Raw genomic sequence first — 115,343 nt, forward strand, 5'->3', positions numbered from 1 at the left:
CATCCGACAACACAATCTCGACAGCAGAAGGCCCACGATGCGACACGGAAACAGACTACGTACTTACTGGCCTAATTTCAGGCGCGACACACTAGAGATCGCGCTGAGCGCGGGAACAGATCCGGCGTCAATCTCTCTCAGCGGCTCGGTCAAGGGATCCGCATTGCTACAGCGTGCGGTGCGCTCCGGTGTCAAGATCACCGCGGATAGCGCCGCCGAACTCCGTGACATCGCCACGATCGCCGAAGAGCTGGGCCGCGTTACGGACGTCCGCCTCCGTGTACGGCCACGACTCACGACGGCGCTCAGCTCCGATATCTCCCATTTTCCGATCACCGCAACGCTGGACGTGTACAAACCCGGAATTCCCTGGGAAGACACCGTTTCAGCAGGTAGCTTCGCGATAGAACACCCCCATCTGCGTCTTACCGGTATGGCCGCTCACATCGGACGGCAGAGCGCAGAGTTGTCGGTTTGGAGCGACTACGCTGCGCAGTTCGCGGAAATGGTGGTCGCATTGCGGGATGCTTGGGACGGATGGCTTCCGGAGTCGCTCGACATCGGCGGCGGTCTGCCGATCAGTCCGGATCCGTTCGGCCAGATGATGACAAGCTCGGCCGACGACCCGCTGCCGGATCGTCCGCCGGTCGAGGACTATGCCCAAGTCATCTGCGGTTCATTGCGGAGGGTGCTATCCGCACGGGGTATCGAAACCGAGCCGATCAAGCTCGAGGTGGAGCCCGGCCGAAGTCTTTACGCAGACTGTGGCGCACACATCACCCGTGTGCTCAACATCAAACGTCGCACCGAAACACCGGACCGAACCTGGGTGGAGGTGGACACCAGTGTCTTCTTCCTTCCCGACACGGAGCTGGAGAACAATCGCTGGCCGATACATGTGGCCGACTCCGAGTCCGGCGAAAAGGAAGTGGTGGATGTCGTAGGTCGATCCTGCACCGGCGACCTGCTTGCCTTCCAGGCCACATTGCCCGTCGTGAAACCTGGCGAACTGATCGTCTTCGGCCTTACCGGCGCCTATCAGGACGCCGGCGCTTCGAACTTCAACGCGTTACCGCGGCCGGCCACCGTTCTCGTGAACGGATCCGAAGCAGAAGTGATTAAGCGTGCTGAGACCCTAGATGACTTGCTCGGACGCGATCGCCTTCCCGAGCGCTTCAAGCCGACAGTCGAAAACGGAGTGAACCAATGATCAAGCCGCTGGGAATGGACCACGCATCAGTGACCGTCGAGGACATCGACCGCTCCCTCAGCTTCTATCGCGACCTCCTTGGAATGAGCGTGCTCGGCCGCGGCGAGCTGGATGGAGACACCTCCACCACAGATGGGATCCGGATCGCATGGGCGGATCTGGATCCGGGTGACGGCGGTGTTCTCGAGGTCGTTCAGTACCTGATGCCGTTGGGGAAACCTCTGCAACAGTCGGTATGCGATCCGGGGAGCGGACACATAGCGGTCCGGGTAACCGATGCATATGCTGCGCACGACGAACTCGTGCACGCGGGTGTTCGTGTACTGACCTCGCCGAGCACGCTCGCTGACCCGGATCGCTGGGCGGGCGTTACCTTCTTCTACGCGCTCGATCCGGATGGCCAAACCGTGGAGATCATCCAGCGTCCGCAGCGGGCCGGCTGATCACACGGTGGGGCCCGGCTGCGCCGGTTCAGAGAAGGGAACCGCCTGTGCATGAACAGCATACGCAGGGCGAGAACGATGGCCGCCTGTCCTTGACCCCACGTCGCGGCACCGCCATCTTCGGCCTCTTGGTGATCGGAGACTTATCCGCGAATCTGGCACCACTCATGATCCTGGCCATGGACACCGATCTCGGTTTGCGAGAAAGCTCGGCGGGGACCGTGTTGGCTGGTCATCTCGTAGCGAATGCGGTGGCCTGTCTAATCGCAGCCCGCTGGGCCGCGCAGGGGGGCCGACGGCGTCTCGCGCTTGCCGGACTCGTCACCATGGCGGTGGGATGCGCTCTTGCCGCGGCAATACCATCGCGCGCGGTCGCGGCTGTGGGGATCGTCGTGAGCGGGTTCGGCGGCGGAGGCGTAGCCGCAGCCGGTGGAGCAGCGCTGGCGGCGCTGCGAGGCTCCAACCGCGCTGTGGCGCTGAGCGGATTGATCAACCGCATTCTCGCGGCCGCCGTGCTGGCGTTGGTCCCAGCACTTGGAATCCGAATGTCAACGACGTTCGGGGTCGTCGCTGCGCTGGCTCTCCTGGGAACATGTGTCACGTCCTGGCTACCCACCCCGACGGCACAGTCACGTGCAGTGGATCTCCGCAAAGCGTCCGCGGAGCCCACTGGTCGGATCGTTGTCGCAGGCAGGGTGCTGCTGGCCTGTTTCGCGGTGTGGGCTGTCGGTGAGGATTCCCTGTGGGCGGTGACCGGGACCATGGGCGCGGCCAATGCCGCCCTGACGCAGCATCAAATCGGGCTAGCGTTGAGTGCATCCACTGCCGGTGGCATCCTGGCTGCACTTGTACTCGCCGTCGTAGGCTCTCGGTTCGGCCGCACGGTGCCGGTGGTTGCTGGGCTTCTGGCGGGTGGTGCATTGAAACTGACGGCGTGCATCGTCACCGAACCCAGCGCCTACCTTGCCGTAATCATTGCATGGAACACGATCTACGCTGCAGTATTCATGTACGTCATCGCAATTGCCGCGGCCCTGGACCCTTCCGGACGGTGGTCGGCCTCCGCTATCGGCGCGTACATCCTGGGCTCCTCTGTCGCTCCGCTATTCGGCACCGTTGTGTCGGAATCTCTTGGGTATCGAGCTTTCGGCTACTGCTTGGCGGTGATAAGTCTTACAGTTACCATCCCTCTCGCAGCGATAGCGCGTTCATCTGACCGCATCGAAAATAGTTGTCTCGCAACGGCCCCCGCGCGGGCGGACAAAGTCTTATTCCAATAGTGGTCAGCCGATTCGCCTCTGGGTGTCGACGCATTCGACACCGATGCCCATGAATCGAAGGCTGATCATCGATGTAAGCACGGCGACAATGTGGAACCGTAGGCATCAGACGAGCCGACGGTCTGCCGGGTTCTGCTTGTCTACATCGATGGAGTTGCCGCACCACGCGACTCCCTAGATGCGGTAGCGCGGATGGGTGCCGGCACAGATTTGATGCGGATGCTGCAGACGCTGGCGACCGCCGTGCGGCTGGCCGCCGCCGCGAAGATGTTCCTCGATCCGGTTCGTGGCGCGGAAACCTTCGCGCCTCCAATGCGTCCGTGGTGGACAGGCTGGTGGCTGACTTCGGCCCGCAGGGCAACAGTCACGTTGTTGGCCGGTCGCCGAGCCGGGCCGGTGTCTCACCCCGACCAGGAGGCCAAGCCGAGCATGCCGACGTCGACCCGACCACGGTCGCGCGCTCGGTTGTCGTATCGGAGGGCGGCCGGGTTGTTGGAGATACGCACCAAGCAGATGACGCGGGGGGTCGTTCACGCTGCACCGTTGCGCACTCCCGGCCGACGACCGCGGCGGAGAAGCGCGCGTCCGCGCCGATGCTGATGGCGCTGTTCGGGCACACGTCGGTGCGGTCGTTGGGCAAATATCCGCAGGCGCTGGCGCGCTGGGAGGACGAGACCAGCACCGCCGCAGCAACCGCTGGCCAACGTCGTAGGCCGCCTCGTTTGCCAGGGACAGACCGCCGACCGATTCCGGAAGGCGAGGACGTAGGTTATCGCGGTTTGGTGTCTTTGTGGCGCGCTGGGCTGCGGCGAGGTTTGGGAAGTTCGGCGGTGAGGCGGCCGGCGGCCTTGACTGTGGCCAGCACAGGCGTGACCTCCAATGCCCGAATGGCATCGACGTCGCCGAGGCGGCGAGTCAGATACCGGTGCAAGTCGCCCGGGTCCGAGCACATCGCCTGCGCCACAAGATTTGTCGGGCCGGTGGTGGCCAGCACGAAGGCCAATTCGCGGTGTCGCGCCAATTCGGAGCCGACCTGGTCGAGCCGAGCCGGTGGGACCGACATCCACAGCAGCGCCTGCGTGGTGATGCCGAAGAGCGCGTCGTCGACCTGGACGTCGAAGAATATCTCCTCGCGTGCCCGCAGTTCGGTCAGTCGGCGTGAGACCGTGGCTTGCGACCAACCGGCCGCCGCGGCAAGGTCGGACAGCCCCGCTCGTCCATCAGCCTGCAGTGCCGCCAGCAGGCCCTCGTCAGCGCCCGATATTGCGCGGACGGGCACGGGTCCTCCGCGGCGAGGCGCGAGCTGTCGTTGCTGATGCTCGGTCAGCGCCGCGACCTGGCCATGCCACGGAGTCGGACCACCCAGGTAGGTGTGCAACACGTAGTGGGCCGACACGTTCGTGACCCCCGCAGTGCGTGGGATCTCCTGCAGCAGTAGTGAGTGCGCTGCGTCCACCTGGCGTGGGAGGCGCACGATGAGCAAGATCTCCGTGCCGCCGGACAGCAATTTGATCCACGAGGTGTCCGACCGGCGTGCCAGCGACTGCGCCAGCGTGCGGGCCGCCGCCGGGGTGGCGCCCAGGCGCACCAGCCAGCGCGTGTGGTCGTCGCGATCGAAGTGGCTCGACCCCACCACCCGCAGACCGGCCTGCATGCGCAACCGCCGGTAGCGACGGGCAACCGTCTGCGTGGACACGCCGAGCACCTCGCCGATCCGACTGAACGGAGCCCGGCCGTCGACGTGCAGGGCATGCACGATCGCCTGGTCCAGGTCGTCGATGACGGTCATTCCTCTCAGTATTACGGGTCCAATGGAAAATATCGATCAATCATGCCCGGCATTGTGGAGCTTGCGACGAGCGGACCCGAAGCTGTACAAGCCCTAACGCCACAATCTTCCCCAAGAAGGAACCGTCATGATTCTCGTTACCGGCGCCACTGGCACCGTCGGCCGCGCCCTCGTCGATCGGCTCGTTGCCGCGAAAACCCCCGTGCGCGCGTTGACGCGGCGGCCTGCGGCCGCCAAACTCCCGGAGGCAGTCGATGTGGTCGCCGGCGACCTGGGCGATCCCACAAGCATCGCGGCGGCCCTACGTGGCGTGGACCGTGTCTTCCTGCTGACCACCGGTCCCGAGATCCCCGTGCACGACGCCAACCTGCTGCACGAGGCCGCGCGCGCCGGAGTCACGCACGTGGTCAAACTGTCCTCCGGACGAACCGGCGACGACACCGCCACCGACCCGATCCCCAGCTGGCACCGCCTCGGCGAACAGGCGCTGCGCGACAGCGGGCTTGCGTGGACCATTCTCGGCCCGCTCGGGTTCATGGCCAACGCCCTGCACTGGGCCGACTCGATTCGTCACCAGGACAGCGTGTTCGCCGCCTACGGCCACGGCCGCATCGCGGTGACCGACGAACACGACATCGCGGCGGTCGCGGCCACCGTACTCACCAGCGACGGCCACGACGGACGGACCTACCGGCTGAGCGGACCGGAAGCATTGTCCCCCGGCGAGATGACCGCCGTCCTCGCCGACGTGCTGGGCAGGCCGCTTCGATTCATCGAAGTCGAACCGGCGCGCGCCCGTCAGGCGATCGTCGACCACGGAGTATCCGAACTCATGGCCGACGCCATCATGGCGCTGCGCGCCACCGCACTCGAGTCGTTCACCTCCACGGTGCATCCGACAGTCGCGGAGATCACCGGTATCCGCCCGAACTCGTTCAAAGAGTGGGCCGCTCGACACATCGCCGATTTCGCCTGAAACGGGCCCCGACCACCAGCGGTCCAGCGACGCGCCATGCCGTACAGCGCTTCGTTGTCCTGGGCGTCCGACCAGGCACCCACTCCGGCAGGAAGACGACCTCGCCGGACCGGCCGCGTCGAATGCAGCCGCTCTGAACGCTATTCGTCGTCCGCGCCCGAGCCGCGCAGCGGCCGGGCGCGCGTCGGCGAGGTCGGGCAGGTGGAGCTGTAGCGCCTGTCGCCGCCGATGTGGGCACGGATGAACACCGACAACGTGACCACGTCGGCGTCCAAGACCTGTAAGCCGTCTTCGCGCAGCGCGTGTAGACAAGGCCTCGCCACGAGCCGGTGATCAGTGCATGGTCGGTCTGGACGGGATCGAGCCACTTCGCCGACGACTGTCCCGCTTCGCGGCCAGAAGCTCGCCGAGCTTGCGGATCGCAGCGAAGCACCGGCGCGCCGGTGCCCGCCCAGGTGTCAGCTCCGCCACCTAGTTCTACGGCCGCTGTTAGGCGGCCTCACACCCAGCGGCGACCAGCTTCTCCAACGGCGTGATTCCCACCAGTGGCGCCTAGACGCGAATTGCCAGCTAGACGCGGCGATCGATCCGTCCCCTCATCGTCGGATTTCTCCGAGGGTGTTCGTCAACCCCGACCGTATCAGGAGCTGGAACCCGATCTCTTGACTGGCGTTCGAGAGGTGCTAGGGTCTCTTTATTGACATTCAACAGAGTTGTTGGTTCTCGGGAGGCTCGGCATGGCATCACCTGCCAAACTCGCTCACATCGTGCTGCGTACCGGTCGGCTGTTGGAAATGCTCGACTGGTACGTCGAGGTCCTCGACGGACGGGTGGCTTTCGTAAACAACCAGCTGGCCTTTATGACCTATGACGAGGAGCATCATCGGGTCGCGTTCGTGGGCACCGGCGCTTCGGAACGGCCGGAGGACAAGCACACCGGGATGCACCACGCGGCGTTCACCTACGCTGACCTGGGCGATCTACTCGATACGTATCAGCGGCTGAAAGCGGAGGGAATCCGACCGTTCTGGACGATCAACCATGGCCCGACGACGTCTCTGTACTACGCCGATCCTGACGGCAACAACATAGAATTGCAGATCGACAACTTCGACACCGCCGAAGAGCTGCAGACCTTCTTCGAGTCCGGCGCCTTCGACGCGAATCCAATCGGTGTCGAGTTCGATCCCGATGAGCTGACGGCGCGTTTCCAGGCGGGCGAACCGGTGTCGAAGTTGGTGAAGCGCGCGTGAATAGTTCTGCCGAAGTACCGGTTGTCGTTGTGGGGGCTGGTCCGGTCGGGTTGGCGACGGCTCTCGTGCTGGCGCAGCATGGTGTCGAGAGCGTGGTGTGCGAGCAGCACGGCGGGATCAACCCGCATCCACGGGCGCATGTGGTGAACACACGGTCGATGGAGTTGCTTCGGCGCTGGGGCGTAGCCGACGCGGTCACAGCGGACGCGGTTCATCCGGAGCGGATGCGGAATATTTCCTGGCGTAGCGCAATCGCCGGTGAAGAGTTCGGCCGGATAGATCTGTTCGCGGGCTCTCCGCGACAGCTCCAGTTCCGCATCGATTCGTCTCCGCAGATGATCGTTTCGTGCGCGCAAGACCGTGTGCAGAAGCATCTGCTTGAAGCCGGGCAAGCATTGAGGCTGGCCAGCTTCCGATACGACACTCGCGTCACCGGATTCGCCGACCGCGGTACACACCTTGATGTCGAATTGGCCACCTCCGATGGGCCGGAAACGATCACGACTCGATTCCTGGTCCTCGCCGATGGTGCCTCGGGCCGTCTCAGCAGCGGCCTCGGTATCGGGATGGAAGGCCTCCCGCCGTTTGGGCACCAGGTCAACGTCTACTTCCATGCCGATCTGTCGCCGTGGATGGATAGTGCCCCAGCGCTGCTGGTGTGGGTTCTGAACAGCCAGGCACCCGGGGTGTTCATCGGTATGGATGAAGCCCGGAGATGGACGTTCAACTGCGCTTTCGACCCTGCGGTGGAGTCCGTTGGTGATTACACCGTCGACCGCTGTGTCGGGCTGATCCGCAAAGCGGCCGGTATCCCCGACCTGGACGTGGATGTGCAATCGGTGGGCACATGGATGTTCGCCGCCCGCACTGCCGAACGCTATCGCAGCGGCCGTGTTTTCCTGGCCGGTGACGCAGCCCACCAATTCCCACCTACCGGTGGCCTGGGTATGAATACCGGGCTCGCCGATGCGGACAATTTGGGATGGAAGCTGGCCGCCGTGGTGAACGGATGGGCAGACGACGAACTTCTCGACACCTATGAGTGGGAGCGGCGCGGTGTCGCTGTCGCCAACGCCGAGCACAGTGTCGCGAACGCGCTGAAGATGGCGGAGGCGGGAATCGGGCCCACCACCATCGAGGTGGCTGCGCGGCTGGAAAGTTCCGAGCCCTCCGTACGGGTCGCTGAACGCGCCCGCTTGGCCGCGGCGATACCGCTGCAGCGACCTCACTTCGACTCCCTCGCCCACGAGATCGGATTCAGCTATGGGCTCACAGATTCCACGTGCGGGCCGAAAGTCGTCACCACGGCTACTGTCGGTGCGCGCCTACCCCATGCGTGGCTGTATCGGCGCGGAGTTCGCGTATCCTCTCTCGATCTCGTCGGCCCGGACTTCACACTTTTCACCGGTCCGGCTGGCGCGCAATGGCTGGCGGTGTTCGCCAGTTCCTCCGTCGGTGCTCGAGTGCCCTGGCAGGGGCTGGTGATCGGTCGTGACATCCGGCTGAACGAGAACGATCCGTTCGGTATCTCTGCAACCGGGGCGGTGCTGGTGCGCCCCGACGGACACGTTGCCTGGCGATCGGATTCGGCACCCGAGTCCGCTGAGCCGGACTTGGTCTTTTGTGATGTGATCGCTCACGGTAACCCGTGTACATCCGGGCCGGTGGAAGGATCAACCCGGTGACAGCCGTACGTGTCCACAGGAGCCTCGACGACCGATACAGCGCTCAGCACGGCGCCGTTTATCTGACCGGAATCCAAGCGCTCGCACGACTACCGCTGGAGATTCGGCGTGCGGATCAGCGAGCGGGGAAAGCGACCGCGGCGTTCATTTCCGGGTACGAAGGCTCTCCGTTGGCCGGATACGATACCGAACTCGCCCGCCACCCTGAGTTGCTGACCGAGCACGACATCGTTTTCCAGCCTGCCGTCAACGAAGAACTCGCCGCAACCTCTGTCGCGGGCACCCAGCTCGCGTCTTCACAGCCCGACAAGCGGGTCGACGGTGTCATCGGGCTCTGGTACGGCAAGTCGCCTGGCCTGGACCGCGCATCTGACGCGATCCGTCATGCCAACCTGATGGGCACACACCCCGACGGCGGCGTGGTAGCTCTGGTGGGTGACGATCCCGCCGCCAAATCCTCGACAGTTCCGGGCGCCTCGGAACTGTTGCTGGCGGACCTCGGGTTGCCGACGCTCTACCCAGCCGATCCGCAGGAAGTGATCGACTTCGGATTGCACGCGGCGGCCATATCGCGGGTGAGTGGACTGTGGGTGGCGATGAAGATCGTCACCAATGTCGCCGACGGCTCGGGCACGGTCGACGTCTCCGCTCAGCGATTTTCCCCCGTGCGACCCGATCTAGCGATCAACGGTGTAGCCCACCGCCATGAGGTAAGCGCAAGCATGCTGCAGCCGACGCTCGGAGCCTTGGAACGCAGCCGTGACGGTGCCCGGTTGGAGATCGCTCGGCGGTACGCCGTTGTCAACGGCCTCAATCGAGTCTTGCACCGCCACACAGGTGACCGCCTCGGCTTGGTGGCCGCTGGCAAGAATTTTCTCGACCTACGGCATGCGTTGCAGATGATGGGATTAGACGAGCGTGAATTGGACACGCAAGGAATCCGGCTGCTGCGACTGGGCATGATCCATCCCCTCGACCCAGAAACGATCAATGCATTCGCAGACGGGCTCTCTGAGATCATCGTGGTCGAGGAGAAACGCCCCTTCCTCGAGAGCGCGATCAAAAACGTCCTCTACGGAAGGCCGGGCGCACCCCAGGTTATCGGCAAGCAGCGGCCGGACGGTACACCGCTTTTTCCCTTCGACGGTGAACTCGATCCGGACCTCATCGCAACCACGCTTACTCGACGCATGACCGAGCTTGGTGGATTCCCGGCCGTCGAGGAATGCCAGTCGACGACACGGTCTCCGCAGAAACCGGTGATGCTGCCGCTGACGACTCGCACGCCATACTTCTGCTCGGGCTGCCCGCACAATGTGTCGACCCAGGTCCCGGAAGGTTCTCTTGTCGGTGCGGGTATCGGATGCCACGGCATGGTCACTGTGATGGACGAAAGGCAGGTCGGGCAGGTCACAGGGCTAACACAGATGGGGGGCGAAGGCGCACAATGGATCGGGATGGCGCCGTTTCTGCGACGCACCCACCTGTTCCAAAATCTCGGTGACGGCACGTTCCACCATTCCGGCAGCCTCGCTATCCGGGCCGCCATAGCGGCCGGAGTCGATGTCACCTACAAGCTGCTGTATAACTCAGCCGTCGCAATGACCGGAGGCCAGCAGGCGGTCGGCGTCATGTCGGTCGAGCAGATTTGCCGGGCGATGGCTGCCGAGGGGGTCGCCCGCATCATCGTCACTACCGAAGACACTTCCCCGTTGCACCGCACCAAATTGCCGGCGATTGCCACCGTTTGGCCCCGCGACCGACTGATCGAGGCCCAGCAGACACTTGCCACGACGCGAGGTGTAACGCTACTGATCCATGATCAGGAATGCGCTACCGAGCTGCGCCGCAAACGCAAACGTGGCATTGTGGCCGACCCGGTCGAGCGGGCTTTCATCAACGAACGGGTCTGCGAGGGTTGCGGTGACTGCGGGCGCAAATCGAACTGCCTGTCGGTGCAGCCGATCAGTACGGAGTTCGGTCGCAAGACACGCATCGACCAATCCTCCTGCAACAGGGATCTGTCCTGCTTGGCAGGGGATTGCCCCTCCTTTCTGACCGTCACACCGGCTCGCCGCAAACAGAGCCCGCATCCGTCGGCAGTGGACGTATCAATGCTTCCGGACCCACCGGCGACCGACCTTCACAGCCACACCACGCGAATCACGGGCATTGGCGGCTCTGGCGTTGTGACCCTGGCCCAGGTGCTCGCGACGGCCGCTTCATTGTCAGGCTTGCATGTGCGCGCGCTGGATCAGACCGGCCTGGCGCAGAAGGGTGGCGCAGTCGTCTCCGACATCAAGATCACCAAGGCGGCCACTGAGCGTGCGCACAAGGCCGCCGCCGGGGAATGCGACCTATACCTGGGCTGCGATCTACTCGTGGCCGCCGACGCACGCTACCTTGTGGCGTGCGATCCTCAACGGACCGTCGCGGTGGTATCGACCAGTAAAGTGCCCACTGGCCGGATGGTCGTCGATCCCACGATCACCTACCCGGCTGTCGAGCCCATCGAACGGGCTCTGCGTTCCGACACAAAGAAGGCCGTGTTCCTCGATGCCCGTCGCGCCGCCATTGCGCTGCTGGGAGAAGATCAGTTCGCGAACCTGATTCTCGCGGGCGCGGCGTTGCAGTCGGGGGCATTACCGATTCCGGCGGCTGCGATCGAGCAGGCCATCGAACTCAACGCTGTCAAAGTGGATGCCAATATCGCCGCCTTTCGCTACGGCCGTCTGGCCGTTGCGGACCCGCGTGCCTTCGCTGCTGCGGCATATCGTCAGCAGCCCGGTGGTGCACCGAATCAACTGTCGGCCACCGCTGGACGGCTCGTCGGCGCCGTCGGCGCCGAAGCAGGCACCGAACTCCATCGCCTGTTGATGATCCGCGTCCCCGACCTGATCGCCTACCAGAACGCGGCCTACGCCAAGCGATACAGCCGCTACATCGCACAGCTCTATCAGCACGAGTTGCGCTGCGTACCGGGATCCACGGCGGTGACCGAGGCCGTCGCACGCGGCCTCTATAAACTCATGGCCTATAAGGACGAGTACGAGGTCGCGCGCTTGTCGCTCGAACCTGCGTTGCGTGCTGCCGTGCACGCCGAGTTCGGGCCTGGCGCCCGCATCGCCTACCGGCTGCACCCGCCGCTGCTGCGTGCGCTGGGGATGCGTGGAAAAATCGAACTCGGGCCATGGTTCCATCCGGTATTCCGGCTACTGGCGGCGATGCGTCGGGTGCGCGGCACCCGGCTGGATCCATTCGGCTATGCCCGCGTTCGTCGAATGGAGCGGGCTCTCATCGAGGACTACTGCGCGACAATGTCTGCGGTGATGGCGAATCTGCACCCCGATAGCCTGGAGACGGCCGTCGAAATCGCCGAGTTACCGGATCTGATACGCGGGTACGAAATGGTCAAGCTGGCCGCCGTCGACTCCTACCGGGCTCGTCAGAAAGAACTCGTCGGTCGACTGGGCACTGCGGAGACCGACCCTATGAGTGGCAGGGCGTCGACCGGCGATAAAGATGGAGTGAGTTGACGACTGGTGTCACCTACACCCCAGACTTCAGCCGGACTCGAGAGGGTTAGAGGCAACCAGCCGCGTTCCGGGAACCGCCGCTACGAGCGCGCCGATCAGCAGATCGAGCAGTTCGCTGATCGGGCGATCGTGCCGGCGCACGCTGACCAGCAGGCCCTCGAACAGCACATGGGCGATGTCTGCAATCAGCGTGGCATCGGACCCCGCAGGGAGTTCTTGCGAGACAGCCTCCATCAATTGGCTTTCCAGCCACTGGAGCATGTTCGAGTACAGTGTGCGAAGCGCCTCGGATTCCTCCATGCGCTCGTACGCTTCGCGGTGAAGCACCCGGTACTGGTTCGTCCTGGTCAGAAACGATGTCAACGTCTCACGCGGACCGCTGTCGAGGGCCTCGACCTCGGATCGCACGTCGGTGAAGATCTGCTCCAAGACCGCCGCGAACAAGTCGTCCTTGCTCGGAAAGTACCAGTGCACCGCGGCGGCGGCGATACCGGAGGCGCGACCCACTTGAGCGACGCTGGTGCCGCGGTACCCGTTGGCGACGAACAATCCTCGCGCACAGGCGAGCAGTGCTGCTTCGCGGTCCGCCTTCGGCATCTGCTGTCGATTCCTGGCCACTCGGCCAACTCTACGTCCCCCGCACACAGCTGTTGACTGTGGATCAACACATCCTCTTTACTGTTAATAAAGAGATAAGGCTTCTCGATAGGAGCAATCCATTGCGTCTGTACAACACCGATCAGGGGCCCGCTCGTGAAGACCGGCCCGGCGTCCTGACCATCCTCGACTTGCCCGACCTCGGCGATCTGATCCGAACCGGCCGCCTCGATGACATCGATGCCGCACCGGTGCGCGCTCACGTGCCCCTCGAGGCCGCGGTGGTGTGCGCGCCGGTACCTCGTCCGGGCAAAATTCTCATCGTCGGACTGAACTACGCCAGCCACGCCCAAGAGGCGCGGGAGATGCTTGCCGCTCTGGGCAAAGGTTCTATGGAGCTGCCGAGCGAACCGAACTTCCAAGTAATCGCAGCTTCGGCAGTCACCGGCCCCGGTACGTCGATTCAACTCCCGAGAGTGGCTCCGGACCAGGTCGACTACGAAGGCGAAGTTGCGGTCGTCATCGGCCGCACCTGTACTGACCTCGGTGCGGAGAATGCCTGGGCTCATGTAGCGGGCCTGACGATCGCCAACGATGTGTCCGCCCGCGACATCCAGCTACGGGCCATGACGGGCGACCCTGTCGCCTCCATCGGCCTCTCCAAGAGCTTCGATACCTTCAAGCCGCTAGGCCCGTGCCTGGTCACCGCGGATGAGTTCGAGGATCCGTTCGATCTGCGCATTCGCACAATGGTCAACGGGGAGGTCCGCCAGGACGACCGCACCAGCAGCTTCCTGCACTCGATCCCCGAACTGATCTCCCACTTGTCGCGGTACCAGAGTCTGCATGCCGGTGACGTGATCTGTACCGGCACCCCGCGCGGCGCGGGCGTCTTCTCGAATCGTTATCTGCGCGACGGCGATATCGTCGAAATCGAGGTCGAAGGCATCGGTACTCTCATCAATCAAGTGGCGGCGCCGTGAGCGCTTCCGCCATCGATCCGGTGGCGCGATTGGCGCATATCGAATCCCGCCCACTGACCGATTATGCGCTGGCGGTCAGCACCTACGGTCTGCTCGCTGCAGCTGCACACAGTCACGCAGACCGGCCCGCCATTCATCACTTGCCAGGCGGGAACGCCTGGCGCCGGCCGATCACATGGACGTACCGTGCACTGCTCGCGCACATCCACCAGGCCGCGAATCTCTTTGCCGATCTCGGCGTCTCGCCCGGCGAGGTCGTAGCGATCATGCTCCCGAACACGCCCACCGCCTACCAGGCTCTACTGGGAGCGCAGGCCCTCGGCATCGCCAACCCGGTCAATCCGGCCCTGGCATCCGAACACATCGTCGACATTCTGCGCCTAACGGGTGCCCAGCTGCTCCTCGCACCCGCACCGGCCGTCGACTCGGGGCTGTGGGAGAAGGCGCGCGAGATAGCCGAAGGGGTGCCGGGGCTGCGTCTGCTGGCTGTCGGCGGGGAACCCGAGGACATCACGGACACCGTCTTGGGCTCGTTCGACAAGCTCGCCGCGACCCGCCCAAAGAATGCGCTGACGTTCGGCCGCCGCCCCGCCGCCCGAGACATCGCCGCATATTTTCACACCGGCGGAACCACCGGCACCCCGAAGGTCGCCGTGCACACCCACGCCAACGAGGTGTACACCGCCTGGGCGATTGCGCATGCCGTGGCGCTCACCAGCGAAGATGTCGTGATGGCGGGTTTGCCGCTGTTTCACGTCAACGCCTTGCATGTCACGACGCTCGCTCCGATGTCGGTCGGCGGGCTCGTCCTCAGTCTGGGACCGCTTGGCTATCGCGACCGGGAAGCCCTTGCGGACTTCTGGCGCATCATCGCCCACTACCGCGTCACCACATTCTCCGCGGTACCCACCGTCTATTCGGCCCTGCCGACGATCCCTGCCGGCACCGACGTGTCATGCCTGCGCACGGCCATCGTAGGCGCAGCACCGCTGCCGCCGCACATCCGAAACTTGTTCGAAACCACCACAGGCGTGCCGATGCTCGAAGGCTACGGGCTCACCGAAGGCACCTGCGCCAGTGTCGTGGCGCCCAGCTGTGGCAATCGACCGGGGGCGCTGGGGCTGCGCCTGCCGTTTCAGCAGATCAAGACTGTGGCCGTGGACGTCGACGGTACACCGGGCGCCGATCTCGCCCCCGGCGAGACAGGAGTGCTGGCTATAAAGGGCCCCAATGTCTTTCCTGGCTATCTGCGCCAAGGCCCCACCGGGCCCGTGCCCGATCCCACCGGAATCGTGGTCGATGGCTGGCTGATCACCGGCGACATCGGTCGAGTCGACCGGCATGGATTCGTCTCCCTGGTCGGCAGAGCAAAAGACCTCATCATCCGTGGCGGCCACAACATCGACCCCCGCCCCGTCGAAGAATCTTTGCTGGCCCACCCCGACGTCACCGCGGCGGCTGTCATCGGTCGCCCCGATCCCCACTCCGGGGAGGTCCCCGTCGCCTACGTCACCGTGAACTCCGGCGCGCCGGTCACCGAAACGCAACTGCAGCAATGGGCGCAAGACCACGCCCCTGAGCCGGCGGCAGCGCCGAAGCATGTTCACATCATCGACCGCATCCCGACAACTGATGTCGGCAAGGTCCACAAGGCCATCCTGCTACGCGACGCCGTAAGCCGGATCGTGGAACACGAAACCGGGCAAATGAATCTGACCGCCACCGTCACGGTCGACACCGCCAACGGCCAGCCGACCGTGCACATCCAGTGCCACGGCCTGCCGAGCGGCAACAACATCGAGAAGCTCCGGCAGCGACTGTCCCAATACACCTTCTCCACCGCTATCGCCGCCGATTAGACCCCCTCACTGGCGCGGTCGCAACCGCCGAGCTTGAACCGTGGAAGGACACCGATGGAAATTGTCGTCCTGCTGGGCCGCATCCTGTTCTGTGCAATCTTTCTCGCCGCCGGAATCGGCCAACTCGCCGCACCTGAAAACGGCGCACAACAAGCCCGTGCGAGGCGGATTCGCTTCTCGACCCCGGCCATGGTCCGGGTCGCGGGCGCAGTTCAGATACTCGGGGGGACGTCGGTTCTCCTCGGGATCTGGGGAGATATCGGTTCGCTTCTCCTGCTGCTATTTCTGATCCCGGCGACTGTCATTTACCACGCGTTCTGGGACCAGCCCCATCCCATGGACCGGGCCGCCGAGCAGGCCCACTTCATGAAGAACCTCTCGTTGTGTGGTGCGGCGATCGTCATGTTCGGTCTGTTCGCCGGCCTTGGACAAGACCTCGGTATGACCCTCAGTCAACCACTGATTCGGCTATGAATCGCATAACCGACACGTGCTATCCGGCAGGACGCGGACATGATGCGCCTGTACAGGGTCGCGACTTCGGGGTTTTGCTAAACGGATGCGACTGTGTACCGTTCAGTAGGCCTCCCGATGACTGGCGGTCTGCAGTCCTGCGGATGCCAGCAGCACCGCAGCAGCAGCACGTGCGTGACGGGCTACGGTCGGATCTTGACGCACCAATGTCGCGGCGATTGCCCCGTCGAGCAGGATCAGCAGCTGAAACGACAGCGAATCCGCGTCCGCCACACCAGCGGTGTCCAGCAGTCGCCTGAACCAGTCTCGTCGCTGCTCCTTGAAGGCCACCGCCAGTTTCCGCACCTCTTGGTCTGGATCGCCGAGTTCGGTCACCGCATTGACAAACGGGCATCCGCGGTAGCCGGTTTGGGCGAAGACATACTCCATCGCGTCGAACAAGCCCAGGATCTGATCCTCTGGTGGCGTGTCGATGGGCTGGCTCTCTGCTGGAAGGCGCCGCCGGAGATACTCCGTGACCAGTTCCTCTTTCGAGGAAAAGTGGTTGTACAAGGTCCGCTTGCTGATGCCGGCCTCCGCGGCGACGGTATCGACGCCGATCGCGCGAATGCCCTGACTGTAGAACAGCCGGTCAGCCGTCGACAGGATCCGCTCGCGCATCTTGCTCGTATCACGCGTTTTCCTCACAAGTACACCGATCTGTGCATTTTCATCTTGCTTCTTCCTCGCAGTCGTGGCCTACTTGATTACACAGGTCTGTGTAATCAAAGCACAGGCCCAAACGAAAGGACATCAATGACCAACACAGTGCACCTCGAACGGCACGGCACCACAGCGGTGATCACAGTTGATCGCCCCGAACGCCGCAACGCGATCGATCTACCCACCGCTGAGGCACTCCTTGCTGCGTTCGAGGCGTTCGATGCCGACGACACCAGCCACGTGGCGGTTCTCACCGGGGCCGGTGGTGCGTTCTGCGCAGGGGCGGACCTCGTGGCCATCGCGGAAGGTGAACGTAAACCCCTACTACCCGACGGAAAATTCGCTCCCATCGGGCCCACCCGGCTCGATCTCTCCAAGCCCGTGATAGCGGCCATCGAGGGGCCCGCGATCGCCGGTGGCACCGAACTGGCGGCGTGGTGTGACCTTCGTGTGGCCGGAAGGTCCTCCTTCCTGGGAATGTACAACCGGCGTTTCGGCGTGCCCACCGTCGACCTCGGCGTAATTCGATTCCCCAGACTGATCGGCTATGGACGCGCGATGGACCTAATTCTCACCGGGCGTCGCGTCGACGCCGAAGAGGCACTGGCGATCGGGTTGATCAACCGCATCGTCGAAGATGGCACCGCGCTGCGAGCGGCTCTCGAACTGGCCGACCAGATCGGTCGCTTCCCACAGACCGCCATGCGCAACGACCGCCGTGCGCTGATCGATGCCTACGATCTGACCCGGGAACAGGCCATCGCAAACGAGATCGAACTTGCACTGTCGACAGTCACCTCAGGCGAACTGCTCGATGGTGCAACCGACTTCTCGGCAGGCGCCGGACGACACGGCGATGCACGATGACGCCAGTCGATTCCACAGAACGAAGCAGCGATTCCACCACCGATCACATCGTTCGCGCGCTCGAGAATGCTTGCCTCATCGTCGACCACATTGAGGAATCGCGACTAGGCATACCATCCGTGTGTGCAGGCTGGGATGTGCGCGCCGAACTGAGTCACCTTCTGGGAGGAATCGAGACGACCGTGCGGATACTCAATGGCGGCGGTGTCGGTCATGAGCCCGTGTCCGATTGGCTGGGTAATGACCATCGCGCAGTCTTCCGATTCGCTGCTGGTCGAGACTGTGCAGCATGGACGAGGCCGGGTGTGCTCGAGGCCGCGGTGGGGTTGCCGTTCGGCGCGGTCAGTGGACGCTTCGCCGCTCTGTTCCATCTGACCGAAATTGTCGTCCACAGCTGCGATCTTGCGGTCGCGACTGGCCAAGAGCAGTACGTCGATCAGCAGGGAGCGACGAGGCTGCTGAAAATTCTTCAGGCAACCGACCTGGACGGATTCCGAAGGCCGGGAGGTTTCGGTGCCGAGTTGGCTGCCCCGGCAGGCGCGAAACCGCATTCGCAACTACTGGCGTTTCTTGGCCGAGAAATCGTTTCCGCACAGGAGTGAACATGATCGGGCCTGGCAACGGCGCAGGTACGGCCTACCGTCAGCCATCGCTCTACTGGGCGATGGTGATGGCAGAGGGGCGAATCGCGGACCTGGACAATTTGCATCGTTGTAGACCCGCGGGGCGGCGCGGGTGCCAGAGCGACGGGGGTGGGGGCTCCGGCTGTCTCTGTTGGCGATGAAGGTGGGACGCTGCACGACAACTTGCCTACCCGCGTCAAGTGCCACCAACGAAGACCTGGCAGCACTTGCTCGATGAGTCAAGTCCGGCAGCCGAGCGGGCTATCGCTCGGCTGCCACTGCGGAAGAGTCAATTGCCGAATCGTTCACCCTACTGGCCTAATCCTCAGGACGTGCGAGTTGGCCGCGGTGCCTATGGTTGTGAGCGTTCTTTCAGTGTGACGAATGATACATCTCTGTGGTGCACTGCGGCTATCGGTTTGGCGTCGTCGACGCGGCGGCCACGTCGAGCTGGACGATCGTAGCCATGCGGTCGAGTCGGGGCTGGGTGCCACAGCGCCAAGCTTCTGCCACAGATTGCTTGAACTGATCGAATAGGCCTCATCCGATCGCCGCGACTGCTGGCGCGTGGTTCGACGCACGCAGACAACCGATCGGTTCGCCGGCATTATGTTGCTGATGAGTCGACGGTGGGGAGCATTGTGCAGGGTGGAAAAAACCGCTGCACCGTGCGGCGAGGCTGACGGAGCCAGCGCTCCCACAGTTCGCAGTAACTCTGACGGAAGGATTTTGGGACGCGATGAGTGGTCTACTCGAAGAATGGTGAGAGAGGAGACCGCACCAACCGGTTCGTGGCGGAACGGCTCGCCGTCATGTTGAAGTGTTCGACTTGCCGGTTGGGGGACAGTGGTGTGCTTGGCTGCCCGAAGTCGACCACTCGCCGAACGGCACGAACGAGACCAGGTGGTACACCTATGGCGGTAGGAGCTGAAACTTCTGGCGTCGAGGAAAAGCTTCCTCCGGCCCTCGCCAACCACGGGACGAAGGCCGGAGGTCGTTTCAAGACTTTGTGAACGATGACCCTGCGAGGCGAATAGCCGCATCGTAGCGGGCGAATATGGGCATCGATCGCTGGAAGCGCAAGGGTATGCGATTGTCGAGCTGACTACCTGGTCGTCGCTCAGTAGCATGCACGCTTGTGGGTGTCAGAGCTGTGGGCATACGCGGTTGGCTGCGGCGACCACATGCTCGCGGAGGGCATGTACCTGTTCCTCTTCGGCCAGGCTGATTTGGAGATCTTCCGCTCCCGCTGGGAGGATGAACCAATCTTTCGAGCGGATCGCCAACTCCCTTCCGAGAGTGATCATCTCCGTGATTCGCTTCTGGTATCGGGCGAACGCTAGCCCGACGTCGGCTGGCTCCGAGATGATTTCGTCAGCGAGCACCGCCGCGCCTACGATGGCCAATGTTGCCCCAACCCCCGACAACAGTGACGGGGCGTAGGCGGCATCGCCGACCAAAGCGACTCTGCCACAGTGCAGCTCCTCCATCACAACCTGATCGATCGGGTCGAAATAGAAATCGTTGGACCGGTACATCGCGTCGACGAGGTCGGGGACTCTCCAGCCGGCATCGGCGAATGCATCGGCCACCAGTTTCTGCTGCACGGTGATGTCGCGCCGGTCATAGGTCAGGGGCTCGGAGTCGAAGAACCATCCGATGACGAGTTCATGGTTGTTGTGGATCGTGTAGCAGCCCAGTGTCCGACCCGGAAGATTGAGCAGCAGACCAGTGCGATCAAGATCGAGGTCGTTCGGCATCGTGAAATGACCCTGGTAGCACCCGAGATGTCGGACGAAACTGGTTTCCGGTCCAAATGTCAGTGACCGGATCCGAGAGTGCAGGCCGTCGGCGCCGACCACGAAGTCGAAGGTGCGACGGCCACCGCTGTCGAAGGTGACATGGATGCCGTCGCGGGTCTCGTCGAGAGCCTCGACCGAGTCGCCGAACAAGTAATCGACTCCGGCCTGGGTGGTGCCGAGCAGGATGGTGTTGAGATCGCCGCGCGGCAGTTCGACATCGCCAGCGATGGCGTCGGCGGGCAGCGTTGCAATCGGATTTCCTTCGTGATCAATGCGATGCAGCGCCCCATTACCCGTTTGTTGACCGCAAATGGCATCCAGGGCACCCATCGCCGCGACGACATCCACCGCAGCGCCGCGAAGGTCGACCGCATTGCCGCCGGTCCGTACCGCGGATGCGCGCTCGACCACGGTCACGCGTAGTCCGGCGCGTGCCAGCAAGTGGGCCAGCACGATGCCCGCGATACCAGCGCCGCAGATCAGTACCTCTCGGCTATCCGGTTGCCGTGTGAGTCCGTGCGTCATTGTTGGGTCCTTTCTGTGTGGCCGGGCGGCCAGCGTCCGCAGACGACGCTAGCCAACACTTGACCAATGGTCAAGAATGGGTTTGATACGGTCCTGTCGTGGAACGGGAGGTGAGATGGCGCGGCTTGACCGAGCGGCGGTGATCGCCGGGGCGTGGGACTTCGTCGAGGCAAGTGGCCTCGACGCCTTGACGATGCGCAAACTCGCATCTTCACTGGGGGTTCACCATGGCACCCTGTACTGGCACGTAGAGAACAAAAGAGCACTTATCGACGCGCTCGCCGAAGATCTACTTGCGGGCGTCGCCGACATCGGCCCAAAGGAACAAGGCGCCGATCGCCTGATCTCTCTGGCCGGCCGGCTGCGTTCGGCGTTGCTGTCGCGGCGCGACGGAGCGCGTATCGTGGCGGGGACCTTCGTCCGCCAACCGAATACGCTGGCATTCGGCGAAGCGGCAATAGACGCCGCACGGGATGCCGGAGTTCCTGCCGAGGACGCCGCACTGGCCGCCTTCACGGTGCAGTACTTTGTTCTCGGCTTCACGATCGAGGAACAATCCCAGCATCAACTTCTGGATTCCGGCGACTGGCCCACTGATACCAACGCCGTCGATGCCGGACGGTTTCCGTTGATCTCCGCTGCGCTGGACACGCTGCGCCGAGTCCCCCGCGAGGCGCAGTTCGACTATGGAGTGCGTAGAATCGTCCGTTCCCTTACTTTCACGGAGTGACCCGCCTCATTGCGCTCTGCCGGTACCGCAGCTCGATCTGCCGTGGAAGAAGGCAAAAGCCTGGCGGTGACGTCGATAGTGTGTCAGGAACTGTCTCACCCAGTAGGGGATTGAGCGCTGCCTTGGTTGCCCACCAGGCGACTTGGCGCGGCAGAAGCGAAGATCGCAGCGGTCGTTCCCGTGGGGATTACCGGCCGGTTATCCGATCCTCAAGCCACTGGCCGAGCAGATTTCTTACTGCCACGGCTGATTCGACCTGTGGATTATGCCCGGCTCCGTCGAGAACGGTGGCCGACATTCGAGGATAGTGGTCCAACAGTTCAAGCTGATCACGCCAGCCGACGAGCGCGTCCTGTCGGGTTGTCACCAGCAGGTGTGGTCCGCGATGCGTGGGTGCGTTGATCTCCGGCCACTCCGGAAGGAGGAAAGCATTTTCCAGTTCAGCCGCGGCAGGCCTGTCATGCACTCGCCAGCCGGGCAGAATGTGACGCTGGAACAGCTCCCAGTTCCGCGATGACAACCGGGCTGTAACCGCCCGAAACAGCTCGCCATCCTCTGTTGGAAGCGCAGCCATAAGCGCTTGATCTTCCGCGATGGTGGTCTCTTCGGGTAGGGCGCGATCGTCGTTCCAGCGCACGACAGGGACAAGTAGTGCCGATCCGAGGACTTGAGAGCCGAAATGTGCTGTGACCGCGCGGGCTATCTGTCCGCCGAAGGATTGACCCAGCACCACGAACGGCTGCTCGCCGATGACGTTTTGTATCCAGTCGATCACTGTATCGGTCAACACGGTCGCGGTGTGCGGCACGGGCAGCCGATTGCTGTTGCCATGTCCGGGCAGATCAAGGTAGAGACGCCGCCAACCCGGTCGATGCGTGAATGCGGGTTCCAGTGGCAACAATAGTCGATGGTCCATCGTGTAACCGTGAATCAGAACAAGGGGCATACCCTGCCCGTATTCAATGTGCCAGATGCGGGAATCAGTCATACCGACAGCCTGAAACCTTCACATTGATGTCAAGGTCAAGCTGTGGTTGCTGTGACCGCGGCCACGATCCATCCCGGCCCGCCCGTCGCCGTTAGGCGAGTGAACGAACAGTGGCGAGATACTCGTCGATGGCATCGCGGTTGCGGGTGAGGCACTGGATGCGGCGGGTCATTTGCTCACGCTCGCGCTCAAGGGTCGCCAGCATCTCCGGTGTGGCGTCGGCGAAGTGAATAGTACGCGGGCTGTCGAGACAGGGCAGGATCTGTTTGATGATCCGGGTGGGCAATCCAGCGTCCAGCAACCCGCGGATCTGAAGGACCCGGTCGATGAGGTAGTCGTCGTAGTCGCGATAGCCGTTGGCCAGTCGCTGTGGAGCGATAAGGCCTTGATCCTCGTAATACCGCAACGATCTGGTGGGAGTCTCGGTCAGTCGAGCGAGTTCACCGATACGCATGTGACCGCTTTCATGTTCGGCCAGGTCTGTTCGCCCTGGACATTGACATAAATGTCAACCTTCCATGATACGGGCCATGACCGATTCCCATCCGCTCGACCGGCCGCTCGAGGTGCCGGGACGCTTTCCTCTCTCCGGCCTGCTAGCACTAGGCACAGCGGGGTTCATAACCATCATGACCGAAGCGCTCCCAGCTGGGGTCCTCCCGGCCATGGGCGCCGATCTCGCTGTCAGCGAGGCCAGCGCCGGACAGGCTGTGACGCTGTATGCGCTCGGTTCGATCGCCTCGGCGATTCCCTTGACGGCTGCCACCATCGGGTGGCCCCGAAAATATGTCCTGCTGATCGCGATTTCAGGTTTCGCCATTGCCAATACGGTCACCGCGGTTTCGACGAGCTACCCGCTCACCCTGGCTGCGCGATTGATTGGAGGTGTAGTGGCCGGACTGCTATGGGCGTTGTTGGCCGGATACGCCCGCCGCATGACCGCTCCGGCGCACCGCGGAAAGGCGCTCGCCATCGCCATGGCGGGAACGCCGATCGCGCTTTCGGTCGGTGTCCCTGCAGGCACCGCTTTGGCCGAGGCAATCGGCTGGCGTGCCATGTTCGCGCTCATCAGCGTCCTAACCGCTGGCCTGATCGGCTGGGTAGTCGCCGCAGTGCCGGCCCTGCCTGGCCAGGCCGAGCCCACGCGTCCACCGATCCGTCGGGTTGCGCGGATTGCCGGCGTGGCACCCGTACTGACGGTGACTGCGATGCTGGTACTCGCCCACAACGTCCTGTACACCTACATCGCCGCCCTCCTGGGATCGGCCGGGCTCGCAGACCGGGTCGGTGAGGCACTGTTGGTGTTCGGGGTGTCTTCCCTGGCGAGTATCTCGATCACTGGTGCGCTGATCGACCGGTACCTTCGACCGTTGATGGTCGGCAGCTGCGCCGTATTCGCCGTCGCGGCACTGGTCTTGGCCATCTGTGCCGCCGTGCCGTGGCTGGCCTTCCTTAGCGCGGCGGGCTGGGGACTGGCCTTCGGGGGAACCGCGACGCTGTTGCAGACGGCCGTAGCAGAGGCTGCTGGCCCTGCGGCGGAGATCGCGCAATCGCTTCTGGTGACCTGCTGGAATTCCGGTATAGCTGGTGGGGGAGTGGTCGGCGGATTGCTGCTGGCCGGTCTCGGCCCCACTGCCTTGGCGTGGTCTGCGCTCGCACTCGCGTCAGCGAGCTTGGTGACGACCGTCGCCGCACGCGAACACGGATTTCCGGACCGGACCCGCCGGGCACCTACGGCATCCGCCCACGCGTGATCAGAAAGTGGGGTCGATGCCCGGAGGGGCATCGACGCCAACGGCCAGGTAGCGCGCTGCGTGGTGGCAGCAGCACATCGCAGAGCTGCGCCGTGCGCGATGCGGGGTGTGCTGAAAGGTGTGCGCTCTCATGCCCGCCGCATTCTCGCGGCAGTGATCACCTGATGCTGCTGGGTGGTATGGAACGAATCGGATCCTCGCGGACCCACTGGGTGGCCTGAGTTACCGAAGCTCGGATCGAAGTCTAACGCGAGGCGGAAACTCTGGCTGCGTCGGCTGAAGACTGATTGGCGTTCACGCAGAGGTGCTTTTGGTGCGCTGCTGCATCGCCGCCAATCTAACCGAGGCCGCGAGCCGCACTTGCTGCACCATGTGGGTTTCCGCGCCTTCGGCGTCCCCGGCTTCGAGCAGCGTGAGCAGCGTGGCGTGTGATTCGACGGCCTCAGCGGCAACCTTTGGGTTCGACCATACCGACTGCTCGAGGGGAATCGGGTGGCTCTCCCAAATCCATTGCAAATGGCGGGCGATGATGGAGCGACCACCGACTCGGGCGATCCGGGCGTGGAACTCCCGGCTGGCAGCGGCCATTCGAGCCGCATCTCCTCGATCGAGTGCAGACCGCAGTTCATGATGGATGTCGCGGAGTCGTGCGAGGTCGTCAGGGCAGGCGGAGGTGGCGGCAAGACGGGCGGCCAGCCCTTCGATGGTGGCGCGGAGCAGGTAGAGCTCCTCCATCTCTCCCCCTGCGGCAAGATCGGCGACCTTGGCCCCGAAGTTCGGCTCGTAGACGACCAGACCTACCGATTCGAGGTTGCGTAATGCCTCGCGGACCGGGGTGATGGAGACGCCGAGGCGCTCGGCAACCGCGTCCTGCAAGATCGGAGTACCGGACGGCATCGCTCCACTGAGAATTTCAGCTCGCAACACATCTTGCACATATGTCGCTCGGCTTCCCGGAGGCTTGACACTGGCGTAGGTCACGTCCGATCCAGTAGATCCCGAGCGGGTCGGTACCGTCGCCTGCGCTGTCTTCGTACTCCGCCGTGCCATCTGGTCGAGCCTCCTGTTCTCCTTCACCGCCTGTGCCGATCGTAGCGCCCAGGAGAGAACTGCTTGACGCGCTAACTTATAACTTATAAGTTAGCGCCATGATGTGCACTGAGTCACTAAAGGTGGTGGATGCGGCCACGCTGTTCGCCGGTCCGCTGGCAGCGACAATGCTGGCGGACTATGGCGCCGACGTGATCAAGGTCGAACACCCCCGCCACGGCGATCCGAGCCGAGGGCATGGTCCGAGCAAAGGCGGCGTCGGCCTGGTCTGGAAACAGCTGGGCCGCAACAAGCGTCCAATCGGTGTCGACTTGTCGACCGCGGAAGGGCAGTCCATCGCCCTGGCACTGCTGGCCGAGGCCGATGTGCTGATCGAGAATTTCCGCCCCGGCACCCTGGAGCGTTGGAATCTCGGTCCAGACGTGCTGCAGGAACTCAACCCGCGGCTGGTGATTGCTCGGGTCACGGCCTTCGGACAATCGGGGCCGCGCGCCCACGAGCCCGGCTTCGGCACATTGGCCGAGGCGATGAGCGGATTCGCCGCCATGACCGGCGAGCCGGACGGACCTCCGACGCTCCCGCCGCTCGCATTGGCTGACGGCATCGCCGCGCTCGCGACAGCTTTCGCGGTCATGGTGGCGCTGCGTCAGCGTGACCACACCGGTCGAGGACAGGTGATCGATCTGGCGATCATCGAACCGATCCTCATGGTGCTGGGCACACATATCACCGTTCACGACGCCCTCGGGGTGGTACCACGCCGGACCGGAAACAGGTCTGACAACAACGCGCCACGCAATATCTATCGCAGCCGCGACGGCCGTTGGCTGGCCGTGTCGACCAGTGCCCAGACCATCGCGGAGCGCGTGATGACCCTCGTCGGCCGTCCGGATCTGGCGGAGCAGCCATGGTTCAGGACCGGCTTTGGCCGCGTTCAGCATGTCGAGGAGGTAGACGGGGCGGTGGCGGCATGGATCGCTGAGCGTGACGCTGCCGAGGTTCTCGAGGCGTTCAGCGAGGCACAAGCGGCAATTTCGCCGGTCTATGACATCGCGGACATCTTCGCCGATCCGCAGTACAAGGCGCTGGAGACGATAGTGCGTCTGCCGGATCCCGATCTCGGTCAGGTGGCCATGCAGAACGTGCTGTTCCGGCTGTCGCAGACCCCTGGTGCGATCCGTTGGCCGGGGCGCGCACCGGGCGCCGATACCGACGAAGTGCTGTCCGAACTCGGGTTCTCCGACAAACAGATCCGGGCCTGGCGAGACAGCGGAGTCATCGCATGATATACCCTGGCACCTGGCTCTACGTCCCAGGTGATCGACCCGACCGCATGGCCAAGGCGATGTCCTCCGGCGCTGACGTGGTAGTGCTCGATCTTCAGGATTCGGTCGCCGAGCCACGAAAGGCGCTCGCCCGCGCGGCCGTGACCGAATTCCTCGGCGCTTTGGACACAAAGGCACCGTCGGCACGGATCCAGGTACGCATCAACAACATTCACACCGACGCCGGGCGCCGTGACATCGATGCCATTGCGGGAATGCCGGCTCTATCGGGCATCCGTCTCCCACGGGTGGAGTCTGTGCAAGACATCGAAACAGTCGTCCGCGCTGGCGCCTCAAATATCATGTTCCACTGCCTCATCGAGACCGCACTTGGCGTCGAGAATGCTTTCAGCATCGCTGGCGCCCCAGGGGTCGCTGCGATCTCGCTAGGCGAGGGAGACTTGCGAGCCCAATTGCGAGCCCTCGACGAACAGGCGCTGGACTGGGGCCGCGGCCGCATCGTGGTGGCGGCGGCCGCTGCGCAATTGCCACCGCCCTCGATGGCAGTCTTCGGCAATATCAAAGACCCAGCAGGGCTGCGAGAGTCTTGCGATCGGGGACGACGGCTAGGCATGCGGGGCCGGTCCGCCATCCATCCGGCCCAACTGCCCATCATCGCCGAAACGTTCCAGCCCACGGCCGCCGAAGTCGAACAAGCTCGGCGCATCCTCGCCGAAGCGCATAACCATTCCGGGGGCTTCGCCCTGGAAAACGGCACATTCGTCGATCAGCCGGTCATCGCGGCGGCTCAACTGACCCTCGAATGGTCCGAACTCTATCAACAATCCAGCGCACAAGGTCGTGAGCATGCATGAGGCCACGCCGGATTCGACTCCGGCACTGATAGAATTTACCGACATCGCGATGACATTTCGCGACACCAAACGTTCGTTCCGTGCCATCGACAAACTATCGCTGGCGATTCCCCGCGGGCAGTTCTGCTGCGTCGTCGGCCCGAGCGGTTGCGGCAAATCCACACTCCTGAATCTGGCCGCCGGGCTGCTGCAGCCTACCCGTGGGCGGGTCTGCTACGACGGCAAGCCTGTGGTGGGCGTCAACACCCGCGTCGGCTACGTTACGCAAAAGGACAATCTGCTGCCCTGGCGCACGGTGCGCGCCAACGTGAACCTCGCACTCGAGCTGCGCGCCCTCGGCAAAGCCGAAATATCCCGCCGCACCGACGAGGTGTTGGAGCTGGTCGGCTTGACTGGATTCGGTGACGTGTATCCAAGCCAACTATCCGGCGGTATGCGCAAACGCGTCACGCTCGCCCGCACCCTCGTCTATGAGCCGGAGGTCATCCTGGCCGACGAACCCTTCGGTGCACTCGACAGCCAATTACGCACGGTCCTGCAGGGTGAATTGCTCGATATCCGCGCCCGCACCAACGCCACAGTGCTGTTCATTACCCATGATCTGGGTGAGGCTATCGCGCTGGGCGACCGAGTTCTGGTCATGAGCGCGCGTCCCAGCCGCGTCCTGCTCGACGAACCGGTCAATCTTCCCACGCCACGTGACGTCTTCTCAGCGCGATTCGATCCCGAATACGCCCGATTGCACGAAACCCTCTGGGCAGCACTCAGCCCGGAGGTCGAATCAGGAGTTCCGACGTGAGCGCCATCGCAGCTGCCCGCACCACCGCACCGACCCTGCCGACTCTCCCCGTCGACGAGGACTTCGATGGGGCCTACCGCCGGAAGCAGCGCATCTACCGAATCGCGGTGCTCACCGTCCGCCTCGCGATCGTCGCCGTGCTGCTGGGCGGCTGGCAGGGACTGTCGGGTCCAGTGATCGATCCCTTCTGGGTTTCTTCGCCGGAGGCGATCGGCGACCGGTTGATCGAATGGACCCGGGACGGGACCCTGGCTGCCAATGCCCAAGCCACGCTGCTGGCGATGGCCATCGGACTGGTGCTTGGCTCAGCCGCAGGCATTGTGGCCGGATTCTTGTTGGGTCGCGTCCGACTTCTCGGCGACGTCTTCAACCCATTTATCATCGCCATGAACAGCCTGCCCAAGCTGGCATTGGCACCGTTGTTCATACTCTGGTTCGGCATCGGTCTGCAAGCCAAAGTCGTGATGACCGCGCTGGTGTGCTTCTTCCTAGTTTTCTACAACACTTTCGCGGGTGCCCGGGACACGGATTCAGAACTGCTAGGCGTAGTTGCCGTACTCGGCGCCAACAGCCGCCAGCGGCTGACAAAGGTAATTTTGCCGTACACCCTGGCATGGATTCTCACGGGCCTCCGGCTCGCCGTTCCCTACTCATTACTGGGTGTCGTCGTCTCGGAAATCACTGCATCGAACGAGGGGCTGGGCCACCTGCTCAAGACCTCCGCAAACACCTTCGACACTGCCGGCACATTTGCCGCCATCGCCGTCCTCGTCGTGGTCGCGCTGGTACTCAACATCGTGGTCACCCGAGCCGAGAGCCTGAGCTCCCGGTGGAAGTGAGAGGTATCGCCATGCCCACCAGAACACGAATCGCTGCCATACTGGCAGCTCTGATCCTCACTGGGACGTTTGTCGTCGGCTGCGCCGGGGGAGGGCCGACCGTCACCAACTGCTCCGGCCAGACGGTGAAGATCGGCCAATCCACCGCCAGCAATCTCCAGTATGCGGCGCACTACATCGCCACGGACAAAGGCTATTTCGACGAGCAGGGCCTAACGATCGAAACCCTCGAACTGGGTGGCGGTTCGGAGGCCATCCAGGCACTGGCGGGTGGCAGCGTAGATGCCGTATCGACCACCTTCGCGGCGATCCTCACTGCAGCCGAACGCGGCGCGCCGCTGGTAGCCTTCGCCGCCACTGCCAACCGCAACACCGCAGACATCGGCATCAGGAACCGGTACGCGCCTCCGGCAGGAGTTGATCTGGACACCGCAGTGCGTGCGCTGCGCGGGCTGAAAGTTGCTGTTACCTCACCCGGTTCAGGGACTGACCAGACCCTCCACTACCTACTGCGCCACGCTGGCATGAATCCAGACACCGACGTGCGCATCGTCTCAGCAGGCGGCGCGGCAGAAACCGTGGCCGCGTTCGCCAACGGTTCGGTCGACGCCTACATCATCGGTCCTCCGTCATCACTGGTTGCTGCCGAACGGGGCGACGGACGAATCATGCTGCGCCTGGCCTCCGGCATCGCGCCCGACCTCGACAACCTGCTCTACGGCGTCGCCGTGACCAGTACCAACACAATGAACCACAAGGAAGCGGTGATCCGTTGTTTGGCCCTCGCCATGAACAAAGCCGTCGCGTTCATCCACAACCAGCCTGACCAAGCCGCGGCATTGCTCCGGCCCCGTTTCCGGGAAATGACCGACGCACAATTCGCCCAGTCCTGGGAGCCCATCATGAAGGCCACCCCACCCACCGCGGCCATCAATCCCTCCGAGGCCGCCAAGGCCGCAGAGTTTGTCAGCACGGTGCTGAACAAATCCAGCGTCGATGCGACCAAAGCATACGACAACCGCTTCTCCGAGGATTTGAAGTGAACACCAAAATCACGGATCCGACCGAGTGGATACACACCGTAACGAAAGTGCTCGTCGCCACACGGATCATCGAACTCGGACAGCCGCTGGAAAACGGCATGCCGTGCTCTCCCAGTCACCCCGGCTTCCGCATGGCACTTCTGCGCCGCCACGGCGACCGGACGAACGCTATGGGCGGATCCGGCGCAAACGAACTCATCGTCACGGGCGGACATGTAGGCACCCACCTGGACGCTCTCTGCCACGCGGCCATAGGCGGACGCATGCACGGCGGCGTCGATGCACACGCTGCCAGCGTCGGCGGTGTCTTCACCGAGCTCGGCGTGGATACCGTGACACCGTTCCTGTGCCGCGGCGTGCTCGCCGATCTTCCCAAGCTGCTTGGTGTGCAGCGGCTCGAGCCTGGATTCGGAATCAGCGCAGTGCATCTGCGCGCAGCCTTCGCAGACGCGTCCCCCGGTCCCGGCGAGGTTGCACTCATCCGCACCGGGTGGCCTCAGCTCTATCACGATCCGGCAGCCTATGTCGGCCACGACTCCGGTGTCCCGGGCATCACCGCGGAAGCAGCAATATATCTGGCCGACATGGGAGTCCGGGCGGTATGCAGCGACACCATCGCCACCGATCAGATCCTGCCCGGCGCCGGCCACTCTGCGCTGCCAGCCCACGGAGTGCTGCTCGTCGAGCGCGGCGTACACATCATGGAGGTGCTGACGTTCGAAGACCTCGCCGCAACCGGTGCCCGTGAGGTGCTGTATTTAGCTGTGCCGCTGCGTATCACCGGAGCCACCGGATCCCCGATACGACCGCTCGCCCTACTCCCGGATCACTTTGGCCATTGAGTGACTGAGCACCCACTCGGAATCCCAAAATCCTGCATGCCTTAGGTCCACGGTGAACATAGTGTCGAAACAGCCGATCAGGCATTGCGGCAAATCGATCAAAGTGTCTGTTGTGCCCATCTCGCGAGGTACCGGGGCGCGAGGGCTGCATCGCCGAAGCTCGACACAGGACTCGGTATCGATTCGATGATCGTGCCACTCGTCAACAGGGCGTAGATCACCGCGCCCGTGCTGTATACCCAAGTCGCTATCGGGCGGCGGCAACAAAGCCTGCGCTGTATCAAACTCTATATCTCCAGCAATTCAGCAGACTTCGGCAAGGCGATACTATCGCGCTGCTCGCGAATTCGGGCGACCGTGATCGGACGATTTGAACCCGAACCGTGTCCAATTATTTCCAAGAAGAGAAGAAAGGGAGAACGATGAGGAAAATAACCGCGACATCAGCGCTACTCATCGCAGCAGTGGCCATGAGCGGGACGCATGCTAGCGCCGACCCGCCGACTGAGCCCAACATCATCGCCTACACCGCGTCCACGTCAGAACGCTCCACGATCATCAACGCCGACACGGGAAGAATGGTCGTGGAGGGCAACATCTTCAAAATCGAAGCAGATGACGGATCCGTTCTAGCTGGAACCGAATTGTCGTTCAGAGTCGACGATTTCGTATTTCCGATTGCTGCGCAAATCTCGGGCCGGACCGCTACGCTGACACCGCTGTTCGATCTGGAACACGCCGCCTACAAGCCTGTCGCCCTCCCGTTCGAGGACCAGGCGCCCTGGAAGAATTCCTACGAACGGGAACAAGCCGCCTGGAGCCGGATGACCAGCACTATCTCCGCTGGCGCAACCATCGGTACCCTCATAGGTGGGCTCGGCGGCGCGGCGGTCGGATGCCTCCTCGGCGGGATAGCAGGAGCGACGATTGCCTCGGCCGCGATTGTAGGCCTGTTCGGCGCCTTCCTGCCCGCCGCTGCTATCGGATGCATCGGCGGCGTCCTAGCCCTTGGAGCGCTCGGCACGGTCGCCGGCCAGCTGCTCATCACTGCTCCGATGGCGATCATGGCAGCAGCCCAGTACTTCACCACCATCAACCAGCCACCACCCACGCCGGCCAGATAGGGCCTGGTTACTATCAAGGATTCCGTACCCCGGTCACGGTGATTGCCACCACCGCATCGTACACTGAAATTTACTATATAAGGACGGCCCGCCATTGGTCGTCCTTATATAGGCGTCGTCGCGACCAATGCCTTGATTGCAGCCACCGGGCAATGGATGCCCAGGTGTCAAACGTTGAATTATTGAGCTCGGAACCAGTGGGGCTGGCGTGGGTGGCAACTCAGAAGCCATATTTCCGCCAATACCGGCGAATATGTCAGTAAAACAGAATCCAGTAGAAAACTTGGGGAACTATTCGGCGAGAGGATATCTCGCTACGGTGATAAGCATCGACTACTTCGGGTGTGCGCCGACTGGTGTCGAGTCCGTCAGCGCGGTGCGGCAGCAGCCCCACAGTTTCGGTCGGCGATCACGTCTACATTGCAAGGTCCTCGGAGCCTGGCCGCGCAATCGGAACTGCGCATTTTGGGGGAGTAGTGGGATTGTCAACACCCGATGATTCGGGCAATGATCTCAGGTCATCCGTACTGGATTGGTTGCTGAGACTGTCACTGGCACCCATCGAAGTAGTACCGGTAACGACCTTGGCGCGGGGGTTGTCGCCCCGCACCGATCACAGTCGCAGTGAAGAGCACATCAAGATGTTGGCAGAATGTGACGACGCGCTCCCACCGATTATCGCGCACCGCCCTACGATGCGTGTCATCGACGGCGAGCACCGTCTCCTTGCCGCTATCGCGCGCGGGCACAGCACTATCGCCGTTCGATTCTTCGACGGCAGCGCTGCGGACGCCTTCGCCCTCGCCGTGCACGCGAATGTGGTGCACGGCCTGGCCCTGCTGACCGAGGAGCGCAAAGCCGCCGCACTACGGCTGTTGGATTCGCATCCCCACTATTCGGATCGAATGATCGCCCGTATCTCGGGACTGTCCCACAAGACAGTCGGCGCCCTGCGTCGCCGTGCAACTGGAGATCGTCCCCATCTGCACGGCAGACGGGTCGGCATCGATGGCAGGGTTCGGCGCCCAGGGATTGCCGAAGGCAGGCGCATCGCACGACAGTTGGTGGAGCAGAACCCAAAGATGTCACTACGGCAACTCGCCGCAGCTGCCGACATATCCACCGGGACCGCCCGTGACGTCCGCGACCGATATCTGGCTGAGCAGGACTGCGATTCCCGATCGGACGCCGACGACGCCGGCGGCGGGACATCGTGCATACCTGCGGATCCGCCGGATCGCTCGACCCGGACGAAGGAGAAGAGGCCCCATGCCGTGGCAGCTTCCAGCTCGGACTCGGCTTACGGTGTACTTCTCTCCAAGCTGCGCAACGACCCGGCATTGCGATTCAGCGAGAAGGGCCGCGAGTTCCTGCGCCGGCTTTCCGACTCGGTCCGCGAAGTCGAACTGATCGAACATCTCCTGGCCGAGACGCCCCAGCGCTGGCACTCGACGATTGCCGAGCTGGCTCGGGTGAACGCAATGAAATGGGGCCAGCTCGCTGCACGCCTAGAAACTCGGCATTGACGTCGGAGCGCAGAGCAACGGCTGCAGTATCTCACGTCGGCGGGCCGATGCCTGGACGGCGAATTAATCGCTGCCGCGATGGGCACCACCGCATGATAACCGGCTCCTCGATCAAGGAATAGTCATGAGGAAGAATGGCTGTGCAATCGAGCTATTACCTTGACGCACCGTGACCGCCCACGTAGCGTTCCGATGGTCGGCGCAGATGGTGCCGACACCGGGGGCAAATCGATTCCAATAGATTCACCCTGCCGATTTGGCTGAATCGATCCTGCATCCCGGCTATAGATTAGGAGGAGAAGAAATGAATGACCGGCTGACCTACGAAAAGAAGCCTGCATTCTTCCGGGTGGCTGCGGCCGTGGCCTTTTTCGAGGCCGAAGCCGCTGACAATGCGGCCATTCTCGGCAACCTGAACGCACAGACCGAGATCGACGCCGAACTCGACGCCCTTCTAGGCGCGTAGGAAAAAGATGTGGCGGGGAGGTATGTCCGCCCCGCCACATCCGCATTCTTGAAAGGGTGATCCCATTGTCTCGCATGGAGACGCCAGTGCCGTTCTGCGGCATCCCTACATGCACGATAGACGCCGTACCCTGCGACGCCGCCGCGGTCGTCCTCGGCGTCGGCACGTCATTGGGAAGCGCACTGCCGGGCACGGAAAATGGGCCCTATTTCCTACGTCGCATGACCAGGGCTCACACATGGTCTGCCACACGTCCGCAAATCTTCGAACTGAACCAGCGGACGGTCCTCGACCAAGTGGTCGACCTCGGTGACCTCGATACCGGAGAAGCGTCGCTGGATGCGGTCCTCGCCGCTGTTGAGTTGATTGTCTCCCGGCTGCCCGGCCATGTTGTCCCGTTCGTCATCGGCGGTGACCATTCGATCACGCTGCCGATTGTCCGAGCGCTGGCGGGCAAGCGGGAGCATCCCTTCCTTGTCGTTCAATTCGACCACCACCTCGACCTCCAGATTTGGGGTGAGGACTTCGCCGATACACAAACCCCAAGAGAGCCGATCTTCAACACCAATGTCATGTCGCATGTGTCGGATGTCGTCGGCCCGGGCGGAGTGATCCAGGTGGGTGTCGGACCGCTGGCAACCTTCGAGTCGTCCGGCGCGGACAGGATCGACTCTTATCTGCATAGAGTCGGGCATCAGATCAGCATCACCGCTGCGGCCTGTCACGATCCGCGTGCACTTCAAGCGATCGTGGGCGAATCGCGGGATATATACATCACTGTCGATGTCGATGTCCTCGCCTCGTCCGAAATGTCGTCCACGAACTATCCGGCAGAGATCGGCTTGAGCGCGTCTGTGCTAATCGAAATGATCAATTCAATTCTGGAAAAAAATACGTTGATTGGATTCGACATGGTCGAATTTGCTGCACCGCGGGATGCTCGCGACCCAAAAACTTTGAATGACGCTGCGAGGGCAGCTCTAATTTTCCTCGAGGCTTTGGTGAGGTTTCGATGAATTATGGAAAGAAGAGGTTGACACGGATCGATTCCGCCTTTTCGCAGACGATGTTGGGTCTCGCCTATTCAGCTGATATCACTGCGGATCTGTTCTCCCAAGCTTGCGTCGAGCAATTCAACAACTTCGATGACAGCCGATATGGCTATGTCTTTGCGCAGGTCTTCGAGCCCAATGTGCTGCGCGAGGTGTCGGTGTTGGCGCAGACAGAATATTCCGATGCAGCGGGGCTCCGCTGCCGGCCGAGCACGGCGATGGAGCAGCTCGCCGATAAAGTCGAACGCCGGTCTTCGCTGGGAATCACCGAGCTGGTCAACCTGTCCGCCGCCTTGATCAGCGTGTCGCGGTTCGAGGTCGCGCAGGTCGTGCTGGAGACAGCCAAGAGCCGCGACTTCGGCTCTCGTGAAGCATTCGAGATTGCCATGCTGGAGTTCGTCATACGCAATCGCGTAGCCGACGGAGAGGGGGCCGCGGATACCTTTCATCGAATGCGAGCCGCAATCAGAGCGGGCGGAGTTCCGGACGACCGCGTACTCGATGCCTGTGCGCAGGCCGTCGTATGGTACCTGAAACGCCGGGAAGTACCTGAAGAATGCTTCACCTGGTACCTGTCGGTGGGAAGATCCCTGGAAGGCAATCGCAATCTGGATTCGGCTTCAATGTCGTCATGGTATCGCGCAGTTGCGATGTGGCCTGCCGCTTCAGGTGACAAAGAGGCGACCAGGGCATACATGACACGTGCCAGGGAATCGGCGGAGGCAACATTTTCGGAGCGTCCTCGGGCTTACGAGAAGCATCTGATCAAGACGTACCACGAGTCCTCGGTCAAGGAACACATGTACGTCAGGCGCAGTTGCAACGATGCGAAAGCGTCGGCCGAGGCGCTCATCGAGCTCGATCCGCTGTGGTCACCGAGCTACGGGGAGCAGGGCGAGATGTATGCGGCGTTCGGCGAGTTCGAGCTGGCTGCCGCGTCCTTCGACCGAGCCGTGGAGCTCGGGCCACCATACGTCGGGTACCACCTCATCCAATCCGCAAAGGCGCATGAGCGGTGCGAGAACGCAGATCGTGCTGTGCAACGCTATCGCGAGCTAACTCGCCTCATAGGCGATGACGAAGTGGTATTGCGAACGGGTCTTGCGCTCGCGCGGTCGTCTTCGCACGAAGCGCAGGAGTACTTCGAGCGCCGGCTCAGAAATTTGCCGACCGTCGGCGGGCTCTCAGCAGGAGACCACCACGAATGAACCACACAGTATCTACGCCACGCAACTTCGTAGGTATGTCGACGACCATCTTTCTTATCAGCATGGTGACAGTCGGATTCGGCGCCGTCGATATGTTGATGATTGCGCCCAAAGGCGTCGAGCACATCGCCGCGGTGAGCCAGGGCGACCTGATATACGCGATGTTGAGCGCGTTTTTCCTGGGGGCCGTCGATGTCTTCGGAAGCCGGTTCGCGATGGCGGAGAGTAACGGCGAACGCATACAGCGGCTACCCGCACTTGCGGCGGCATTCGCGGCGATTGTGGTGGTGTACCAGCTTGCTTCAATGATCGTGGCTGCCATCATACCGTCGCTGCTGCGGATGGCTCACCAGCCCAGCCATATTGTCGCGTTGGTATCGGACTATCTGTGGCTCAGGTGCGCCGGGATGGCAGTCGTTATTGTCTATGCTTGTGTCGCAGAGGCACTGAAAGTCAGCGGGCGGAAGAATCATTCGTTGGTGTTTCTGATCATCGGATTTTCGATCAATGTGCTCCTGGACTGGGCCTTTCTCTACACTCGGGTGCGGGCGATTTTCTCCTCACCTGAGCAGGCGGTGGCCGTAGCCACGGTTCTCGCCCAGATCATCATGACAGTTCTGGCTCTCGGAGCATTCATATGGGTTGTCCGTTCCGAGATGCTTTCCGCTAAGGTGCCGGTTCGAGAAGCAGTCCGTCGTGAATTCCCCGGCGCCATCAGCGCGGCAACGGGTATCGGTGTCCGCCACCTCAATGACTATGTCGGTTCTGTCCTCCCCGTCATGTTCATCGGCACACTGGGCGCGGCCGAACTCGCGGCTGCCGGCATCGCCGCCAAGATCTACACCCTCTTCTGCCGCGTCCCGCAAGCGTGCGTGTCGGCCGCGTTCGTGTTCTACTGCTACGCGCTGGGACGCCGCGAAGCTGACCTCGCCGGTACACGTCGGCGGCTGCTGGCGTACTCAGCCGTGCCCACAGCGGTATTCGCTGTAGCGACCCTGCTGCTTTCAGGGCCGCTCGTATCCGTCTTCAGCGGCGCCGGAACGGATCGGCATCTGGCCGAGTCCGTACTGTGGGCCTTTCTGATCCCATTGCCGGCATATTTGATTCAAGCGTTCTACGGTGACATGCTCGCCGCGCACCAGAGCGGCGTGGCACTGTCGCTCACCTCAACGGTAACAACCTATGTGCTGACTATTCCGCTGGCGGCATACAGCGTATTTGTACTCCATTCGCCCTTCCTCGCGATTCTTGCGTGCGGCGTAGAAATGGTGGTCCTTGCGACTCTGTTCGCAAGACTGGTACTCAGACATGACGATATCCTCAAGGAGGTGAACCATGCGCAGTCTGCCGGTTTTTCGTCACCATCCGGACAAGTCATACCTCGATCTGGGCCCCGTCGGCTCCTTTAGGTGGAACATCGAACCGGTAGTATGCGGCATCCGGAAAATGGAGTACTTCAACCAGAAGATGCAGCGCACCTTAGAAGTACCGGTGAGCGCCACTCCTGCCGTAATCGGTACGATCGGCACGGTCGTTGCCAGTGACGATGGATATGTGCGTTTCTACAGCGCCGACCTCGCGAAAGTATATTGGGAGCGTCGTCTGAACAGCGGGGTATACGCGTCACTCGTTGTCGATCCGGCTCGTGAATGGATTATCGTGGCGGCCACCAGTGGAATGATCCTGGCACTCGATCTGCGCGGCACGGTGCAGTGGATTGCGGAAACCGGCATACCGATTTACGCGACACCGATTCTGTTGCCAGACAGTGACATGTTGGTGATCGCCGGTTTCCGGTCGCACTGCCTTGGGCTGGACGTGGGCACCGGCAGCACAGTTTTCGATCGCGCTCTGCCTGCTCCCTGGCATGAGACCCACCGCAGCACTGCTGCGTATCGTGATCCCTACGCCAGCCCTGTCGCGATGACCAACGATTCGGTTGTCGTCTGCTGTGCCGAACACGTACTCGCATTCACCGCCGACGGTTCGGAGTTGTGGCGCCGCGAGCTCGAACACGCCGTCAAGGCCTCGCCGGTAATGGTCGAGACCACGGGCGAAATGGTGGTATGCACGGTGGATGGCGGCTGTCATTTCATCAGCACGACCGGGGAGTTGACAGGCACCTGGCCGATGAACGCCAAGGTTGTCGCCAGTCCCGCGCTGTCCGGCGATATCATAGCCGTCGGCTCACAGTCCGACGTCGTCGTGGGACTTAATATTCATTCGCGTGAACCCCAGTGGACCTCGATGGTGGGCGGCCCGCGGTCCTATACATCGATGACAGTGCTGCCCTCGGGCGACTTTCTGTGTACTAACGGACGCGGTAACGTGCTCTGTCTCGGTCGCGACCACGGGCAATTCGTCTGGGAGACGAGTCAGGTACTCGGCCTGCCCGAGCACGAGCCCGATATGGACATCACGCCTATCGCGGGTCCGGATGGAAATCTCTACTGCGCGTCCTATTCCGGATATGTGTACAGATTCCTTTTCCGGACGAGAAATGAAGGAGAAGAGTAGTGTCGATCCACGAGCTGGATATCGAAGGACGACCCGCTGTCGCCGATATAGAAGAGTCGCTGAATCGCATGATGGGGCGACTGAGATCGATCTTGGCGGCTCCGGTTCTCACCGAGCGCGGAATGGTCGAGATGATGTCCATTTACAATAACGTCGCATACGTATTTCTCTATCTCGACGCCGTCGACGACAACGCGACGGCGAACCGATTACGACCGCTGCGCGGGCAGTTCTACGACGACGAGGCACTCAACAGAGCGATCCTGGCGAAACTGTGTGTGCTGCGTTGCGCTGACCCTGAAGCCGAGGCGTCCCGATCGGACTACATCCAAAAACTCGAAGAATCAGGGCGTGGCGGCGCCGACCATGCACACGACATCGAAGGGCACCTGGACCGAGCGAAAGCGATCCTCGACCGCCGCGATGGAGAACGCCGAGCGTTGATCTCAAGGCTCGGAGTCGGGAATTTCACCGGACGCGCCGAATCCGCATTCTACCAACTGTCGAGTCTGACTGAGAAGGCAGAACGGCGCCGCAAATTGGCATTGGTATGGGGAACCTGCACCAGTCGGCATAGCGTCGAGCTCGCCGATATCGTCGACGAGATGGTCACCGTCCGACGTCGGCGCTGCGCCGAAGCGGGTTTCGACTCGGTGCTGCAGCAGACCATGTCGCGTTGCCGGGTCTCCAAGGTTCAGGTAAGTCACTTTCTCGACGAATTTCTCGGTACGGCATTGCAGCGCTTCGAAGCATTGGTCGATGAGATAGAATCTTCAGTCGGTACTGATTCGCAGCCACTCGACCATTTCGGTTATCTGCTCAAGAGCGGAATCCGGTCAATACCTCCGCTCTACAGCCTCGACAAGTGCATGAGTTACATCTTCCGAGTAGCCGAGAGTGTGTTCGGAATCACCCTGCGCTGGACTGAAGGAACCAGTGACGAAATAATGGTCGCCCACGTGAGCCAAGAGGGCCGGAAAGTCGGCTCCATCAAATTCGATTTGTGGGACCTCGACAGGAAATCTTTCGCTGCGAATCACACCCGTGGAATCCGCAATCGCACCAATTGGGGTGGTATCGAGCAGCGGCCGGTAGCCTACGTGTCGTGCCGGTTCCGTCGGGGTGCCGACGGTATAGGGCGCATCACCTTTCAGAATGTCCACAGCATCTTTCATGAATTCGGTCATGCGGTGAACCATTTGCTGGTGCGGAAGCGTATCTCGTATTTCTCAGGTCTGGAGTATCTTCCGCCGGAGCGCCTGGAGCTCTTGAGTATGTTCTTCGAAAAATGGGTGTTTCACGCCGATTTTGCCGACTACGCCGGAGATCATTCGGACGGTAGCGGCTTGGCGATGTGCCGTGACATAGCCAAGCTCGAGTACCGCCGCACTTATGCCGAGCGGGCTGTGACAGCGATGTTGGACTTTCGGGTGCACGGGTCGAATGAAGGCAGTTTGAAGAGCCACTACGATGCCATCGACAGCCAGTACGGCATAGCACGACATGTGCGATTCGACGATATCGTCGAATATTTCACCTGGCCCATGTATGTGTCCAATCCCGGCGCCAATTTCACTTATCTCTGGGGGGCGGCACGTAGCCTCGAGATGTTTCGCCCGTTCCAGGACTCCACCTTGGATCAGATCGCGGCTTCCGGCCCTCACTCCGAGGCGTTCGCGTCGTGCTTCGACTTCGGAATGACGTCCGAAATACCCGCCGTAGATCACGTCTTCGTATTCTATGACTCGGCAACTCTCGAAGGGCTCGCGACATGACTCTGAATGCCTACGTTACCGCAGTTCTGGGTCCCCGTGATCCGGTACTCGACGGCGTGCTGCGACGATCTTTGATCGAGCAAAACATGCCGACGATAATGATCGACGATTCATCGGGACGGGTACTTGAGATGTTGATCAGAGTGATTAGGCCCCGCCGTGTCCTTGAGATAGGCACCCTGTTCGGATATTCGACGATATATTTGGCACGAGGATTACCGGATGGTGCGAAGGTGACTACAGTGGACTTGAATTCGGAGGTGGTGGCGTTGGCTCGGCGAAATTTCGCTGCAGCCGGAGTCGACGATCGTATCGAGTCTGTGGTCGGTGATGCCGCCGAGTACATGGCCGAAATCGAAGACGACAGCATTGATGTGATTTTCATAGACGGCGAGAAGAAGTCCTATCCGACATATCTTGAGCATGCATTTCGAATTGTGCGGCCCGGAGGTCTGCTGATCGCCGATGATGCCTATGCCGCCGGTGATTACAGGAGTGAGAGCGATGGAGATGACGATGCGCAGCAGCGTTCGGGCATCCACGCCTACAATGCGGCAGTTGGACGCAGTCCGTGTCTGTACTCGGCGCTCTTGGGCACGACCAACGGCATGATGGTCAGCGTCAAACAGTTGATCCCACGGTGACGGGCCGGGCGCTGATAACTGGCGCGAGCAGCGGACTGGGCCTGTATATGGCCAATCGCCTCACCGACCTCGGTTGGGATGTGACAGGATTTGGGCGACGGCCACAGAACGCCATCGAAGGTGACGTGCGGTTCCGCTATTTCAGCGCTGACCTGGCCCGACTCGACTGTGTGGCCAATGTTGCGGGCCGGGTAGCCGGGCCACTGGATCTGATAGTGCATTGCGCTGTCTGCTACCCCCATCACGGCGCTGATATTACGGACTCCGAAGCTGTTTTCCGAGTGAACGCTTTGAACCCGGAAAAGTTGCTTCGTCAACTGGTGTACGACCAGCCTGTCGACCGGTTTCTCTCCGTCGTGGTCGTGAATTCGGAATCAATGTTTCACGCTGATGCGCAGTCCAGCGTTTATGCGGCGAGTAAGGCCGCACTGCGTGTACTGACTGCAGGATTGTCCGAGTCGTGCCGCAACGCAAACGCCAGTATCGCAACCATACTGTTGGGCCCGTTGGCGCATCCGAATAAGATTACCGATCTCGCTTCGATGGCTGATAAGCTTGGAGTCACCATAGAACAGATTACGCGGTTGTTCCTTCGGAAATCGAATCGCGACCTTGTCATTGATGCACTCATCGAATTCGAGCCCTGCGTGGACAGCCTTCTTTACATTTTGAGACTGGGTCGGATCGCGAATGGCATGATGTGCAGGCTCGATGGCGGGTCCGCTGGTTCGTTGATCTGATTACGGGAAATAGAAAACGTCTCGATAGCCTTCGGTGATCGGGTTCGGGATGCGTGGCGTAGCGGGTCCCCAGTTCGAGTCCGCCGACCGGGGGCGCTGGTGTGCTCGCCGTGCCCGCAATGTAGACGTCGCCGTGAATTTGTAGTAGCTTGCCGGTTCATAAGAGCGGGCGGTTGCCCCACGTTGTTTCGAACACGATCGCGAACCATCGGGAACCGACGTTTCAGGACACCGAGAGCCCGTGTACTTCGCGGCCCATCAGGAAGGTGCGGATGGGATCGAAGGTGTTGACGAGTCGGGCAACTTGGCGTGGCGCGAGCGCGTCTCCCACGACCGCGCGGCGGACGAGGTCATCGATGCTGCGCAAGGTGCTCGATCGTCTGGTCGTTGGTGGGTGTGGGTAGAATCTGGGCGTCGGCGTGGCGCAGCTGATCGATCTTGCGGGTGGCGATCTCCGTCTCGGCCTCCGCGATACCAGCGAGGGCACCGGCACAGCCGCTGATTCGGGAGGCCACTTCCACACTGCGAATCATGTTGCTGACGCGTGCAGACTCCTGCTACTGGCGTTCGATGTACTCCTTCCTTATTTCGTCTTGGGCGGCGAGGTGAGGGCGATCAGGAAGTCGCCCGGCCTTGGAACCGGAGGGCACGCAGCAGTTCGATGGCTTCGACGGGTTCTTTATCCTTGGGGTTGAACAGCGACTGGGCATCACGGTGCAGTTGTCGCGATTCGTGGGTGTTTCGCGTGAACAGCCTAAGCAGCTCCACGCGGGCCAAGTCCAGGCTGCACCCGTTCGCTCGGCCCGTACTCCGGGCTCGGCGGAGGGTTTCGTGATGTTACATGTCCACCGCGACATAGAAATTCAGCGAGTCCAGCGCCACCGCTGATCGACGAGCTCAACGACCTCGTCGCCCCCAACGTGATCATCGCGCGAGTCCGGCCCGGCCCCTCAGTCATCCCACGCGGCGGGAGAGCGGCGGTATCGCAAGGACGTGGCACGCCTTGGTTCACTCGAAAGGGGTGAATCGGTCGCTTTCGGATGTTCCTACAGTCGACTGTGTGGCTCTGGGTTGCTCGGCCAGAGGCCGCATCACTGGACCGAGGCTCCGCTGCATCTGCGGCGGAGTCGATCTGCGTGGCGCTATCGCTCATCTCATGGCACATCCGGCCAAGGAGGGTTCGACTATGACGACGTATGCACCGGTCACCATTCAGCAGGCACAGTTCCCGATCGTGGAATCGTTCACCCAGCAGACCGTGACCAACCCGCACTGGCAACTGCTGGGCAGCGCGCGGCTGCACGACGGCAGCCTGGAGCTGACGCCCAACGCCAATTCCCAGGCCGGGACGGCGTTCCTCGATCAGCCGTTCTCGTCCACGCTCGGCGTCACCATCGACTTCGACTACTCGTGCGAGGGAGGGGCCACGCTGGGCGACGGCTTCAGCGTCTATGTGATCGACGGTGCGCACACCACCCAGCCCGGCGGTATCGGCGCCGCGCTCGGCTACTCGATGACGAAAACAGGGTCGGGGCAGATCGTCGCGCCGGGGGTCACTGCCGGGTTCGTCGGCGTCGGCTTCGACAACTATGGCAACTTCGCCACACCCTTGGCCGGTACCGGAGGCGGCGCGCAACGGCCCAACACCGTCGGGGTACGTGGAGCGGGCAGTCTGCGGGAGGGATTCGGCTGGCTCACCGGCGTTACGGTGCCGGGTGGATTCCGCGCGGATTGGGAGCGCGGCGCGCACATCCAGGTCTCCATCATCGGCGGTCGGCTGACCGTTCGGCACGCCGACAAGACCAACCCGAACGGCACCCTGCTGATCGACAATTTCGATCTCGGCGGCGCGAGCGGTCAGCCCCGCGTGCCCGAGACCTTCAAGTTGGGCTTCGCGGCCGGAACCGGCGCCGCGACCGCCTCTCACCGCATCAGGAACCTGAAGGTGACACTGCCCGCGGAAATGCCTCTGGAGATCAGCGGCCCGCAGACGGCACAGTCGGGACATCGGATCACCTACACCATCGGCGTGCAGAACCTCGGCCCCAACGACGCCCCCGACGCCGTGTTGGACGGCACTGTTCCGACCGAGCTGACCGACCTGGAACTGACCTGCCAGGCCGAGAACGGGGCCGTCTGCGGCACCGGTTCGGTTCGCGACGGCTTGCACCTGCCGATCGACCTGCCCAAGGGCGGTAAGGCGGTCATCCAACTGACCGGCACGATCGACCCGCAGTTCGAGGGCCGCCTCACCTGCACCAGCCTCATCACCTCGCCCTCACGCGCCAATACCGCCGAACGGCACTCCGGCTCGGTCACCACCGAGGTCGATCGGCCCCCCGTCACCGTCTCCCCCGTGATCGTCGGGCAGTGGCCCCAGACCTGGCCTGATGACGCGAAGGGATGGGTCATCAGCTACGACCTCACCCTGGCCGCCCATGAGCAGCGGGTGGTGTGGTGGGAGATCCGTTTCGACGTCCCGCCACGAACCCGCATCAATCCCCAGCAGAGTCAGTGGTACCGCGTGATCGAGGACGGCACAGACGGATCGGTCGTGATCACCACGCCGGATGACACCCACACCATCGAGCCCGGCACGCCCCTGACCGTGGCCGTGCAACTGCTCTACCCCTCCCAGCACGAGGCCGGCGACGGCATCCTGCGTAACCTCCACGCCACCGAGGTGACCCGCCCATAGCCCCTGCTACTGCGGTCGGTGTCGATCGCATCGGTATGTGGCCCTCAAGGACGGAAACTGCTCCAGACAATACCGAGCGTCCCGGCGCCGTCCCGCTTGCGCGAAGCCTCGATGCACGTAATTCGTGCCGGGAGTCTCATGCTCCTGGCACGAACCACGCGGTGGTGCGGGATCTTACCTATGAGCGATGAAACCGATGAGTCACCGGTCATGATCGTTCGTGGCCAGCTGCGCCCACCAGCCGCCTCGCCCCTGAAACGCGGGCCGCACGCCGGTGTCGGGCACTGCTGGGTGTGCTCCTACGAGCGCACCATCCGGGTCGCCGAGCACTCGGCGATCGACCGCCTCATCACGCGGGCAGTCGAGAGTGACCGCTCATGGACCGATATCGCGAGGGGTTGCGGTCAGTTTCCGTCGCCCTGCTGCACGTATTCCGGCGGGTCCGGCGCAGCGGGACAGGATCTCGAGCACTGCTGGGTGGGCGATTCTCGGGCCGAGGACGCGTTCGAGGGCCGGATCGATGCCCGTGAGCAGGCCGCGGATGCGCATGCTGGCGCGGGTTGCCTCGCCTGCGAGGTCGTCGTCGTAGCCGACCAGGACGCCCAGCTCGGTCAGTGCTTCGTCGCCGACGTCGACGCGGCGCAGTGTGTGCGGCATGGTGCGGGCGGCGTCGGCGATGATGAACGCGTCCCGGGCATCGGTCTTGGCGTGGCCTGGGTAGAGGTCGGCGATGCGGCGCATGGCCAGGCCAGGAAGGTAGGCCACGTCGTGTCCGCCGTCGCGGGCCACGGTGACCGGCAGAGCGCCGATCGTGTTCGGCTGGTCGACCACGATCAGGAGCGGTCCGTGTGCGGCGAGTTTGTCGAAGACGGCCCGCAGCTTGGATTCGTCATTGGGCAAGGCTTTGTCGAACAGGTGCTCACCGGCCGGGTCGAGCCCGACAGCGTGGTGTTCACCTTTGCCCACGTCGACGCCGCAGAACACGGCGTAGCCCGGCTGTCACGTCCTGGTTCCTTCGGTCAGCACGAGCAGTCACTGATCGGGCATCGGCGGCCGGCACCCCCGTTACGAAGAGACCCGAAATGCGGCCCTGTCCCTATCAGCGGTCCATCCGATGCAACCGGCACCCGGCGACACCACCCCCCGGATCACTCGAAAGATAGTAGGGGCAAGAAGTCATAGCGGGTCCGGCGACCGCGGCCGTGGATCGGACCCATGAGAAAGGTCGCGAAGGCAAGCCGGAACCGCTGTCGGGTGTGGCCTGACCGATCTCCTGCCCGCTCCGGCTGCGTGCGCCGCAGATCCGTACACCAAGGTCGTCAGATCAGCTCTTGCGGAAGTGTTAACGACGGGACGAGTGTTGCCAAGTCCAGTTCGATGTGTTTGCCGTGAACACGAACGAATTCCGCGAGGTGAAACCGGTTGCAGGTCCGAAGCGTTGATCGAACCGGGTCCTGGTGTGAGGAGACGATCGAGCAAGTGCCCACGCGATCGTCGACGTAGATCTCTGGAGGAACCGGACCGGCAGCGCACCGACGACGAAAAGCTGCGCATGCCGTCCGCTTTCATCGAGCGCCAAGTGAACCAGATCGGAGGCGATACCGCGTTCGCGCATGGCGTCGGCGCCCTTCCGCTGCGCGACTTCGAACTCGGCAATCCGACGATTCGTTTCCAGATCGAACGGCCGCGACCGATCATTTCCCGCTCCGAGAGAGGGCCGTTGAACGACAACCTCGCCTTCTTCCAAGATGGCGGGTAGCACGCGCGCGATGACGGCCGCGTGAATGACGTCGTTGAGGCGCCCGACATGTGCGCGCACAGCCAGTGCTGCGTCGAGAAGGTCGTCGCTGAATCCGTACTCGATCGTCACCGCACGACTCGATGCAGATCCCGCATGATGGAAGGCAGCCTCCGCGTCAGCGAGGTGCGCTGTCAGGTCGTGGTCGGCGAGAAACCGTGACAGCGTTCCGGACGACTCGGCCAATCCATTGCTGCCACTGGACCCGTCGGAGGACGCCGCTCGGACAGTTTCGGTCCGTGGCGGCGTGTAGACGCTGGTCGCAATGCGGCGAGGGCTCGATGCGAGGTGTACGACGAGCGCGGCAACCCGGTGATCTCTTGATACACCTGCTTGGGGCATAGCGTTTGTCGCCCACGACCACCCAATGCTCGCGGATCGGCTCAGGTTCGTCCTTGCCGACCATCTCGAACATCAAAGACCCGATTACATCATCCATGGCCCGAGAGGTTTCCCTACCACTGGCGGGCACAGCAACCCATCGCCATCGAATGCCATCACCTGACAGATGATCAGCGGCACTATCGATGTTCGCGAGAGAACCCGCGAAAAGCGGTATGTGCGGATGTTCACTCGGTCCGGCAGATGATCTTGAAGTCGCCAATCGGATCGGCATGACCGACCGGGCCGCAAGAACGAGCAGCCCTCGCGCCGGGCCGCGCGCGAATCTGCACCGCGTGCCACGCGCCACGACTCAACGTATGACCGCTCCGGACTTGACCTCGGCTCGTCGCAGGGGTCGCCTCGACCGCGGCCTTGCAATGCCGCGAACCAAATCCGTGGCTGAGCAGCTGCGTCGCCCAGTAATATCCGCAGCCTACTGACGGAAGGTCCAGGGTGAGTCTGGTGAAACGCAAAGGTGTTCCCGATGGCATCTAGTTTCGACCTCGCCGCTTTGGCCACTACGGCGCGGCGGAACGGATTTGCAGTCGCGACAGCTCGCCCATTCCAGATCGAACTCCTGCGTACACCGCCGAACTGGAGGAAAGTTCCGACACGCAAGGGCGATTCCGCAGTGTCAACACTGCGTCCGACTTCCGCCCAAGCCGCGAAGCCACGATCACTCAGCGCGACCACCGGTTTGGACGCTCAGCCGCTGCATACCGACGGTGCTCACCTCCGGGTGCCTCCCGACATCGTGCTTCTCTACGCAGAACAATCATCGACGACACCCACGATGCTCCTGCGTAATCCCCTGCAAGATTCCCCGAGACGCGACGGCACGGCTGGGGTGTTCCTGGTGAACGGCGGCGACGATCGGTTCCTCGCCACCGCATACGACTACGGGCACGGCCTCCGTTTCGACCCGGGCTGCATGACCCCTCAAGACCAGCGAGCACGCGAGATCACGCAGGTCATCGCCGCCGCCGAGGCGCGCGCCGAGGCGCACATCTGGTCCGAGCCGAACACCGTGCTGGTCATCGACAACACCAGAGTGCTCCATGGACGAGCAGCAGTGGCCACTGGCGATGAGGACCGTGCACTGATCCGGATCGCGTTCAACACCAAGGGAGCCTCGTGAGCGACACCTACAACGCTGAGGCGCTGTGGCTCAAAGCAAAACTTTTCCTCAACCATGCCATGGATGACGACGGAGTGCGGACCTTCGACGAGCAGGCCCTCTGGGCTGCGCTCGCGCTCGAACTGCTCGCGAAAGCAGCGCTGTCGCGGCACTCCGGTGCTCATCGCCGCACCCAACGAGGACGGCGGGAACCTGCTCGCCGCCGTCGGCCTCACCAAGGCCGACCGATTCGTGTCAGTACCGGCAAAGACCTTGATCTCACGATGCAGCAAGGCGTTCCCGCCATTCAGCGAACGGGAGTCGTCGTTGATTATCCAGGCGCGAAACGAGTACCTGCACGGAGGTGCCGCCGTGTACACGAAGCTGCCCGCCAGCGCCTGGTGGCCGAAGTACTGGTCACAGGTAGCGATCCTGGTCCTGGTCCAAGACCGCACCATCGAAGATCTGGTCGGCGCCGACCGCGTGGAGATCGTCGAGACATACCTTGCCACGAACAAGCAGAACATCGAGCACCGTGCACAGACCTTGATCGGACGCGCCCAGCAACGATATGCCCAAATACGTTCCGGCAACGTATCTGTGAAGGACGCAGCCGAGTGGGCCCGTTTTCCGGATCGCACCGCAGGGCTTGAGTATCGCGATGCCGCCGGATGCCCATCATGCGGTGAGGAAGGGACCGTCGAAGGTGACTACATCATCGAACGAGACCGGAACTACGAACGGATCTCCGAAGACGACTACGACGTCTGGGACAAACTCACCGTGAGCGCCGAGTACTTCAGCTGCCCATATTGCCAACTCGTACTCGACGGCGCCGAGCTCGTTGCCGCAGCCGGCCTCGAAGAGACCTTCTGCATAAAAGATGACGATCCCGACACTCACCTCGAACTGGAGTATGGCAACGACTGAGCCCAACAGCCTCCCCACCGCCAAGCCGACTGACACCAAGTCCTATTCATGGGCTGACGAACACTACCGGCCCAGCTCAGCTGGCTTAACAAGTGCGGCGGCGGCCTGCGCGGTGAGGTCACCGACCGGGCCGCGTCGCGGCGTGACGGTCGCGGTCACCGGCCGATGAGCGGGCGCCACAGGGTGCCATCACGATGCTGCACGCGGATCCCGGTGCCGGCCAGGTCGGACAGGGCGGCGCTTACCGGCTCGACGATCTCCTCGCCGGGTTCGTCGAGATCGTCGTGCGAGGTCAGGTCCTTCCACAGCGGCTGGCAGCTGGCACAGCGCGCGTGGGTAAGCCTTGGCGGGCGACTCACCGCAGGCCTTTTGTGGGATTCTGAGTTCGATCTTGTTGATACGCTCGGCCGCACTCAGCGTTCCGCCGCCGACTGCACGTGCTGGCTGGACAGGCAGTCCTGCAGTTGCACCGGCCGACGCATCGGCCGGACCCGCTGGATTCAGTGACATTTTCGTGCGGCTTGATCACTGACACTTTCGTGCCGCCTTGCAGCGGGGCAGTCGCCACACCGCTGCATACCGGCGTGCACAGCATAACCCCTGGTCGGCAAACCCGTGGAACGAAGTCGAACAGGACTGCAGGTCTGCGGTGGCGTGTTCGTGGCGGGGATTCGCCGGGCTGCAAATAACATGCTCGAATGCGCACCGCGCTCGGTAGAGATGTCGGCACCGACCTGCCAGCCACGGCGTGAACGCGAGCACCGCGCGGTCCAGGCGCCGACCGCGGCTCGCGGGTCACCGCCTGCGTGCGTTGCAGCCTCGCCGCAGGCGAACGTGGTCAGCGGTGAAGCGAGTTGTGATGTCCGCCGTGTTCTGGCAGGCGGTGATCGGGCTCGCCACCGCGGGCCGCGATCACGGCGGTGGTCATCTCATCGCGCACCCTGGCCGCGAGCAACGAGCAGTTCGAGGCGCAGCAGCAGCGGCGGCGGCGGCAGCAGCAGGCTAGCGAACGGTTCTCCCGAGCGATCGACCCAACTCAGCTCCGACAAACTGGAGAACCGCGTCGGCGCCATGTATTCAACTCGAACAACTCGGCCTTGATCCCTCAACGCATCAACCCACGGTGCTTGAGGTGATCACGGCCTACGTTCGCGTTCACGTACCGAACGGCGCGGGGGCGTGCTCCGTACGGCCGGTGGATCCGAGATCCGCGGTCGGTCCTCGCTTTCACAGCGATGAGCCGACTGCGATGCCTTCCAGCTTTCAGTGCGGGCAGTTTGGTGCCGAGAGACATCGACACCGCCGTCGCGGTGTTGAGCGGGCCACTGGCTGGGGACCTGGCTAGCAGGGTCGGAAAGCACCAGTTGTTGGACCTTTCTGGTATCTGCCTTACGTGGTTGTACCGTCCTGGGGGTGATCTCGCGGGCGTGTCGTTTCTCTTTGCCGACCTGACGGCGGCCATGTTCGCCGGAGTGGACCTGACCCATGCAGGGTTTGATACGGCGGACTTGACGGACGCTGTCTTCCTCAGCTCGAATCTCGACAGGGCGACCCTTAAATATGTGGACGCTGATCACGCCGATTTCTCGTATGCCCGCCTCACCGGCGCCGACCTGACCGGCGCAGACCTGACTCAGGCGAGGCTGACCGGCGCAGACCTTGCCAAGGCCAACTTGACCGGTGCAATCCTCACCGGCGCAGACTTGACCGGCGCCAACTTGGCCGACGTGATCTATGACGAGCCGACCATATGGCCGACGGGGGTTCGAACCGCCCCGGCGATAGTTGTCGAAACGCCCGCGCTGCGATTCGGTCCAGCGCGCCGCCACCGGCCGCAGGGCCAGCCGGCCCGCCGGGTCTGCACGTGCGTGGGACTTGAGAGACCCGGCGCTAAGCGAATTGACTGCAGTGGTGTGTTCGTTCCGATAGCGGGCGGGCAGCAGGACGCCTGCGGTTATCCCCGTCGGCTACGCGTGGTCAAGGCTCAGCGGCATCGCCTCCGACGCCACCACTCTGCTCGTGCACCCCGGGCGGCCGATACGGTGTCTTGATCACGAAGCGGTATGTCGGACTGCGTGCGGTATGACCGAGCCTGGATGATGTCGTAGTGACCGAAGTACTGATCGCCGATGATTCGCTACGCACCTTGTTCATCGAAATGCTTTGGAAAGACACAGTTCTCGCCAGCGGAACAGGGTTCTACTACGACTGCGGTGATCGCCACTTCCTGATCACGGCGTGGCACAACTTGTCCGGGCGACATTCCCAAACCGGCGAGTACCTCTGCAGCCATTCTGTCGAGCCCACAGTTGTTCGCGTGCACAACCGTCATCTCGATGAGACCCTAGTGCAGGTGCGTGACCTGCCGGTCGTCGACGACGAGGGACGGCCACTTTGGTTGGAGCATCCACGCTTGGGACTCGATGTTGCCGCTCTGCCCTATGACTTCGATGAGGTCGCCCTCTACACACCGTGGAAGATGGAAGATCCTGCCCTGTATCGGAACCGGTTGTGGGTAACGGAAGAGGTCGCCATCGTGGGCTATCCCTACGGTCTGAAAGGCGGCGCCGATCTACCGCTCTGGGTCCGGGGAACCATCGCTTCCGATCCACACATCCCCTACCGTGGCATGCCGCTGTTCCTGGTCGACAGTCGGACGCGGAAAGGGCAATCCGGCTCTCCAGTGCTGCTGTTCTACCGCCCTGGCACTCAAGTCCCCGAACACGCACCCGACGGGTGGGGCTATCGCTTTCACCGCACGCCGGTTTCGCGGCTGGTCGGGGTGTATTCGGGCCGAGTCAGCGGCGAGTCCGACCTCGGATATGTCTGGACCATCGAGGCTGTGAACGAGCTCTGCCGCGAGGGTGTGTGCGGAACATACGATCCGCCGTTGGCTTCAATGCTGAGCTGACCTCTCAGTCCAGATCTCAGTGATGGCGGTCGCGGCGGGTGGACAGTTCAGGTGTCGTCCTTGCTCAGCCAGTGGACGGGTGGCTCGACGCGGCGAGCAGCTACACCGATTCCCATGGAGTCGAGGGTGTCGCGCCAGTGCGCTCGCCAGGCGGCGCGAACCCCGTCGTCGGACAATTCGATGTCGACTTTCACCGTGCGTTTCTCATCCCTGAACGGCCAGGGGGAAGGGTCGCCGGTGGCCAGGCAGATGCGCGCCAAGATCGCACGGCGCACGATGTCTCGCAGGCGGTCGACGGCGTAGCCGATCCGGTCGAGGTCGTCGTCCTTTCCGGTCGAGGCCGGCACGGTGGAGATGGCGTTGAGCGTCCTGCGGAATTCCTTCATCGTCATTTCGCCGCCGTGCACGATGACCGAGCGCAGGTTGTAGAGCTGCTTGAGGTCTTCGAACAGCGTCTGCGCGAGATCGTCGTTGCTGGCGAGCAGGGCGGCGACCCGCGAGCACAGGCGCAGTGTCAGCCCTTCGCCTTCCTTGGCGCCGATCATCACCCCCTCCAGGGCGGTGGCGAGTTGGACTAGCTGCTCGGTGTAGCGCGCGGTGTGGTCGAGTTCGGTGAAGTTCCGCAACGCCTGGCGGAACGAGCTCCAGAATTCGTCGCCGCTGGTCTTATCGAAGGCGGAGTCGACCAGCCTGCTGAGTGCTTCCAGCATCGGCCCCTCCGTTCCTGTCAGTCGTGCGGTCCGGCGCACGGTGGAGACCTCGTCGTCGCGCATCAGGCGCTCGTTGAGCCGCGCGGGCCGGCCCGAGATCCTGCTGCTCGCTCCGCTCACCTGAAAAGCAGCTTGCGCATTCGCGCATGTCAGGAGAGCGACGGTGAGCTCGAAGCGGTCCAGGACCTTTCTCAGGCCGTAGTCGGGGTGGTAGTCCACCCCCGAGACCGTGGTCCGGGCGATCAGCAGCGAGTACGGCGGCCGGTAGGGCGGGCGCGGGCGGATCCGTTTCCATGCGTGCTCGGCATCCGGGATCTCACGCCTGATTCGGCGCACCAGCCCTGCCTCATCGTCGGTGAGGATGGTGATGCCGTTGATCTCGATCTCCGAGTCCGGTTCGGCGACGAGGTGAGAGATGTGACGGGCAACGACGAGGTCGTAGGGTTGGTCGTTGACGACTTCTCGAAGCCGCTCAACGGCAACGGCCACTTCGACCCCGCCGGGATCGTAATCTTCGGCCCTGGCGCAGCGTTCGACACAGTACTCGAGGAAACTGGACAACAGCAGCGAGACCGTGTACTCCCGCCCGGCATCGTCAGTGGCGGGAGGCAGCCCGGCAGGGGCGGCATCGATCACGGCCGCGACGAGTTCGGCGTAGGCAGGAAGCTTCTGGATCGCGGTCCAGTTGAAATCGACGTGAGCCTGTAGGTGCTGGTGGAAGTTCGATGTCGGGATGGCGTTCTCCGCCCGTAGTGCCGCGAACGCGGCCGCGACGAACTTCCGCGCGGTGGCTTCCAACTCGCTCAACAGACTCCTCGTCGGTGTCGTGGGCAGGTGACGCGCTGAACCTCGGCAAGCGAGGAGACATCCCCTATCACAGCAGTGTCGCGCCCCAGCGGCTGACTTGCAAAACCGCAGTTCGCCGAATCCGTGACTCGGATCAGAACACAGGCACCCTATGCATCAGGATCCGACGATCCGATGGACACGACGCGCTCGGACCCGCCACCGTCCCCAGCACTGTGGCCCCGTGCGCGGCGTTGTGGTCGACTCGGAATCCACATGACCTGCGAGGTGCCTACGGCGCACTGACATCGAAGTGGGAATCAACCAGTAGTCTGAGCTGCAACGAGAAGATGGGCGGGCAAGAGTCTCCCGCACAGTCCGCAGGAGCTCTCGTCCCCGCCATCGAGCAGAAAGCTCCGCAGTAGGGCCTGCTCGACTCTCCGGCTCGCCGCAACGGCGGCGTCGCTGGCTGCCGGGAGCAGTGTGGTGTTCGTAGTCTCGACGCTCTCTGGAACGAAGAGCCCGGCCTCGTCAACGGTATCTGGCGTGCTCGTCGGCGCCGCCGGGCTTCCGAAGAACTCCGCGCCCATATCGGATCCAAACCCAAGGTGCAGATCCTTGCGTCACCGCTGGTTCTGGGCATCGCCGACTCGTTCAATGGTCGCGACGCCGACCTGACGAGGAAAGCGGTCTACGAGGTGTTCGACATCAAGCGCTCCCGCCAGTACGTCGCTGGACCTTTCGGAGAGCGGTCCCGGTGAACGGATCCGATCTCACCAGCGAGGTGCGTGTCCGTGGGCGTCGGCACCTTCTCGGCGTTTGTGCTGCGCTGGTGAGGATGCATCTTGGCGAGAGCCGTATTGGCGTCGGCGAGACCTGCGTAACCATCACCGCGGCACGCAGACTCGCACATAGATCTGCGGTAGGCAGGGGTAGAGAGCGGGAGACTCCAACTATGCGACGAGTGGACGTGGACAACATGGTGGCGCTGAACGAGATCCAAGCCGCGCCCACCGGGGGAATCTTCGGTGACCAGGACTTGGCGGACCGGCGGCACGAGGCGGGCTGCCGGGAAGTCGCTCGCGTCGTCGACGGGGTGCGGCGGTGAGCACCCCACCCGATCTGGATAGCCTACTGGCGCAGTGGGTCCGCGACCGACGCGGACCTATGCTCGCGCATGTCGATGGGGCGCGGGCGGCGGTCGCGTCGGCAGCGAGACTGCCCGGCGCCCCGGGCGGGCCGGTCGCGGTCTGCACCGACCGGTGGCTGGACGCGCTACCGGCACATACGCCCGAGGCACCGGCCCCCTACGCGGTGTCGCGCGACGGCGACCGGCGTCTCGTGCACGTCACGGCCCTGACCGGCGAGTGGACCTATGTCGTCGACCCGGACCATGTCATCGATCCGGGATTCCTGCGGCAGGCAGACCTCTGCGGCTGGACGCTGCGGCGGCTGGACTGGGCCGTGCGAGGATGAGCGCGAGCAAGGCTGCGGTGGGGTGGGTAGAGCTGAATTCCTGTCAGCCGCTGTATCTGTCTGCGATCTACGACTTCGACCGGGCCGTTGAGACTGAGGTCGGCGCGCTCGGCTACGTTCTCGATGCAGCAATCCGACCATCCGTGACGCTTGTCAACCCGACCCGACCCGACCCGAGCCGAGCCGGGCCGGGCCGACGCGGCGAGCAGCGGGCATGGTGCGGGCGCGATAGCCGACGTGCCGCCGCGTCGACGCGGCGGCTGCACGTTTCGTTCCTGCACCGTAATCACTCTCTACTCTTCGGTTTAGATAGGGCTCAATTTTCTCCGATCACCCACTACAAACGCTATGATGCAACGCGTGTCCACGACGGTGAGTTCCGAAGGAGGGCGGCCGGAACTGTGGAAGCCACCTTTACGCCGGTGGGGCGCTCGTAGATGACGATCGAGTCTGCTTCGATCAGCCAGCGGCCACCGGCGATCGGTGCATCGGAGGACTCCACGTAGATCTCGACATCGGCGCGCGGGTGGGTGGCGTCGGACGTCGTTTGTGCGGCTTCGCCGACGGTCCCGGTCGACGATCGCGGGCCCTGTACGGACGGATCAGGCCATCGGCGGTGCTCGTGGTCGCCGGTCCTGCGCGCGGCGCGCACGCCGCGCGCGGATCTGCCCAGTGCGGTGAGCGCAACCGTGGCGGCATGGGGGTTGGTGCCACGGGGCGGGTCTTCGGCCCTGCGTGCGTTGCCCTTTCGGCGCGTCCTGGCCGCAGGGGCTGGGCAGGTGTTCTGGTGTTTTGCTGTATCGGCTCGGTGGGGTGCGATTGCTGCGCCGGTCGGCCGCGGCCGCTGGGGCGCAGAGCGGAGTCGACCGTGAGAACGGCTGGGTGCGGTGTGCTGGTTGAGCCATTGCTTCCAGGCGGCGCGGTCTTGGTGGTGGCGGGTGAGGTGTTCGATGCGCCGGTGGTGGAGGCCGTGGGCGTGCGCGACGTCGTCGAGGCTGGTCGTTCCAGGTTGCAGGCGCCCGTGGGTATGGGTGAGCAGTCCTGCGGTGGTGAGGGCGGCCAAGGCGTTGTATCCGGCGCTGGAGCTGATGCAGGTCGCGGCGAACACATCGGTTGGAATGGTGAGCCCATCGCGGGTGACGAGTTCATACAGTCCTCGGCAGTGCAGACCGAGGACCGACCATGCGGGATGGACGGGTTCCACCCTTGTGCGCCGGGTTTGGGCTTCTGCGGGGCGAATCGGGCGGACGCCGTGGTGTGGTGTGACCAAGGCGTAGCGGTCGGCGAGCAGTCCTTGGCCTGGGCGGATGCGGAAGATCGGTGCGCCGGGTAATTCGCGTAGTTCCCGTAGGACACCCCACACGGTGGATTCGGGCAGGTCGCCCGCGGCCAGGGACAGGGACCGGCCACCGAACTCCACGACGGGCACACCTCGCGCGAGCTGCCCTCCGACCGCGGAGGCCCACGCCAAAGCTTGCAATACCGCCAGCACGGTCCATCGCCGCGGGGACCGGGGCCACTGCGCGTGCACCCACGACGCCGCCGCCGCCAGCCACCGCTTCTGCAGGTGCGCCGCCAATCCCAGCCCAGGCCCCCCTGGTAGCCCCCCTGTGTCTTTTGTCTTGTGCGCCGCGGGCAGGAATTCGGGGACGGTCTGTTCGGCCCACCGGCAGGCGGAGATCCAGTCGCGGTACATCGCGGCCTGGGCGCCGCGGCCGTAGCGGCGGTAGGCGTCAGCGAACCCGCGCCAGCCACCCCCGGCAGCGGGTAGTTCCGCGCGCACGTCGAGGTAGGAGTAGCCGCGCACGACCGCGGCGGCGAGCACGGATTGGCGTGCCGCGGAGCGATCCAGCCGACCCGCGCGCGTCGTCCAGCGGCCATCAGTGGGCGCAGCGCCGTCGCGCGCGAAGGCCTCGACGGTGGCGGAAAGCGGGCTGCGGCGGCGGTATTTCGCGCGCAACCGCGCACGCTCGCCTTCACCCTCCCACAGCTGCATGTCGCGCGCGGTTCGGCCGTCTGCGCACAATGCGCGCGGTGTCGCGCACGCCGCGCGCGCGGTGTACGCGTCGTGCTCGGTTCCGGCCAGTAGGTGGTGCAGTCGGGCGACGAAGCCGGGCGCGGAGCGGATGGTAAGGGTTTCGGCGGCGTTGTCGAGGCTGCCGTCGAGGCGGCGGTATCCGCCTTGTTTGCAACGCGATCCGGGTGGAGTGATGCAGCCGGTGGCGGGGTTGAGCATCGGTGTGATGTCCAGGCTGGGCAGCCGCGCGGCCAGTGCGCGCACAAGGGATTCGGCTTGGGCGAGGTCGAGGGTGTCACCGAGGGGCAGCGGGATGAGGATGTGGCGGCCGCCGCTGGTGGAGTGGTCGGTGATCGCGCGACCGCCAGCTTCGCGAATCCATCCCAGGCAGCGCTCGACATCACGGTCGACCGCAGCGGTGCTGTCGCGGGTGCTGTCGAAATCCAACGCCAGCAGTCGGGTTCGGCCGTCGCGATAGATCGGCACCGCGGCGGGTTGGTCGGGCAGTTTCCGGGTCAGTGTTCGCGCACGATCGTTGTAGCCGTCCAGGCTCGGGTTCCACAGGCGCATCGAGCGGCGCGCAGCCAGTAATGGTGCGAGCCGAGCGAACGCTTCGTGCGCGGCAACGCCCTCATCGACAGCCGTCGGCGCGGAGGTGATTTCGTTTCTTCGGGGTAGCTGCGCGGGTGGCCGGTAGGGGATGGTCCCTGTGCCGTTGGCGGCGTTTGATGCCGCGACGGGGCGTGCGCTACCCTCGGAGGTGCCTTTCATGAGCAACCTTCGGGTTGTGGTTCAGAAGTGCCCTCAGTTGCAGCTGGGGGCCTTCGTCATATCTGGAGTTGTAGTGAGCTGAGGCTCACGAGCGCGCGGGGTGCGCGGCTTAGCGTGCGGCTAACCCGCGCACTCCGGTCGTCGTTTCAGGCGGAGGTGACCGCGGGCCCCACCCCCTGCCTGGATCCGATTCGGAAGCCCATCGACTCGGCGCGCCCCACGATGCGATCGACCGTCGAACGGGTCCACTTGACGCCCGTGACCTGACTCAGCTCGGTGGCGATCGCGTTGGCGTTCACCCCCCGCTCAGCAAGCCGCAGGAGCTCCTCGATCTCCGCTTCTGGCTTCTGAGTCAACCTGCCACGCACCAGCTCTTGGGCGATGCGACGGCATTGATCAGGCTCTGACACATCGATCAGCACCCGCTGCGGCATCTCCACCTGTTGCTGCGGCAGCGGCTGGTGTTGATGCGGCGGTTCGCCTGAACCTGCGGACGGTTCGGTGGTCGGCGCCACGAGGCCGGTCGCATGTGCAGGCGGTGCGGTGGTCTGTGCCATGACCGGGGCGGGGTGGTTGTCCACATGCAGCGGACGAATGGTCTGATCGGCGCCATGACCGCCGTCGACCGCACGATCTGTCGTGTCGGACGTATCGTCGGGGGTGCCGGTTGGGCTGACCATGTTGATGAGCCGTGCGTAGCGTGCAGCCAGCCAGGCGTGCAACCACATCAGGACAACCACCATCACTGGCGCGACCGCATACTCGGCGGCGCGGCCGAGGTCTCCTGCCGCGAGATGAGGCCCACTGTTGAGACCGACCGTTGCGGTCAACAGGCAGGCCTCGAACAGCAGGATCTTGCGGCGTTCGACCGTGACTCCCAGCCGCGCGGCGGTGGCTGCCTGTGCCATCACTTCCAGGATCGGCACCGAGATCATCGCCTCGATGCCGAACGACAGCAGCCACAACAGCCACCACGATGCGCCTATCAGTCCGCCCTCGGGCGCGAGGTTGCGTCCTACGTTCACCGCCGACCACACCAGACCGATCACGATGACCGCCCGCAGCCGCAACGACGACCAGGTCGCGCGACGGTGCAGCATGCCCTCCAACGCATCCGGGCTGGTGGCACGACGGCGCTCGGCTCGTGCACGCGCATGCCACCGCAGCTCCCGCTGCTCGCTGGCCCGGATCCGCTCCGTGGTGCGCCGCGAGCGATTCTTTGATGCGCGCTCTCGGCGAATCTCGCTCTGACGGTCGCGCCGGTGCCGCGCCCGAGTCCATCGATGCAGTCTTTGCTCGGCCGCCAGTTCACCTTCGTCGATCGCGTCGTACAGCGCCGGATCTTGCAGAGAAGGCAGACACGCCTTCGCCGCCGCGAGGCGGCGCGCAAGCTCATCCGGATCCAAAGCATCAGCGCGCCAGTCGCGCGGGCGCAGCAGCCATGAACCGCGCCGGCTCATCCACGTCGGCACGGCCGCTGATCTGAGAGTCGGATCCGTTCGATTCCCAATGAGATTCATCTCGGTAAGTCCTCCGTAGACGCGGGTAGGAGATTCGGGACCAGCGGGTGCGGCTCTCTGGTCAACATCGACAGGGCATAGGCCACCTCTTCGCGGGTCGCACGGGTGTAGATCGAGGTGGCACCATTGCTGTCGTTGTCGGCGTGTCCGGCATATGCCTTGGCGACAGCGTGTCCGAAATTGCGTTCAACCCATGTCAATGTCGTATGACGCAGCCAGTGACACGTGATTCCTTGCTGTTTGACCCATGGCAGCTGCTTCCCGATCCGTCGCCACATGATGTCGAACGTCATTGTGGTGATCGGATTACCGTTCTTGTAGCGGAACAGCCTTTCATCAGCTTCCAAGGGGATCGGCTTACCGTTATGTGCAGGCCGCTTCTTGTCACTTCGCAAATGGGCGCGGGACTCGTGATGGCTTACCAACGCCCGCATAAGAGTTGGTGACACAGGCTGCCAGCGCTGGGTGTTACCTTTCTCACGCAGCAGAACCAGGCACTGTTCAGAATCCAAATCTTGCCGCCGCAAGGCCAAGATGCCGCCCCGTCGACACGCGGTTTCTGTGCACATTCGTAAAATAAGTGTCGCAAGTTCAGGGTCTTTGCCGTTCGTTGCGACACGGTTGATTTCCGCAAGACGGTCAGTCGGAATCGCTCCACGACTCGACGAGCGCCTCTTGGGCTTGACCAATCTCGTTACAGGATTGTCTGTGGGGCGGATCAGGTTGTCATCGACCGCATGACGGTAAAGGCAGCGGAGGGCGCTTATCGTCATGTTCGCCAGGGCGTACCCACCGCGGTCTGTGCGACGGACATAACGCTGAGCCTGGAACCCCACGATGAGCTGTTTGAATTCGGTGATGGTCGGCTCATCGAGCCGGCGATCAGGCCACACCTCGACGAGCTTCTTCCAGTAGGTCATGTAGCAGACGCGCGTGCGGCCTGGTGGCATAGCCGAATAGACGACCGGTACGTACTCGGCAAAGGTCGGTATCGTGCGCGTCGACCGGGCAGCGATAAGGTCTTCGAGGCTTACACCCAGCCGCTCGAGGAGCAATTGGGCGGTCTGCACGTCGGTGCTCGGCGGTGAGTGCGTCATCGGTCGCCCCCCGAGGGAGGTGTTGGTCGCCGCTGCCGTGTGATCATCACATCGACAGCGTGAGAGCCGAAAAGAAGAAGGAACCCTTGAGCGGGGTCTGCCGCGAGGAGGATTCGCTCGGACGTCTGTATCCCAGACTTGCGTCGGAATCGCGCTGGCAGCCTGAGGTCACCAGCGGCAGTGATCCACAGTTCGGGACTCCCGAATCGACCGACGACAACGACGTTGTCCTCCAGCGTGTACCCCAGCTGCACGCCGGGACGCCAACCGAGAGCAGGAAGTAGTGCCTTCTCGATAACCCTGCCTTTCGCGTCTACCCGGCGAACACTGCAAAGCCACTGCGGCTCATGCCGAGACGGACGCCGATACAGCGTCGTCAGCGGCCGATCACTGCGAGGGCCGCTGAGTGCAGGGGCTGCGGCAAGAGGCCGACTTCCGCCAGGCAAGATCGGCGGCAAGAGGTGGCTCACTCCGACCACCCCCAACCAGTGGGCCGTGGTCTGAATGAGAACAGCCCTGGGTTCGGGATGTCAGATCTGTTGTAGAGCGCCTGCCAGGTTGCGAGTTCGCTACGGAAAGGTGTCCAAATCCAGCTTAGAACGTCATTCACCGACCCGGGTCAGTGTAGAACCAGCGAAATCGTTCCCCGGCGCAGCGGGCCGTCACGTGTCGCATCGACGACTCCGGGCGGCGATGCCGCGAAGCGGGCGGCCGAGGCAGTTCGGACTCGCCCTGCGCGGCGGCGGTTATTTCGGCGGGAACCGCAAAGCGCCGTCGAGCCGGATGACTTCGCCGTTGAGATAGTCGTTCTCGATGATGGCCGTCGCCAGCTTGGCGTACTCCTCCGAACGGCCCATACGCTTGGGGAACGGCACCTGCGGCCCCCAGTACGCCTCCAATTGGTCGGTGGCCTTGCCGTAGGCGGGCGTGTTCACGGTGCCAGGGGCGATGGTCACCACGCGGATGCCCACCGGCGAGAGGTCGCGAGCGGCCACCAGGGTCATCCCGACCACGCCGCCCTTGGCCGCGGCGTAGGGAAGCTGACCGACCTGCCCCTCGAACGCGGCGATCGAGGCGGTGTTCACGATGACGCCGCGCCCGCCCTCCTCCTGCGGGTCGTTCTTCGCGATCGCGGCCGCGGTGAGACGCAGCACGTTGAACACGGCGGTCAGATAGAACTCGATGGTGGTGCGGAAACCGTCGAGGGGCAGCGGCGCGCCGTCCTTGCCGATCAGGCGGCCGCCTTTCGCGGGACCGCCGTGGGTGTCCACCGAGATGCGCAGCGGCCCGAGCGATTGCGCCTCCGCGATGGCGGCGAGCACGGAGTCCTCGTCGGTGGCGTCGGTGTGCACGTAGCGGATTCCGAGCTCGTTCTCGAGCTGTTTGCCCTTGTCGTCGGCGACGTCGGCGACCACGACCTTCGCCCCCGCGGCGTGCAGGCGCCGCACGGTCGCCTCGCCCAGCCCTCCGGTCCCGCCGACGACGAGCGCGGAGCTTCCACTGATCTGCATGTCGTAATCCTATCTTGCAAGTCGTACTCTCGTATTGAGAAAATAATATTCTCATGACTGTCGGCACGAGCACCGAAGAGTCGCCGCGCCGCAATCGCGTCGCCCGGAATGGAGGCACCCAATGCCCGAAGCCGTCATCGTGTCCGCGCTGCGGACGCCCATCGGTACCGCACGGAAGGGAACGCTGCGCGACACCAACGCGTTCGATCTGGCTCACCACGTGGTCGGCGCGATCGCCGAGGGGCTCGACCCGGCCCGGATCGATGACGTCGTCCTGGGTGAGGGCCGTTACGGCGGCGGCGTGCTGGCCCGGCACGCGGCCGTGACCACGGGGCTGACCAGGGTTCCGGGCCTGGCCCAGAACCGGCATTGCGCGGCGGGAATGTCCGCGGTGCAGACCGCGGCGGCCGGGATTCGCTCCGGCATGGACGAGCTCGTGATCGCGGGCGGGGTGAATTCCGAGTCCACCGCTCCCAAAGCGCGGTTCAGGGTCGGCGCGGACGAGTGGATCGATCCGTGGGTATCGCCGAGTCACCCGGACCGCCCGGACGCCCCCGCGCTGGACATGTCCATCACCGTGGGCTGGAACGCGGCGGTGAAGGCGGGCATCTCCCGTGCCGAGATGGACGCCTGGGCCCTGCGCTCGCACCGCAACGCGATCGCCGCCATCGACGAGGGCCGGTTCAAAGAGGAGATCGTGCCCATCGAGACCCCGCACGGCCTGTTCGACACCGACGAGCATCCCCGGCGCGACACCAGCCCGGAGAAACTGGCCTCGCTCAAAGTGCTGCATCCGGAGATCGAGGGCTTCTCGATCACCGCGGGCAACGCGTCCGGCGCGAACGACGGCGCCGCCGCGCTGGGCATCGCCAGCGACCGGCTGGGCCTGCCCGCACTGGGCTACATCCGCGCCTGGTCGTCGGTGGGCGTCGATCCCGCCGATACCGGCCTCGCTCCGATCGAGGCGATCACCAAAGCGGTGTACCGGGCGGGGATCTCGCTGTCGGCGGTCGCGCTGATCGAGATCAACGAGGCCTTCGCCTCGGTCCCGATCGCGGCGATCCGCGCACTCGACCTGGATCCGGACAAGGTGAATGTCAGTGGGAGCGGCTGCTCGCTCGGGCACCCGGTGGCCGCGTCGGGAGCGCGCATGATCGTCACGCTGGTCCACGAATTGCGCCGTCGCGGGGGCGGTTTGGGCATCGCGGCGATGTGCGCGGGCGGTGGCATGGGCGCGGCCACGGTCATCGAGGTGCCCGCTCCGTGACCGCATCGCACAGCGGCGCGGCGGGATGGGCGTGAGCCTGGCATCGGCGACCGTCGCCGAGTTGCTTGCCCTGGCGCGCGCCGGGTCGGCGCGGGCGACGGGCCGGTTGCTGAGCCTGGTCGAAGGGGACCGCCGCGAGGAGGTGCAAGCCGCGCTTCAGCCGCGCGCGGTCCGGGTGATCGGCGTGACCGGCCCGCCAGGAGCGGGCAAGTCGACGACGATCGCCGCGCTGGCCGGCGTCTACCGCGCGCGGGGGCTGCGGGTCGCGGTCCTTGCGGTCGACCCGTCCTCGCCGTACAGCGGGGGAGCGCTGCTGGGGGACCGGATCCGCATGGCGCAGCACATCGACGACCCCGGTGTGGTGATCCGGTCGCTGGCCACGCGCGGACACCTGGGCGGGCTGGCCGCCGCGGTTCCGGCCGCCATCCGGCTGCTCGCCGCGCTGCGTTACGACGTCGTGCTGCTGGAGACGGTGGGGGTGGGGCAGTCGGAGATCGAGATCGCCGCGGTCGCGGATCCCACGCTGGTGATCCTGAATCCCGGTGCGGGCGACGCTGTCCAAGCCGCGAAGGCGGGCCTGCTGGAGGTGGCCGACCTGCTGGTGGTGAACAAGGCGGACCGCGAGGGCGCCGAACAGACCGTGCGTGATCTGCGGGCCGAATCCGACGTGCCGATCCTCACCTTGGTCGCCGCGCGCGGCGAGCGGGTCGCCGAATTGGCCGCGGCGATCGAGGCGCACCATCGCGCCGACAGCCCGGCGCGGCGCACGGCGCGGGCCCGCGCGCAGATCCTCTCACTGGCGCAGACGCGGTTGCGCGCACATGCCGAGCTGGACCGGCTGGCCGCCGCCGTCGCGGCGGGCGAATGCGACGCCTACCGTGCGGCCGAACTGTTGCTGCCCGCGCCGCGGTGACGCCGTCGTCAGGTCTGGGGGATGCGCACCATGGCTTCTTGGGCGTAGGAGGCCACCAGCGTGCCGTCTTCGGTGAGGATGTCGCCGCGGCCGTAGGCGCGAGCCTGCGCGAGCAGCGGGCTGTGCTGGCGCAGCAGCAGCCATTCGTCGGTGCGGAAAGGCCGATGGAACCAGAGGGTGTGCGAGGTGACGGCGGAGACGAACGCGGCGCCGTTGCCGCCCTGGGCGTATCCGTCCATCGGCAGCAGCGCGGTGCCGATGAGCGTGAGGTCGGTCGCGTAGGCGGTCAGCGCGTGCGCCAGCGCCGGATCGACTTGCGGGGTGCGCATCCAGAACTCGAATTCCGGTGGGGCGGCGCCGAGATCGTCGAGGTCCACGCTCGCGCGAGTCTCCCAGGGCAGCAGGTCCCACTCCACCTTGTGCTCGGCGGACAGCAGCTCCGGCGGCGCCGCGACGGACTGCCGGTGCGGGCCCTGTTCCTCCGCGTGCAGGGAGACCGAGGCGGTCGCCACGACGCCGGCGGACTGCTCGGCGACCAACGACAGCGTGGCGAAGGAGCGGCCCGCGTGGTGGCGGTGCACCCGGTAGCGGATCGGCTCGTCGGTGCGGCCCTCGCGCGCGAACACCGTGTGCAGAGACTTGATCGACTTGTCCGGGATGCCCGCGGTGGCCGCCCGGACGAACTGGCCGAGCAATTGGCCGCCGAACACCCGGCTGTAGGGCAACCGCAAATTGCGGCCCTCGAACACATCATCGCCGGAGGGTGTCGCGGACAAGTCGAGGCAGGAGACGAGATCACTCCACAGATCGGGCATGAGCCCGAGTGTAAGTCAAATTCTCCCTCAGGAGAATAGTGTTCTCAACCGCGAGCGAAACCGTGCGCGCAGAAGTTCCATACTTCGGACGCGGTGATCGGATGCTGCGTCTCGTCGTCGGAGGCTCCTGCGGACTGCGCGGTGAACATGACGGTCTGCATCACCATCGCCGCGGTCCGGCGGGAGTTGACCTCCGGTCGCAGCTGCCCGGCGTCCTTGGCCAGATCCATCAGTTCGGTGAACAGGGCCAGCATCGGCGCGTGCGCGACCTTCACGTGGTCGGGATGCGAAATCAGGAGCTGCGGCGCGAAATCGGTGAACAGCGGCCGCTGCGCGGAGGGGTCCGGCCTGCACAGCTCGAACAACAGCTCGACGGCCACCTGGAGCTTGTCCAGCGGGTCGGTCTGGCCGTCCGCGGCGGCGCGCAGCTGCTCGGAGGTGCGGCTCAGGGCATCCTCGAACAGCGCGAGCAGCAGCTCGTGTTTGCCGTCGAACTGCAGGTAGAAGCTGCGCAGCGATTGCCGGGAGCGGTCGACGACCTCCTGCACCGTGAAGTCCGTGCTGCCCTTCTCGGTGATGATCGCCTGGGCGGCGTCCAGGAACCGTTGCACGCGCTCCTCGGCGCGCAGCTTGGCGGTGCGGAGGGAGCGCTCGACGGCGCGCTGCTTCCAGGCCGGTTTCTCGCTCGGGCTGGTCACGGGCGCCTCGGTCCTCGGTCATATGAAGAGAACATGAATGCACTGTACCGGAGAACGGTGTGTCATCGGGTTCCTGGGTCACCGTGTCCGACCTCCTGGCGAGACTATCCTTTCCGGTATAGAGAATGCTATTCTCGCAGCCATTCAGGCATCGGCGCGGGAAGGAGGCAGGCCGTGATGATCGTCGGACGCCGCTCCGGCCGGCCCGGCCGCATTCCGGCGCGCCGTCGTGACCGGGCACGCGCCCGGCCTTCCCGGACTCGAGGAGCTCGTTTTGTACATTCGCTATGAGGTCGCCGACCGGATCGCCACCATCACCCTGGACCGGCCCGAGGCGGCCAACGCGCAGAACGGCGAACTGCTCGACCAGCTCGACGCCGCCTGGGTACGCGCCGCGGAGGACGACGACGTCGCGGTCATCGTGCTGCGCGGGGAGGGCAAGCACTTCTCGGCGGGCCACGATCTGAAGGACAAATCGTGGCCGGACCCGAGCAAGATCACCCTCGACCGCATCTACGGGCTGGAGTCGCGCCGCTACCTGGAGTACTCGCTGCGCTGGCGCAACGTTCCGAAACCGTCCATCGCGGCGGTGCAGGGCCGGTGCATCGCGGGTGGCCTGCTGCTGTGCTGGCCGTGCGATCTCATCGTGGCCGCCGACGACGCGCTGTTCTCCGACCCGGTGGTGCTCATGGGTATCGGCGGCGTCGAATACCACGGCCACACCTGGGAACTCGGCGCGCGTAAGGCGAAGGAGATCCTGTTCACCGGCCGACCCGTGACCGCCGAGGAGGCGCGGCAGGTCGGCATGGTGAACAAGGTGGTGCCGCGCGCCGAGCTCGACCAGCAGACCAGGGAACTGGCCGCCCAGATCGCGACGATGCCCCCGTTCGGGCTGCGTCAGGCCAAGCGCGCGGTCAACCAGACACTGGACGTGCAGGGCTTCTACGCCGCGATCCAATCCGTGTTCGACGTGCACCAGACCGGTCACGGTAACGCGCTGAGCGTCAACGGATTCCCGATCCTGGTCCGGCTGGACGACATGAAGGCCAACATGCAGTAAGCCGGTGCTCCGGCTCCATCGTCTGCCGGTGCGTTCCGGCAGTATTCGCACGGCCCTTGCCGCCTCGAAAGGGACACCGTGTCCGTGCGATCCACCGGCGATCGGGCGCTTACGCGCCCGGCGCCCTCGCTGTTCCCTTTTCCGAAAACGAGGATTTCCATGCGCGATTCCATCCTTCGCAAGGCCGTGGCATGTTGTGGCCTGGCCGTCGTCGCTGCCGCGGCGTTGACCGGCTGCGGCGACGACGACGAATCGACCGGCACCGCGTCCAGCACGTCGGCCGCCGCGGTGACCAGTGCGGCGCCCGCCCAGGCCGACGCGGCGACCACCAAGGCGATCACCGACGTGTACACCGGCTTCTTCAGCCCTTCGACCCCGCCGGACCAGAAGGCCGCGCTGGTACAGAAGGGCGATGTCTTCCTGCCGATCCTCCAGACGCAGGCGGCCAACCCGCAGTCCCAGGGCACGTCGGTGACGGTCTCGGCGGTGAAGCTCGTGGACGCGAACAACGCCGATGTCACCTACACGCTGTTGATGGGCGGCAATCCGGTGCTGCCGAACCAGACCGGGCAGGCGGTCAAGGACGGCGGCCAGTGGAAGGTCGCCACGGCCACGTTCTGCGCGTTGATGACCCTCCAGGGCGGTACGTCGCCGGCTTGCTGATCGCCGCTGCGCACCGAAAAGCCCGGCACCGGAGTCGATTCCGGTGCCGGGCCTTTCCCCGCGTGCCTGCTACAACTGCGCCATCCGAGGAGCACGACCCGCGATGCGAATCTGCGCGCCCGCCTCGCGGATGAGTTCCCGTGTGCTGCCGAGCAGTCCGTCCAAGACCAAGGTGCGGCGGACGTGCCGGTGCAAGTCGTGCTCGTCGGTGAATCCGATGCCGCCGAGCACCTGCTGACAGTGCCGGGCGGCGGTGAGCGCGGCCTGGCCCGCTGCGGCCTTGCCCAGCAGTGCCCCGAGTTCGCCCTCGGCGGTGTCCAGTGCGGCCTCGGCGCCCTCGAGCGCGACGAGGGTTTCCGCGAGCCGGTGCCGGACCGCCTGGAACGAGGCGAGCGGGCGTCCGAACTGGGTGCGTTCCAGCGCATGCCCGCGGGCCAGCGTCAACATCGCTCGGCCGGTGCCCAGCAGCCACCACCCGAGTGCGCGCCGACCGGCCGCGACGGCCTGCGAGGGTAGCTCGGTTCCGGTCGCCACGGTGCGCAGCGGCAGCTCCTCGTCGACGACTGCGCCGGGCTCGCCGTCGCGGTCCCACACCACCCAGGCCTCGCCCGCGAACGGCAGGGGAACCGGACCGGTATCCGCGTGTCCGGCGGCGTGCCGGACGACGTCGTCGAGGACCGCGGCGTGCGCGCCGGTCTCGCCGAGCAGGCGAAAGACCAGGGGGACAGCGAGTTCGGGCCGCTCGGCGAGCAGGTCGGGCCAGCCCAGTGCGATCAGCGCCGCGTCGAGTTCCGGCCCGGTGGCGGCCGCCATGGTCTTGCGCAGCGTTTCGGTGAGCAGGGCGAGTTCGGCCCGGTCGAAGCCGGATTCGGCCACCGTCACTCCTTTCCCAGGTCCAGCAGGCGGCGGGCGATGATGTTGCGCTGGATCTCGGCGGTGCCGCCGTAGATCGTCGCCGCACGGGAGTAGAGGAACTCGGTGCGCCACGGCGAGTCGGTGAGTTCCACCGCACCGGGCAGCAGATCGCGCGCGGTGTCGAACAGCCGCTGCTCGGCGGTGGCCAGCAGCACCTTGTCGACCGACGTCTCCGCGCCCAGCCGGGCGCCGGCCGCCAGGCGCCGCTGCGTCGCGTGCGAGCGGCATCGCACCGTGTGCAGCGCCAGGTACGCGGCGCCGAGTTCGGCGTCGTCGGCGATCGTGGACTGTTCGAGCACCCGGTCCAGCCGGGTGAACAGATAGGCGATCCGGTGCCAGAAACAGGTCGAGCGCTCGTAGGGCAGCAGATCCATCGCCACTCGCCAGCCGTCGCCGGGCTTGCCCAGCATCCGGTCGCCCGGCACCGTCACGTCGTCGAAGAAGACCTCGGCGAACTCGTCCACGCCGTGCATGGTGCGCAACGGGCGGACGGTGATGCCGGGGGAGTCCATGTCCACGAAGAAGGCGGTGATGCCGTCGTGGCCGGGCCCGGTGCGGGTGAGCAGTACGCAGCGAGCGGCGTACTGGGCCAGACTGGTCCACACCTTCTGGCCGCTGACCACCCAGTCCGCACCCCGCGGCGTCGCCTTCGTGGTCAGCGAGGCCAGGTCGCTGCCCGATCCGGGCTCGGAGAATCCCTGGCACCACTGCTCGCGGCCGGACAGCAGCAGCGGCACCATCGCGGCGGCCAATTCGGCTCGCGCGTAGGAGATCACCGTCGGAGCGAGCACTTCGATCATCGAATAGATGCCGGGCTCGGCCAAGTCGCGCGAGGCGACCTCCTCACCGAGCACCGCGCGCAGCGCGGCGGGCCCCCCGAGACCGTGCACGGCGGCGGGCCAGCCGTAGCGCATCCAATCCGCGTCGTACAAGGCGCGTCGCACCCGCAGCAGCTGTTCGACCTGGCCGTCGAGCGAGTGGGCGTTGGCGGGGGTGAGGTCGTTGTCATCCAGCCAGGCGCGCAGGTCCGACCGGAACGTGGCGACATCTCTCATGCTTTGGAACGCTCGAAGGCGTGCGGGATCCCCGAGTCGTGCTCGCCGCTGCGGCGGATGAACGTCATCGCGCGCGTCCGCAGCCGCCATCCGTCCGTGGTGCGCACGAGGGTGTCGGTGTAGTACCCGATGCGCATGTCGTGCGTGCTGTGCTCGACGAAGCACAGCGGCTGGGTGCCGGTGGCGGTGTCGCCGTCGATGTCGAGAGCCGGTATGCCGGTGAGGAACAGGCCTTTCGGCGCGGCGGCGACCAGTTCCGGGAACAGATCCAGGGTGTAGGTGTCGCCGAAGGCGCTGTAGCTGCCGTCCGGCGTGAAGACCGCGAGCAGGCCCTCGATGTCCCCCTTGGTGATGGTCACCGCGTACCGGGCCAGCACCTGCTGGATCTCCAGCAAGTCGTCACTTCTGGACATGGATTCTTCCGCCTTTCATCACGAAGCGAACGTCCCGGGTGACGGTGATGTCGCGCACCGGGTCGCCGGGAACGCCGATCACGTCGGCCAGCAACCCCTCCGCCAGCCGGCCGCGGTCCTGCACGCCGACCAGCTCGGCCGAGGCCACCGTGGCGGCCCGCAGCACGTCCAGCGGCGGTAATCCGCGCTCCACCAGCGCCACGAGCTCGTCGGCATTGCGGCCGTGCGGAATCGCGGGCGCGTCGGTGCCCACCGCGATCTTCACGCCCGCCTTGTAAGCGGCCAGCACGGAGGTGCGGGCCTTGGGAAACATCTCGGCCGCCTTCGCCTGGAGCGCGGGGTCGGCTTTCGAGACGTCCATGGCGTCGGCCAGCCGGGTGGTCGGCACCAGCCAGGTGCCGTGCGCCACCATCAGGTCGATCGCCTCGTCATCGATGAGGAAGCCGTGCTCGATGCAGTCGATGCCCGCGTGCACCGCGTGCTTCACCGCGTCCGCGCCGTGCGTGTGCGCGGCCACCTTGAGACCGCGCCGGTGCGCCTCGTCGACGATCGCGCGCAGCTCCTCGTCCGAATAATGTTGCGCCCCAGGCGCTCCGGTGAGCGACATGACCCCGCCGGAGACACAGATCTTGATCAGCTGCGCGCCGTGCTTGATCTGGTATCGCACCGCCTTGCGCACCTCGTCCACGCCGTTGGCGATGCCCTCCTCGAGGGTGAGTTTCAGTACGTCGGGAGCGAAGGCGGAGAACATGGTCGGGTCGAGATGGCCCCCTGTGGGCGTGATCGCGTGCCCGGCGGGCACGATGCGCGGGCCTTCGATCCAGCCCGCGTCGATCGCCTTGCCCAGCGCCACGTCCAGCAGGTAGCCGCCGGTCTTCACGAACAGCCCGAGATTGCGGACGGTCGTGAAACCGGCGCGCAGCGTCCGGCGCGCATTGCCCACCGCGCGCAGCACGCGCAGTGCCGGATCGTCCTTGACGCTGGAGGCCAGACCGGTCTCCCCGCGCCCGCCCATGAGGAGGTTGACCTCCATGTCCATCAGACCCGGCAGCAGGACGAGGTCACCGAGATCGACGACCTCGCCCGTGACGGCGCCGCCGACACCGGCGATCCGGTCGTCCTCGATCCGCAGGATGCCGGGCCGGACGATCGCCCCGGTGTCGAGGTCGAGCAGACCGGCGGCCTTCAAGGTCAGCGCCGCCACGGCTCAGACCACCGGCTCGCGGACGATATCCAGGTACGCGGCACCGGAATCCGGCACTCGCGGCTGCTTCCACACTTCGATCGGGAACGACACCATCACCAGCGACTGCAACAGGTGGAACAGGTTGCGAACCTCGTCGGGCAGGTCGTTCCAGTCGTACTTGTCGATGTAATCCATGGCGGGCTGCAGGCGCGGGAAGACGGTGTCGTACAACCGCTGCATCTCGTCCATGGAGGATGCCAGCCGTTTGGCGTAGCGTTCCGGCTCGGTGGCCAGGATCCAGTCCGAGAACGGTGCCAGGTCGGCGAACTCGGCGGGCAGCGGCGCGGTGTGCGCCCGGTCGGTGGGCTGGTCAGTGGGCGCGGCCATCGCGGTACTCCTCGACGATCTTCTGAGCGGTCTTGTGCAGGTGGCGGAGCAGGATCTCCTGGTCGTTGAGCGGGAACTCGGTGACCTCACGGGTGGCGATCATGGTCTGGGTGGCCTCCAGGGTGTTCGCGTCCTGTAGCGCGTATTCCTTGAAGGTGACCGCGGCCAGTTCCTGGGCCAGCCGCTCCCTGGCATTCGTGGCGGGCACGAAATACAGGCTCGCCTCGAAGATGTGCCGGTCCACCGCGGTCGGCCAGTAGTGGTAGGTCAGGTACCAGCCCGGCGCCCAGAACAGCAGGGAGAAATTCGGGAAGAACTCGAATTCGTCGACGCCCCAGGCGCGATGCTTGGCCGGGTTGATGCCCTGCGGCAGCGGCTCCAGGCCCTCGATGTCGGGGCGGTCCCACGGGCCGAACAGGCCGCTGCGCAATTCGCGCTCGATCGGCTTGACCATCGTCGGGTCCTTCGGCGGTGCCATCCCGCCCCAGGACGAGATCATCGAGTGCGGAGCCGCTATCTCGTAGTGCAACGCTTCGTAACCGACGCCGTAGAGCTTGTCGGCTTCGTCCTTGACCGCTTGCTTCTGGTGCAGCACGGGTGCGTGATAGAACTCGGCGAACGCGTCGATGAACAGCTTCCAGTTGCTGCCGATCTCGGCCCGGTAGCTGAAGACCTCGGTCATCCGGTCGAACGGGTACCCCTCGAGACCCTTGGCCAGCGGGCCCAGGTATTCGGTGAGCGGCTTGGCGTTGTCGTCGAGGTTGACGAAGATGAAGCCCTCCCACACCTCGCAGCGCACCGGCTTCAGGCCGAACTTGTCCTTGTCCAGGTCGAAGAACTCCTTCTCCTGCTGGACGAAGGTCAGCTCGCCTTTGAGGCTGTAGCGCCACGCGTGGTACTTGCAGGTGAACTGGCGGCAAGTGCCCGCGGTTTCCTCGCCGGGGTAGTCGTCCCAGACGAGCTTGTTCCCGCGATGGCGGCAGATGTTGTGGAACGCCCGCACCGCGCCGTCGTTGTCCTTGACGATGATCAGAGAGGTGCCGACGCAGGCCAGTTCCTTGGTGAAGTAGCTGCCGATCCGGGGCAGCCGGTTGATCCGGCCCACGTTGAGCCAGTTCTTGCGGAAGATCGCCTGACGCTCGTCCTCGTAGAAGGCGGGGTCGATGGAGTCGGTGTAGTCCACCGGCTCGGTACCCAGCTCGGGATAGTTCTGCGTCCAGCTCCCGGCAGCGGGTTTGGTGAAGTGTGCCAAGGGATTACCTTTCGTGGTCCGGCGATGCGCCGGAGGTGTCGAATGCCGTGCCCGGTGGGCCGTGCCGGCCGAGCGGCGACGGGGTTCCTCGGCTGTCACCGGGCGCGCCCCGCATGACGGGTCGGCACCGGCCTTTCGTCAGCCGTTCCGGATGGCATGCGCCTCCGTTCGTCCGAAATGAGAATAGCATTCTCAAAATCAACTATTAGATTTCCATGCGGTCGCGCCACTGTCAACGCTGATCGCGTCAGCTCTTCCGAAGTGGGGTCGGCCGGTGCCTGGGCGTCCGATCGCGTGGTTGACGACCACGCTCTCCAAAGAGCAGATATTGATTATCCGAATCTGAGAAGATAGTTTCCCTGACAGCGAGTGTGCCCCCGGGGCACGTGCTGCTCATCGACGAGCAAGGGGCGAGATGCCGGCGGCGACGGCCCGGACCGATCGGATGCCGAGCAGCCCACGGAGGAGGAACTACGGTGAAACCGCAGCGAATGGTCGTTGCCGCGATGGCGGTCGCGCTCTTGGTGGCCGGCTGCGGCCGCGAGAGCGGTGGACGCGGAACCGATGAGGGTCCGGGCCGGGCCGCCTCCGGCAACTTCGGCGACCTGACCAGCGTCTGTCAGCCCGGAAACGCGAAAAGCGCGTCGGCGCAGGGCGTAACGGCGAGCGAGATCGAGGTCGGAGTCTTCTCCGACATCGGTTTCACGAAGAATCCCGACCTGGTCGACGCGGCGAAGGTGTTCACCTCCTGGTGCAACGCCGCCGGTGGCATCAACGGGCGCAAGCTGGTGACCAACCTGCGCGACACCAAGCTCATGGAGGTGCGCCAGCGCATGCTGGAGGCTTGCCGGGAGGACTTCGTCCTCGTCGGCGGAAGCGCCGCGCTGGACGGGCTCGGCGTCAAGGACCGGCTGTCGTGCCTGCTGCCGGAGTTCCCCGCCCAGGTGACCCAGACCGCGAACACCGGGTCCGACTTGCAACTGGGCGGCGGCTCCTCGGCCTCCGAAGCGGTCAACCCGTACACCGGTTTCCAGGACTGGCTGATCAAGGAGGCCTACCCGAATTCGGCCGGTGCGGTCGGGATGATCAACGGCGACTCGCCGATCACCAAGGTCATGGGCGAGAAGCTCACCGAATCACTGACCGCGAACGGCGCGAAGATCGTCTACAACGACCTCTACCCGCTCGCGGGCGTTTCGGACTGGACCCCATACGCGCAGGCGATCAAGGCCAACAACGTCAAGGGCCTGATCTTCTTCGGGGAGTTCCGCTACCTGGCCAAATTGCAGGACGTGCTCACCAGCATGAACTACAAGCTGGACTGGATCGACGCCAACGCCAACTCCTACAACCAGTCGTTCCTCGACGTCACGAAGAGCTCCCTGGCCACCCAGAACAACTACGCCGATCTGAGCGGGACCGCACCGCTGGACGCGGCCGCGCAGGTGCCCGCGGTACAGCAGCTGAAAGACCTGTTCGAGCAGTACGCGCCTAACAGCGCGATCACCTTCCAGGTGCTGCGCGCCTTCCAATCGTGGTTGCTGTTCGCCAAAGCGGCGACGGCCTGCGGCGACAACCTCACCCGCGCGTGCGTGTACGACACCGCGAGCAAGGAGACCGCCTGGACCGGCGGCGGCTTGCAGGCGCCGGTCGATCTGTCCCGGCCGCTGGCCGAGCAGACCCGGTGCTTCAACGTTCAGCAGGCCACGCCCGACGGCTGGAAGACCGCGGATTTCAAGCCGAACACCGGCGTATTCCGCTGCGGCTTCACCCCGTACAAGTACACCCGGGATTTCGGCAAGCCGCTGACCCTCGCCGATGTCGGCAAGAGCCGAAGCGACCTGAAGTGACGGAGCGTTCGCGCTGATGGAGCAGTTCATCGCCTTCGGGATCGTCGGCCTCAGCACCGCGGCGATCTACGCCGTGATCGGCAGCGGTCTGGTGCTCACCTACACCACGACCGGCGTGTTCAACTTCGCGCACGGCGCAGCGGGGATGATCTCGGCGTTCGTCTACTGGCAGCTCACCGTCGGCTGGGGCTGGCCCGCGCCGATGGCGATCGTCGCGGTGCTGCTGGTCTTCGCGCCGCTGTTCGGCTTGCTGTTCGGCAAGGCGCTGGCGCCGACGCAGGGGCTCGGTGACGCCGAGAAACTCGTGATGACGATCGCCTTGCTCAGCGGGCTCATCGTGCTGGCGCGCTGGATCTGGAACCCCAACGAGTCGCGGTCGCTGACCAGGTTCTTCGCCGACAAGCCGTCGATCGACCTCGGCCCGGTCATCATCACCTGGCATCAGGCGCTGACCATGGCCGTCGCCGTCGCGGTCGCCGCCGCGCTGCGCATCCTGCTGTACCGCACCAGGATCGGCGCGGAGATGCGGGCCACCGTGGACGATCGCGCGCTGGTGGGCCTGACCGGCGCTGATCCCCGGCGGGCCAACCGGATCGCCTGGATGCTGGGCATCGAGCTGGCCGCGATCGGCGGCATCCTCATCGCGCCGACCGTGGCGCTGGATGCCGCACAGCTGTCGCTGCTGATCGTCAGCGCCTACACCGCGGCCATCTTCGGGCGGCTGCGCAATCTGCCGATGACGTTCGCGGGCGCGGTGGTGGTCGGCCTGCTGGAGAGCTACCTCACCGGGTACCTGCCGCAGAACGAATACCTGCCCGGCCTGCGGCTGGCCGCCCCCGCGCTGCTGTTGTTCGTGGCGCTGCTGATGTTCCCGCACGGCAGGTTGCGCGGTCGCGACCGCAAGCTCAGCCCGGTGCCATCGCCATCGATCAACGGTTCGCTGGCGTTCGCCGCGGTGGTGGTCGTGGCCGGATTGATGCTGGCGACCATGCTCACCGAATCCGACCTGATCACCTACGGTGCGATGTTCGCATGGGGCGTGATCGCGCTGTCGTACGTGCCGCTGCTGGGTTTCGCTGGCCAGATCTCGCTGTGCCAGCTCAGCCTGGCCGGTGTGGGCGCGGTGGCCTACGCGCATCTGGGACCGGAGGGCCAGTGGTGGGCGCTGCCCGCCGCGATGGGTATCGCCGGCGTGGTCGGGGCCGTGGTCGCGGTGCCCGCGCTGCGGCTGTCCGGGGTGTACCTGGCCCTGGCGACGGCGGCTTTCGCCGTCATTCTGGATCGCTGGATCTTCACGCTGCCCTCCTTCGAGATCCTCGGCGTGCGGATCGCGCTGTTCGACCAGGGCTCCGTGTCGCTGGTCGGGCCGGATCTGTTCGGCTTGGAACTGGACACCACCGCCGAGGTGACCGTCTTCGCCGCGGTGTGCCTGGCGGTGGCGGGCCTGGCGGTGGCGCTGTTGCGGCGCAGCCGATTCGGGCGTCGCCTGATCGCCTTGCGCGACAGCGAGGCCGCCTACGCGACCCTCGGTGGCAGCCTGCTGGCGGCGCGCGTGCTGGTCTTCGCGCTGTCGGCGGCCATCGCCGGACTGGGCGGCGCGCTGTACGGCATGCAGGTTCGGGCCGTCGCGCCCGAACAGTTCAATCTGGTGGCCGGACTGCCGATCTTCCTCATCGTCACCATCGCCGGTCTCGGTGCGGTCGGTGCGGGCCTGTTCACCGGCGCGGTCTTCGCAGGCCCGCTGAACGTGCTCCCTGTGCTGTGGCCGGGGCTACAGAATCTGGCGCAGGTGCTGCCCGCACTCGGCGGCATCGCCTTCGGTGGCGGCGTGCTGAAGGACGGGGCGATCGCCTCGATGCGCGAGGAATGGTTGCCGATGCTGCGCGACCGGATCGTCGCCCCACTGCTCGCGCTGCTGGTGCTGGGACTGTGGGGACTGCGTCTGATCGACGTCGTCGACGGGTGGGGCTTCACCTTCGGTGTGGTGGTCGCCGTGGTGGCGGCGCGCGTCTGGCGCGGAGTGCGGGCGCGGCCCGCGCCGGACCCGGCGCAGGTCCCGGTGGAGTGGTGGGGCGTGCGGCGCCCGTGGACATCCGACGACGAGGAGGTGCTCGATCGTGCCGTCGCTACTGGAAGTTGACGATGTCACCGTCGTCTTCGGCGGCAACCGCGCGCTCGACGGCGCCGGACTGCGCGCCGAACGCGGCGCGGTGACCGGACTGATCGGCCCCAACGGCGCGGGCAAGAGCACGTTGTTCGATGTGATCTGCGGGCTGCGCAAACCGACCCGGGGACGGGTGGCGATCGACGGCGCCGACGTCACCCGGCTCGGCCCGTCCCGCCGCGCCCGGCACGGCCTGGCTCGCACCTTCCAGCGGCTCGAGTTGTTCGGCAGGCTGAGTGTGCGCGACAACCTGCTGGTCGCGGCCGAACTCGGCCCGCAGCGCAGGCACGCCGCCCGGATCGTCACCGAGATCATCGACCGGCTCGGCCTGCACGAACTCGCCGACGCCTGCGCCGACGAGCTGCCGACCGGCACCGGCCGCCTGGTGGAAGTGGGCCGGGCCATCGCGGCGCGGCCCAGCCTGATCCTGCTCGACGAGCCTGCCGCGGGCCAGGACCACACCGAGACCGAGCGATTCGGCGAACTGCTGCGGTCGCTGGCCGACGACGGCACCGCGGTGCTGCTCGTCGAACACGACATGGGCTTGGTGATGAACGTCTGCGACGAGGTGTTCGTGCTCGATCTCGGCAAGGTGATCGCCTCCGGGCCACCCGCGGTGATCCGCGCCGACCACACCGTGCTCGCGGCCTATCTGGGAGACGTATGAGCGTGCAGAGTGCAACCGAACCAGCGACGGCCACAATGTCTTCCGGCCCCGCCGAACTCCTCGGCCTGCGCGAGGTGCGCGCCGCCTACGACGCCATCACCGTGCTGCACGGCGTGCACCTGGAGGTCGCGGCCGGGCAGGTGGTGGCACTGCTGGGGCCCAACGGCGCGGGCAAGACCACCGCGCTGAAGGTGATCGCGGGCATCCACCCGGTCGCCTCCGGACGGCTGACGCTCGGCGGGCGCGACGTCACCGGAGCGGACCCGCGCGACCTGGCCCGCGCGGGCGTCTGCCTGATCCCCGAGGGACGCGGGGTGTTCCCGAATCTCACCGTGCGCGACAACCTGCTGATGATGACCTTCACCGGGCGGTCGAGGGAGGAGATCGAGGAGATCGCCTTCAGCCGGTTCCCGATCCTCGGCAAACGCGCCGGCCAGATCGCGGGAACCATGTCCGGCGGCGAACAGCAGATGCTGGCGCTGGCGCGTGGGCTGGCGACCGATCCCGCCGTGCTGCTGCTCGACGAACTGTCCATGGGCCTGGCCCCACTGGTGGTCGGCAGGCTCTACGACGAGGTCGCCGAGATCGCCCGCCAAGGTGTCGCGGTGCTGGTGGTCGAGCAGTTCGCCGCCGCCGTGCTGGATATCGCCGATCACGCGGCCGTCTTGGTGCGCGGGCGGGTGGTGCGGCAGGGACACCCCGACAGCGGAATCCGCAACGAATTGGCAGCCCTCTACCTAGGAAGTTCCACATGACCGAATCTCGCGCGGAGCGTTTCGTCCGCGAACTGCAGGACTTGAAGATCCCCGATCCGGCGGCAGGCCGCTCCGGGCTGTGGCTGCGCACCGGCGTCACCCTCATGGTGGTCGGTGTGGCGGTGGCGGTGCTGGCGTATTTCATGTCGCACGGCACGACCGACGCACTGGCGCAGCGCGACGCCATCACCCTCGCCCTGGGCGGGGTGGCGGCGAGCGTGGTGGGTTCGGCGCTGTTCCTGCGCTATTCGCTGACCAATTTCCTGCGCTTCTGGCTGGCGCGCCAGTCCTACGACCTCGACGAACTCGGTAATCGGGTGCTCGGCGCGGAGATTCGCTACGACGGGGTGGCCTCGGCGCCGCGCTGAGCCACCGGCCGCGGGATCGAACGAACTCCCGCAGGCCATCACGGACACGCCTGCTCCAACCGGGGGCGAGGGCAGGCGGTGCACGCCGTGCCCGGTGAAACCTCGCCGGGCGCGGGAATCGCCTCGGTGCACTGCCGCGCCGGGGGACGGGGATCGGCTCGCGCGTCGTCCGCCTCGACTGGGGAGACGGAGGGCCGAACGCGCGGTACCGAGCGGTCGCCGTCGGGTGCCGCCGGTGCGGGAGGGCTGGATCGACCTTCCGCACCGGCGTGTGCCGCGAGCGACCGCGATACGAGGAAGTGGAGGTGCGGAAGTGTCCGGTGACACGAACGCCGAGGGCATGAATTTCGAGCTCTCCGAGGACCAGGACCTGATCCGGAGATCGGTGGCCGAGCTGTGCCGCAAGTTCGACGACCAGTACTGGATGGCGAAGGACCAGGCACACGAGTTCCCCACCGAGTTCTACGACGCCGTCGCGGGCGGCGGCTGGCTGGGCATCACCATCCCCGAGCAGTACGGCGGCCACGGACTCGGCATCACCGAGGCCACCCTGCTCGCCGAAGAGGTGTCGCGCTCCGGCGGCGGGATGAACGCCGCCAGTTCGATCCACATGTCGATCTTCGGCATGCATCCGGTGGTGGTGCACGGTTCCGAGGAGTTGAAGCGACGGACCCTGCCGCGCATCGCGACCGGCGAGCTGCACGTGTGCTTCGGTGTGACCGAACCCGGTGCGGGCCTGGACACCCCGCGCATCACGACCTTCGCCCGCCGCGACGGCGACCACTACGTGGTGAACGGGCGCAAGGTGTGGATCTCGAAAGCGCAGGAATCGGAGAAGATCCTGTTGCTGACCCGCACCACCCCCTATGACGAGGTCGGCAAGAAGACCGACGGCATGACGCTGTTCCTCACCGACCTCGACCGCGCGCACGTCGACATCCGGCCGATCGCCAAGATGGGCCGCAACGCCGTCACCTCCAACGAGCTGTTCATCGACGACCTGCGCGTGCCGGTGGAGGATCGGGTCGGCGAGGAGGGCGCCGGGTTCCGCTATCTGCTCGACGGATTGAATCCCGAACGCATGCTGATCGCCGCCGAGGCGCTCGGCCTCGGCCGGGTCGCGTTGGACCGGGCGGTGCGGTACGCGAAGGAACGCGTGGTCTTCGACCGGCCGATCGGCATGAACCAGGGCATCCAGTTCCCCCTGGCCGATTCGCTGGCCCGGCTGGACGCGGCCGAGCTGATGCTGCGGAAGGCCACCTGGCGCTACGACAACGGGAAATCCTGTGGGCGCGAGGCGAACACGGCCAAATACCTGTGCGCCGACGCGGGATTCACCGCCGCCGACCGGGCGCTGCAGACACACGGCGGCATGGGATACGCCGAGGAATACCACGTGTCCCGCTACTTCCGGGAGGCGCGTGTGATGCGCATCGCCCCCGTCAGCCAAGAAATGATCTTGAACTACCTGGGTTCGCACGCCCTGGGATTGCCGAGGAGCTACTGATGGCGCAGCAGACACTGTTCGATCTCACCGGGCGTTCGGCGCTGGTCACGGGCGCCGCGGGCGGCATCGGCTCCGCGGTGGCGCAGGCGCTGGCCACCGCGGGCGCTTCCGTGCTGGTCACCGACGTCGACGGGGCGGCGGCCCGCGCCGTCGCGGAGAAGATCGTCGCGAACGGTGGCACCGCGGCAGGGCGGGCGCTGGACGTCTCCGACCGGAACTCCGCCGCTGCGGCCGCCGAGCAGGCCGCCGGACTCGGCGACGGCATACTGCACATCGTCGTGAACAACGCCGGGGTCACCGCACCGGCGATGTTCGCCGACACCACCGCGGAATCGGTGCGGCGGCTGTTCGACATCCACGCGCTGGGAACGATCAACTGCGCGCAGGCGGCGTTGCCGTTCCTGCCCACCGACGGCACCGGGCGGATCATCAACGTCACCTCCGCCGCGGGCATCGTCGGCACGCTCGGCCAGGTGAACTACTCCGCCGCCAAGGCCGCGATCATCGGCATCACCAAATCGCTGGCGAAGGAACTGGCGCGCAAGAACATCCTGGTCAACGCGCTCGCCCCGCTGGCGGCGACGCCGATGACGCACACCATCCGCACCGACGATCGGTTCTCCGAGCAGATGCTCAACCGAATCCTGTTGCGCCGCTGGGCCGAACCGGAGGAAGTCGCGGGCGCGTTCGTCTTCCTCGCCTCCGACGCCGCCTCCTTCATCACCGGCCAGGTGCTGCCGGTGGACGGCGGCACGGTGATCTGATGACCTCCCCCTCGCAGCGTCTCGCGCCGGACGGAGGCTCCTCCGGACTGGGACCACTGGCCGGTGTCACGGTGATCGCTTTGGAACAGGCCGTATCCGCGCCGATGTGCACCCGCAGTCTGGCCGATTTCGGCGCCCGGGTGATCAAGGTGGAGCACCCGGACGGCGGCGACTTCGCCCGGTACTACGACGACGTGGTGCTCGGGCAGGCCGCCCACTTCGTCTGGGTCAACCGCGGCAAGGAGTCGGTCACCCTCGACCTGAAATCGCCCGCCGGGGTGGACCTGCTGCACCGCTTGCTGAGCCGAGCCGACGTGCTGGTGTCCAACCTCGCGCCAGGCGCCGCCGCCCGCCTCGGCCTCGCGCCCGCGGACCTGGCCGCGCGGCATCCGGACCTGATCGCGGTGGAGATCGACGGGTTCGGCGCGGGCGGGCCGCTGTCCCACAAACGCGCCTACGACCTGCTCGTCCAAGCCGAATCCGGCGTCTGCGCGGTGACGGGCACCGCGGACGCCCCGGCCAAGCCCGGCCCGCCGGTCGCCGATGTCACCACGGGCCTGTACGCGGCGCTGTCGATCCTCGCCGCACTGTGCGGCCGGGGTCGGGGCGCGGCTCACGGCAACACCATCTCGGTGAGCCTCTTCGACACCATGGCCGAGATGATGGGCTATCACCTGACCTACGCGCGGCACACCGGCATCGATCAGCGGCCGCTCGGGATGAGTTCGCCCGCGGTGGCGCCCTACGGCGCGTATCCCACCGCCGACGGGCGAACCGTGGTGCTGGGCACCACCAACGACCGGGAGTGGCGGCGGCTGGCGACCGACATCCTGGAGCGGCCGGATCTCGCCGCGGACGAGCGATTGCGCACCAACCCCGGGCGGGTGCGCCACCGCGGCGAGATCGACGACGCGATCGCCGCGTGGTGCCTGCGCCACGACCTGGCCCGGATCCAGAAGATCGCGGACGACGCCGGGATCGGCAACTCCCGCTACCACCGCCCCACCGAGGTGCTCGACCACCCGCAGCTCACCGAGCGCGACCGCTGGCGCAGCATCGAGACCCCCGCGGGTCCGATCCCCTCGCTGCTGCCGCCCGCGATCCTCGCCGGGTTCGAGCCGCCGATGGGCCCGGTGCCTGGTCTCGGCGCGCACACCGACGCCGTGCTCACCGAACTGGGTTGCACCGCAACGGAAATCGAAGCGCTGCGGGACGCCGGAGTGATCGGATCACGCCGATGACCGGCGAGTCCGCGCTGCTCTCGGAGGATCGCGACGGCGTGCGCACACTGACGCTGAACCGGCCGCACCGCAAGAACGCGATCGACGCCGAACTCTGGGCGGCGCTGGCCGAGGCGCTGCGCGCCGCCGCGGCCGACCGCGCCGTGCGCGCCCTGGTGCTCACCGGCGCGGGCGGCGCGTTCTGTTCCGGCGCGGACATCTCGACGCCCGACAACGCGCACCCGGTCTACCGGATGCGCGCCCTCACCGACGTCGCGGTCCTGCTGCACGAACTGCCCCTGCCCACCGTCGCGAAAGTCACCGGCGTCGCGGTCGGCGCGGGCTGGAATCTGGCCCTGGGCTGCGATCTCGTGGTGGCCACCCCGCGATCGACGTTCGCGCAGATCTTCACCCGCCGCGGACTGTCGCTGGATCTGGGCGGCTCCTGGCTGCTGCCCCGGCTGATCGGCCTGCAACAGGCCAAGCGGCTGGCGCTGCTTGCCGAGACCATCGACGCCGAACAGGCTCGCGATCTGGGACTGGTCACCTGGGTGGTGGCACCGGAGGAGATCGACGGGTTCGTCACCGAGCTCGCCGCGCGCCTGGCGGCCGGACCGCCGGTGGCGCTGGCCCAGACCAAGGCGCTGCTGCACGAAGGCGCGGACTCGACGCTGCGGGAAGCGCTCGCGGCCGAGGCCAGGGCGCAGGGACTGAACTTCGCCACCGCCGACGCCCCGGAGGCGTTCGCGGCCTTCGCCGAACGGCGCGAACCACGGTTCACCGGCCACTGGACCGTCCGGCGGCCGCCGATCCGCGCCGCCGGGAATTCCGAGAACGGGAGATGATATGCGTGAGGTAGTCATCGCCGGGGCGGTCCGCACCGCCGTCGGCAAACGCAACGGAGGACTGTCCGGGGTGCACCCGGCCGACCTGTCCGCGCTGGTGCTCACCGCGCTGGCCGAGCGCTGCGCCCTCGATCCGGCGCTGATCGACGACGTGATCTGGGGCTGCGTCTCCCAGGTCGGCGAGCAGTCCAGCAACATCGGCCGCTACGCCGTGCTGGCGGCGGGCTGGCCGGAAAGCGTTCCGGGCACCACGGTGAGCCGGGCCTGCGGGTCCAGCCAGCAAGCGCTCGATTTCGCGGCGCAAGCCGTGCTCTCCGGACAGCAGGACATCGTGATCGCCGGAGGAGTCGAAGTGATGAGCCGGGTGCCGCTGAACGCGGCGAAGGCTTCCGGTGCTCCCTATGGGCCGAAAGCGTTGGCGCGCTACGACGGCTTCGCGTTCAATCAGGGCATCTCGGCCGAATTGATCGCGAAGAAGTGGGGATTCGGCCGCACCCGGCTCGACGAGTACTCCGCGCGGTCGCACGAGCGTGCCGCCGCCGCCCAGGACGCCGGCGCCTTCACCGACCAGATCGTGCCCGTGCGCACCGAAGCGGGCGTGGTGGACGCCGACGAGGGGATCCGGCGCGGCACCACCGCGGCGAAGCTCGCCGGGCTGAAACCCGCGTTCCAGGACGACGGCGTGATCCACGCGGGCAACGCCTCACAGATCTCCGACGGTGCGGCCGCCCTGCTGGTGACCACCCCGCGCAAGGCGCGCGAGCTGGGCCTGACGCCACTGGCCCGCTACCGCGCGGGAGCTGTAGCCGGCTCCGATCCGGTGCTGATGCTCACCGGCCCGATCCCCGCGACGGAGAAGGTGTTGCGCAAAGCGGGTCTCGCGCTGGCCGATATCGGTGTCTTCGAGGTGAACGAGGCGTTCGCGCCCGTCCCGCTCGCCTGGCTGGCCGAGACCGGCGCCGACGAATCGCTGATGAATCCACTGGGCGGAGCGATCGCGCTCGGTCACCCGCTCGGCGGATCCGGCGCCGTCCTGCTGACCCGGATGCTGCACCACATGCGCGACAACGGCATTCGCTACGGCTTGCAGACCATGTGCGAGGGCGGCGGCACCGCCAACGCCACCGTCGTCGAACTGATGTCCTGAACAGGAGGCCCGCCGTGCGACGAGAGCTGTTCACTGCCGACCACGAGGCGTTCCGGCGGCTGGTCCGGGATTTCGTGGAGAAGCGGATCGTGCCGGACTACTCCGCGTGGGAGAAGGACGGCAGGATGCCACGCGAGATCTTCAGCGAGATGGGCGAACTCGGGCTGCTCGGCTTCGCGGTACCCGAGGAACACGGGGGAGCGGGCATTCGCGACTACCGCTACAACGTGATCCTGCAAGAAGAGGCGGCGCGGGCCCTGGTCACCCTCGGTACCGTGCGCACCCAGCTCGACGTCATCCTGCCGTACTTCCTGGAGTACGCCGACGCCGCCCAACGGCGGCGATGGTTTCCCGGGCTGGCGTCGGGGCAGCTGCTCACCGCGATCGCCATGACCGAGCCGGGCACGGGCTCGGATCTGGCGGGGATGCGAACCAGCGCGGTGCGCGACGGCGACGACTATGTGCTCAACGGCGCCAAGACCTTCATCACCGGCGGTCTGCTCGCGGACCTGGTGATCGTGGTGGCCCGCACGTCCACCGACCCGGACAACCGCCGCGCGGGGCTCACCCTGCTGGTGGTGGAGGACGGAATGCCCGGCTTCACCCGCGGCCGCATGCTGGAGAAGATGGGCTGCAAGGTGCAGGACACCATGGAGTTGTCGTTCCACGACGTCCGGGTACCGGTCGCCAACCGGCTCGGCGCCGAAGGCGCGGCGTTCGGGTATCTCGGGCACAATCTGCCACAGGAACGGCTCACCGTCGCGGTCGGCTCGGTCGCGCAGGCGCGCGCCGCGATCACCGCGACCGTCGACTACACCAAGCAGCGCAAGGCCTTCGGCACCCCGGTCGCCTCGTTCCAGAACACGAAGTTCGAACTCGCCGCGATGTCCGCGGAAGTGGAAGCGGCGCAGACGATGGTCGACCGTGCGGTGCTCGACCTGGTCGAGGGCGCCTTGTCCGGAGCGGACGCCGCCCGCGTCAAGCTCTTCTGCACGGAGGTACAGGCCCGCGTCGTGGACCGCTGCCTGCAATTGTTCGGCGGGTACGGGTACATGATGGAGTATCCGATCGCCCGGTTGTACACCGACGCGAGGGTGGCGCGAATCTACGCGGGCACCAGCGAGGTCATGAAGATGATCGTGGCCCGGGACCTGGGCTTGTCCTGACCATCGCGGTGCGGCGTAACGGCTCTGGTGCGGCGACGGATAAGACATGCAGCCGCAGTACAACTGGGCATGCCGATCAGTGAACAGCAGAGGGGAACTCATGCGCTCGGTCACCAGGTTCGTCACAACCGCCGCAGCCGCCGTCGTGGCCTGCGCCCCGGCATTCGTCTTCGCGGGCACCGCCTCGGCGGCGGCCGTCGATCTCCCGGTCCTCTACACCACGGCGACCGAAGCGGGCTTGTGCTACGGGACGATCCGCGGGAACGTGGATCAGGACTCCTCTTCGGGACTGCATCTCACCAGCGCCTTCGAAGGCATCGGTACCTGCGCGACCACCGCCTACGTCTCCTGGCACAACATCGACACCGGCGCCCGCGGCAACACCACGATCAAACTGGTCGGCTCCTGGTACAACTCGGCCACCATCCCGTCAGGTCCCGGCCACATCGAATTGTCCGTCACCACCAAGGAATTCTTCCACTCTCCCGATTCGGTCCAGGTGCAGTACGTCATCCCGGGATAGATCACCGGCAGGCGGCGTCCGCCGCGACAGGCGCGAACGTGCTCGCGGACATCGGCCGTTGTCAGCAGCGGGGTGCGCTGCCGCGCGGGGGGTGTGGATCTCGGAGCCGGAGGTTCATCGCCAGAGTCGCTGACAAAGCATGGGCTGCAATGCTTTCCGCATATCGTGGTCCATTCGAATTGCTGCCAGCCCCCTTTCGTACGCTGCTTTCGCGAACGTGTGTGCAGCTTCGGCGTCGGCTCGGTAGTGATGTGCCGGGCGGGGTGGTCGCCGCCTACCCGGCGTTCGCCGGGATGTCCCCGCCCAAGGCGCCCGTGAGGTAGTGCTGCACAGTCGGCGCGATCAGGCGGACGACCTGCTCCGAGGGGATGTCGGCGATGCGGTCGATCGCCCAGACATACCGGGTCATCGCCAAGCCGACGATCTGTGTGGAGACCAGATCCGCGCGCACCGCGGCCTCGTCATCGGGGAGGCTCGCCGACACGACCTGTGAGACGAGCGCGGAGAAAACGGAGCGGAGCCGCTCCATGGCGAAGGGCTCGTGGCTCGCCGCGAGGATGATCGAGCGCAGGACCTCCGCGGTGTCCGGGTCGTCCCACATGCGCAGCGCCGCCGCTACGAAGGCTCGCCCGCGCTGCTCGAGCGGCACCCGGGCTGCCTCGGCGATGCCCGCGCCGAAGGCTTCCGGCGGCTCCAGCGCCGCCTTCAGCAGTCCGGTCTTGTTGGTGAAGTAGTAATTCACCAGGGTCGGATCCACATCGGCGGCCTGAGCCACCGATCGCAACGAGGTCCCGTTGTAGCCCCGCTCGGCGAAGGACTTGCGGGCCGCCGTCAGAATGCGATCCGCCTGCGCACCGCGTTCCCCACGCGGCCCCCTTCCGGCTCGTGTCGCCATGTCGCGCCGTCCCCCTTTCGCCCGTTCCGCGATCTCCCGCCGGTGTCGGTCCGGCAGGTGTTGAAACCTGCATTTCAGCATACCGTGAAATTATCACCCGGAGGGACGGAGCCCGCGGCACCGCCATCTCGCGGGAGGCGGGCATCGCACCGGTGGGGACAGTCGTCGAGCTGGGCCACAATACGTCGCGTGAACGCAACACGCCCCGGTCCCAACCGAAGCCGACCACGCGGCCAGGCGCCTGCGCCGCGGGCGGCTGTTCCGGACGAGGCGGGGGAGAACCGCCTCGCCCTGGCCGCGATGACCGACGCCCTGATAGCGCTGATCGTCGGATTGGCATTGTCCCAGCGTGTCTTTCCTGCCTCCGACGGTGTCGTGGAATTCCTCGGCGCGTTCGTTCCGTGCGTGCTCGCGGTGTCATTCGCCAACCACGTACTCGGCACACTCCTGTTGCGCGGCAGTCTCGCGAAACTGGTGTTCGGCATGCGGGTAGTGCGATGGAAGGACGGCCGACGTCCGCGTATATGGCAGACGGTCGCACGATGGTTGTTCGGATTCGTGGTGATCGGGCTGCAATACCTGCTCGAAGGCGCGAGCGTAGGCCAAGCCTGCGGCTTGCGCACGGTGCGCCGCCGCGACCAGCGCCACCCGGCGTAGGAATCGGCGGCAACTCCCGCACGCACCGAACCTCACCAGTTCGAAAGCGGCCGAACAGCGCGACTATCGCGTCCTTTTCCCGCCGGAGTCCTGGGCTCGGTGCTCCTAGCGTCGGTGCGATGAAAACGGATTCGACTCCGGACACCCGCGGCACCGCGCTGCGGACACCCGTCGTTTGGTTCATGTCGCTGGCGGCCGCGCTCGGCACCGCGACCATCTATCCGCTGCAACCGGCCATCGCGGAAGTCGCCGGTTCGCTGCACGCCTCACTCGCGGCGGTGGGCACCGCTCTGGCGTGCGGGTCGCTCGGCTATCTGGTGGGGCTGGCGCTCCTGGTGCCGCTGGTCGACCGGTTCTCGCCGCGGGCGGTGCTGTCGGCCCAGTTCGGTTCCCTGGCCCTCGCTCTGGCGGCGAGCGCGGTGGTCGGTTCGGCCTGGCTGCTCGGCTCGGTCGTCGGCCTGATCGGGGCGGGATCATCGGTCGGTGCGCAATTGAGTTCGGTGGCCGGACGTCTCGCGCAGCCACGACGGCGGGCCACCGTCCTGGGCGTCGTCACGGCGGGTATTTCGGCGGGGATCCTCGCGGGGCGGATCGTCGGAGGTTGGCTGACGGATGCGATCGGTTGGCGCGGAACGCTTCTCGCGTTCGCGGTGGCGTGCGCTGCTATCGCGGTCACCGCCCGGTTCGCGCTTCCCGCCGTAGCGGGGAATGCCACGGCGGGTTACCTGGCGACGGTGCGCGGACTTCCCGGACTACACGGCCGATATCCGGCCCTGCGCCTGGCGGCCGGTCGCGGTGCCCTTTGGTTCTTCGCCTTCTGCACGATCTGGGCCGGACTCCCGGTCGCGCTGTCCCAGCCGCCGTTCTCGTACTCGCCCGAACGGATCGGCATGTACGCCTTCGCCGGACTCCTCGGTGTCGCCGCCACTCGCATCTCGGGGGCGTGGACCGACCGCATCGGCGCGCGACGAGTGATCGCGATCGGGCTCGTCCTCGCCATCGCCGCCTCGGCGGCTCTGGGCGCCTTCCTGTCGAATACGGTCGTGACCCTCGTCTGCCTCGGTCTCTTCGACGCCGGACTGTTCGCGGCCCAGGTGGCCAACCAGAGCACGGTCCTCGCCATCGACCCGGCTGCCCCGGCTCGCTTCAACAGCGCCTACATGATCGTCTACTTCGTCGGCGGCAGCTGCGGCGCCGCGTTCGGCGCCGCCGCCGTCGGCTGGTTCGGCTGGCCCGCCACCGCCGCACTCGCCGCCGCGGCCATCGCTACCGCCATGGTGGTCACCCTGACCACGTCGCGCACCGGACCCGATCTCCGGGCGGTTGCGGGACGGGGTGTAGGAGATCGTGCCCTCGAGCGCGGCGTGCGGGATGTGTCGGCGATGGACGGCAGGTAACCGTTTGGACGGTGTGGGCCGTCGCTGAGGTTTCGGCGATACGCTGGGCAGTGGTGAAAGGTGCGCGCATGTTGCCTGCTGTCGGAGACATGCTGGTGGGGTCACGCCCGAGCGATGACCGATGACGATCCGCTACGGACACGCCGTGAGGTGACAACGCCTCTCACGGCGGAGCTGGCCGCGGCTGGTTTCGAGAACGCGGTGGAGATCGGTCGCGGGGGTTTCGGTGTGGTGTATCGCTGCCGACAGGTCGCGCTGGACCGGACGGTGGCGGTAAAGGTGCTGTCCGCGGAACTGGACGCCGACAACCAGGCCCGCTTCGCGCGGGAGCAGCGCGCGATGGGCAGGTTGACGGCGCATCCGAACATCGTCACCGTGCTGGAGACCGGTGCGATCGGTAGCGGGCAACCCTTTCTGGTGATGCCGTATCACCCGCTGAATTCGCTGGACGCGTGGATACGACAGCACGGTCCGCTTCCTCTGGAGAGGGTGCTGTCGATCGGGGTGAAGATCGCCGGTGCGCTGGCCAGCGCGCATCGCCTCGGTATCGTGCATCGGGACGTGAAACCGGGAAACATCCTGCTCACCGAGTACGGGGAGCCCGCGTTGACCGATTTCGGTATCGCGCATATCGCCGGCGGATTCCAGACCGCCGCGGGCATTGTGACCGGGTCGCCCGCGTTCACCGCACCGGAAGTGCTGGAAGGCGTCGATCCCACCCCGGCCGCGGACGTCTACGGGCTCGGCGCCACGCTGTTCTGCGCGCTGACCGGCCATGCCGCGTTCGAGCGGCACAGCGGGGAGAACGTGGTGGCACAGTTCGTCCGGATGTCCACCCAGCCGGTGCCGGACCTACGGGAGAAAGGGATCCCCGAGGACGTGTCGGCGCTCGTGGAAGCCGCGATGAGCCGAGACCGTCACGAGCGGCCCTCGGCCGCGGCGCTGGGTGAGGCCATCCGGCAGGTGCAGCAGGCCCGCGGGTTCTCGATAGGTGAGATGGCGCTGCTGGGCGAATCGGATCTCGAGCATCCCGACGGGTTGCTCGAGCGTCGGGGCGAGAAGCCACCGTCGCGGGGGTGGCGTACGCCGATGGCTGCTACGCGGGACCATAGCGGCGAGCTGCCGCTCGAACTGACCAGTTTCGTCGGCAGGCGCGCCGAAGTGTCGCAACTGAAGAAATTGCTGTCGGCCTCGCGGCTGGTGACGTTGACCGGCATCGGAGGCGTCGGTAAGACACGGCTGGCGCTGCGCGCGGCGACGCAGGTGCGCCGCGATTTCGCCGACGGGGTGTGGCTGGTCGAGCTGGCGGAGGTGTCGGATCCAGCCCTGCTGGTCGACGTGACGGCAGCCGCCCTCGGCGTGCGCAACCAGTCGGCCGCGCCGCTGCTCGACGTCCTGACCGACTTCCTGGCCTCGCGCGAAACGCTGGTGGTGGTGGACAACTGCGAGCACGTGGTGGAGGCCGTAGCCGGGCTGACGGAGACGTTGCTGCGGACTTGTCCGGATCTGCGGATCCTGGCCACCAGCCGGGAACCGCTGAATATCGCCGGAGAGACGGTGCTGCGGGTGGCGCCGTTGCTGGTGCCGGACCCGGACCGGGAGCCAACCCTGGCAGGGTTGCCGCGCTTCGACGCGGTGACGTTGTTCGCCGACCGCGCCGCGGCCGCGGTGCCGGACTTCGAACTAGACGAGGACAACAAGGCCGCCGTCGCCGGAATCTGCGCCCAGGTGGACGGGTTGCCGCTGGCGATCGAGCTCGCGGCGGCCCGGATGCGCACCATGTCGCCGGAGCAGATCCTCGCCCGGCTCACCGACCGGTACGCGCTGCTCACCCGCGGCAGCCGCACCGCCCCCGCGCGGCAGCAAACGCTGCGGTGGTGTATCGCCTGGAGCTACGAGTTGTGCACCCGCGCCGAACAGCGGCTGTGGGCACGGTTGTCGGTGTTCGCCGGCGGTTTCGAGCTCGACGCCGCCGAAGAAATCTGCGGTACCGACGTGTTGGCACTCGACGCCGCTGCGCAAAGTCCGCTGGATGTGCTGTCGGCCCTCGTGGACAAGTCGATCCTGATCCGGGAGCAATCGCATTCGGTGGTGCGCATCCGGATGCTCGAGACTTTGCGAGACTACGGCCGGGAGAAACTGCGGGAGTCCGGCGAGGACACCGAGCTGCGCCGTAGGCACCGCGACTGGTACCAACGCATGGCGCTGAGCGCCGAGGCCGAGTGGATCAGCCCCCGGCAGCCCGATTGGATCGCCCGGCTCGAACGGGAACAACCCAACCTGCGCGAAGCGCTCGAATCCTGCCTGACCGACGACAGCCGGGCGGCGGCTGAAGCGGGTTTGCGCATCGCCTCGGCGTTGCACGAGTTCTGGAGCTTTCGCGGCCTGTACGGGGAAGGCCGATTCTGGATCGATCGCGTCCTGGCCCACCCCGGCGCGCAATCGATACCCGACCGCATCAGTGCCCTCCGCGCGGCCTGCGAAGTTGCCGCGCCGCAGGGGGATTTCCAGGCTACCGCCGCTTTCCTGGCGGAGGGACGAGCACTCGCCGCCCAGGATCCCACCCCCGCCATCGAGGGACAGCTCGCCTACGCCACCGGCATCGTCGCACTCGCCAGGGGCGAAGCGGCCGACGCGTCCTCGTCCCTCGAACGGGCGGTGGAGCTGCTCAGCGCTGACCGAACGGGAGAACTGTACGTCAGTGCGCTGGCCATCCTCGCATGGTCATACGAGCTGCGCGGCGACATGATCCGGGCGTCCGAGCACTACCGCCGAGTGCTTTCCATCACCGAAGCCCAAGGCGAACTGCTCTATCGTTCGACCGCGTTGCGCGGCTTGGGCGTCGCCGCACGCCAGCAGGGCGAGCGAGACCGTGCCCAACGGTTGCTCGAGGAGGCGTTGCGAATCAATCGGCGGTCCAACAGTCCGGTGCTCACCGCGTTCGGCATCGAGGCGCTGGCCTGGACGGTCGCCGACCGGGGCGACGTCGAACGCGCCGCTGTGCTGCTGGGAGCCGCCCAGGGAAACTGGCTGGCGGGCGGCAGCGTGCGCGCGGTCTTGCTGAGCATGTCGCGCTTTCACAAGGAATGCGAGCGAACGACGCGAGGCGCGCTCGGTGCTCGCAGATTCGACGCCGCCTTTCGGCAAGGCCAGGCGATGGGAGTGGACGCCGCTGTCGCGTACGCGCTCGGGGAGCAGCCCACCGACGCGGCACTCGCGTCGGGCCCGGCTGCGCGACTGACCAAGCGGGAGCGGCAGGTCGCCGACCTCGTCGCCCAAGGGCTCAGCAACAAGCAGATCGCCAACAAGTTGGTGGTTTCGCAACGTACCGTCCAGGGCCACGTCGAACACATCCTGACCAAACTCGGCTTCACCTCACGCACTCAGATCGCGGCCTGGTTCGTGGAGCAAGCCCGGCAAGCGAGTTCTTGACCCCGATCCGACCGGCGTAGCTCCCCGAATGCACCGGATCTTCAGGATCGAGCGGAATCGGGGTGACTCGGCCGCCGACCGCCCACGATTCGTAGCGCGAGGTCCGCGTAATAGTCGCCGATGTCCTCCGGCGACCAGGAGCCACCCTCGTGATACCAGCGCGCGATATCTATTCCCAGCGAGAGCAGAGCGGTCGCGGCCATATGGATATTCGAGTTCTCGAACACCCCGGCGGCCGCCCCTCGCTCGATCAGGCTCCGGACCTCTCCTTCGATGGCACGCCGGGTCTGCTTGATCTCCTGTTGATGTTCTGGGCTGAGAGCGGCGAGTTCATAGTTGATGATGCGGGCGACGGTATGGGCGCGTGCGTGATGGATCGTGAACTCCCTCATCACGGCGATCAGTTGCTCGGCGGGGTCTTGTGCCGAAGCGATGGCAGCGCGGACGCGCTCCAGGGTGTCCAGGTGACCGGCGCGCGAGATCTGGTAGAGCAACTCTTCCTTGGAACGGTGGTAGACGTAGATCGCACCCGTGCTCACTCCGGCGATCGATGTGATGTCGCGGGTCGTCGAGCCGTGGAAGCCGCGTTCGGCGAAGGCGACCACCGCCGCGTCGAGCAGCCGCGCTCGGGTCTGGTCCGCGCGCGAGCGGTCCTCTGTATCGGTCACCTGGACAGTATGGCTCTACACGGCGAGCACGAGTTTGCCGGTGTTGGCACCCGTGAACAGCATGTTCAAGGTTTCACCGAAGCGAGCTACCCCGCCGTCCACGACGTGCTCCCTGCTCTTGATCCTGCCCTCGGCCAGCCACCCGGAGATCTCCGCGACTGCCTCGCCGTAACGATCCGCGTAGTCGAAAACGACGAAGCCCGTCATGGACGCCCGGTTGACGAGCAGTGACATATACCGCGAAGGTCCCGGGGGGAGCTTCTCCGCGTTGTACGCCGAGATCGCACCACAGATGACGATGCGGGCGCCACGCCGGAGATTGGCGAGCGCCGCATCGAGGATGTCACCGCCGACATTGTCGAAATAGACGTCGATACCCTCCGGAGCTACCTCCCGCAGCCGCGGCAGGACGTTCTCACTGCGATAGTCGATGGCCGCATCGAAGCCGAGTTCCTCGGTCAGCATCCGGCACTTCTCGGCGCCGCCCGCGATACCGATCACCGTCGCGCCTTTGATCTTCGCGATCTGACCGGCGATGCTGCCGACGGCACCCGCCGCCGCGGAAACCACCACCGTGTCTCCGGCTCGCAGGGCGCCGACCTCGAGCAGGCCGAAATAGGCTGTCATTCCCGGCATTCCCAGCGTGCCCAACCAGGTCGGACCGCCCGCCGCGGTCAAATCGACCTTTTGCACCCCGCGGCCGTCGTGGATCGCGTATTCGGTCACGCCGAAAGTTCCGCTGACGGTGTCGCCGACGGCGAAGTCCGGATGCGTCGACTCCACAACGGTCGCGATATCCAGCGACCGCATGACCTCCCCGACCCCGACCGGAGGCACATACGACCGCACGTCGTTGAGCCAGCCGCGCATGGCCGGGTCGAGGGAGATGAAATTCACCTGGACCAGGATCCGGCCCGGGGAGAGCGCGGGCAGGTCCTCGGTCGTCAGGTTCCAGGTGTCCGCGTCGGGCAGGCCCGACGGCCGTTTCGCGAGCCGCACCTGCTGGGTTGTCGTCACGTGTTCTCCTCCTCCTGATCGGTCATCACGGCACCAGCACCGCGACCGTCTCCGCTACACACGCGGGCTTGTCCGAGCCCTCGAGCTCCACGGTTACTCGGATCACCGCCTGCGATCCGATCGTGCCCGGCTCGAGCGAGACCAGCTCGACACCGGCTCGCACCCGGGATCCGGCCGGGACCGGAGTCGGGAATCGCACCTTGTTGGTGCCGTAGTTGACGCCCATCGATAGGCCCCGCACCGTGTACACCTGTCCGGCCAGCATCGGCACCATCGACAGGGTGAGAAACCCGTGTGCGACGGTGGTGCCGAACGGTCCGGCGGCGGCCTTCGCGGGATCCACATGGATCCATTGATGATCCCCGGTCGCTTCGGCGAAGCGATCGATCTGTTCCTGGGTCACCGCGTGCCAATCGCTGTAGCCGAGGTGGGTTCCGACTGCGGACGCCAGCTCGGACAAACCCTGAAATACCCGCACAGGTCTCCCTCCGTTCAGTTCCGCGGGCCGCCGGCCACGTAGATCACCTGGCCGGACACGAATCCGGCGCCCTCGCTCACCAGGAACGACACGGTGTGCGCGACGTCGGCGGGAGTGCCGGTACGGGCGACCGGAATCTGGGCGGCCATCGCCGTCTTGAACTCCTCGAAGGGAATGTTCATCCGGGCGGCGGTGGCGGCGGTCATCTCCGTCTCGATGAAACCCGGGGCGACCGCGTTCGCGGTGACGCCGAACTTGCCGAGTTCGAGTGCGAGCGTCTTGGTGAATCCCTGCAGGCCGGCCTTGGCGGCCGCGTAGTTGGCCTGGCCACGGTTGCCGAGTGCCGACGTGCTCGACAGGTTCACGATGCGACCCCACCGCTGCTCGATCATGTGCGCCTGCACCGCCCTGGCCAGCAGGAACGACCCGCGCAGGTGCACATTCAGGACGGCATCCCAGTCGTCGGCACTCATCTTGAACAGCAGATTGTCGCGCAGGATCCCGGCGTTGTTGACCAGCACCGCCGGTGCGCCGAGTTCGGCGGCCACGCGATCGACCGCCCGGGTGACCGCGGCCTCGTCGGAAACGTCGACACCGACCGCGAGCGCGCGGCCATCGGCCGACTCGATCTCGTCGACGACCGTCGTGCAGGCGGCCTCGTCCAGATCGAGCACGGCTACCGCCATACCGTCAGCGGCCAGCCGCCGGGCGACGGCGGCGCCGATGCCGCGAGCCGCGCCGGTGACGACCGCGATCCGCTGTGTCGGATGGGTCATGAATACTCCTCGAAGATGTGATTGCGGTGGAAACCCTTGGGCTCAGGGCGTGTAGACCACGCGGCCGACGGTCTCGCCGTCCGCGAGTCGCTGCACGGCGTCGGCGACGTCCTCCAGTTTCAGCCGGGCACTGACCAGCGGGCGGATCGCACCATCGGCGGCGAGTGCGGTCAGCGCGCGGTGGCATTCGGCGACGGCGGCCGGATCCTGGGTGTTGTACAAACCCCAGTGCAAACCGAGAATCGAATAGTTCTTGATCAGTGCGTGATTCAACGCGGCGGTTTGTATCTCGCCGCCGGCGAACCCGACGATCACGATGCGGCCCTCGAAGGCGACGCATTTCGTGGACCGCTGGTACACCTCGCCGCCGACCGGGTCGTAGATCACGTCGGCACCACGACCGCCGGTGACCTCCTTGACGACGTCGACGAAGTCCCGCTGGTGACGATCGATGACCACGTCGGCACCCAAATCTTTGGCATAGGCGGCCTTTTCGGCACCGCCGACGACTCCGATCACCCGGGCGCCCGCGGCCTTGCCGAGCTGGATCGCGGCGCTGCCCACGCCGCCTGCCGCGGCATGCACCAGGAGGGTCTCGCCCTCCGACAATCCGGCGCGCCGATGCAACCCGAACCAGCCGGTCTGGTAGCCGATGAACAGCGCGGCCGCCTCCGCGTCATCCAGCGACGGCGGGGCGGGGAACGTCTGGGCGGCCTCCAGCACGGCGAATTCCGCGAATCCACCGTGGGGCAGCGCCGCGCCCCCGAGCACCCGCTCGCCCACAGCGATCCCGGCCACCTCGGCGCCGAGGGCCACCACTTCGCCACACAATTCGACGCCGGGCGTGAACGGCATCGGCGGCCGGACCTGATAGCGGCCGCGGCACATCAGCACATCGGGAAAGTTCGCCGCGGCGCCGCGGACCCGCACAACAACCTGGCTCGGCCCGGGCTGCGGAACTTCCACGTCGTCGAGCCGCAGCACCGCGCGCGGTTCGCCCAGCTCGTGGACGCGCCACGCCTTCATCCGCGCCATCTCAGACCCCACCCGTCAGCGTGACGCCGCCGTCCACGACCAGCAACTGCCCCGTCAGCCAGCTCGCGTCGTCGGACAGCAGAAACGCCACCACGCTGCCGATATCCTCGGGCACCCCGAGCCGCTTGAGCGGGTAGGCCGCAGCGACTTCGTCCTCGCGGCCGTCGTAGAGAGCGGTGGCGAACTTCGTCTTCACCACCGCCGGGGCGACGGCGTTGACGCGCAGATTCGGGCCGAGTTCGACCGCCAGTTCCTGGGTGATGTGCGTGAGCATCGCCTTGCTCGAACCGTAGAAGCCGATGCCGGGCGCGGGCTTGACACCGGCGACCGACGACACGTTCACGATCGCGCCCCCGAAGTCCTTCATCCAGGCCCGGTACGTCTGCTGCACCCACGACAGCGCGGCCAGACAGTTGACCTCGACGATCTTGCGGGCCACCTCCAACGGCAGATCGACCATCGGCCCGTACGCCGGGTTGATGCCGGTGTTGTTCACGAGGAGATCGGCGCTTCCGAACGTGTCGATCGCGCGCGCGACGGTCTCCGCTTGGTGCTCGACATCATCGGCACGGCCCGCGACGGCCAGCGCGCGCTCGGGGCCGCCCAGTGCTTCCACCGCTTCGTCGAGGGCGTCCTGTTTGCGGGCGGTGATCACGACCCTCGCCCCCTCGTCCACCAAGCGCTGCGCGATGCCGAGCCCGATGCCCCGGCTCGCACCGGTGACGATCGCTGTCTTGCCTTCGAATCTGTTCATCCATGAGTCCTTTGCGGATCGGCGGTTACGACTAGCCCTCGAGCGCCATCGCCGTGCCCCGACCGCCGCCGACGCACATCGTCTCCGAACCGATCTGCTTGTCGGGCAACTGCTTCGGCGGCGCGGCCCGCACGATCCGCGCCCCCGAGCCGTCGGGCCGCGGATTCCGCGACGCGCCCTTGCCGACGCGACCGATCGGCGACCGGGCGGCAGAGACGATGACGGCTTCGGGCATGGTGGCGAACCTTCCGGGGAAGTTACTGAGCGCTTGTTAACCTCTCGACACCATGCTGGACGGACCGGCGGCGGTCAATACGTCAGAGCTTTTTCGGACTGTGACACAGGGCACATCTATCCGCTGCGACCGGCTGGTCGGCGATCAGGGCGGTCGCTCGATCTGAATGGCGGAGGCGAGCACCGGCCACGGACCTACCGCGGCCGGCGCGGGCGGAGAACGGTCAGCGTCGCTGGTCGCGATAGGTCTCCAGCAGGCGCAGCCACACCTCGCTGATGGTGGGGAAGGGCGGGACGGCGTGCCAGAGGCGGTCGATCGGGATCTCGCCGGTGATCGCGACGGTGGCCGAATGCAGCAGTTCGGCGACGCCCGCGCCGGCGAAGGTGGCGCCGACCACCACGTGCCGGTCCGGGTCCACGAGGATCCGCGCGTGGCCCCGATAGCCGGGGATGTGTTGCAGCGCACCGGCGATCCGGCCGAGGTCGTAGTCGACGACGTCGACCTTCTGCCCGGAACCCTCGGCGTCTTCGGTGGTGAGGCCCACGGCGGCGATCTCCGGGTCGGTGAACACGACCTGTGGCACCGCCACCCGGTCGGCGGTGCCCGCGTGCCGCCCCCACACGCCGGTGTCGAGGGCGAGACCGCGGGCCCGGTCGGCGATGACGGCGCCCGCGATCCGTGCTTGGTACTTGCCCTGGTGGGTCAGCAGCGCGCGGTGATTGACATCGCCTACCGCGTACAGCCAGTCCCCGCCGACCGCGGTCACGGCGAAGGTGTCGTCGGTGTCGAGCCACTGCCCAGGGGTCAGTCCGATGGTCTCGAGTCCGATGTCGTCGGTGCGGGGTGCGCGTCCCGTCGCCAGCAGCAGTTCGTCGGCGATGATCCGGCTGCCGTCGGCGAGCATGACGTGCACGCCGTCGTCCGGTCCGCCCGCCCGTTCGGCCTGAATGATCGTGGTGGCGAAGCGGAGATCGGCGCCTGCCGCCAGCAGCCGCTCGGCGACCAGTTCCGCGGCGAAGGGCTCGACGCGGGGCAGCAGCCTGGACTCGCGGGCGACGAGGGTGACCTGCGTGCCGAGCGCCTGCCAGGCCGTGGCCATCTCGGCGGCGACCACGCCCGCACCCAGGACGACGAGTCGGCCGGGCACCGCGCGTGCGCTGGCGGCCTCCCGGCTCGTCCACGCGCGCACCGTCTCCAGCCCTGGCAGCGGCGGCAGCGCCGCGCGGGTGCCGGTGCACACGGCCACCGCGTGCCGGGCGGTGAGGTTCAGTGTCGCGCCGTCCGGGGTCTCGACCGTCACCTGTCGCTCGCCGGTGATCCGCCCGTGCCCGCGCTCGAGGGCGATGCCCGCGGAGCCGAGCCAGTCGACCTGGTCGCGGTCGTCCCAGTGGGCGGCCATGCGATCGCGGTGTTCCAGGACGGCCGCGGCGTCGAGGGGCCGGGTGAGCGCCGCGGCGACGCCCGGAACCCGGCGGGCCTCGGCGTGCAGCAGGGCGGGCCGCAGCAGCGCTTTGCTGGGTTCGCAAGCCCAGTAGGAGCATTCGCCGCCGACCAGCTCGGCTTCCACGATGACGGTGCGCAGTCCGGCGGCGCTGGTTCGGTCGGCCACATTCTCGCCGACCGGGCCCGCCCCGAGGACCACGACGTCGTAGGTCCGAGAGTTCTCGTCTGTCATGACAGTGCTTTCGTCTCGGTCGTCAGCGGCCGGGTGCCCGCTGGGTGACCTCTTGCAGGAACCAGCTGTTGCCGTCGGGGTCGTGGAAGGCTGCGAAGGAGCCGTAGCTGGCGCGCCGCGGGTGCGCCCCGGCGACGCGCTGCGCGGTGCCCGCGTGGTGGAACACCCCGGTGGCGTCGCGGAACGGCCCTTCGACATCGACGCCGCGTTCGCGCAGCTGCGCGATCGACCGCTCGATATCGGTGACGACCAGGTGCAGCCCGTGCAGCGTGCCGGGGTCGGCGGTCGTCACGCCGGTGCCGAAGATGATCGAGGCCTCCGAACCCGGCGGCGTCACTTGGACGACCCGGTATCCCTCGTCCACGGTGAAGTCGGCGTCGAGGCGGAACCCGAGTCCGGTGTAGAAGTCCTTCGCGCGATCGACGTCGGCGACGGGCAGCACGACGACTTCCAATTTCATGTCCACGATCGGTTTGTCCTGTTCTTGTTCTATCGGTGGGCGCCCTGGGCGGCCTGTTCGATGACGTCGGCGACGACGCCCGGATGGGAGACCGCCACCGAATGCGAGGCGGCCACTTCGGTGACGTGGGCGTGGGCGCGTTCGGCCATGAACCGCTGGGCCGCGACGGGGATGTTGCGGTCCTCGGTGGTGATCACGTCCCAGGTGGGCTTGTCGGTCCAGGCCGCCGCCGTGGCGGGCTCGGTGAGGGCGGACTGCGCGATGGGGCGCTGGGTGGCTGCCATGAGGGCCGCGCGAGCGGGGGAGACGTCGGCGGCGAACTGGTCGTGGAACGCGTCCTGCCGGATGAAGAGGTCCTCACCCGTCGTGCCGTCGGCCCCGGTGGACGGAATGTGGCCCAGGGCGGCGGGCAGTGTCGAACCGGGGTAGCGGCCGGTGAGGTCGAGCGCCGTCTCCCCGGGGGCGGGCAGGAATGCCGCCACGTAGACGAGTGCTTCCACCTGGGCATTGCCCGCTGCCGCCGCGCTGATCACCGAGCCGCCGTAGGAGTGCCCGACCAGGACGACGGGTCCGTCGATGGTGCCGAGCAAAGCTTTCAGCGCGGCGGCATCGGCGGCGGGTCCGCGCAGCGGATTCGCCGCGGCGACGACGCGATACCGGTCGTGGGTGAGGCGCTCGATGACCTCGTTCCAGCTCGAACCGTCGGCGAAGGCCCCGTGTTCGAGGACGATGGTCGGTCGCGGCGCGTCCGGCGTGGGGTCGGCGTGGGTGGTGGTGCTCGCGGTGCACGCCACGGCCAGCGCGCCCCCGGCCACGACGGCCGCCAGCGCGGTCGCCGCGCGAGCGAGCCGGGGAATACGGACGCCGCGGCGTCGGGTGTCTTTCATGATGGTCTCGCTTCGGTGGATGAGGCAGGGAGGAGGTCAGGCGGCACGCAGTGGGCCGGCGAAGGATTTGCGCAGCGAGGAAGGACCGACCAGGGGCAGCAGCGCGGCCAAGGCCCGGCCCTTGAGAGTGCTTGGCGTGCGCAGCAATTCGATCTCGACGCGGGAGCCTTCGTGCTGTGGCACCGCCCGGAAAACCCAGCCGCCGCCCGCGCCGAAGAGCTTGGAGTCCAGCGTGCTGATCCGGACGGTGTCGCCCCCCGGCTCCCACTCGTAGCGCGCCCGCTCCCAGGCGGCCGCGGTGCCCTCGGTGACCTCGGCCCAGGTCTCGCCGCGTTCGTGCACGACGAAGTGCTCGGCGTCGATGGTCGGCCACGCTTCGGCACGGCCGGGGCCGAAGTCGGTGAGAACCCGCACGACCTCGGCAGGAGAGAGGGTGGACTGCAAATGGAAACGGACCGTGGTCATGAGGCTGCTCCTGGGTATCGGTACGAAATCCGGACGGGCGGGAGGCCGGTGTCCGGTGGCCCGACGGGCGGGCCGCGCCGCCGGCCCGCGGTGACGGTTCCGGCTGCCTGTCGAGCATCGCTGCCGAGGGCACAGCGCCGAATCCGTCGGATGACGTAGCGGTGACGTATCTTCCCCGGCACTTCGGCGGCTCGTGCCGGGCGCGCGAACGGTCGAATGACCTCGGTATCGCCGCCGCGGCAAAGCGTCATCGCTCCGGAACCGACCGGTTAGTCTTGCCGCAGCGCGAGAGGAGCGACCGACATGGAGTCATATGCCGCGGCGATGGTGGGCCGCGACGACGAGCAGGCGCGGCTTTTCTCGTTCGTGACAGCCCGGGGCGGCAGGTCGCTGATCCTGCGCGGCGAAACCGGTGTGGGCAAGAGCGCGCTGCTCGCGCACGCCGCCGATATGGCCGAGCGCGCCGAGCACGAGGTCCTGCACGTGACCGGCGTCGAAGCCGAATCCGAATTGCCTTACGCGGGGCTGCACCAGTTCCTGTACCCGCTGCTGGCGCACGCGCGCGACCTCGACGAGGGGTCGCGCGCCGCGTTCGACGCCGTCTTCGGGCAGCGGGCCGGGGATCCGCCCTCGGTCATGACGCTGGGTATCGCCGTGCTCAACCTGCTCGGCGCGGCCGCGCGGGAGCGGCCGCTGCTGCTGGTCCTCGACGACGGCCAGTGGCTGGACGCCGCCAGCGCCGAGGTGTGCGGTTTCGTCGGACGCAGGCTCACCGGCAGCGCGGTGAAGATGCTGATCGCACTGCGTGCCGACATTCCCTCTCGGCTGGATACCGCCGCTCTGCCCGAGACCACGATCCCGCCGTTGTCCGAGCAGGCAGCGGCCCGCCTGCTCGATCAGCGCCACCCGGGATTGAACGCGCGCATTCGCCGCCTCACCCTCGAGCACGCGCGCGGCAACGCACTGGCGCTGCTGGAGCTGCCCGCCTACATCGTCGGCGCGGCGGACACCTCCGACGACGTCATCGACGAGCTCGCGGTCCCGCTGCCGAAACGGTTGCAGCGCTTGTACAGCGGGCGGATCACGGCGCTCCCCGAGACCGTGCGCGCGGAGCTGCTGAAGGGCGCGCTCGACGGGGTGGGCGCGCGCGCCGCCGCGACCGTGGGACCGGCCGGCCGCTACCGGATGCGCGACGCCGAGGAGGCGGTGCGTGTCGGGTTACTCGAAATCGACTTGCGCACAGGCGAGTTCATGTTTCGTCATCCGCTGGTGCGTTCGGCGGTGGTGCAGCTGGCCACGCCCAACCAGCGGCGGGCCGCGCACGCCGCGCTGGCGCGAGTGCACCACGCCGACCTCGAGCGCCGGGCCAGGCATCTGGCGGCGGCCACCATCGATCCCGACGAACAGGTGGCGGCGGCGCTGGAGGCGGCGGCCGAATCCGCGACCCGACGCGGTGGGGCGATGGCGGCGGTGGCATGGCTGACCCGCGCGGCCCAGCTCAGCGAGAACCACGAGGACCGTTCGCGCCGCCTCGGCGACGCTGCCTTCGTCGCCGGGCACGCGGCCCGGCTCGGGCAGGCACAGCGCATCGTGCAGTCGGATCCGGCCCCCGGCGGGAACGAGTCACCGGCCGCGGTGCTGGCCTCGGCGTATTCGGCGCTGTACGAGGACGGTGACGTACGCACCTCGCATCGCCGCGTGTCGGCCGCGATCGAGGAGTTGTCCGCCAGGGGCGCGCGCGAGCAGCCGGAAATGCTGGTCCGGCTGGTGAACCTGCTGCTGGCGATCAGTCAGTACGCCGGTGACGCCGGGACGTGGACCAGCACCCGTGACCTGCTCGCCGGAATGGGCGAGTTGCTGCCGGAGCGTTCACGGATCTACCGCGACTCGTGGAGCGATGTGGTGCGCCACGGCGCCGGCGTGGCGCCGCGGGTGGAGTCGGCCGCGGCGCGGCTGGCGGAGCTGGAACCGTGGGACGTCACCCGGCTGGCGGTCTCGTCCTATCATCTGGACATCGCGGCGGATTACCGCCCGCACCTACAGCGGATCGTGGACCGGGAACTGGAGACCGGCGCGGTGGCCAGCGGCATCGTCATGCTGCACCTGATCATGCTCGATCAAACGTCGACCGGCGAATGGGACGAGGCCGAGCGGACCGGTCTGCGGTCGCTGCGGCGGGCCGTCGACCTGGGTTACGACCTGTTCGCCCAGCAGAGCCGCGGCTATCTGGCGCAGCTGGCGGCGCTGCGCGGGCGACTCGACGAGGCCCGCGAACTCCAGGCGGTGATCGATTCCTGGGCAAGGCCGCGCGGCCTCGGATTCCTCACCCAGGCCGCCGACGCCGCGGGCACCACCGCCGCGCTCACCGCGGGCGATTTCGAGGCCGCCTATCTGCACGCCATCGGCATCACACCCCCTGGCGAGTTCGCGCCGTACGCCTACCAGGCCTCGCGCAGCCTGCTGGACCTGGTCGAAGCCGCCGTGCACACCGGGCGCGCCGAGGAGGCGCGCGCCCATGCCGCCGCCGCGTGGGACGCCGGCCTCCCCGCGATCTCCCCGCGCCTGGCGATCCTCACCTTCGGCGCCACGGCGATGACCGCCGACGACGACGCGCGCGCCGCCGACATGGTGGCTCGGGCCGAGAGTCATCCCGCGGCAGCACGTTTCCCCTTCGAGCTGGCACGGATCCGGTCGGCGCACGGGCTTCGGCTCCGGCAGGCCAACAGCAGGACGGCGGCCAGGCACTACCTGTCGGCGGCCGCGGCGTCGTTCGATCGGCTCGGCGCCGCGGCGTGGGCCGAACGCGCGCGGGCCGAACTGCGTCCGCTCGGCGTCAGCGGGGCCGGGGCAGCCGCGGAGCCCGCCGCGCTGACTTGGCAGGAGCGCCGGATCGCCGATCTGGCGGCAGCGGGACTGTCCAACAAGGAGATCGGCGTCCAGTTGCACCTGTCGCCGCGGACCGTCGGCTCGCACCTGTACCGGATCTTCCCGAAATTGGGCATCACGACCCGCGCCGCCCTCCGCGACGCGCTCACCCGCGACACCCCTCTGCCGGAGGGACAGGCGGCGGGTAGCCCTCAGAACTGAGCGCCGCCCGATCCGGCCCGGATGCCGTGGTCGGTCAGCCAGCCGAGGACATGATCGGCGATCGCGGGCCACCCGCTGTCGATCACCAGGGAATGCCCGCGGTCGGCGAACTGCGCGAGCTCGCTGACCGCTACGGAGTCGCCATAGCGCTTGTACATCGCCCGCGTCATCGAATCGGGCGTGAGGCGATCCTCCTGTCCGGAGACCAACAGCAACGGTCCGCGGTCCCGGTTACCGGTGTCCACCGGCAGGCCCGGCCGACCGGGTTCGCTTCGTGCGGCGATGTCGCCGAGCAGCCGCTGGGGCATGGGGACGACGTGTCGGCCGAAGAGTGCGGTGGCCTCGCCCTCCTCGACCGCATTGGCGACGAACTCCCGGAATCCGCGCAGCGACAGGCGGGCCGGTTCGCCGGGGGATTCCGGTACGGCCGGCCATGCGACGACCGGCCCGGTGGAATCGCCGGGCGGCAGCGGCGCCAGTGCTACGGCCGCCCGGGCCAGGTTCGCGCCGAGCAGATATTGGGCGATCAGGCCGCCGACACAGTGGCCGATGAGCACCGGGGGAGTGTCGAACGAGCGCGCGACGCGCGCGTAGTGCGCGGTCAGTGCCGCCAGCCCGAGATCGCGCCACCCGGAAGGATCGGCGCGGGTCGCGGCCACGGTGTCCGGCTCACCCGGCCATCGGGGAGCGCTCACCGCGTACCCCCGGCTCGTGAGACGCCGTGTCCACCCTTGCCACGACGACGCGTGCAACCACGCGCCGTGCAGCAGTACCACGGGTGTTCGACGCACCGGCCTCACAGGTGGTCGACGTCGATGATCGCTTGGGCGAAAGGTTTCGGAGCCTCCTGTGGCACGTTGTGCCCGATGCCGTCGAGCACCCGGTGCTGGTATCGGCCGGTGAACCTGCCGCGGTAGGCCGCGCCGTCCTTGGCCGCGCCGTCGAAGTCGCTGGCCAGGGTGATGGTGGGCACGGCGATGGGCGGAGCGGCCGCGAGTTGCTGCTCGTAGCCGTCGTACTGCGGTTCGCCCGGCGCCAGCCCCAGCCGCCAGCGGTAGTTGTGGACGACGATGTCGACGTGGTCGGGATTGTCGAACGCCGCCGCGCTGCGGTCGTAGGTGGCGTCGTCGAAGTTCCACTGCGGCGAGGCGTTGCGCCAGATCAGCTTGTTGAAGTCGTGCCGGTTGCGGGCGTAGCCGAGGCGGCCGCGCTCGGTGGCGAAATAGTACTGGTACCACCAGCCGAGTTCGGCCTGCGGGGGCAGCGGCTGCTGGTTGCCGGTCAACGAGGTGACCAGGTATCCGCTCACCGAGACCAGGGCCCGGCAGCGTTGGGGCCATAGCGCGGCAACGATGTCGGCGGTGCGCGAGCCCCAGTCGAATCCGCCGAGGATGGCCGCGTCGATACCCAGCGCGTCCATGAGATCGACCACGTCGCGCGCGATCGCCGACTGCTGGCCGTTGCGGACGGTCCGCTCCGACCGGAACGTCGTGGATCCGTAACCGCGCAGGTAGGGCACGATCACTCGGTAACCGGCCGTCGCGAGCAGCGGCCCGACGTCGGCGTAGCTGAAGGGGTCGTACGGCCAGCCGTGCAGCAGCAGCACCGGTGTGCCCGTGGCGGAGCCGTACTCGACGTAACCGACGTTCAGCAGCCCCGCGTCGATCTGCTTGACCGGCCCGAGGGTCGTGTGTGCGCCCGCCCCAGCGCGCAGGGCCGCGCCCGCCGGTGCGGTGGCGGTCGTCGACTCCGCGGCCGAGCATGCGGCGAGCGAGCCGGCGGCCACCCCCGCGGCGCCCACGGCCAGCGCTCCGCCGAACAATCGTCGTCTGTTGATGGTCATCGCAACTCCCTCGGAAGGCTCGGCTCCTGACCGCATCCGGTCGCCACCGACGCTAGGCAGCGCCCATATCCCGCCGCGTCCGTCGGATGACGTAATCGATGACTGCCGCCGCCCCACGGATGACTGTCGGTCATCGCCGCGACCAGCACCGTAGCGCATTCGGCCTGGGACGACAGGGCGCACTATGGCCGCCGTAGCCCAATGCGCACCGGACCAGAACTTCCGCCGGTCCCGACGGGGGCGTTCGGCAGCCGGATGGCGCTGAAGTTTCGCGTGAGCACGACGGTGTCGTTGTAGCGACTCGGCCCAACCGTCCCCGTCGGTGCGCAGCGTCGGCGGCGGCCGCAGCTGCTGGAACTCGGTCGTCAGGCGCTCGAGATCCTTGGTCGGTGGTCGTAGGGGACGAAACCGTGTGCGCGATCGGACGAGAGAGGAGCACCTCCGAGGCGCAGCGCAAGAGGAGCGTATCAAGGTCGAGAATGGCGGGCTGATAAGCGTTCCGCAGCGTCTTTCTAGACAGAGGACACCATCCCCTCTCGGCCCGTGGAGGACTGTATCTCCAACTGCCGAGCGGTATGCCCGGCGGTGGCCGTTCGAACGCGGCAACCTTGTCGACCGCGACCATCGTCGGATCGAGCCGGTGACCGTGCGGCCGCCACCGCCTCGCCTCGCGCCAACCTCAGGAGGACGAGGAGGGGGCGTAGCAGGCGCCTGCCCCTCCCGGAATCGCTGCGAACCACCGGGCTGAATCGGTCCGGAGCGAGGTAGTCCGCATGTCGGCTCGATCAGTCGGCGGTGTCGCCCGTCCCACCGAGAAGCTCCGAGCGGCGCCCGCTCCACGTGACGACCACCTGATCCCGCGCGCGGCTGGCCGCGACGTAGAGCAGTGACCGTTCTCGCAGTCGCGCCTCGTTCAATTCTTCCTCGGGCACCCCATGCAGGCCCGCTTTCGCTGGTACGTGGGCTTCGTCGATGCCGGTGAGGATCACTCGGGAGAACTCCATTCCCTTGGAGCGGTGCATCGTCAGGACCTGGACGTGTCCGGGTATCGCCTGGTTCTCGTCCAGTGCGCGGGCGCTGATGCCGCGCTCGGCAAGGGCGCGGACCAACTGGCTGCGGTCGCCGACGCCACGGGTGAGCACGGCGATGGTGGAGGGCTCGATCGACGGATCGGACAACCACTCATTGATCTGATCGGCGACGGCCTGCAACTCCTCAGCGGCGGAAGCGCATTGTCGCAGAATCGGTTTGGGGCCGGTGCGCGCCGAGCGGTAATCGAGCGCGGATTCCTGGCCTTCCTCCAGGTCGCGATACTCGGCGCCGCTGAGTACGCCGACGGCGAACGCGAGGTTCTGCGCGGTGGTCCGATAGTTGAGTGTCAGCCGCCGCGAGCGTCCGACGATCTTGATGCCGAGGCGGCCCAGAACGATGGGCTGTCCATAGATCCGTTGGTGGGAGTCCTCGGCGATGAACAGGTCATTGGGTCCTTCGGCGACCAAGGCCCGCAGCATCAGCCAGTGCGTCGCGTGCAGGTCTTGTGCCTCGTCGACGACGACGTGGTCGGCCAGGCGGTCCGCGGTGTCGTTCGCCCGCTGCCGCAGGTGTTCCGCCGCGACAGCCAAAACCTCCGGAAAGCTGAGGGTTTCGTCCATGCGGCTGCGGCGTCGGTAGGCCTCGACCAGCTTCCACACCGCGATGCGTTGCGGCCGGGACAGCCGAACGCCTCGACCGGCCCGCGCGACTCGCGCGTATTGTTCGAGGGTGGTCACGTTGTTGGCGAGGACGACCGAGGTGTATTCGGTGTCGAGGAACCAGGTCGTCGCGAGTCGGGGTTCGAGACCGGTGGCGATTGTATCGACGATTTCCCGCCACATTTGGTCCTTCTTGGTGCGGGCAACCGGTACCTCGGTGCGTGCACCGAGAACGGCCTCGGTCGCGGGCCCGATGTCGTCGGCTCGGCGCACCACATCGTTGGCGAGCTTGTCGATTCCTTCGACGTAGATGCCGGGCTCGCCGAGTCTTTTCGCGAGTCTGATGCCGGGTTCGAGGGCCTCGAGGTCGGTTTCGAGGTTCTTCGCGAGGGTCTTGTTGAAGGTGGTGAGAACGATTCGCGCGGCCGGGTTGCGGCGCAGCAGATTGCGGGCGCGGTGGATCGCCACGACGGTCTTGCCGGTGCCCGCGCCGCCGGAGAGCCGGAACGGTCCGCTGTAGTCCCTTTCCGCGTATCGGCGCTGTTCCGGGTGCAGGAATACCCGCCAGGCCGCGAAGTCGCCGCCTTCGATGACACGCCGCAACTCGTCGCTGCCTTCGATGTAGGTGAATTGCATCTTCGAGGCGGGACGGTCGAGCGCTCGGATGATGTGGTCGTCCTCGTCCACGGTCGCGTCGACGGGGGCCTCGGTGAACCGGTACTTGTCCCGGATGTCATCGATGCTGGTGCCGCAACCGAGTTCGAGCAGCGCCTCGGCCTGCCATCCGGACACGCCCGCGGCGATGTCGTTGAGTTCGAAGTCGTCGCCGGCCGCCAGCGCGCGCCCGGCCAGCGAGGTGTCCATGCCGAGCCGGTCGGTGAGGTCCGACAGCGTGAATCCCGCGCGCGCCAGAAAACCTCGCCTCGGCTCCTTCGGCGCGTCGGTCGGTCGCGTTGTGGTCTGGGGAGGCGCGTCCTCGTCCGATTCCGTGACGACGCCCTCGAGAATGCCGTTGACAGGATTGACCCGAAGGACCGCGCGCTCGGCGAGGGAGTTCGCGACGTCGTGCTTCCAGGTCCCCATGTAGACGTAGGTGGTACCGCCTTCTTTCGGGTCGACCCGGAACAGCACGGCGCGATGGTTCAGATCAACCCTTCCCGTGCGAACGCGCCGGTCCACGGCGCTCTTGATCGGCTCGATGTGCAGCCCGGATGCGGTGTCGTCGTTCTGTAGTTTGTCCAGGAAGCTGAAGACACGCTGCACCAGCGACCCGTCGAGTCTGGCGAGCGCCTTGCTCTGGTTCATCATCACGATGTTGGCCATCAGATCACTCCGTTCGCGGTCAGGGCCGCGATGATCCGCGCCGTCTCCGGCGGGCAGACCGTCCAGCCCTGATCGGTCAGCGTATTGGTCGCGGCCTCGCCGCCATCGAACAGCACGCCGACGCGAGCGCCGGGCCAGGCGATGTCCACCACTTCGCCGTCAGCGGTCTCGAAGCCTTGAGCGGGTAGCGGCGTCCCGGCTCTCGCCAAGTCCAGGACGAGGGCACGTTCGGCGTCGGAGATGCTGGTGTCGTAGAGCGTCTGCCATTCCGGCCTCAGGTCGCCCGCGGCGGTGTCGGCGCGCGGCTCCGGCGCGGTTGCGTCGCCGGCCACCAGGCTGCGCGTGGTCACCAAGTGGGTGTCGCACAGGCCGAACCAGTTCGACAGGCGCAGCCATTCCCGCCAGCCGTCGCCGGCGCCGAGGGCCTCGTCGCGGTCATCGAGAACGAGCACGGCGGAGACCGTTCCGGTGTCCGGCCGCATCGATGCGGTGACGGTCAGCGGTCCATAGGTATACGAGGCACACGCGTGGTTGCCTGCCGGGAGCTCGGCTTCGCGGCCGTCGAGCAGGGCCAGCGCCCATCCGGCGAGCCCGGCGCTGTCGCCTTTGCCGCGGTGTTCACGCATGAACATCAGCGGCAGCCAATGCCCGACCTTGGCCCACTCCTCGATATCGGGTTCGGTCAGGAATCCGAACAACTGGGTGATCGGGTCGGCGAGCAGCAGGTCGGTCACGGATCGGCGCAGGTTGCCGCGCTTCAGCATGAGCCGGCCCAGCTGCTCCGAATACCAGCGCGGGGTGACGGATCGCCTGGCTTCGAAACGCTCCAGGTCTTCGTGACAGAACGACCACACCATGACGCCGCCCGAGCGGAGGATCGCGCGTTTGCGCGCGTCGTCGGCGACCCGGTTGTTATCGGGCACCGCGTGGTATTCGCGTCCGTCGGCGAAGATCGCGATGACCGGGATGTCGGGATCCGATGTCTTGAGTTCGTAGTCCGGCACGCTGTTGCCCATCGGTGTCTGCGGAGTGAGCGTCCAGGTTCGGATGGTCGGGCCGGGCACGGTGATCGTGGCCTTGTTGGCGTAGGTGCCCGGGGTTTCCTTGATGGTGGCGCCGAGGGTACGCAGCCGATCGAGCAGAGCCTGGTAGAAGCGGCGCTCGAGCGGCGACTCCTGGCTGCCGACGCGGTTGTCCGGCGTTTCGTCCACGATGGACTGCGACCACTGATCCCACGACGGTTCGCTGTCCTGGACGTCGAGGATCGTGTCGAGAATCTTCGCCGCGGTCTTCCGGGAGACTTTGTCCAGCTCGTGCGGCGCTGTGAACGGCAGCAGGCAGTTGTGACAGGCCAACCGCGACTCGGCTGCGCACGAGCAGCCGTGCAGCACCTCGCGGGCTGCCTTCAGGACCGACCACACCTTGATCGGGTCGGCGAATTCGGCGAGGTAGCCGGTGCCGCCGGGCACCGTGTCGTGGATGAGCAGCGCCCGCTGATCCGGTGCGTACAGGGCGTCGGGGACTGCGACGATGTCCAGGTGTTCGGGCGCGCCGCCGATCACCTCCCGCAGGCCGAGCAGGATGGCCGCGCTCAGGCTCGGATACGCGAAGGTGTCGTAGCGAAGTTCCGGCGGCACATGCAGCAGCACCGCCTGGGTGCGCAGCGTGCGCGCCAGCGCGATGTCGCGAACGTGCCGTTCGTCGGTGGCTTTGCGGTATCGGCACCAGCTGCGGTGCTCGTAGGCCTCGTTGCGCCCGGCTACCCGGTCGAGCTGTCCGCAACCTGAGCAAACCCGGAACAGGCCGGTGGTGACGTCGGTGCCCGCGAGGGTGCGCCGGACGCCTTGGGAGGTGCGCCTGCCTACATTGAGCCAGCGGATATCGATGCGGCGCAGATATTCCGCGCCGAAGGCGTGATCGGTGGCGAACCAGCGGCGCGCGATATTGCCGGAGTCGATGTCGGCGGCGGTGACCACCGAATACACCTCGCGGTGGCGTTCGTCGCGGGAGTCGGTGATGGCGGCTTCGTCGCGGCGCACCTCCGCCGACACTTTCGACATCTCCACCACCTGCAGCTGCTGGCTGACGTCGGCGATGGTGCCGTCGCCGCAGCGCGGGCAATTGCCCCGGTGGCGGGGCTGCTCACCGCTCGCGCTGATGTCGGCCCACCCGCAGCGCGGGCACATCCGCCAGGTGTGGATGGCCGCCGCGCCCCCGCCGAGGTCCACCGCGTCGATCCGCACGGCCAGGCCCTGGGCGTAGAAGGTGGAGCCGGGGGCCAGCTCGGTGAGCGCTATGCGGGCTCCGCGCTGATAGCTCTCGGTGTCGCCGTGGTATTCGTTGGTTTCCGGGTCTATCCATGTGATGCCGACGTCCAAGGTCACCGCGTCGTCGAGCAGCGTGTAGTTGGGCAGCACGCCGTAGCGTTCCAGTACGCCCACCCAGTGCTCGTTGGTGAGGTCGCTGATGTGCTTGCCGAGCAACCGCAGCGTGCCACGTGCCGAGCGCAGGGTGCGGCGGTCGTCGTCGGTGGCGGCGGGGGAGTTGGCGCGCTGCTCGAATTCGGGTAGCGCGGCGTCGACGGCGGTGCGGCGCTCGGTGAGTTCGGTGACGTCCCGATTCCAGCGGTGCACCGCCTCCCGTAGGTGCCGGGTGAGCCGGCTGGGTTGGCCGTCCCCGCCGGGGGAGGCCCAGGCGCGCAAGCCGTCGCGGGTGGTCCCGTCGAGCAATTCGCCGAACTGGTCGAGGAAATCGTCGAGCAGGGCGACGGACTCGGCTTCGGCGGTGTGGATGAGCCGCGCCATCCACGTGTTCTCGTCGAAGCTGCCCAGTACCGCGCGGGCGTCGAGCGGGTCCTGTGCGCCGGGCTGTCGCGCGAGCCGATCGATGACGTGAGCGACATACTGGCGTTGCAAGATCTCCTCGGCGGTGAGGAAGGTCGCCGGTGGGCGCACTTTCCCGTCGATGACCGAGAGCGGATCGTACAGCTTGGGCAGGTGCTCGCCGCGCCCGCGCACGAAGGCCAGCACCAACGAGTTGCCGGTGCGGCGTCCCGCGCGGCCTACGCGCTGTAGATAGGAGGCGACCGTGCGGGGCATCGATCCGAGCATGACGGTCGAGAGATCGCCGATGTCGATGCCCATCTCGAGGGTGGGCGTGGCGACGAGCACGTTCGGCGCGGTGGGGTCGTCGCCGGACCCCTTGAACTTCGTCTCGTACTCGAGCCGGGTCTTGGTCGGCAGCAGCGAGGTATGTTCGCGCGCCACCACCCGTTTCATCTCGGAGCGGTCGTAGAGCCTGCGGTAGAAGTTGTCGCTCTTGTGTGCTCGCTGCAGGGTGCCGGGGCAGCGGACGAGCAGACACGGCGCGCCCTCGAGCTGGTCGACGACGACTACGCTGCCGGGATTCTGGGTCCGGCACACCTCGCACACCAGCAGATGCCTGCCCGCCTGCAGGTCGGCCAGATCCGGTGCACCGACGAGGACGCCGTCCTCGCTCAACGAATAGGTGGTCAGCGCCTTTTCGGTGATTACGGTGGTGAGGACACGGTTCTCGGCCAAGACGGTGAACAACGACCGGGCGAGGAAGCCGCCCTCGAACGCGGACACGTTCAGGCACCGCGACGCCCACCGCGCATACCACGAGGAGGGCGCGGTGATCGGGTCGAAGCCTTCCGGGATGGTGCGCGCCCCGAGCGCCGGAAATGCCGGAGCTGGGCGGCCTTTCGGGAAGGCGGGCATGCCTTCACCGCGCGGGCGTCCGCCCCAGACCCAGCGCCGGTTGGCGTCGCGCTGTACGAATTTGTCCAACCACACGTGCCGGATCGCGCCCTGGGTGCGCATGCGTTCGACCGTGCCGCGCACCCAGCGCGTGACCGCGGCGGGGTCCGGTTCCGGCAGGGCGGTTTGGTATTCCGCGCCGTCGAGCGCCTGTCTGCCGAAACTCGCGACCCGCGCACCGGAGCCGAGGTCGACCTCGGCGACGACGCTGCCGGTGAGTTCCAGGGTGCGGCCGAGCCGGGATTGCAGACCGAATTCGAGGTCGATGTCGAACTGCACCCGGCGCTTGACCTTGCGCAGCGCCCTGCGGCGTTCGTCGGCGCGCTTGTCCCGCTGCCAGAAGGCGACGAACTCGTCGCGTTCGACGATGTCGGGTGCGAGCAGATGGTAGCGGCGGGTCGGGTCTTCGCCCGCGCGTTCGATCACCGCCTCGCACAGTTCGGTGAGCGTCAGCATCGCCGCGGCCTTCGAACCGGCCACCTTGGCGCCGAGGGCGTTACGCAGCGTGGAACGCAGACTGAGCGTGTGCGAGCGCGCCTGGACGAACCCGGCCCGGTGGGCGGCGTCCTGCACGCTGTCGGTGAACATGAGCGCCTTCTTCTCATCGGCATCGAGGTCGGCGTCGCCGAACATGTTCGACAGTGCCACCGACAGTTGCGTCGCGACCGCGCTGCCGAGGAAGCGGATCCCGTCGGCGGTGTTGCAGGCCGGGCACACGTCCTTGCGCGAGTCCTCTTCGGCGGCCGGCCCGTGCAGCATGAGCACCGGAAGTGCGTGTCCCTCCAGCACTTCGGAGCTCTCCGGATCGGGGGCCTGTTCGCTGAGTTCCCGCTTGTCCAGCAGCAGCCAGCGCAGGCCGTCCACGGCGGTCTCGAGCTGAGCTTCCACCGGCGCGGAGATCAGTGCGCGAATTCGCGCGTCGCCGCTGAGATGCAGGGAGCGTACGGAGTCCTGGTCCGGGTCGAGGACTTCGCCGGTGGGCGCCATCCGCACACCCCAGCCCGAACGGCCGCAGTGGCGGCAGTAGAGGGCGGGTTGGTATTCGACCTCGACGCCTTCGGGCGCGCCGTCGTCGGCCCAGCGGAACCGCGTCGCGGCCGCCAGCTCGCGGTCGATCCGTGACAGTTCCCGAACCCACAGGTGCACATCGACGTTCAACGCCGACCGCCCGATCTCGGCGCGCAGATGCGACAGCGCAGCGAACACGAAATCCAGATAGCGCTGCCGGGTGGCCTGCGCCCGCGCATTGTCCCGCTCGGCCGACGGCGCGGGCAGCACCGCCGAGGCCAGCTCGGCCAGCGACACACCCTTCGCGCAGCGGTTCACCAGTTGTACGAACAGGTGGTGTTTCTTCAACAGGTCCAGCTGCTCGGTCTCTTGGAGGCGACGCAACTCCGAGGCCAGCTCCTCGAGCTCGGGATGGTGATCGCCGGCGCGCTCGAACAGCGTCGCCAGCACCGCGGCCGTGAGATGGCCGTTGTTGGGTGAGGTCTCCTGCAGCGCGACGAGGAATGCGACGGCTTCCTCGATCGCCGGGACGACCGGCTCATACAGCCGATCCAGATCCGCCTTGCGATCGGCCAGCCATTCATCGAGCCCCAGCCGAGTCTCCCCGATCAGCGAGTCTTCGGGAAAGACTTCTCCGAACACCCCGTGCGCGAAATCCAGCATCGCCGTGGGCTCACCCCCGCCGCCCAGCGTCGCCGACGTCGCCACCGGCGTGATCCGCCCCAACGGCCGCGCCCGGTCCTGCGCGCTGAAGTCCGCCGCTTCGGTCCGATACGACTTCACCGCCAGCCCGAGCCGCCGCAGCAGCATCGCGACATCCGTGCCCTGCGCACCGTCGTAGGTGTGGAACTCGTCGAGCACGAGGTACTGCAACGATTCCGTCGACTGCCGCCACATCGCCGCCCGATCCGGCCGCAGCAACAGATGATCGAGCATCTTGTAGTTGGTGAGCAGGATGTCGGGCGGTGAATCGTGCATCAGCCGCCGATCGGTGATCAGCCCGTCCGTCGACACCATCGTCCGCCCGCCCGAGGACTGCTCGCCGGTGTAGAGGCCGGCGGTGACGCCGGAGAGTTCCGGGTTGGTGGCGATGAGCCGCGCGAGCCGCTGCTCCTGGTCGTTGGCGAGGGCGTTCATCGGATAGATGATCAGCGCCTTCATCCCCGCCCCGCCGCGCTTCTTCGCGCGCAGCACATGATCGAGGATCGGGATCAGGAACGACTCGGTCTTACCGGACCCCGTCCCGGTCGTGACCAACGTCGGCCGTGGCCGCTGCTGGAACTTGGTCGACAGGCGTTCGAATGCCTCGGCCTGATGTCCGTAAGGGACGAAATCGGTTGGCAGCCAGTCGAGGTGCATGCCCCAATTACCGCGCGCGGGGGCGAATGGGAGACGCAGGCGGAGGTAGGGACCCTTGAACATGCCCGCGCGGGGGTCGCCGACGAAGTCGATGAGCGCTGCCTGGGTGTCGGGGTCGGTGAGCGCGAAGGTGGTGGCGAGGTAGTCGGTGAGACCCTCGCGCAGGTGGTTCGCCTGCAAGGTCGGCAGGAGTGCCCCCATGAGTATTGCTCCTTGACGGTGGTCTGATCACCCGGTCGTGTCGGCAGTCGACGTCACTGGACGCTATCGCACAGGGCAGGTGCTTCGCCGCCGCGTTCGCCGAAACCTGCTTTCTCCCAGTCGAAATCGCGCCTCGCGGAATTTGGTGGACTCGTTCGCTCGGATCAGCGTGCGGGGTGACCGGAGTGCGATCCGTACCCTGTTCCCGCGACGACTCCGAAGACGAGTCGGTTTGCTGTGTTTTGTGCAGGTGCCGCCGTGCCCGGTATGTCGACAGATGGGCTTGGTGCCGCGCCGGTGGCCCCAAATCCTCGGGCCCGAACCTTATGAGCGCCGCCGAGGGCGGGTAGGGTCAGGGCGATGGTACGGGGGCCGGGGAGGAGAGAACCATGGCGACAAGCGATCAACCACTGAACATGATTCCCGATGCGGTGACGGCGGTCGGCAGGCAGGCCTATGACGTCGCTCAGCAGCTGAGATCGGGATCGATAGCGTTGGACCGCGAGGTCCAGGCGTTGTTCGACACTTGGAAGGGAAGCGCCGCCGATGCTTATCGCGAGGGGTGGGATGACATGCAGGACGGCGCGATGAAGGCATGGGACGCGCTCACCGACCTGGCATCGAAGCTCGGCGTCAGTGTGTCGACGCTGCAGGATCAGGACAACTCCAACGCGGCGCCGATCAGCTCGCTCCAGTTGGACTGACGGCATGACCGCTGAATTCGCGTTCGATCTCGATCACATCGACCAGGTGACCGCCCGCGCCCGCGGCTTCAAGGAGTTCTTCGCCGACCATCTCGATCAATTGGACCGCACTGTTCAGGGGCTCATGCAGAGTGGGCAGTGGACGGGCGTGGCCGCGGCGGCATACGCCGAGGAGCATCAGGTCTGGGTCGCCGCAGCACGCGAACTGCTCGACGGACTGGCTGAGATGGAGCAGGCCGCCCGGACGGCACACGCCTCCTACTCGGACGCGGCGGCCGTGAACCTGCGCATGACAGGGGGATGACATGGCTGTTGTTGCGCCGCAGACGTATTACACGGCTGCGGAGGAG

102 protein-coding genes and 1 pseudogene (1 of these 103 running past the window's edge) are annotated in these 115,343 nt (G+C 66.0%); 61 read left to right on the forward strand and 42 right to left on the reverse strand.

All coding sequences use genetic code 11. The features are described from left to right. The 3 genes from ABZ803_RS19725 to ABZ803_RS19735 all read left to right on the forward strand — a co-directional run. On the forward strand, nt 1-1,210 hold a 1,210-nt coding region (locus tag ABZ803_RS19725), incomplete at its 5' end, for a hypothetical protein (protein WP_357039954.1). Then, the gene (locus ABZ803_RS19730) at nt 1,207-1,653 is read left to right on the forward strand and encodes a VOC family protein (protein WP_357039957.1); all 447 of its coding nucleotides are present in this window, start codon (nt 1,207-1,209) and stop codon (nt 1,651-1,653) included. The genes ABZ803_RS19725 and ABZ803_RS19730, both read left to right, overlap by 4 nt. 47 nt (nt 1,654-1,700) lie before the next feature. Next, nucleotides 1,701-2,933, forward strand: coding sequence for an MFS transporter (locus tag ABZ803_RS19735; RefSeq protein WP_357039960.1), 1,233 nt, complete (start codon nt 1,701-1,703; stop codon nt 2,931-2,933). A gap of 769 nt (nt 2,934-3,702) precedes the next feature. Here ABZ803_RS19735 and ABZ803_RS19740 read toward each other — a convergent pair. Beyond that, nucleotides 3,703-4,722: an Lrp/AsnC family transcriptional regulator gene (locus ABZ803_RS19740; protein WP_357039963.1), complete on the reverse strand. Its 1,020-nt coding sequence runs from the start codon at nt 4,720-4,722 to the stop codon at nt 3,703-3,705. A gap of 127 nt (nt 4,723-4,849) precedes the next feature. On the opposite strand from ABZ803_RS19740, the gene ABZ803_RS19745 reads away from it, so the two are divergent. Beyond that, nucleotides 4,850-5,698 carry an NAD(P)H-binding protein gene (locus ABZ803_RS19745; protein ID WP_357039966.1) on the forward strand — a complete coding sequence of 283 codons (849 nt, stop codon included), beginning with the start codon at nt 4,850-4,852 and terminating at the stop codon, nt 5,696-5,698. 140 nt (nt 5,699-5,838) lie between these two features. Here ABZ803_RS19745 and ABZ803_RS19750 read toward each other — a convergent pair whose 3' ends face one another. Next, nucleotides 5,839-6,021, reverse strand: a complete 183-nt coding sequence (locus ABZ803_RS19750; RefSeq protein WP_357039969.1) for a hypothetical protein — start codon at nt 6,019-6,021, stop codon at nt 5,839-5,841. Between the two features lie 414 nt (nt 6,022-6,435). Here ABZ803_RS19750 and ABZ803_RS19755 point away from each other — a divergent pair, with 414 nt between their 5' ends. Genes ABZ803_RS19755 through ABZ803_RS19765 form a run of 3 tightly spaced genes read left to right on the forward strand, consistent with a single transcriptional unit; the run spans nt 6,436 to nt 12,172 of the window. Continuing rightward, nucleotides 6,436-6,951, forward strand: coding sequence for a VOC family protein (locus ABZ803_RS19755; protein WP_357039972.1), 516 nt, complete (start codon nt 6,436-6,438; stop codon nt 6,949-6,951). After that, nucleotides 6,948-8,636 carry an FAD-dependent monooxygenase gene (locus ABZ803_RS19760; protein ID WP_357039976.1) on the forward strand — a complete coding sequence of 563 codons (1,689 nt, stop codon included), beginning with the start codon at nt 6,948-6,950 and terminating at the stop codon, nt 8,634-8,636. The genes ABZ803_RS19755 and ABZ803_RS19760 overlap by 4 nt, the downstream gene beginning before the upstream one ends. Further along, nucleotides 8,633-12,172, forward strand: coding sequence for an indolepyruvate ferredoxin oxidoreductase family protein (locus tag ABZ803_RS19765; RefSeq protein ID WP_357039979.1), 3,540 nt, complete (start codon nt 8,633-8,635; stop codon nt 12,170-12,172). Before ABZ803_RS19760 ends, ABZ803_RS19765 begins: the two co-directional genes overlap by 4 nt. Nucleotides 12,173-12,199: 27 nt before the next feature. On the opposite strand, the gene ABZ803_RS19770 is transcribed toward ABZ803_RS19765, so the two are convergent. Further along, nucleotides 12,200-12,769, reverse strand: a complete 570-nt coding sequence (locus ABZ803_RS19770; protein WP_357039982.1) for a TetR/AcrR family transcriptional regulator — start codon at nt 12,767-12,769, stop codon at nt 12,200-12,202. Between the two features lie 59 nt (nt 12,770-12,828). Between ABZ803_RS19770 and ABZ803_RS19775 the strand changes: the two genes are divergently transcribed. From ABZ803_RS19775 to ABZ803_RS19785, 3 genes are read left to right on the forward strand one after another with little or no spacing between them, the layout of a single operon-like run. Then, nucleotides 12,829-13,752, forward strand: a complete 924-nt coding sequence (locus tag ABZ803_RS19775) for a fumarylacetoacetate hydrolase family protein (protein WP_357039985.1) — start codon at nt 12,829-12,831, stop codon at nt 13,750-13,752. Next, nucleotides 13,749-15,611 (forward strand): acyl-CoA synthetase, encoded by a 1,863-nt coding sequence (locus ABZ803_RS19780; protein WP_357039988.1) that lies wholly within the window; start codon nt 13,749-13,751, stop codon nt 15,609-15,611. The genes ABZ803_RS19775 and ABZ803_RS19780 overlap by 4 nt, the downstream gene beginning before the upstream one ends. Before the next feature lie 54 nt (nt 15,612-15,665). Then, nucleotides 15,666-16,085 carry a DoxX family protein gene (locus tag ABZ803_RS19785; RefSeq protein ID WP_357039991.1) on the forward strand — a complete coding sequence of 140 codons (420 nt, stop codon included), beginning with the start codon at nt 15,666-15,668 and terminating at the stop codon, nt 16,083-16,085. 102 nt (nt 16,086-16,187) lie between these two features. Here the strand turns inward: ABZ803_RS19785 and ABZ803_RS19790 are convergent, their stop codons facing one another. After that, entirely contained in the window at nt 16,188-16,745 is a 558-nt protein-coding gene (locus tag ABZ803_RS19790; RefSeq protein WP_357039994.1) for a TetR/AcrR family transcriptional regulator, read from the reverse strand. 135 nt (nt 16,746-16,880) lie between these two features. Between ABZ803_RS19790 and ABZ803_RS19795 the strand changes: the two genes are divergently transcribed. Together ABZ803_RS19795 and ABZ803_RS19800 are read left to right on the forward strand one after the other, a co-directional pair. Next, nucleotides 16,881-17,654 carry a crotonase/enoyl-CoA hydratase family protein gene (locus ABZ803_RS19795; protein ID WP_357040704.1) on the forward strand — a complete coding sequence of 258 codons (774 nt, stop codon included), beginning with the start codon at nt 16,881-16,883 and terminating at the stop codon, nt 17,652-17,654. Further along, nucleotides 17,651-18,256 (forward strand): TIGR03086 family metal-binding protein, encoded by a 606-nt coding sequence (locus ABZ803_RS19800; RefSeq protein WP_357039996.1) that lies wholly within the window; start codon nt 17,651-17,653, stop codon nt 18,254-18,256. The genes ABZ803_RS19795 and ABZ803_RS19800 overlap by 4 nt, the downstream gene beginning before the upstream one ends. Nucleotides 18,257-19,422: 1,166 nt before the next feature. Here the strand turns inward: ABZ803_RS19800 and ABZ803_RS19805 are convergent. Beyond that, a complete protein-coding gene (locus ABZ803_RS19805) occupies nt 19,423-20,604 on the reverse strand; it encodes an FAD-dependent monooxygenase (protein ID WP_357039999.1) in 1,182 nt (393 codons plus the stop codon). A 115-nt stretch (nt 20,605-20,719) separates the two neighbouring features. Between ABZ803_RS19805 and ABZ803_RS19810 the strand changes: the two genes are divergently transcribed. Then, complete coding sequence (locus tag ABZ803_RS19810) at nt 20,720-21,334, forward strand: TetR/AcrR family transcriptional regulator C-terminal domain-containing protein (RefSeq protein ID WP_357040002.1); 615 nt, start codon at nt 20,720-20,722, stop codon at nt 21,332-21,334. A 187-nt stretch (nt 21,335-21,521) separates the two neighbouring features. Here ABZ803_RS19810 and ABZ803_RS19815 read toward each other — a convergent pair whose 3' ends face one another. Further along, nucleotides 21,522-22,322: an alpha/beta hydrolase gene (locus tag ABZ803_RS19815; protein WP_357040005.1), complete on the reverse strand. Its 801-nt coding sequence runs from the start codon at nt 22,320-22,322 to the stop codon at nt 21,522-21,524. A 91-nt stretch (nt 22,323-22,413) separates the two neighbouring features. Beyond that, entirely contained in the window at nt 22,414-22,776 is a 363-nt protein-coding gene (locus ABZ803_RS19820) for a MerR family transcriptional regulator (protein ID WP_357040008.1), read from the reverse strand. A 76-nt stretch (nt 22,777-22,852) separates the two neighbouring features. Between ABZ803_RS19820 and ABZ803_RS19825 the strand changes: the two genes are divergently transcribed. Beyond that, complete coding sequence (locus ABZ803_RS19825) at nt 22,853-24,076, forward strand: MFS transporter (RefSeq protein ID WP_357040011.1); 1,224 nt, start codon at nt 22,853-22,855, stop codon at nt 24,074-24,076. 294 nt (nt 24,077-24,370) lie between these two features. Here ABZ803_RS19825 and ABZ803_RS19830 read toward each other — a convergent pair whose 3' ends face one another. After that, on the reverse strand, nt 24,371-25,057 hold the full coding sequence (locus ABZ803_RS19830) for a GntR family transcriptional regulator (protein ID WP_357040014.1): 687 nt from the start codon (nt 25,055-25,057) through the stop codon (nt 24,371-24,373). 167 nt (nt 25,058-25,224) lie between these two features. On the opposite strand from ABZ803_RS19830, the gene ABZ803_RS19835 reads away from it, so the two are divergent. From ABZ803_RS19835 to ABZ803_RS19910, 16 genes are all read left to right on the forward strand, one after another. Next, nucleotides 25,225-26,412, forward strand: a complete 1,188-nt coding sequence (locus ABZ803_RS19835) for a CoA transferase (protein ID WP_357040018.1) — start codon at nt 25,225-25,227, stop codon at nt 26,410-26,412. After that, nucleotides 26,409-27,266 carry a CoA ester lyase gene (locus ABZ803_RS19840; protein WP_357040021.1) on the forward strand — a complete coding sequence of 286 codons (858 nt, stop codon included), beginning with the start codon at nt 26,409-26,411 and terminating at the stop codon, nt 27,264-27,266. The genes ABZ803_RS19835 and ABZ803_RS19840 overlap by 4 nt, the downstream gene beginning before the upstream one ends. Next, entirely contained in the window at nt 27,259-28,065 is an 807-nt protein-coding gene (locus ABZ803_RS19845; protein ID WP_357040024.1) for an ABC transporter ATP-binding protein, read from the forward strand. Before ABZ803_RS19840 ends, ABZ803_RS19845 begins: the two co-directional genes overlap by 8 nt. Beyond that, nucleotides 28,062-28,904 carry an ABC transporter permease gene (locus tag ABZ803_RS19850; RefSeq protein WP_357040026.1) on the forward strand — a complete coding sequence of 281 codons (843 nt, stop codon included), beginning with the start codon at nt 28,062-28,064 and terminating at the stop codon, nt 28,902-28,904. The genes ABZ803_RS19845 and ABZ803_RS19850 overlap by 4 nt, the downstream gene beginning before the upstream one ends. Nucleotides 28,905-28,915: 11 nt before the next feature. After that, nucleotides 28,916-29,947, forward strand: coding sequence for an ABC transporter substrate-binding protein (locus tag ABZ803_RS19855; RefSeq protein ID WP_357040029.1), 1,032 nt, complete (start codon nt 28,916-28,918; stop codon nt 29,945-29,947). After that, nucleotides 29,944-30,789: a cyclase family protein gene (locus ABZ803_RS19860; RefSeq protein WP_357040032.1), complete on the forward strand. Its 846-nt coding sequence runs from the start codon at nt 29,944-29,946 to the stop codon at nt 30,787-30,789. The genes ABZ803_RS19855 and ABZ803_RS19860 overlap by 4 nt, the downstream gene beginning before the upstream one ends. Before the next feature lie 422 nt (nt 30,790-31,211). Next, the gene (locus tag ABZ803_RS19865; protein WP_357040707.1) at nt 31,212-31,913 is read left to right on the forward strand and encodes a hypothetical protein; all 702 of its coding nucleotides are present in this window, start codon (nt 31,212-31,214) and stop codon (nt 31,911-31,913) included. A 695-nt stretch (nt 31,914-32,608) separates the two neighbouring features. Beyond that, nucleotides 32,609-33,439, forward strand: coding sequence for a hypothetical protein (locus tag ABZ803_RS19870; protein ID WP_357040035.1), 831 nt, complete (start codon nt 32,609-32,611; stop codon nt 33,437-33,439). Between the two features lie 304 nt (nt 33,440-33,743). Continuing rightward, the gene (locus ABZ803_RS19875) at nt 33,744-33,905 is read left to right on the forward strand and encodes a hypothetical protein (protein ID WP_357040038.1); all 162 of its coding nucleotides are present in this window, start codon (nt 33,744-33,746) and stop codon (nt 33,903-33,905) included. A gap of 74 nt (nt 33,906-33,979) precedes the next feature. Then, nucleotides 33,980-34,921, forward strand: coding sequence for an arginase family protein (locus ABZ803_RS19880; RefSeq protein ID WP_357040041.1), 942 nt, complete (start codon nt 33,980-33,982; stop codon nt 34,919-34,921). Further along, nucleotides 34,918-36,165 carry a hypothetical protein gene (locus ABZ803_RS19885; RefSeq protein WP_357040044.1) on the forward strand — a complete coding sequence of 416 codons (1,248 nt, stop codon included), beginning with the start codon at nt 34,918-34,920 and terminating at the stop codon, nt 36,163-36,165. The genes ABZ803_RS19880 and ABZ803_RS19885 overlap by 4 nt, the downstream gene beginning before the upstream one ends. 35 nt (nt 36,166-36,200) lie before the next feature. Further along, complete coding sequence (locus ABZ803_RS19890) at nt 36,201-37,574, forward strand: MATE family efflux transporter (protein WP_357040047.1); 1,374 nt, start codon at nt 36,201-36,203, stop codon at nt 37,572-37,574. After that, nucleotides 37,501-38,682: a PQQ-binding-like beta-propeller repeat protein gene (locus ABZ803_RS19895; RefSeq protein WP_357040050.1), complete on the forward strand. Its 1,182-nt coding sequence runs from the start codon at nt 37,501-37,503 to the stop codon at nt 38,680-38,682. Before ABZ803_RS19890 ends, ABZ803_RS19895 begins: the two co-directional genes overlap by 74 nt. Next, on the forward strand, nt 38,682-40,457 hold the full coding sequence (locus ABZ803_RS19900) for a M3 family metallopeptidase (protein WP_357040053.1): 1,776 nt from the start codon (nt 38,682-38,684) through the stop codon (nt 40,455-40,457). The genes ABZ803_RS19895 and ABZ803_RS19900 overlap by 1 nt, the downstream gene beginning before the upstream one ends. Further along, nucleotides 40,454-41,101 carry an O-methyltransferase gene (locus ABZ803_RS19905; RefSeq protein WP_357040056.1) on the forward strand — a complete coding sequence of 216 codons (648 nt, stop codon included), beginning with the start codon at nt 40,454-40,456 and terminating at the stop codon, nt 41,099-41,101. Before ABZ803_RS19900 ends, ABZ803_RS19905 begins: the two co-directional genes overlap by 4 nt. Next, nucleotides 41,029-41,841, forward strand: coding sequence for an SDR family NAD(P)-dependent oxidoreductase (locus ABZ803_RS19910; protein ID WP_357040059.1), 813 nt, complete (start codon nt 41,029-41,031; stop codon nt 41,839-41,841). Before ABZ803_RS19905 ends, ABZ803_RS19910 begins: the two co-directional genes overlap by 73 nt. Nucleotides 41,842-42,064: 223 nt before the next feature. Here the strand turns inward: ABZ803_RS19910 and ABZ803_RS19915 are convergent, their stop codons facing one another. Then, nucleotides 42,065-42,208 carry a hypothetical protein gene (locus ABZ803_RS19915; protein ID WP_357040062.1) on the reverse strand — a complete coding sequence of 48 codons (144 nt, stop codon included), beginning with the start codon at nt 42,206-42,208 and terminating at the stop codon, nt 42,065-42,067. Further along, nucleotides 42,192-42,362 carry a hypothetical protein gene (locus ABZ803_RS19920; protein ID WP_357040065.1) on the reverse strand — a complete coding sequence of 57 codons (171 nt, stop codon included), beginning with the start codon at nt 42,360-42,362 and terminating at the stop codon, nt 42,192-42,194. Before ABZ803_RS19920 ends, ABZ803_RS19915 begins: the two co-directional genes overlap by 17 nt. 665 nt (nt 42,363-43,027) lie before the next feature. On the opposite strand from ABZ803_RS19920, the gene ABZ803_RS19925 reads away from it, so the two are divergent. After that, on the forward strand, nt 43,028-44,539 hold the full coding sequence (locus ABZ803_RS19925) for a hypothetical protein (RefSeq protein ID WP_357040068.1): 1,512 nt from the start codon (nt 43,028-43,030) through the stop codon (nt 44,537-44,539). A 399-nt stretch (nt 44,540-44,938) separates the two neighbouring features. On the opposite strand, the pseudogene ABZ803_RS19930 reads toward ABZ803_RS19925, so the two are convergent. Then, nucleotides 44,939-45,523: pseudogene (locus ABZ803_RS19930) on the reverse strand (IS110 family transposase); the annotation flags it as partial. 358 nt (nt 45,524-45,881) lie between these two features. Beyond that, nucleotides 45,882-46,409 (reverse strand): hypothetical protein, encoded by a 528-nt coding sequence (locus tag ABZ803_RS19935; protein ID WP_357040071.1) that lies wholly within the window; start codon nt 46,407-46,409, stop codon nt 45,882-45,884. 1,168 nt (nt 46,410-47,577) lie between these two features. Here ABZ803_RS19935 and ABZ803_RS19940 point away from each other — a divergent pair. Together ABZ803_RS19940 and ABZ803_RS19945 are read left to right on the forward strand one after the other, a co-directional pair. Beyond that, nucleotides 47,578-47,859 carry a hypothetical protein gene (locus tag ABZ803_RS19940; protein ID WP_357040074.1) on the forward strand — a complete coding sequence of 94 codons (282 nt, stop codon included), beginning with the start codon at nt 47,578-47,580 and terminating at the stop codon, nt 47,857-47,859. Between the two features lie 156 nt (nt 47,860-48,015). After that, a complete protein-coding gene (locus ABZ803_RS19945; protein WP_357040077.1) occupies nt 48,016-48,768 on the forward strand; it encodes a hypothetical protein in 753 nt (250 codons plus the stop codon). A 155-nt stretch (nt 48,769-48,923) separates the two neighbouring features. Here ABZ803_RS19945 and ABZ803_RS19950 read toward each other — a convergent pair whose 3' ends face one another. Beyond that, entirely contained in the window at nt 48,924-49,127 is a 204-nt protein-coding gene (locus ABZ803_RS19950; protein ID WP_357040080.1) for a hypothetical protein, read from the reverse strand. Nucleotides 49,128-50,195: 1,068 nt separating this feature from the next. Here ABZ803_RS19950 and ABZ803_RS19955 point away from each other — a divergent pair. Together ABZ803_RS19955 and ABZ803_RS19960 are read left to right on the forward strand one after the other, a co-directional pair. Beyond that, on the forward strand, nt 50,196-50,819 hold the full coding sequence (locus ABZ803_RS19955; protein ID WP_357040083.1) for a pentapeptide repeat-containing protein: 624 nt from the start codon (nt 50,196-50,198) through the stop codon (nt 50,817-50,819). A 56-nt stretch (nt 50,820-50,875) separates the two neighbouring features. Beyond that, nucleotides 50,876-51,679 (forward strand): trypsin-like peptidase domain-containing protein, encoded by an 804-nt coding sequence (locus ABZ803_RS19960; protein ID WP_357040086.1) that lies wholly within the window; start codon nt 50,876-50,878, stop codon nt 51,677-51,679. Between the two features lie 47 nt (nt 51,680-51,726). Here the strand turns inward: ABZ803_RS19960 and ABZ803_RS19965 are convergent, their stop codons facing one another. Next, nucleotides 51,727-53,196: a hypothetical protein gene (locus ABZ803_RS19965; protein WP_357040089.1), complete on the reverse strand. Its 1,470-nt coding sequence runs from the start codon at nt 53,194-53,196 to the stop codon at nt 51,727-51,729. Nucleotides 53,197-53,783: 587 nt separating this feature from the next. On the opposite strand from ABZ803_RS19965, the gene ABZ803_RS19970 reads away from it, so the two are divergent. The 3 genes from ABZ803_RS19970 to ABZ803_RS19980 all read left to right on the forward strand — a co-directional run bounded on the left by ABZ803_RS19970 (nt 53,784) and on the right by ABZ803_RS19980 (nt 54,651). Then, nucleotides 53,784-53,936, forward strand: a complete 153-nt coding sequence (locus tag ABZ803_RS19970) for a hypothetical protein (RefSeq protein ID WP_357040092.1) — start codon at nt 53,784-53,786, stop codon at nt 53,934-53,936. A 194-nt stretch (nt 53,937-54,130) separates the two neighbouring features. Beyond that, nucleotides 54,131-54,283 (forward strand): hypothetical protein, encoded by a 153-nt coding sequence (locus ABZ803_RS19975; RefSeq protein WP_357040095.1) that lies wholly within the window; start codon nt 54,131-54,133, stop codon nt 54,281-54,283. 59 nt (nt 54,284-54,342) lie between these two features. Then, nucleotides 54,343-54,651 carry a hypothetical protein gene (locus tag ABZ803_RS19980; RefSeq protein ID WP_357040098.1) on the forward strand — a complete coding sequence of 103 codons (309 nt, stop codon included), beginning with the start codon at nt 54,343-54,345 and terminating at the stop codon, nt 54,649-54,651. A 346-nt stretch (nt 54,652-54,997) separates the two neighbouring features. Here the strand turns inward: ABZ803_RS19980 and ABZ803_RS19985 are convergent, their stop codons facing one another. The 4 genes from ABZ803_RS19985 to ABZ803_RS20000 form a co-directional block, all read right to left on the reverse strand. Beyond that, entirely contained in the window at nt 54,998-57,439 is a 2,442-nt protein-coding gene (locus ABZ803_RS19985; RefSeq protein ID WP_357040101.1) for a hypothetical protein, read from the reverse strand. Nucleotides 57,440-57,585: 146 nt separating this feature from the next. After that, on the reverse strand, nt 57,586-58,959 hold the full coding sequence (locus ABZ803_RS19990; RefSeq protein ID WP_357040105.1) for a hypothetical protein: 1,374 nt from the start codon (nt 58,957-58,959) through the stop codon (nt 57,586-57,588). After that, a complete protein-coding gene (locus ABZ803_RS19995; RefSeq protein ID WP_357040109.1) occupies nt 58,956-60,056 on the reverse strand; it encodes a site-specific integrase in 1,101 nt (366 codons plus the stop codon). Before ABZ803_RS19995 ends, ABZ803_RS19990 begins: the two co-directional genes overlap by 4 nt. A 746-nt stretch (nt 60,057-60,802) precedes the next feature. Further along, nucleotides 60,803-61,567, reverse strand: a complete 765-nt coding sequence (locus ABZ803_RS20000) for an SDR family NAD(P)-dependent oxidoreductase (protein WP_357040112.1) — start codon at nt 61,565-61,567, stop codon at nt 60,803-60,805. Nucleotides 61,568-61,688: 121 nt separating this feature from the next. Here ABZ803_RS20000 and ABZ803_RS20005 point away from each other — a divergent pair, with 121 nt between their 5' ends. Together ABZ803_RS20005 and ABZ803_RS20010 are read left to right on the forward strand one after the other, a co-directional pair. Continuing rightward, nucleotides 61,689-62,834, forward strand: a complete 1,146-nt coding sequence (locus ABZ803_RS20005; protein ID WP_357040115.1) for a thiolase family protein — start codon at nt 61,689-61,691, stop codon at nt 62,832-62,834. 31 nt (nt 62,835-62,865) lie between these two features. Further along, nucleotides 62,866-63,747 (forward strand): GTP-binding protein, encoded by an 882-nt coding sequence (locus ABZ803_RS20010; protein ID WP_357040118.1) that lies wholly within the window; start codon nt 62,866-62,868, stop codon nt 63,745-63,747. An 8-nt stretch (nt 63,748-63,755) separates the two neighbouring features. Here ABZ803_RS20010 and ABZ803_RS20015 read toward each other — a convergent pair whose 3' ends face one another. Together ABZ803_RS20015 and ABZ803_RS20020 are read right to left on the reverse strand one after the other, a co-directional pair. Further along, entirely contained in the window at nt 63,756-64,562 is an 807-nt protein-coding gene (locus tag ABZ803_RS20015; protein ID WP_357040121.1) for an acyl-CoA thioesterase domain-containing protein, read from the reverse strand. 44 nt (nt 64,563-64,606) lie between these two features. After that, nucleotides 64,607-65,260, reverse strand: coding sequence for a TetR/AcrR family transcriptional regulator (locus tag ABZ803_RS20020; RefSeq protein ID WP_040864010.1), 654 nt, complete (start codon nt 65,258-65,260; stop codon nt 64,607-64,609). 274 nt (nt 65,261-65,534) lie between these two features. On the opposite strand from ABZ803_RS20020, the gene ABZ803_RS20025 reads away from it, so the two are divergent. Both ABZ803_RS20025 and ABZ803_RS20030 read left to right on the forward strand, forming a co-directional pair. Next, a complete protein-coding gene (locus ABZ803_RS20025; RefSeq protein ID WP_062972207.1) occupies nt 65,535-66,320 on the forward strand; it encodes an enoyl-CoA hydratase in 786 nt (261 codons plus the stop codon). A gap of 159 nt (nt 66,321-66,479) precedes the next feature. Then, nucleotides 66,480-66,983 carry a hypothetical protein gene (locus tag ABZ803_RS20030; protein ID WP_357040126.1) on the forward strand — a complete coding sequence of 168 codons (504 nt, stop codon included), beginning with the start codon at nt 66,480-66,482 and terminating at the stop codon, nt 66,981-66,983. A 69-nt stretch (nt 66,984-67,052) separates the two neighbouring features. On the opposite strand, the gene ABZ803_RS20035 is transcribed toward ABZ803_RS20030, so the two are convergent. The 6 genes from ABZ803_RS20035 to ABZ803_RS20060 all read right to left on the reverse strand — a co-directional run bounded on the left by ABZ803_RS20035 (nt 67,053) and on the right by ABZ803_RS20060 (nt 72,191). Continuing rightward, complete coding sequence (locus tag ABZ803_RS20035; RefSeq protein ID WP_357040710.1) at nt 67,053-67,796, reverse strand: acyl-CoA dehydrogenase family protein; 744 nt, start codon at nt 67,794-67,796, stop codon at nt 67,053-67,055. Nucleotides 67,797-67,861: 65 nt separating this feature from the next. Continuing rightward, the gene (locus ABZ803_RS20040; RefSeq protein WP_357040129.1) at nt 67,862-68,953 is read right to left on the reverse strand and encodes an acyl-CoA dehydrogenase family protein; all 1,092 of its coding nucleotides are present in this window, start codon (nt 68,951-68,953) and stop codon (nt 67,862-67,864) included. Then, the gene (locus ABZ803_RS20045) at nt 68,950-69,366 is read right to left on the reverse strand and encodes a nuclear transport factor 2 family protein (protein WP_357040132.1); all 417 of its coding nucleotides are present in this window, start codon (nt 69,364-69,366) and stop codon (nt 68,950-68,952) included. Before ABZ803_RS20045 ends, ABZ803_RS20040 begins: the two co-directional genes overlap by 4 nt. Further along, nucleotides 69,353-70,570, reverse strand: a complete 1,218-nt coding sequence (locus ABZ803_RS20050; RefSeq protein WP_357040135.1) for an amidohydrolase family protein — start codon at nt 70,568-70,570, stop codon at nt 69,353-69,355. Before ABZ803_RS20050 ends, ABZ803_RS20045 begins: the two co-directional genes overlap by 14 nt. A 3-nt stretch (nt 70,571-70,573) precedes the next feature. Then, entirely contained in the window at nt 70,574-70,939 is a 366-nt protein-coding gene (locus tag ABZ803_RS20055) for a hypothetical protein (protein WP_051175871.1), read from the reverse strand. Further along, a complete protein-coding gene (locus tag ABZ803_RS20060) occupies nt 70,923-72,191 on the reverse strand; it encodes an aromatic ring-hydroxylating dioxygenase subunit alpha (RefSeq protein ID WP_062972012.1) in 1,269 nt (422 codons plus the stop codon). The genes ABZ803_RS20055 and ABZ803_RS20060 overlap by 17 nt, the downstream gene beginning before the upstream one ends. A gap of 491 nt (nt 72,192-72,682) precedes the next feature. Between ABZ803_RS20060 and ABZ803_RS20065 the strand changes: the two genes are divergently transcribed. From ABZ803_RS20065 to ABZ803_RS20120, 12 genes are all read left to right on the forward strand, one after another. After that, nucleotides 72,683-74,041, forward strand: coding sequence for an ABC transporter substrate-binding protein (locus tag ABZ803_RS20065; RefSeq protein WP_357040713.1), 1,359 nt, complete (start codon nt 72,683-72,685; stop codon nt 74,039-74,041). Nucleotides 74,042-74,057: 16 nt separating this feature from the next. After that, complete coding sequence (locus ABZ803_RS20070; protein ID WP_357040139.1) at nt 74,058-76,181, forward strand: ABC transporter permease; 2,124 nt, start codon at nt 74,058-74,060, stop codon at nt 76,179-76,181. Then, nucleotides 76,159-76,872, forward strand: coding sequence for an ABC transporter ATP-binding protein (locus ABZ803_RS20075; RefSeq protein WP_357040142.1), 714 nt, complete (start codon nt 76,159-76,161; stop codon nt 76,870-76,872). The genes ABZ803_RS20070 and ABZ803_RS20075 overlap by 23 nt, the downstream gene beginning before the upstream one ends. Before the next feature lie 35 nt (nt 76,873-76,907). Beyond that, nucleotides 76,908-77,627 carry an ABC transporter ATP-binding protein gene (locus ABZ803_RS20080; protein WP_357040145.1) on the forward strand — a complete coding sequence of 240 codons (720 nt, stop codon included), beginning with the start codon at nt 76,908-76,910 and terminating at the stop codon, nt 77,625-77,627. After that, on the forward strand, nt 77,624-77,995 hold the full coding sequence (locus ABZ803_RS20085) for a hypothetical protein (RefSeq protein WP_357040148.1): 372 nt from the start codon (nt 77,624-77,626) through the stop codon (nt 77,993-77,995). Before ABZ803_RS20080 ends, ABZ803_RS20085 begins: the two co-directional genes overlap by 4 nt. Before the next feature lie 340 nt (nt 77,996-78,335). Further along, on the forward strand, nt 78,336-79,502 hold the full coding sequence (locus ABZ803_RS20090; protein WP_357040716.1) for an acyl-CoA dehydrogenase family protein: 1,167 nt from the start codon (nt 78,336-78,338) through the stop codon (nt 79,500-79,502). Then, a complete protein-coding gene (locus tag ABZ803_RS20095) occupies nt 79,502-80,266 on the forward strand; it encodes an SDR family NAD(P)-dependent oxidoreductase (protein WP_357040151.1) in 765 nt (254 codons plus the stop codon). The genes ABZ803_RS20090 and ABZ803_RS20095 overlap by 1 nt, the downstream gene beginning before the upstream one ends. Continuing rightward, on the forward strand, nt 80,266-81,507 hold the full coding sequence (locus tag ABZ803_RS20100; RefSeq protein ID WP_357040154.1) for a CaiB/BaiF CoA-transferase family protein: 1,242 nt from the start codon (nt 80,266-80,268) through the stop codon (nt 81,505-81,507). The genes ABZ803_RS20095 and ABZ803_RS20100 overlap by 1 nt, the downstream gene beginning before the upstream one ends. After that, nucleotides 81,504-82,331 carry an enoyl-CoA hydratase-related protein gene (locus tag ABZ803_RS20105; protein ID WP_357040157.1) on the forward strand — a complete coding sequence of 276 codons (828 nt, stop codon included), beginning with the start codon at nt 81,504-81,506 and terminating at the stop codon, nt 82,329-82,331. Before ABZ803_RS20100 ends, ABZ803_RS20105 begins: the two co-directional genes overlap by 4 nt. A gap of 1 nt (nt 82,332) precedes the next feature. Continuing rightward, on the forward strand, nt 82,333-83,478 hold the full coding sequence (locus ABZ803_RS20110; RefSeq protein WP_357040160.1) for a thiolase family protein: 1,146 nt from the start codon (nt 82,333-82,335) through the stop codon (nt 83,476-83,478). Between the two features lie 14 nt (nt 83,479-83,492). After that, nucleotides 83,493-84,644 (forward strand): acyl-CoA dehydrogenase family protein, encoded by a 1,152-nt coding sequence (locus ABZ803_RS20115; RefSeq protein WP_357040163.1) that lies wholly within the window; start codon nt 83,493-83,495, stop codon nt 84,642-84,644. 100 nt (nt 84,645-84,744) lie between these two features. Then, complete coding sequence (locus ABZ803_RS20120) at nt 84,745-85,167, forward strand: hypothetical protein (protein ID WP_040872119.1); 423 nt, start codon at nt 84,745-84,747, stop codon at nt 85,165-85,167. A gap of 274 nt (nt 85,168-85,441) precedes the next feature. Here ABZ803_RS20120 and ABZ803_RS20125 read toward each other — a convergent pair whose 3' ends face one another. Beyond that, entirely contained in the window at nt 85,442-86,062 is a 621-nt protein-coding gene (locus ABZ803_RS20125) for a TetR family transcriptional regulator (RefSeq protein ID WP_357040166.1), read from the reverse strand. A 189-nt stretch (nt 86,063-86,251) separates the two neighbouring features. Between ABZ803_RS20125 and ABZ803_RS20130 the strand changes: the two genes are divergently transcribed. From ABZ803_RS20130 to ABZ803_RS20140, 3 genes are all read left to right on the forward strand, one after another. Beyond that, nucleotides 86,252-86,719 carry an RDD family protein gene (locus ABZ803_RS20130; protein WP_357040169.1) on the forward strand — a complete coding sequence of 156 codons (468 nt, stop codon included), beginning with the start codon at nt 86,252-86,254 and terminating at the stop codon, nt 86,717-86,719. 119 nt (nt 86,720-86,838) lie between these two features. After that, entirely contained in the window at nt 86,839-88,116 is a 1,278-nt protein-coding gene (locus ABZ803_RS20135; RefSeq protein ID WP_357040172.1) for an MFS transporter, read from the forward strand. A 114-nt stretch (nt 88,117-88,230) separates the two neighbouring features. Beyond that, the gene (locus tag ABZ803_RS20140) at nt 88,231-91,548 is read left to right on the forward strand and encodes a protein kinase (RefSeq protein WP_357040175.1); all 3,318 of its coding nucleotides are present in this window, start codon (nt 88,231-88,233) and stop codon (nt 91,546-91,548) included. Between the two features lie 41 nt (nt 91,549-91,589). On the opposite strand, the gene ABZ803_RS20145 is transcribed toward ABZ803_RS20140, so the two are convergent. The 11 genes from ABZ803_RS20145 to ABZ803_RS20195 all read right to left on the reverse strand — a co-directional run bounded on the left by ABZ803_RS20145 (nt 91,590) and on the right by ABZ803_RS20195 (nt 99,998). Then, complete coding sequence (locus tag ABZ803_RS20145; protein WP_357040178.1) at nt 91,590-92,216, reverse strand: TetR/AcrR family transcriptional regulator; 627 nt, start codon at nt 92,214-92,216, stop codon at nt 91,590-91,592. A 15-nt stretch (nt 92,217-92,231) separates the two neighbouring features. Continuing rightward, a complete protein-coding gene (locus ABZ803_RS20150) occupies nt 92,232-93,233 on the reverse strand; it encodes an NADP-dependent oxidoreductase (protein ID WP_357040181.1) in 1,002 nt (333 codons plus the stop codon). Nucleotides 93,234-93,258: 25 nt separating this feature from the next. Then, nucleotides 93,259-93,711 carry a MaoC family dehydratase gene (locus ABZ803_RS20155; protein WP_357040184.1) on the reverse strand — a complete coding sequence of 151 codons (453 nt, stop codon included), beginning with the start codon at nt 93,709-93,711 and terminating at the stop codon, nt 93,259-93,261. Nucleotides 93,712-93,725: 14 nt separating this feature from the next. Next, on the reverse strand, nt 93,726-94,487 hold the full coding sequence (gene fabG / locus ABZ803_RS20160; RefSeq protein WP_357040187.1) for a 3-oxoacyl-ACP reductase FabG: 762 nt from the start codon (nt 94,485-94,487) through the stop codon (nt 93,726-93,728). Nucleotides 94,488-94,529: 42 nt separating this feature from the next. Then, complete coding sequence (locus ABZ803_RS20165) at nt 94,530-95,513, reverse strand: NADPH:quinone oxidoreductase family protein (RefSeq protein ID WP_357040190.1); 984 nt, start codon at nt 95,511-95,513, stop codon at nt 94,530-94,532. A 10-nt stretch (nt 95,514-95,523) separates the two neighbouring features. Then, on the reverse strand, nt 95,524-96,276 hold the full coding sequence (locus ABZ803_RS20170) for an SDR family oxidoreductase (RefSeq protein ID WP_357040192.1): 753 nt from the start codon (nt 96,274-96,276) through the stop codon (nt 95,524-95,526). A gap of 31 nt (nt 96,277-96,307) precedes the next feature. Next, nucleotides 96,308-96,511, reverse strand: a complete 204-nt coding sequence (locus tag ABZ803_RS20175; RefSeq protein ID WP_357040758.1) for a hypothetical protein — start codon at nt 96,509-96,511, stop codon at nt 96,308-96,310. Nucleotides 96,512-96,734: 223 nt separating this feature from the next. Beyond that, nucleotides 96,735-98,186: an NAD(P)/FAD-dependent oxidoreductase gene (locus ABZ803_RS20180; RefSeq protein ID WP_357040195.1), complete on the reverse strand. Its 1,452-nt coding sequence runs from the start codon at nt 98,184-98,186 to the stop codon at nt 96,735-96,737. 22 nt (nt 98,187-98,208) lie between these two features. Further along, nucleotides 98,209-98,646, reverse strand: a complete 438-nt coding sequence (locus tag ABZ803_RS20185) for a VOC family protein (protein WP_357040718.1) — start codon at nt 98,644-98,646, stop codon at nt 98,209-98,211. A gap of 29 nt (nt 98,647-98,675) precedes the next feature. Then, a complete protein-coding gene (locus tag ABZ803_RS20190; protein WP_357040198.1) occupies nt 98,676-99,533 on the reverse strand; it encodes an alpha/beta hydrolase in 858 nt (285 codons plus the stop codon). A 36-nt stretch (nt 99,534-99,569) separates the two neighbouring features. Further along, the gene (locus ABZ803_RS20195) at nt 99,570-99,998 is read right to left on the reverse strand and encodes a hypothetical protein (RefSeq protein ID WP_357040201.1); all 429 of its coding nucleotides are present in this window, start codon (nt 99,996-99,998) and stop codon (nt 99,570-99,572) included. A gap of 303 nt (nt 99,999-100,301) precedes the next feature. Between ABZ803_RS20195 and ABZ803_RS20200 the strand changes: the two genes are divergently transcribed. Further along, nucleotides 100,302-103,085 (forward strand): LuxR family transcriptional regulator, encoded by a 2,784-nt coding sequence (locus tag ABZ803_RS20200; RefSeq protein WP_357040204.1) that lies wholly within the window; start codon nt 100,302-100,304, stop codon nt 103,083-103,085. Here the strand turns inward: ABZ803_RS20200 and ABZ803_RS20205 are convergent. The 4 genes from ABZ803_RS20205 to ABZ803_RS20220 form a co-directional block, all read right to left on the reverse strand. Then, nucleotides 103,076-103,885: an alpha/beta hydrolase gene (locus tag ABZ803_RS20205; protein WP_357040207.1), complete on the reverse strand. Its 810-nt coding sequence runs from the start codon at nt 103,883-103,885 to the stop codon at nt 103,076-103,078. The two genes, ABZ803_RS20200 and ABZ803_RS20205, sit on opposite strands and share 10 nt — an antisense overlap. Then, entirely contained in the window at nt 103,882-104,928 is a 1,047-nt protein-coding gene (locus ABZ803_RS20210) for an alpha/beta hydrolase (protein WP_357040210.1), read from the reverse strand. The genes ABZ803_RS20205 and ABZ803_RS20210 overlap by 4 nt, the downstream gene beginning before the upstream one ends. 785 nt (nt 104,929-105,713) lie before the next feature. After that, nucleotides 105,714-107,942, reverse strand: a complete 2,229-nt coding sequence (locus ABZ803_RS20215; RefSeq protein WP_357040213.1) for a 3'-5' exonuclease — start codon at nt 107,940-107,942, stop codon at nt 105,714-105,716. Next, complete coding sequence (locus ABZ803_RS20220; RefSeq protein ID WP_357040215.1) at nt 107,942-114,289, reverse strand: DEAD/DEAH box helicase; 6,348 nt, start codon at nt 114,287-114,289, stop codon at nt 107,942-107,944. Before ABZ803_RS20220 ends, ABZ803_RS20215 begins: the two co-directional genes overlap by 1 nt. 389 nt (nt 114,290-114,678) lie before the next feature. Between ABZ803_RS20220 and ABZ803_RS20225 the strand changes: the two genes are divergently transcribed. The 3 genes in view from ABZ803_RS20225 to ABZ803_RS20235 are tightly spaced (at most 4 nt apart) and all read left to right on the forward strand, a layout consistent with a single transcriptional unit that may run on beyond the window. Next, the gene (locus ABZ803_RS20225; protein ID WP_357040218.1) at nt 114,679-114,993 is read left to right on the forward strand and encodes a WXG100 family type VII secretion target; all 315 of its coding nucleotides are present in this window, start codon (nt 114,679-114,681) and stop codon (nt 114,991-114,993) included. Between the two features lie 4 nt (nt 114,994-114,997). After that, entirely contained in the window at nt 114,998-115,297 is a 300-nt protein-coding gene (locus ABZ803_RS20230; RefSeq protein ID WP_357040221.1) for a WXG100 family type VII secretion target, read from the forward strand. 1 nt (nt 115,298) lies between these two features. Beyond that, nucleotides 115,299-115,343: the 5' end (the start) of a polymorphic toxin type 37 domain-containing protein gene (locus ABZ803_RS20235; RefSeq protein ID WP_357040224.1), read on the forward strand. Its footprint extends 1,203 nt past the window's final position; only the first 45 of its 1,248 coding nucleotides appear in the window; its start codon is at nt 115,299-115,301; its stop codon lies off the right edge, out of view.

Source organism: Nocardia sp. NPDC047648, from assembly GCF_040642815.1.
Classification (GTDB): Bacteria; Actinomycetota; Actinomycetes; order Mycobacteriales; family Mycobacteriaceae; genus Nocardia; species Nocardia gamkensis.

Bases quoted from the DNA above. Each gene is read 5' to 3' on its own strand.
- ABZ803_RS20065 (WP_357040713.1), top strand. From the start codon at position 72,683: ATGGTCGTTGCCGCGATGGCGGTCGCGCTCTTGGTGGCCGGCTGCGGC.
- ABZ803_RS19800 (WP_357039996.1), top strand. From the start codon at position 17,651: ATGACGCCAGTCGATTCCACAGAACGAAGCAGCGATTCCACCACCGAT.
- ABZ803_RS19820 (WP_357040008.1), bottom strand. From the start codon at position 22,776: ATGCGTATCGGTGAACTCGCTCGACTGACCGAGACTCCCACCAGATCG.
- ABZ803_RS20055 (WP_051175871.1), bottom strand. From the start codon at position 70,939: ATGGCCGCGCCCACTGACCAGCCCACCGACCGGGCGCACACCGCGCCG.
- ABZ803_RS20175 (WP_357040758.1), bottom strand. From the start codon at position 96,511: ATGCCCGAAGCCGTCATCGTCTCTGCCGCCCGGTCGCCGATCGGTCGC.
- ABZ803_RS19875 (WP_357040038.1), top strand. From the start codon at position 33,744: ATGAATGACCGGCTGACCTACGAAAAGAAGCCTGCATTCTTCCGGGTG.
- ABZ803_RS20015 (WP_357040121.1), bottom strand. From the start codon at position 64,562: ATGCCCGATCTGTGGAGTGATCTCGTCTCCTGCCTCGACTTGTCCGCG.
- ABZ803_RS20040 (WP_357040129.1), bottom strand. From the start codon at position 68,953: ATGAGAGATGTCGCCACGTTCCGGTCGGACCTGCGCGCCTGGCTGGAT.
- ABZ803_RS20125 (WP_357040166.1), bottom strand. From the start codon at position 86,062: ATGGCGACACGAGCCGGAAGGGGGCCGCGTGGGGAACGCGGTGCGCAG.
- ABZ803_RS19745 (WP_357039966.1), top strand. From the start codon at position 4,850: ATGATTCTCGTTACCGGCGCCACTGGCACCGTCGGCCGCGCCCTCGTC.
- ABZ803_RS19870 (WP_357040035.1), top strand. From the start codon at position 32,609: ATGCGTGTCATCGACGGCGAGCACCGTCTCCTTGCCGCTATCGCGCGC.
- ABZ803_RS19890 (WP_357040047.1), top strand. From the start codon at position 36,201: ATGTCGACGACCATCTTTCTTATCAGCATGGTGACAGTCGGATTCGGC.
- ABZ803_RS20170 (WP_357040192.1), bottom strand. From the start codon at position 96,276: ATGAACAGATTCGAAGGCAAGACAGCGATCGTCACCGGTGCGAGCCGG.
- ABZ803_RS19795 (WP_357040704.1), top strand. From the start codon at position 16,881: ATGACCAACACAGTGCACCTCGAACGGCACGGCACCACAGCGGTGATC.
- ABZ803_RS19835 (WP_357040018.1), top strand. From the start codon at position 25,225: ATGATGTGCACTGAGTCACTAAAGGTGGTGGATGCGGCCACGCTGTTC.
- ABZ803_RS19790 (WP_357039994.1), bottom strand. From the start codon at position 16,745: ATGCGCGAGCGGATCCTGTCGACGGCTGACCGGCTGTTCTACAGTCAG.
- ABZ803_RS20105 (WP_357040157.1), top strand. From the start codon at position 81,504: ATGACCGGCGAGTCCGCGCTGCTCTCGGAGGATCGCGACGGCGTGCGC.
- ABZ803_RS20110 (WP_357040160.1), top strand. From the start codon at position 82,333: ATGCGTGAGGTAGTCATCGCCGGGGCGGTCCGCACCGCCGTCGGCAAA.
- ABZ803_RS20165 (WP_357040190.1), bottom strand. From the start codon at position 95,513: ATGAAGGCGTGGCGCGTCCACGAGCTGGGCGAACCGCGCGCGGTGCTG.
- ABZ803_RS19880 (WP_357040041.1), top strand. From the start codon at position 33,980: ATGGAGACGCCAGTGCCGTTCTGCGGCATCCCTACATGCACGATAGAC.
- ABZ803_RS19840 (WP_357040021.1), top strand. From the start codon at position 26,409: ATGATATACCCTGGCACCTGGCTCTACGTCCCAGGTGATCGACCCGAC.
- ABZ803_RS19975 (WP_357040095.1), top strand. From the start codon at position 54,131: ATGCGACGAGTGGACGTGGACAACATGGTGGCGCTGAACGAGATCCAA.
- ABZ803_RS20070 (WP_357040139.1), top strand. From the start codon at position 74,058: ATGGAGCAGTTCATCGCCTTCGGGATCGTCGGCCTCAGCACCGCGGCG.
- ABZ803_RS20045 (WP_357040132.1), bottom strand. From the start codon at position 69,366: ATGTCCAGAAGTGACGACTTGCTGGAGATCCAGCAGGTGCTGGCCCGG.
- ABZ803_RS19825 (WP_357040011.1), top strand. From the start codon at position 22,853: ATGACCGATTCCCATCCGCTCGACCGGCCGCTCGAGGTGCCGGGACGC.
- ABZ803_RS19740 (WP_357039963.1), bottom strand. From the start codon at position 4,722: ATGACCGTCATCGACGACCTGGACCAGGCGATCGTGCATGCCCTGCAC.
- ABZ803_RS20220 (WP_357040215.1), bottom strand. From the start codon at position 114,289: ATGGGGGCACTCCTGCCGACCTTGCAGGCGAACCACCTGCGCGAGGGT.
- ABZ803_RS19815 (WP_357040005.1), bottom strand. From the start codon at position 22,322: ATGACTGATTCCCGCATCTGGCACATTGAATACGGGCAGGGTATGCCC.
- ABZ803_RS20230 (WP_357040221.1), top strand. From the start codon at position 114,998: ATGACCGCTGAATTCGCGTTCGATCTCGATCACATCGACCAGGTGACC.
- ABZ803_RS19985 (WP_357040101.1), bottom strand. From the start codon at position 57,439: ATGAAAGGCACCTCCGAGGGTAGCGCACGCCCCGTCGCGGCATCAAAC.
- ABZ803_RS19810 (WP_357040002.1), top strand. From the start codon at position 20,720: ATGGCGCGGCTTGACCGAGCGGCGGTGATCGCCGGGGCGTGGGACTTC.
- ABZ803_RS19770 (WP_357039982.1), bottom strand. From the start codon at position 12,769: ATGCCGAAGGCGGACCGCGAAGCAGCACTGCTCGCCTGTGCGCGAGGA.
- ABZ803_RS19995 (WP_357040109.1), bottom strand. From the start codon at position 60,056: ATGACGCACTCACCGCCGAGCACCGACGTGCAGACCGCCCAATTGCTC.
- ABZ803_RS19805 (WP_357039999.1), bottom strand. From the start codon at position 20,604: ATGACGCACGGACTCACACGGCAACCGGATAGCCGAGAGGTACTGATC.
- ABZ803_RS20090 (WP_357040716.1), top strand. From the start codon at position 78,336: ATGAATTTCGAGCTCTCCGAGGACCAGGACCTGATCCGGAGATCGGTG.
- ABZ803_RS19855 (WP_357040029.1), top strand. From the start codon at position 28,916: ATGCCCACCAGAACACGAATCGCTGCCATACTGGCAGCTCTGATCCTC.
- fabG (WP_357040187.1), bottom strand. From the start codon at position 94,487: ATGACCCATCCGACACAGCGGATCGCGGTCGTCACCGGCGCGGCTCGC.
- ABZ803_RS19755 (WP_357039972.1), top strand. From the start codon at position 6,436: ATGGCATCACCTGCCAAACTCGCTCACATCGTGCTGCGTACCGGTCGG.
- ABZ803_RS20200 (WP_357040204.1), top strand. From the start codon at position 100,302: ATGGAGTCATATGCCGCGGCGATGGTGGGCCGCGACGACGAGCAGGCG.
- ABZ803_RS20095 (WP_357040151.1), top strand. From the start codon at position 79,502: ATGGCGCAGCAGACACTGTTCGATCTCACCGGGCGTTCGGCGCTGGTC.
- ABZ803_RS19905 (WP_357040056.1), top strand. From the start codon at position 40,454: ATGACTCTGAATGCCTACGTTACCGCAGTTCTGGGTCCCCGTGATCCG.
- ABZ803_RS20180 (WP_357040195.1), bottom strand. From the start codon at position 98,186: ATGACAGACGAGAACTCTCGGACCTACGACGTCGTGGTCCTCGGGGCG.
- ABZ803_RS20190 (WP_357040198.1), bottom strand. From the start codon at position 99,533: ATGAAAGACACCCGACGCCGCGGCGTCCGTATTCCCCGGCTCGCTCGC.
- ABZ803_RS19980 (WP_357040098.1), top strand. From the start codon at position 54,343: ATGCTCGCGCATGTCGATGGGGCGCGGGCGGCGGTCGCGTCGGCAGCG.
- ABZ803_RS20195 (WP_357040201.1), bottom strand. From the start codon at position 99,998: ATGACCACGGTCCGTTTCCATTTGCAGTCCACCCTCTCTCCTGCCGAG.
- ABZ803_RS20080 (WP_357040145.1), top strand. From the start codon at position 76,908: ATGTCTTCCGGCCCCGCCGAACTCCTCGGCCTGCGCGAGGTGCGCGCC.
- ABZ803_RS20120 (WP_040872119.1), top strand. From the start codon at position 84,745: ATGCGCTCGGTCACCAGGTTCGTCACAACCGCCGCAGCCGCCGTCGTG.
- ABZ803_RS20225 (WP_357040218.1), top strand. From the start codon at position 114,679: ATGGCGACAAGCGATCAACCACTGAACATGATTCCCGATGCGGTGACG.
- ABZ803_RS19730 (WP_357039957.1), top strand. From the start codon at position 1,207: ATGATCAAGCCGCTGGGAATGGACCACGCATCAGTGACCGTCGAGGAC.
- ABZ803_RS20215 (WP_357040213.1), bottom strand. From the start codon at position 107,942: ATGGCCAACATCGTGATGATGAACCAGAGCAAGGCGCTCGCCAGACTC.
- ABZ803_RS20185 (WP_357040718.1), bottom strand. From the start codon at position 98,646: ATGAAATTGGAAGTCGTCGTGCTGCCCGTCGCCGACGTCGATCGCGCG.
- ABZ803_RS20035 (WP_357040710.1), bottom strand. From the start codon at position 67,796: ATGGCGGCCGCCACCGGGCCGGAACTCGACGCGGCGCTGATCGCACTG.
- ABZ803_RS20135 (WP_357040172.1), top strand. From the start codon at position 86,839: ATGAAAACGGATTCGACTCCGGACACCCGCGGCACCGCGCTGCGGACA.
- ABZ803_RS19990 (WP_357040105.1), bottom strand. From the start codon at position 58,959: ATGAATCTCATTGGGAATCGAACGGATCCGACTCTCAGATCAGCGGCC.
- ABZ803_RS19845 (WP_357040024.1), top strand. From the start codon at position 27,259: ATGCATGAGGCCACGCCGGATTCGACTCCGGCACTGATAGAATTTACC.
- ABZ803_RS20030 (WP_357040126.1), top strand. From the start codon at position 66,480: ATGCGCGATTCCATCCTTCGCAAGGCCGTGGCATGTTGTGGCCTGGCC.
- ABZ803_RS20140 (WP_357040175.1), top strand. From the start codon at position 88,231: ATGACCGATGACGATCCGCTACGGACACGCCGTGAGGTGACAACGCCT.
- ABZ803_RS20100 (WP_357040154.1), top strand. From the start codon at position 80,266: ATGACCTCCCCCTCGCAGCGTCTCGCGCCGGACGGAGGCTCCTCCGGA.
- ABZ803_RS19885 (WP_357040044.1), top strand. From the start codon at position 34,918: ATGAATTATGGAAAGAAGAGGTTGACACGGATCGATTCCGCCTTTTCG.
- ABZ803_RS20000 (WP_357040112.1), bottom strand. From the start codon at position 61,567: ATGCAGATCAGTGGAAGCTCCGCGCTCGTCGTCGGCGGGACCGGAGGG.
- ABZ803_RS19895 (WP_357040050.1), top strand. From the start codon at position 37,501: ATGCGCAGTCTGCCGGTTTTTCGTCACCATCCGGACAAGTCATACCTC.
- ABZ803_RS19865 (WP_357040707.1), top strand. From the start codon at position 31,212: ATGAGGAAAATAACCGCGACATCAGCGCTACTCATCGCAGCAGTGGCC.
- ABZ803_RS20085 (WP_357040148.1), top strand. From the start codon at position 77,624: ATGACCGAATCTCGCGCGGAGCGTTTCGTCCGCGAACTGCAGGACTTG.
- ABZ803_RS20005 (WP_357040115.1), top strand. From the start codon at position 61,689: ATGCCCGAAGCCGTCATCGTGTCCGCGCTGCGGACGCCCATCGGTACC.
- ABZ803_RS20210 (WP_357040210.1), bottom strand. From the start codon at position 104,928: ATGACCATCAACAGACGACGATTGTTCGGCGGAGCGCTGGCCGTGGGC.
- ABZ803_RS19925 (WP_357040068.1), top strand. From the start codon at position 43,028: ATGACGACGTATGCACCGGTCACCATTCAGCAGGCACAGTTCCCGATC.
- ABZ803_RS19785 (WP_357039991.1), top strand. From the start codon at position 15,666: ATGGAAATTGTCGTCCTGCTGGGCCGCATCCTGTTCTGTGCAATCTTT.